The sequence below is a fragment of the Kitasatospora sp. NPDC003701 genome (assembly GCF_053587085.1).
Genome location: NZ_JBSFNM010000003.1, coordinates 57,202 through 171,497 on the forward strand (window position 1 = coordinate 57,202; position 114,296 = coordinate 171,497).

The 114,296-nt window shown below is 72.9% G+C and carries 98 protein-coding genes and 4 pseudogenes (2 of these 102 only partly in view); 52 read left to right on the top strand and 50 right to left on the bottom strand.

Annotated features, from left to right (window positions below; genetic code table 11):
* Positions 1-738, top strand: partial view of a precorrin-6A synthase (deacetylating) gene (cobF, locus tag ACWDRR_RS03870; RefSeq protein ID WP_449770579.1) — the 3' portion only. Its footprint begins 21 nt before the window's first position; the window shows 738 of its 759 coding nt (coding positions 22-759); its start codon lies beyond the left edge, outside the window; its stop codon occupies positions 736-738.
* 67 nt (positions 739-805) lie between these two features.
* Here the strand turns inward: cobF and ACWDRR_RS03875 are convergent, their stop codons facing one another.
* From ACWDRR_RS03875 to ACWDRR_RS03890, 4 genes are all read right to left on the bottom strand, one after another.
* Positions 806-1,975 carry a CopD family protein gene (locus tag ACWDRR_RS03875; RefSeq protein WP_449770580.1) on the bottom strand — a complete coding sequence of 390 codons (1,170 nt, stop codon included), beginning with the start codon at positions 1,973-1,975 and terminating at the stop codon, positions 806-808.
* A 188-nt stretch (positions 1,976-2,163) separates the two neighbouring features.
* Positions 2,164-2,760, bottom strand: coding sequence for a MarR family winged helix-turn-helix transcriptional regulator (locus tag ACWDRR_RS03880; RefSeq protein ID WP_449770581.1), 597 nt, complete (start codon positions 2,758-2,760; stop codon positions 2,164-2,166).
* 245 nt (positions 2,761-3,005) lie between these two features.
* The gene (locus ACWDRR_RS03885; protein ID WP_449770582.1) at positions 3,006-3,950 is read right to left on the bottom strand and encodes a M56 family metallopeptidase; all 945 of its coding nucleotides are present in this window, start codon (positions 3,948-3,950) and stop codon (positions 3,006-3,008) included.
* Positions 3,947-4,327: a BlaI/MecI/CopY family transcriptional regulator gene (locus ACWDRR_RS03890; protein WP_449770583.1), complete on the bottom strand. Its 381-nt coding sequence runs from the start codon at positions 4,325-4,327 to the stop codon at positions 3,947-3,949. Before ACWDRR_RS03890 ends, ACWDRR_RS03885 begins: the two co-directional genes overlap by 4 nt.
* Before the next feature lie 465 nt (positions 4,328-4,792).
* Here ACWDRR_RS03890 and ACWDRR_RS03895 point away from each other — a divergent pair, with 465 nt between their 5' ends.
* Complete coding sequence (locus ACWDRR_RS03895; RefSeq protein WP_449770584.1) at positions 4,793-5,776, top strand: aldo/keto reductase; 984 nt, start codon at positions 4,793-4,795, stop codon at positions 5,774-5,776.
* A 116-nt stretch (positions 5,777-5,892) separates the two neighbouring features.
* Here the strand turns inward: ACWDRR_RS03895 and ACWDRR_RS03900 are convergent, their stop codons facing one another.
* Positions 5,893-7,476, bottom strand: coding sequence for a carbohydrate binding domain-containing protein (locus tag ACWDRR_RS03900; protein ID WP_449770798.1), 1,584 nt, complete (start codon positions 7,474-7,476; stop codon positions 5,893-5,895).
* Positions 7,477-8,140: 664 nt separating this feature from the next.
* Between ACWDRR_RS03900 and ACWDRR_RS03905 the strand changes: the two genes are divergently transcribed.
* Entirely contained in the window at positions 8,141-8,488 is a 348-nt protein-coding gene (locus ACWDRR_RS03905; protein ID WP_449770585.1) for a hypothetical protein, read from the top strand.
* Between the two features lie 457 nt (positions 8,489-8,945).
* On the opposite strand, the gene ACWDRR_RS03910 is transcribed toward ACWDRR_RS03905, so the two are convergent.
* Entirely contained in the window at positions 8,946-9,272 is a 327-nt protein-coding gene (locus tag ACWDRR_RS03910) for a hypothetical protein (protein WP_449770586.1), read from the bottom strand.
* Between the two features lie 374 nt (positions 9,273-9,646).
* On the opposite strand from ACWDRR_RS03910, the gene ACWDRR_RS03915 reads away from it, so the two are divergent.
* The 3 genes from ACWDRR_RS03915 to ACWDRR_RS03925 all read left to right on the top strand — a co-directional run bounded on the left by ACWDRR_RS03915 (position 9,647) and on the right by ACWDRR_RS03925 (position 12,005).
* The gene (locus tag ACWDRR_RS03915) at positions 9,647-10,432 is read left to right on the top strand and encodes a bestrophin-like domain (protein ID WP_449770587.1); all 786 of its coding nucleotides are present in this window, start codon (positions 9,647-9,649) and stop codon (positions 10,430-10,432) included.
* A gap of 248 nt (positions 10,433-10,680) precedes the next feature.
* Complete coding sequence (locus ACWDRR_RS03920; RefSeq protein WP_449770588.1) at positions 10,681-11,265, top strand: sigma-70 family RNA polymerase sigma factor; 585 nt, start codon at positions 10,681-10,683, stop codon at positions 11,263-11,265.
* A complete protein-coding gene (locus tag ACWDRR_RS03925) occupies positions 11,262-12,005 on the top strand; it encodes an anti-sigma factor (protein WP_449770589.1) in 744 nt (247 codons plus the stop codon). The genes ACWDRR_RS03920 and ACWDRR_RS03925 overlap by 4 nt, the downstream gene beginning before the upstream one ends.
* A gap of 290 nt (positions 12,006-12,295) precedes the next feature.
* Here the strand turns inward: ACWDRR_RS03925 and ACWDRR_RS03930 are convergent, their stop codons facing one another.
* The 4 genes from ACWDRR_RS03930 to ACWDRR_RS03945 all read right to left on the bottom strand — a co-directional run bounded on the left by ACWDRR_RS03930 (position 12,296) and on the right by ACWDRR_RS03945 (position 15,740).
* Complete coding sequence (locus tag ACWDRR_RS03930; protein WP_449770590.1) at positions 12,296-13,111, bottom strand: ferritin-like domain-containing protein; 816 nt, start codon at positions 13,109-13,111, stop codon at positions 12,296-12,298.
* The gene (locus ACWDRR_RS03935) at positions 13,108-13,917 is read right to left on the bottom strand and encodes a ferritin-like domain-containing protein (RefSeq protein WP_449770591.1); all 810 of its coding nucleotides are present in this window, start codon (positions 13,915-13,917) and stop codon (positions 13,108-13,110) included. The genes ACWDRR_RS03930 and ACWDRR_RS03935 overlap by 4 nt, the downstream gene beginning before the upstream one ends.
* 460 nt (positions 13,918-14,377) lie before the next feature.
* Positions 14,378-15,070, bottom strand: coding sequence for a DUF1062 domain-containing protein (locus ACWDRR_RS03940; protein ID WP_449770592.1), 693 nt, complete (start codon positions 15,068-15,070; stop codon positions 14,378-14,380).
* Between the two features lie 538 nt (positions 15,071-15,608).
* Positions 15,609-15,740, bottom strand: coding sequence for a hypothetical protein (locus ACWDRR_RS03945; RefSeq protein ID WP_449770593.1), 132 nt, complete (start codon positions 15,738-15,740; stop codon positions 15,609-15,611).
* A gap of 176 nt (positions 15,741-15,916) precedes the next feature.
* On the opposite strand from ACWDRR_RS03945, the gene ACWDRR_RS03950 reads away from it, so the two are divergent.
* Positions 15,917-16,312 (top strand): hypothetical protein, encoded by a 396-nt coding sequence (locus ACWDRR_RS03950; protein ID WP_449770594.1) that lies wholly within the window; start codon positions 15,917-15,919, stop codon positions 16,310-16,312.
* A gap of 107 nt (positions 16,313-16,419) precedes the next feature.
* On the opposite strand, the gene ACWDRR_RS03955 is transcribed toward ACWDRR_RS03950, so the two are convergent.
* Complete coding sequence (locus ACWDRR_RS03955; protein ID WP_449770595.1) at positions 16,420-16,995, bottom strand: hypothetical protein; 576 nt, start codon at positions 16,993-16,995, stop codon at positions 16,420-16,422.
* A 441-nt stretch (positions 16,996-17,436) separates the two neighbouring features.
* A pseudogene (locus tag ACWDRR_RS03960) lies at positions 17,437-17,598 on the bottom strand (pirin family protein); the annotation flags it as partial.
* Positions 17,599-17,744: 146 nt separating this feature from the next.
* Between ACWDRR_RS03960 and ACWDRR_RS03965 the strand changes: the two are divergent.
* Genes ACWDRR_RS03965 through ACWDRR_RS03980 form a run of 4 tightly spaced genes read left to right on the top strand, consistent with a single transcriptional unit; the run spans position 17,745 to position 23,348 of the window.
* The gene (locus ACWDRR_RS03965) at positions 17,745-17,984 is read left to right on the top strand and encodes an ABC-three component system middle component 2 (protein ID WP_449770799.1); all 240 of its coding nucleotides are present in this window, start codon (positions 17,745-17,747) and stop codon (positions 17,982-17,984) included.
* Positions 17,977-21,486: a hypothetical protein gene (locus tag ACWDRR_RS03970; RefSeq protein WP_449770596.1), complete on the top strand. Its 3,510-nt coding sequence runs from the start codon at positions 17,977-17,979 to the stop codon at positions 21,484-21,486. Before ACWDRR_RS03965 ends, ACWDRR_RS03970 begins: the two co-directional genes overlap by 8 nt.
* Before the next feature lie 51 nt (positions 21,487-21,537).
* A complete protein-coding gene (locus ACWDRR_RS03975; protein ID WP_449770597.1) occupies positions 21,538-21,975 on the top strand; it encodes a very short patch repair endonuclease in 438 nt (145 codons plus the stop codon).
* Positions 21,972-23,348, top strand: coding sequence for a DNA cytosine methyltransferase (locus tag ACWDRR_RS03980; RefSeq protein ID WP_449770598.1), 1,377 nt, complete (start codon positions 21,972-21,974; stop codon positions 23,346-23,348). Before ACWDRR_RS03975 ends, ACWDRR_RS03980 begins: the two co-directional genes overlap by 4 nt.
* On the opposite strand, the gene ACWDRR_RS03985 is transcribed toward ACWDRR_RS03980, so the two are convergent.
* The 3 genes from ACWDRR_RS03985 to ACWDRR_RS03995 are packed head-to-tail and all read right to left on the bottom strand — an operon-like array spanning position 23,276 to position 27,320.
* Complete coding sequence (locus ACWDRR_RS03985) at positions 23,276-24,175, bottom strand: DUF6339 family protein (protein ID WP_449770599.1); 900 nt, start codon at positions 24,173-24,175, stop codon at positions 23,276-23,278. The two genes, ACWDRR_RS03980 and ACWDRR_RS03985, sit on opposite strands and share 73 nt — an antisense overlap.
* Positions 24,172-25,176, bottom strand: a complete 1,005-nt coding sequence (locus ACWDRR_RS03990) for a hypothetical protein (protein WP_449770600.1) — start codon at positions 25,174-25,176, stop codon at positions 24,172-24,174. The genes ACWDRR_RS03985 and ACWDRR_RS03990 overlap by 4 nt, the downstream gene beginning before the upstream one ends.
* Positions 25,173-27,320, bottom strand: coding sequence for a helix-turn-helix transcriptional regulator (locus ACWDRR_RS03995; RefSeq protein ID WP_449770601.1), 2,148 nt, complete (start codon positions 27,318-27,320; stop codon positions 25,173-25,175). Before ACWDRR_RS03995 ends, ACWDRR_RS03990 begins: the two co-directional genes overlap by 4 nt.
* A gap of 449 nt (positions 27,321-27,769) precedes the next feature.
* On the opposite strand from ACWDRR_RS03995, the gene ACWDRR_RS04000 reads away from it, so the two are divergent.
* Genes ACWDRR_RS04000 through drmB form a run of 5 tightly spaced genes read left to right on the top strand, consistent with a single transcriptional unit; the run spans position 27,770 to position 39,832 of the window.
* Positions 27,770-27,979, top strand: a complete 210-nt coding sequence (locus tag ACWDRR_RS04000) for a hypothetical protein (protein WP_449770602.1) — start codon at positions 27,770-27,772, stop codon at positions 27,977-27,979.
* 54 nt (positions 27,980-28,033) lie between these two features.
* A complete protein-coding gene (locus tag ACWDRR_RS04005) occupies positions 28,034-32,800 on the top strand; it encodes a DEAD/DEAH box helicase (protein WP_449770603.1) in 4,767 nt (1,588 codons plus the stop codon).
* Complete coding sequence (locus ACWDRR_RS04010; protein ID WP_449770604.1) at positions 32,797-34,710, top strand: UvrD-helicase domain-containing protein; 1,914 nt, start codon at positions 32,797-32,799, stop codon at positions 34,708-34,710. The genes ACWDRR_RS04005 and ACWDRR_RS04010 overlap by 4 nt, the downstream gene beginning before the upstream one ends.
* The gene (locus ACWDRR_RS04015; RefSeq protein WP_449770605.1) at positions 34,707-37,970 is read left to right on the top strand and encodes a helicase-related protein; all 3,264 of its coding nucleotides are present in this window, start codon (positions 34,707-34,709) and stop codon (positions 37,968-37,970) included. The genes ACWDRR_RS04010 and ACWDRR_RS04015 overlap by 4 nt, the downstream gene beginning before the upstream one ends.
* Positions 37,967-39,832, top strand: a complete 1,866-nt coding sequence (gene drmB, locus ACWDRR_RS04020) for a DrmB family protein (RefSeq protein ID WP_449770606.1) — start codon at positions 37,967-37,969, stop codon at positions 39,830-39,832. Before ACWDRR_RS04015 ends, drmB begins: the two co-directional genes overlap by 4 nt.
* A 53-nt stretch (positions 39,833-39,885) precedes the next feature.
* Here the strand turns inward: drmB and ACWDRR_RS04025 are convergent, their stop codons facing one another.
* Positions 39,886-40,893, bottom strand: a complete 1,008-nt coding sequence (locus ACWDRR_RS04025; RefSeq protein ID WP_449770607.1) for a DNA cytosine methyltransferase — start codon at positions 40,891-40,893, stop codon at positions 39,886-39,888.
* A gap of 233 nt (positions 40,894-41,126) precedes the next feature.
* Positions 41,127-41,882, bottom strand: a complete 756-nt coding sequence (locus ACWDRR_RS04030; RefSeq protein WP_449770608.1) for a hypothetical protein — start codon at positions 41,880-41,882, stop codon at positions 41,127-41,129.
* 487 nt (positions 41,883-42,369) lie between these two features.
* Between ACWDRR_RS04030 and ACWDRR_RS04035 the strand changes: the two genes are divergently transcribed.
* Entirely contained in the window at positions 42,370-42,831 is a 462-nt protein-coding gene (locus tag ACWDRR_RS04035; RefSeq protein ID WP_449770609.1) for a PIG-L deacetylase family protein, read from the top strand.
* Positions 42,832-42,878: 47 nt separating this feature from the next.
* Positions 42,879-43,472: a GTP cyclohydrolase I gene (gene folE, locus ACWDRR_RS04040; RefSeq protein ID WP_449770610.1), complete on the top strand. Its 594-nt coding sequence runs from the start codon at positions 42,879-42,881 to the stop codon at positions 43,470-43,472.
* Between the two features lie 574 nt (positions 43,473-44,046).
* Here folE and ACWDRR_RS04045 read toward each other — a convergent pair.
* On the bottom strand, positions 44,047-44,928 hold the full coding sequence (locus tag ACWDRR_RS04045; protein ID WP_449770611.1) for a hypothetical protein: 882 nt from the start codon (positions 44,926-44,928) through the stop codon (positions 44,047-44,049).
* The gene (locus ACWDRR_RS04050) at positions 44,925-45,587 is read right to left on the bottom strand and encodes an RNA polymerase sigma factor (RefSeq protein WP_449770612.1); all 663 of its coding nucleotides are present in this window, start codon (positions 45,585-45,587) and stop codon (positions 44,925-44,927) included. The genes ACWDRR_RS04045 and ACWDRR_RS04050 overlap by 4 nt, the downstream gene beginning before the upstream one ends.
* A gap of 1,024 nt (positions 45,588-46,611) precedes the next feature.
* On the opposite strand from ACWDRR_RS04050, the gene ACWDRR_RS04055 reads away from it, so the two are divergent.
* Entirely contained in the window at positions 46,612-46,869 is a 258-nt protein-coding gene (locus ACWDRR_RS04055) for a hypothetical protein (RefSeq protein ID WP_449770613.1), read from the top strand.
* 167 nt (positions 46,870-47,036) lie between these two features.
* Here ACWDRR_RS04055 and ACWDRR_RS04060 read toward each other — a convergent pair whose 3' ends face one another.
* From ACWDRR_RS04060 to rpe, 3 genes are all read right to left on the bottom strand, one after another.
* Complete coding sequence (locus tag ACWDRR_RS04060; RefSeq protein WP_449770614.1) at positions 47,037-47,996, bottom strand: pirin family protein; 960 nt, start codon at positions 47,994-47,996, stop codon at positions 47,037-47,039.
* 144 nt (positions 47,997-48,140) lie between these two features.
* On the bottom strand, positions 48,141-49,130 hold the full coding sequence (locus ACWDRR_RS04065) for an alpha/beta hydrolase (RefSeq protein ID WP_449770615.1): 990 nt from the start codon (positions 49,128-49,130) through the stop codon (positions 48,141-48,143).
* Positions 49,131-49,446: 316 nt separating this feature from the next.
* Complete coding sequence (rpe, locus tag ACWDRR_RS04070; protein WP_449770616.1) at positions 49,447-50,130, bottom strand: ribulose-phosphate 3-epimerase; 684 nt, start codon at positions 50,128-50,130, stop codon at positions 49,447-49,449.
* 373 nt (positions 50,131-50,503) lie between these two features.
* On the opposite strand from rpe, the gene ACWDRR_RS04075 reads away from it, so the two are divergent.
* A complete protein-coding gene (locus tag ACWDRR_RS04075; protein WP_449770617.1) occupies positions 50,504-51,361 on the top strand; it encodes an SCO6745 family protein in 858 nt (285 codons plus the stop codon).
* A gap of 103 nt (positions 51,362-51,464) precedes the next feature.
* Here the strand turns inward: ACWDRR_RS04075 and ACWDRR_RS04080 are convergent, their stop codons facing one another.
* A complete protein-coding gene (locus tag ACWDRR_RS04080; RefSeq protein ID WP_449770618.1) occupies positions 51,465-51,596 on the bottom strand; it encodes a hypothetical protein in 132 nt (43 codons plus the stop codon).
* Here ACWDRR_RS04080 and ACWDRR_RS04085 point away from each other — a divergent pair.
* Positions 51,595-52,389: a hypothetical protein gene (locus ACWDRR_RS04085; RefSeq protein ID WP_449770619.1), complete on the top strand. Its 795-nt coding sequence runs from the start codon at positions 51,595-51,597 to the stop codon at positions 52,387-52,389. The genes ACWDRR_RS04080 and ACWDRR_RS04085 overlap by 2 nt on opposite strands.
* 12 nt (positions 52,390-52,401) lie before the next feature.
* Here the strand turns inward: ACWDRR_RS04085 and ACWDRR_RS04090 are convergent, their stop codons facing one another.
* The gene (locus ACWDRR_RS04090) at positions 52,402-53,154 is read right to left on the bottom strand and encodes a C39 family peptidase (protein WP_449770620.1); all 753 of its coding nucleotides are present in this window, start codon (positions 53,152-53,154) and stop codon (positions 52,402-52,404) included.
* A 179-nt stretch (positions 53,155-53,333) separates the two neighbouring features.
* On the opposite strand from ACWDRR_RS04090, the gene ACWDRR_RS04095 reads away from it, so the two are divergent.
* Entirely contained in the window at positions 53,334-54,632 is a 1,299-nt protein-coding gene (locus tag ACWDRR_RS04095) for an SUKH-4 family immunity protein (RefSeq protein ID WP_449770621.1), read from the top strand.
* Between the two features lie 190 nt (positions 54,633-54,822).
* Here ACWDRR_RS04095 and ACWDRR_RS04100 read toward each other — a convergent pair.
* Both ACWDRR_RS04100 and ACWDRR_RS04105 read right to left on the bottom strand, forming a co-directional pair.
* Positions 54,823-55,332 (bottom strand): annotated as a pseudogene (locus ACWDRR_RS04100) (DUF4188 domain-containing protein); the annotation flags it as partial.
* 120 nt (positions 55,333-55,452) lie between these two features.
* Positions 55,453-56,055, bottom strand: coding sequence for a TetR/AcrR family transcriptional regulator (locus ACWDRR_RS04105; protein ID WP_449770622.1), 603 nt, complete (start codon positions 56,053-56,055; stop codon positions 55,453-55,455).
* Positions 56,056-56,379: 324 nt separating this feature from the next.
* Between ACWDRR_RS04105 and ACWDRR_RS04110 the strand changes: the two are divergent.
* Positions 56,380-57,593, top strand: a pseudogene (locus ACWDRR_RS04110) (glycosyltransferase).
* Positions 57,594-57,656: 63 nt separating this feature from the next.
* Here the strand turns inward: ACWDRR_RS04110 and ACWDRR_RS04115 are convergent.
* The 3 genes from ACWDRR_RS04115 to ACWDRR_RS04125 form a co-directional block, all read right to left on the bottom strand.
* The gene (locus ACWDRR_RS04115) at positions 57,657-58,643 is read right to left on the bottom strand and encodes an aldo/keto reductase (RefSeq protein WP_449770623.1); all 987 of its coding nucleotides are present in this window, start codon (positions 58,641-58,643) and stop codon (positions 57,657-57,659) included.
* A 93-nt stretch (positions 58,644-58,736) separates the two neighbouring features.
* Positions 58,737-59,558: an ABC transporter permease gene (locus tag ACWDRR_RS04120; protein WP_449770624.1), complete on the bottom strand. Its 822-nt coding sequence runs from the start codon at positions 59,556-59,558 to the stop codon at positions 58,737-58,739.
* On the bottom strand, positions 59,558-60,628 hold the full coding sequence (locus tag ACWDRR_RS04125; RefSeq protein WP_449770625.1) for an ATP-binding cassette domain-containing protein: 1,071 nt from the start codon (positions 60,626-60,628) through the stop codon (positions 59,558-59,560). The genes ACWDRR_RS04120 and ACWDRR_RS04125 overlap by 1 nt, the downstream gene beginning before the upstream one ends.
* 180 nt (positions 60,629-60,808) lie before the next feature.
* On the opposite strand from ACWDRR_RS04125, the gene ACWDRR_RS04130 reads away from it, so the two are divergent.
* On the top strand, positions 60,809-61,516 hold the full coding sequence (locus ACWDRR_RS04130) for a TetR/AcrR family transcriptional regulator (RefSeq protein ID WP_449770626.1): 708 nt from the start codon (positions 60,809-60,811) through the stop codon (positions 61,514-61,516).
* Positions 61,517-61,564: 48 nt separating this feature from the next.
* Here the strand turns inward: ACWDRR_RS04130 and ACWDRR_RS04135 are convergent, their stop codons facing one another.
* Positions 61,565-61,915: a hypothetical protein gene (locus ACWDRR_RS04135; RefSeq protein WP_449770627.1), complete on the bottom strand. Its 351-nt coding sequence runs from the start codon at positions 61,913-61,915 to the stop codon at positions 61,565-61,567.
* Between the two features lie 374 nt (positions 61,916-62,289).
* Between ACWDRR_RS04135 and ACWDRR_RS04140 the strand changes: the two genes are divergently transcribed.
* A complete protein-coding gene (locus ACWDRR_RS04140) occupies positions 62,290-62,808 on the top strand; it encodes a hypothetical protein (protein WP_449770628.1) in 519 nt (172 codons plus the stop codon).
* Between the two features lie 118 nt (positions 62,809-62,926).
* Here the strand turns inward: ACWDRR_RS04140 and ACWDRR_RS04145 are convergent, their stop codons facing one another.
* On the bottom strand, positions 62,927-63,307 hold the full coding sequence (locus tag ACWDRR_RS04145; RefSeq protein WP_449770629.1) for a winged helix-turn-helix transcriptional regulator: 381 nt from the start codon (positions 63,305-63,307) through the stop codon (positions 62,927-62,929).
* 100 nt (positions 63,308-63,407) lie between these two features.
* Between ACWDRR_RS04145 and ACWDRR_RS04150 the strand changes: the two genes are divergently transcribed.
* From ACWDRR_RS04150 to ACWDRR_RS04170, 5 genes are all read left to right on the top strand, one after another.
* Positions 63,408-63,815, top strand: coding sequence for a RidA family protein (locus ACWDRR_RS04150; RefSeq protein ID WP_449770630.1), 408 nt, complete (start codon positions 63,408-63,410; stop codon positions 63,813-63,815).
* Positions 63,816-63,906: 91 nt separating this feature from the next.
* Positions 63,907-65,832, top strand: a complete 1,926-nt coding sequence (locus ACWDRR_RS04155) for an AAA family ATPase (protein WP_449770631.1) — start codon at positions 63,907-63,909, stop codon at positions 65,830-65,832.
* A gap of 128 nt (positions 65,833-65,960) precedes the next feature.
* Positions 65,961-67,136, top strand: a complete 1,176-nt coding sequence (locus tag ACWDRR_RS04160) for a serine hydrolase domain-containing protein (RefSeq protein ID WP_449770632.1) — start codon at positions 65,961-65,963, stop codon at positions 67,134-67,136.
* A gap of 131 nt (positions 67,137-67,267) precedes the next feature.
* On the top strand, positions 67,268-67,432 hold the full coding sequence (locus ACWDRR_RS04165) for a hypothetical protein (RefSeq protein WP_449770633.1): 165 nt from the start codon (positions 67,268-67,270) through the stop codon (positions 67,430-67,432).
* Positions 67,433-67,611: 179 nt separating this feature from the next.
* Positions 67,612-68,787, top strand: a complete 1,176-nt coding sequence (locus ACWDRR_RS04170; RefSeq protein ID WP_449770634.1) for a serine hydrolase domain-containing protein — start codon at positions 67,612-67,614, stop codon at positions 68,785-68,787.
* Between the two features lie 34 nt (positions 68,788-68,821).
* On the opposite strand, the gene ACWDRR_RS04175 is transcribed toward ACWDRR_RS04170, so the two are convergent.
* Complete coding sequence (locus ACWDRR_RS04175) at positions 68,822-69,649, bottom strand: alpha/beta fold hydrolase (protein ID WP_449770800.1); 828 nt, start codon at positions 69,647-69,649, stop codon at positions 68,822-68,824.
* 77 nt (positions 69,650-69,726) lie between these two features.
* Here ACWDRR_RS04175 and ACWDRR_RS04180 point away from each other — a divergent pair, with 77 nt between their 5' ends.
* Both ACWDRR_RS04180 and ACWDRR_RS04185 read left to right on the top strand, forming a co-directional pair.
* Positions 69,727-70,362 (top strand): sigma-70 family RNA polymerase sigma factor, encoded by a 636-nt coding sequence (locus tag ACWDRR_RS04180; protein ID WP_449770635.1) that lies wholly within the window; start codon positions 69,727-69,729, stop codon positions 70,360-70,362.
* A 63-nt stretch (positions 70,363-70,425) separates the two neighbouring features.
* Positions 70,426-70,878: a carboxymuconolactone decarboxylase family protein gene (locus ACWDRR_RS04185; protein WP_449770636.1), complete on the top strand. Its 453-nt coding sequence runs from the start codon at positions 70,426-70,428 to the stop codon at positions 70,876-70,878.
* A gap of 55 nt (positions 70,879-70,933) precedes the next feature.
* On the opposite strand, the gene ACWDRR_RS04190 is transcribed toward ACWDRR_RS04185, so the two are convergent.
* Positions 70,934-71,743, bottom strand: coding sequence for an alpha/beta fold hydrolase (locus ACWDRR_RS04190; RefSeq protein WP_449770637.1), 810 nt, complete (start codon positions 71,741-71,743; stop codon positions 70,934-70,936).
* A gap of 551 nt (positions 71,744-72,294) precedes the next feature.
* Between ACWDRR_RS04190 and ACWDRR_RS04195 the strand changes: the two genes are divergently transcribed.
* The 6 genes from ACWDRR_RS04195 (at position 72,295) to tgmC (ending at position 76,422) form a co-directional block, all read left to right on the top strand.
* Entirely contained in the window at positions 72,295-72,498 is a 204-nt protein-coding gene (locus ACWDRR_RS04195) for a hypothetical protein (RefSeq protein ID WP_449770638.1), read from the top strand.
* A complete protein-coding gene (locus tag ACWDRR_RS04200) occupies positions 72,485-72,988 on the top strand; it encodes a DUF6879 family protein (protein ID WP_449770639.1) in 504 nt (167 codons plus the stop codon). Before ACWDRR_RS04195 ends, ACWDRR_RS04200 begins: the two co-directional genes overlap by 14 nt.
* Entirely contained in the window at positions 72,985-73,863 is an 879-nt protein-coding gene (locus ACWDRR_RS04205; RefSeq protein WP_449770640.1) for a helix-turn-helix domain-containing protein, read from the top strand. The genes ACWDRR_RS04200 and ACWDRR_RS04205 overlap by 4 nt, the downstream gene beginning before the upstream one ends.
* A 219-nt stretch (positions 73,864-74,082) precedes the next feature.
* Complete coding sequence (tgmA, locus tag ACWDRR_RS04210) at positions 74,083-74,346, top strand: putative ATP-grasp-modified RiPP (RefSeq protein WP_449770641.1); 264 nt, start codon at positions 74,083-74,085, stop codon at positions 74,344-74,346.
* A gap of 10 nt (positions 74,347-74,356) precedes the next feature.
* Positions 74,357-75,310 carry an ATP-grasp ribosomal peptide maturase gene (tgmB, locus tag ACWDRR_RS04215; protein ID WP_449770642.1) on the top strand — a complete coding sequence of 318 codons (954 nt, stop codon included), beginning with the start codon at positions 74,357-74,359 and terminating at the stop codon, positions 75,308-75,310.
* Positions 75,307-76,422, top strand: a complete 1,116-nt coding sequence (gene tgmC, locus ACWDRR_RS04220) for an ATP-grasp peptide maturase system methyltransferase (RefSeq protein ID WP_449770643.1) — start codon at positions 75,307-75,309, stop codon at positions 76,420-76,422. Before tgmB ends, tgmC begins: the two co-directional genes overlap by 4 nt.
* 103 nt (positions 76,423-76,525) lie before the next feature.
* On the opposite strand, the gene fabV is transcribed toward tgmC, so the two are convergent.
* Positions 76,526-77,740, bottom strand: coding sequence for an enoyl-[acyl-carrier-protein] reductase FabV (gene fabV, locus ACWDRR_RS04225; RefSeq protein ID WP_449770644.1), 1,215 nt, complete (start codon positions 77,738-77,740; stop codon positions 76,526-76,528).
* Positions 77,741-78,071: 331 nt separating this feature from the next.
* Between fabV and ACWDRR_RS04230 the strand changes: the two genes are divergently transcribed.
* Entirely contained in the window at positions 78,072-80,501 is a 2,430-nt protein-coding gene (locus ACWDRR_RS04230; protein WP_449770645.1) for a PKD domain-containing protein, read from the top strand.
* A gap of 379 nt (positions 80,502-80,880) precedes the next feature.
* Entirely contained in the window at positions 80,881-84,882 is a 4,002-nt protein-coding gene (locus ACWDRR_RS04235) for a hypothetical protein (protein WP_449770646.1), read from the top strand.
* Positions 84,883-85,006: 124 nt separating this feature from the next.
* Here ACWDRR_RS04235 and ACWDRR_RS04240 read toward each other — a convergent pair whose 3' ends face one another.
* The 8 genes from ACWDRR_RS04240 to ACWDRR_RS04275 all read right to left on the bottom strand — a co-directional run bounded on the left by ACWDRR_RS04240 (position 85,007) and on the right by ACWDRR_RS04275 (position 91,575).
* The gene (locus ACWDRR_RS04240) at positions 85,007-85,825 is read right to left on the bottom strand and encodes a class I SAM-dependent methyltransferase (RefSeq protein WP_449770647.1); all 819 of its coding nucleotides are present in this window, start codon (positions 85,823-85,825) and stop codon (positions 85,007-85,009) included.
* A gap of 159 nt (positions 85,826-85,984) precedes the next feature.
* Entirely contained in the window at positions 85,985-86,560 is a 576-nt protein-coding gene (locus tag ACWDRR_RS04245; protein WP_449770648.1) for a hypothetical protein, read from the bottom strand.
* A complete protein-coding gene (locus tag ACWDRR_RS04250; RefSeq protein WP_449770649.1) occupies positions 86,560-87,957 on the bottom strand; it encodes a hypothetical protein in 1,398 nt (465 codons plus the stop codon). The genes ACWDRR_RS04245 and ACWDRR_RS04250 overlap by 1 nt, the downstream gene beginning before the upstream one ends.
* The gene (locus tag ACWDRR_RS04255; RefSeq protein WP_449770650.1) at positions 87,954-88,763 is read right to left on the bottom strand and encodes an ABC transporter ATP-binding protein; all 810 of its coding nucleotides are present in this window, start codon (positions 88,761-88,763) and stop codon (positions 87,954-87,956) included. The genes ACWDRR_RS04250 and ACWDRR_RS04255 overlap by 4 nt, the downstream gene beginning before the upstream one ends.
* Before the next feature lie 32 nt (positions 88,764-88,795).
* Entirely contained in the window at positions 88,796-89,611 is an 816-nt protein-coding gene (locus ACWDRR_RS04260; protein WP_449770651.1) for a zf-HC2 domain-containing protein, read from the bottom strand.
* Positions 89,608-90,168, bottom strand: coding sequence for an RNA polymerase sigma factor (locus ACWDRR_RS04265; RefSeq protein ID WP_449770652.1), 561 nt, complete (start codon positions 90,166-90,168; stop codon positions 89,608-89,610). The genes ACWDRR_RS04260 and ACWDRR_RS04265 overlap by 4 nt, the downstream gene beginning before the upstream one ends.
* A 188-nt stretch (positions 90,169-90,356) precedes the next feature.
* Entirely contained in the window at positions 90,357-90,890 is a 534-nt protein-coding gene (locus tag ACWDRR_RS04270) for a putative immunity protein (RefSeq protein ID WP_449770653.1), read from the bottom strand.
* A 142-nt stretch (positions 90,891-91,032) separates the two neighbouring features.
* Positions 91,033-91,575: a DUF1707 SHOCT-like domain-containing protein gene (locus tag ACWDRR_RS04275; RefSeq protein WP_449770654.1), complete on the bottom strand. Its 543-nt coding sequence runs from the start codon at positions 91,573-91,575 to the stop codon at positions 91,033-91,035.
* Positions 91,576-91,924: 349 nt separating this feature from the next.
* On the opposite strand from ACWDRR_RS04275, the gene ACWDRR_RS04280 reads away from it, so the two are divergent.
* Positions 91,925-93,328: an outer membrane protein assembly factor BamB family protein gene (locus tag ACWDRR_RS04280; RefSeq protein WP_449770655.1), complete on the top strand. Its 1,404-nt coding sequence runs from the start codon at positions 91,925-91,927 to the stop codon at positions 93,326-93,328.
* 283 nt (positions 93,329-93,611) lie between these two features.
* On the opposite strand, the gene ACWDRR_RS04285 is transcribed toward ACWDRR_RS04280, so the two are convergent.
* Complete coding sequence (locus ACWDRR_RS04285; protein ID WP_449770656.1) at positions 93,612-94,115, bottom strand: beta-class carbonic anhydrase; 504 nt, start codon at positions 94,113-94,115, stop codon at positions 93,612-93,614.
* 362 nt (positions 94,116-94,477) lie between these two features.
* On the opposite strand from ACWDRR_RS04285, the pseudogene ACWDRR_RS04290 reads away from it, so the two are divergent.
* Positions 94,478-94,834 (top strand): annotated as a pseudogene (locus tag ACWDRR_RS04290) (phosphotransferase); the annotation flags it as partial.
* Positions 94,835-94,853: 19 nt separating this feature from the next.
* Here the strand turns inward: ACWDRR_RS04290 and ACWDRR_RS04295 are convergent.
* On the bottom strand, positions 94,854-95,324 hold the full coding sequence (locus ACWDRR_RS04295; protein WP_449770657.1) for a MerR family transcriptional regulator: 471 nt from the start codon (positions 95,322-95,324) through the stop codon (positions 94,854-94,856).
* A 132-nt stretch (positions 95,325-95,456) separates the two neighbouring features.
* Here ACWDRR_RS04295 and ACWDRR_RS04300 point away from each other — a divergent pair, with 132 nt between their 5' ends.
* Complete coding sequence (locus ACWDRR_RS04300; RefSeq protein WP_449770658.1) at positions 95,457-96,506, top strand: aldo/keto reductase; 1,050 nt, start codon at positions 95,457-95,459, stop codon at positions 96,504-96,506.
* Positions 96,507-96,863: 357 nt separating this feature from the next.
* On the opposite strand, the gene ACWDRR_RS04305 is transcribed toward ACWDRR_RS04300, so the two are convergent.
* The gene (locus tag ACWDRR_RS04305) at positions 96,864-98,252 is read right to left on the bottom strand and encodes an erythromycin esterase family protein (RefSeq protein WP_449770659.1); all 1,389 of its coding nucleotides are present in this window, start codon (positions 98,250-98,252) and stop codon (positions 96,864-96,866) included.
* Between the two features lie 303 nt (positions 98,253-98,555).
* Here ACWDRR_RS04305 and ACWDRR_RS04310 point away from each other — a divergent pair, with 303 nt between their 5' ends.
* The 8 genes from ACWDRR_RS04310 (at position 98,556) to ACWDRR_RS04345 (ending at position 107,104) form a co-directional block, all read left to right on the top strand.
* The gene (locus ACWDRR_RS04310) at positions 98,556-99,479 is read left to right on the top strand and encodes a helix-turn-helix transcriptional regulator (protein WP_449770660.1); all 924 of its coding nucleotides are present in this window, start codon (positions 98,556-98,558) and stop codon (positions 99,477-99,479) included.
* Positions 99,480-100,585: 1,106 nt separating this feature from the next.
* Positions 100,586-101,620: a phytanoyl-CoA dioxygenase family protein gene (locus ACWDRR_RS04315; protein WP_449770661.1), complete on the top strand. Its 1,035-nt coding sequence runs from the start codon at positions 100,586-100,588 to the stop codon at positions 101,618-101,620.
* On the top strand, positions 101,617-102,948 hold the full coding sequence (locus ACWDRR_RS04320) for a DUF6271 family protein (RefSeq protein ID WP_449770662.1): 1,332 nt from the start codon (positions 101,617-101,619) through the stop codon (positions 102,946-102,948). The genes ACWDRR_RS04315 and ACWDRR_RS04320 overlap by 4 nt, the downstream gene beginning before the upstream one ends.
* Positions 102,949-102,969: 21 nt before the next feature.
* Complete coding sequence (locus tag ACWDRR_RS04325; RefSeq protein ID WP_449770663.1) at positions 102,970-104,178, top strand: type III PLP-dependent enzyme; 1,209 nt, start codon at positions 102,970-102,972, stop codon at positions 104,176-104,178.
* Entirely contained in the window at positions 104,175-104,762 is a 588-nt protein-coding gene (locus ACWDRR_RS04330; RefSeq protein WP_449770664.1) for a GNAT family N-acetyltransferase, read from the top strand. Before ACWDRR_RS04325 ends, ACWDRR_RS04330 begins: the two co-directional genes overlap by 4 nt.
* A 16-nt stretch (positions 104,763-104,778) precedes the next feature.
* Positions 104,779-106,041: an MFS transporter gene (locus ACWDRR_RS04335; protein WP_449770665.1), complete on the top strand. Its 1,263-nt coding sequence runs from the start codon at positions 104,779-104,781 to the stop codon at positions 106,039-106,041.
* A gap of 170 nt (positions 106,042-106,211) precedes the next feature.
* Positions 106,212-106,565: a DUF6204 family protein gene (locus tag ACWDRR_RS04340; RefSeq protein ID WP_449770666.1), complete on the top strand. Its 354-nt coding sequence runs from the start codon at positions 106,212-106,214 to the stop codon at positions 106,563-106,565.
* A gap of 74 nt (positions 106,566-106,639) precedes the next feature.
* Complete coding sequence (locus ACWDRR_RS04345; protein WP_449770667.1) at positions 106,640-107,104, top strand: MarR family winged helix-turn-helix transcriptional regulator; 465 nt, start codon at positions 106,640-106,642, stop codon at positions 107,102-107,104.
* A 118-nt stretch (positions 107,105-107,222) separates the two neighbouring features.
* Here the strand turns inward: ACWDRR_RS04345 and ACWDRR_RS04350 are convergent, their stop codons facing one another.
* From ACWDRR_RS04350 to def, 3 genes are all read right to left on the bottom strand, one after another.
* Positions 107,223-108,656, bottom strand: coding sequence for an RsmB/NOP family class I SAM-dependent RNA methyltransferase (locus ACWDRR_RS04350; protein ID WP_449770668.1), 1,434 nt, complete (start codon positions 108,654-108,656; stop codon positions 107,223-107,225).
* Between the two features lie 282 nt (positions 108,657-108,938).
* Positions 108,939-109,883, bottom strand: a complete 945-nt coding sequence (gene fmt / locus ACWDRR_RS04355; RefSeq protein WP_449770669.1) for a methionyl-tRNA formyltransferase — start codon at positions 109,881-109,883, stop codon at positions 108,939-108,941.
* A 52-nt stretch (positions 109,884-109,935) separates the two neighbouring features.
* A complete protein-coding gene (def, locus tag ACWDRR_RS04360; RefSeq protein ID WP_449770670.1) occupies positions 109,936-110,481 on the bottom strand; it encodes a peptide deformylase in 546 nt (181 codons plus the stop codon).
* A 393-nt stretch (positions 110,482-110,874) separates the two neighbouring features.
* Between def and ACWDRR_RS04365 the strand changes: the two genes are divergently transcribed.
* The gene (locus tag ACWDRR_RS04365; RefSeq protein WP_449770671.1) at positions 110,875-111,483 is read left to right on the top strand and encodes a hypothetical protein; all 609 of its coding nucleotides are present in this window, start codon (positions 110,875-110,877) and stop codon (positions 111,481-111,483) included.
* Positions 111,484-111,569: 86 nt separating this feature from the next.
* Here the strand turns inward: ACWDRR_RS04365 and ACWDRR_RS04370 are convergent, their stop codons facing one another.
* A complete protein-coding gene (locus tag ACWDRR_RS04370) occupies positions 111,570-113,660 on the bottom strand; it encodes a primosomal protein N' (RefSeq protein WP_449770672.1) in 2,091 nt (696 codons plus the stop codon).
* Positions 113,661-113,787: 127 nt separating this feature from the next.
* A protein-coding gene (metK, locus tag ACWDRR_RS04375; RefSeq protein WP_449770673.1) for a methionine adenosyltransferase crosses the window boundary here: on the bottom strand, positions 113,788-114,296 show its end. The gene runs 700 nt beyond the window's last position; 509 of the gene's 1,209 nt are visible here — the last part of the coding sequence; the start codon falls outside the window, past its right edge; the stop codon is at positions 113,788-113,790.

Genomic DNA, 114,296 nt, shown 5'->3' on the forward strand with positions numbered 1-114,296 from the left:
GGCATCGGCGCGGGCGATCCCGACCACCTCACCCTGCAGGCGGCCAAGGCCATCGCCCGCACCGACGTCTTCTTCATCCTCGACAAGAACGAGGAACGGCAGGACCTGATCCGGCTGCGCCGGCAGATGCTGACCGAGCACGGCCGGCCCGGCCACCGCGTGGTCGAGGTCCCGGACGCGGAGCGGGACCGCACCACCCCGGCGTACAGCGCGGCCGTGGACGACTGGCGCAGCCGGCGGGCCGACCTGGTCGAGCGGCTGGTCACCGAACACCTCGGCCCGGAGGAGACCGGCGCGTTCCTGGTCTGGGGCGACCCGAGCCTCTACGACAGCGTCATCGCCGTCGTCGACGAGGCGCTGGCCCGCGGCCGCGTCGCGTTCGGGTACGAGGTGGTCCCGGGCATCAGCAGCGTCTCGGCGCTCGCCGCCCGGCACCGCACCACCCTGACCCGGGTCGGCCGCCCGGTGCAGATCACCACCGGCCGCCGCCTCGCCGAGGGCTTCCCCGAGGACGTGGACGACGTGGTGGTGATGCTGGACGGCCGGGCCGCGTTCACCGGGATCGACCCCGAGGGCCTGGAGATCTTCTACGGCGCCTACCTCGGCACCCCGGACGAGATCCTCGCCGCCGGCCCGCTCGCGGAGACCGCCCCCCGGATCCGCGAACTGCGCGAGGAGGCCCGCGCACGCAAGGGCTGGATCATGGACACCTACCTGCTCCGCCGCTCGGAGGGCTGACGGCCCCCGGTGCGCCCCGGCCCGGGGGCGCACCGGCCTCGCTGCCCGCCCGGCGCGGCACGGGTGTTCAGGCGGTGGCGGCCTCCGGGCGGCGGGACAGGGCGTCGGCGGCCTTGGCCGTGGCGTAGAAGGAGACGGCCAGCGCGATGACCAGGGCCGCGCCGGCGGCGAAGACGCTGCCGGAGGAGACGGCCTTGGCGCTGCCGGCCTCGGTGCGCGCGGAGCCGGCGATGAAGGGCACGACCACCAGGACGGCGAGACCGAGGGCGACCTCGCCCCAGACCACCTTGGGGAAGTGCCGCAGGGTGAGGTGGAGGAGCGAGGAGGTGTCGTCGGCCCGGCGGGCCCGGGCGATGCGGGGCATCAGCCAGAACTGGTTGAAGGCGCCCGCGGTGACGAGACCGGCGACCAGGAGGATCTTGACGAGCAGGGCGATGCCGTAGCCGGTGGTCCACAGCTGGGAGATCGCACCGACGTGCTTCCAGCTGAGCCAGAGGCCCGAGACGGTGACCGCGCCGACGCAGATCATGGCGACCAGGCCGAAGCGGCGCCAGATCCCGGCCCAGAGCAGACCGGCCCCCTCGCCGAGGCGGCCGCGGCTGCCGGCGAGGGCGACCAGGAGCGCGAGGCCGCCGAGCCAGACGGTGCCCGCGACGATGTGGGTCTGGTCGAAGGCGAGGTCCAGCCACTTGTCCAGGTCGGCGGGCTTGGTGGCGGGGACGGCCGCGATCAGGGTGACGGCGAGGGCGAGCGGCAGCGCGGTGAGGGCGACGGCGTCCGTGTGCCGGCGGACGGCCGGCACGAACAGGGCGACCAGGACGGCGGCCGTCACGGCCAGGACGGCGTTCTGGACCAGGTAGACGGTGCCCTGGGCGATCCAGGCGCCCTTGGCCGCCGGGGCCTGGAGGTAGTCCCAGAGGCGTCCGGGGGCGAGGGCGTCGCCGAACGGCATGCCCTTGCCGGCGCGGGCGAGGCGGGCGGCGAGCTGGAAGTAACCGGCGATCAGCAGCACCACCCCCGTCCAGGCGAGGTAGGTCGCCGATCTTCTTCGCAGCACCTCGGCGTCCTGGCCGCCGGTTTCCGCGGCGCGCAGCGCGGGGCGGACGCTGGTCGCGTAGGTGACGGTGGCGCCGATGGCGCCGCTGAGGCCGAGGAAGTAGCCGGTCTTGGTGAGGATCCGCCAGGCCTGGGGCATGGTGTATCCGGCCGTGGTCGCGGCCAGCAGGGCGTGATTCATGAGGTTAGGCTAACCTCATTTCGGCGGCCGCCGGCCCCCTGGAGGGCGCCGGTTGTTCAATCGTCATCTTCTTGTGAGCTACCGGCCGGTCAGCACGGCGCCGCCGTTTCACCTGGTGAGACGGCTGCGGGCGGCCGCGCTCCGCCGCTGCCCGCCGTTGCCGCTGCCCGCCGTTGCCGCCGCCCCGGCTACGGGGCGGCCGGGGCCCCGCCGTCGCCCCCGCCGTCGCCCTTGCCGTCGTCGTCGGCGGCATCCCCACGCTCGACGACCCAGTCCCGGTGGCGCTCGCGGTTCAGGACCCAGTCGGAGGCCCGAGGGGGCGCCGGGCGCACCGCGTCACCGCGGGACGCGGTCGCGCACACCCGCCGCAGCAGGGAGTTCAGCTGGGTGCGCTCCCCCCGCGTCAGGGAGGCCAGCAGGCCCTCCTGCACCGCCGACGCGTCACCGTGCAGGATCTCCAGCGCGACCTGCCCGGCCGAGGTGAGCGTCAGCACCTCGTGCCGGCCGCCGACCTGGACGAACAGGGACTGCACCAGACCCGCCGCCAGGAGCTCGTCGAGCGTCCGCGCGGTCTCCGCGGCGGCGCCCTGGACGTGGGCGAGCAGATCGGGGCGGGCATGCGGCCCCAGCCGGGCCAGCATGGAGAGGACGGACAGGTGGGCCGGGCTCATCCCGCGGAACTCCAGGCGCTCCGCGAGCAGGGAGTCGGCCGCCCGGCCGGCCTCCGACAGAAGGTGAACGGTCTGCTCGAAGGGGCTCGACGATCCCTTTCTCCTGTCGTACACGTCGCATCCAATCGCTGGGGAGGGCCGCACCACCTCCGGCGGGGGTCACGGGAACCACCGACGCCATGCCACGCTGCCGAACGCCGGCCACAGGAGGACCGCAGGACCCGCTCGCGCGCCGCGCCGGGCACGGCACCGCGCTGCGAGGTGAACCGAGGCTAACCATAGCCGCGCCCGGGGCCATCGGTCTACATCGATGTCGTCCGTCGCGCTCCGGTTGTGCCCCCCGCCCCCACGAACGTTCGTCAGCGCCCCCGCACGGCCTCCGCGGCGTACTCCACGTACTCGTGCAGCCCGTACGCCAGCCCCAGGCTCAGCAGCGCGACCGCCGTCACCGCCGCCAGGCACACCACGCCCGCCCGCAGCGCGCGCCCGCGCGGCCGGCGCGGCACCGACCCGAGCAGCGCCTCGACCCGCTGCGGAACCGGCCCGGCGCCCACCGACAGCAGCGGGTTCCGGCTCCCGCCGGCCCGGCCGACGGCGGACCCGGCCAGCGCCGCCCGCGCGATCGCCGTCGCCGCCAGCCGACGGTCCCCCACCGCCCCGGCCGCGGCCTCGTCCGCCCACCGCTCCAGGTGGAAGCCCAACGCCTCCCGCAGGCCCCGCAGCGCCGGGTGCACCGCGGCGGCGAGGTCCGTGACGGCGGACAGCAGGTGGTGGCGGCCCGCCAGATGGGCGCGCTCGTGCGCCAGCAGCACCTGCCGCTCCGCCGGCCCGAGCGCCCGCACCATGCCCGCGGTCACCACGACCCGCCCGGGGCGGCCGCGAAAGGCCGGCAGGGCGAACGCCTCCGCGTCGGCACCCGGCACCACCAGCACATCGCCGTCGGCCACCCCGTCACCGGTCGACCCCCAGGCCCGCGCCAGCAGCGCGCGGTGTTCGCGCCACCGGCCCACCAGCAGCACGGCCTGCACCGCCAGTACGACCCCGGCGACCCCCGAGACCGGCACGACGGCCGGCCACTCGACCAGCACGCGCGACAGGGGGAGCCGCTCCAGGGAGGCGAGGAACGGCACGTGGAACAGCGCGACCAGCGCCGCCGCGGTGCCCCCCGCCAGCAGCACGGCCGCGCCCGCCAGCGCCAGGCACGCCTCGCGGGGCGGCAGGAGCGCGGCCAGCCGGCGGGCCGCCGCCACCGCACCCCACGGGCCAGCCAACGCCAGCGTGACCAGGGCCAGGAAGACCGTCATCCGCGATCCTCGGATTCCAGGAGAAGGCGCCGCAGCACCTCCTCGTCCCCCTCGGACAACGACGACACGAACCGCTTCAGCACCAGCTCCCGACGGGGGTCGCTCTCCAGCTCCCGGCGCATCCGCCCGGCCACCAGCCCGGCGGCGTCGGCGACCGGCGCGTAGCCGAAGCCCCGCCCCGCACGGCTCCGCGCCAGCGTCCCGTTCTCGTGGAGCCGGCCCAGCACGGTCGCCACCGTCGTCCTGGCCAACCCCTTGCCGAGCGCCTCGTTGACCTCCTGCGCCGTCAACGGCCGGCCGGCCGCCCACAGCACGTCCAGCACGTCCGCGACCAGCTCGCCGTGCGGGCGCCTGGCGTCCCGACTGTCCTCCACCATCTCTCCGCCCTCTGCCGCACCGCCGGACAGGCGTGCAGCGGACCCGGCGATGCGCGAACCCCCGCCACCGCCGACTACATGGACGTAGACGATCCGGTCGGATATTTGTAAGGTATGCCTCATCTAACTGTACGGGCACCCTCACGACCCCCCTCCGCGCACCCGCGGGGACCGGTCAGTGGCAGGCCTCGTGCCGCCGCCCGGCCAGGACGGTCGCGGCCGGCTCCGCGAGGGCGCGCTCGACGGCCCCCTACCCCTCGGCCGCCCCCTGCCCCTCGGCCGCCCCGGGCCGGATGCTCGGGTCCGGGGTGACACCGCCGTGGCGGCCGGCGAGCGAGTGCCGGGGCAACAACCGCTGGTCGAGGCGCCCCGACGCGACCCCGACGCGCCCGGGTCGGAACGCTCTGCCGTCGTCCGGCCCGAGTACCGTCGAAGCGCCGTTCCGTCAGTTGTGGAGGAGTCCTCGTGGAACACCGCGCACTGGGCGACCAGGGCCTGACCGTCAGCGTCCAGGGCCTCGGCTGCATGGGCATGAGCGCCTTCTACGGTGCCACCGACGAGACCGAGTCGCTGGCCACCATCGACCGCGCGCTGGAGCTCGGCGTCACCCTGCTGGACACCGCCGAGAGCTACGGCCCCTTCGTCAACGAGCAGCTTCTCGCCAAGGCGCTGGCAGGCCGCCGCGACCGCGCCGCGGTCGCCACCAAGACCGGCGTCGAGATCACCGACGAGGGCAGGGTGATGGGCCTCAACGGCCGGCCCGAGTACGTCCGCCGGGCCCTCGAACGCTCGCTCCGGCACCTGGGCACCGACCACGTCGACCTCTACTACCTGCACCGCATCGACCCCGGGGTGCCGATCGAGGAGACCGTCGGCGGCCTGGCCGAGCTGGTCGCCGAGGGGAAGGTCCGTCACATCGGCGTGTGCGAGGCCTCCGAGCGGACCATCCGACGAGCGCACGCCGTCCACCCGCTCACCGCCGTCCAGACCGAGTACTCCCTCTTCGAGCGCGGCATCGAACAGGACGGGGTGCGCGACGCGCTGCGGGAGCTGGGCATCGGCCTGGTCGCCTACTCCCCCCTGGGGCGCGGCTTCCTGTCCGGTGCGATCACCAGCCCCGACGACTTCGCCGAGGACGACTGGCGCCGGACCGACCCCCGGTTCCAGGGCGAGAACTTCGACCGCAACCTGCACGTCGTCCGCGAGGTCCGCCGCATCGCGTCCGACAAGGGCGTCACCCCCTCCCAGCTCGCGCTCGCCTGGGTCCTGCACCAGGGCGCCGTCGCCATCCCCGGGACCAAGCGCCGCCGCTACCTCGAGGAGAACGTCGCGGCGACCGAGGTGACCCTGACCGCCGAGGACATCGCCGCGATCGAGGCGGTCGCACCGCAGGGCGCCGTCAGCGGCGACCGCTACCCGCCCGAGTACATGGGGACGCTCAACGGCTGACGGCGACCGCACGGTGGACGGTCCGGGCCCGGGCCGTCCACCGCGGTGGTTCCGGTCGGTCGGTGACCGGCCCCGGCGCGACAGGGTGCGCCGGGGCACGGGAGATCAGCGGGACGTCAACGGCCCTGGAGGGACTTGACGTTGTCGCCGAAGGTCCAGCCCTTCGAGCCGTCCCAGTTGATCGACCACGTCATGAGCCCCTTCAGCGAACCGCTGAAGGCGTTCCACGACTGGCTGACCAGGCTGGGCGCCATGTAGCCACCGCCCGCGCCGGGTTGGGCCGGCAGGCCGGGCACCTGCTTGTCGTAGGGCACCTTGATCGTGGTGCCCTGGATGACCAGGCCGTTGTTCAGGCACGTGGTCTGCGCGGTGAAGCCCTGGACGGTGCCGGCCTGGTAGGAGTCGCCGGAGCAGCCGTACATGCTGCCGTTGTAGTACTGCATGTTGAGCCACCACAGGCGCCCGTTGTCGACGTACTTCTTGATGATCGGCAGGTAGGAGCCCCAGATCGACCCGTAGGTGACGCTGCCGCCGGTGACGTAGGCGGTCTCGGGGGCCATCGTCAGGCCGAAGCCCGCGGGCATCTGGGCCAGCACGCCGTCGATGATGCGGATCAGGTTGGACTGGGAGGCGGACAGCGTGTTGATGCTGCCGCTCCCGGACAGGCCGGTCTCGATGTCGATGTCGATGCCGTCGAAGTTGTACTTCTTGAGGATCGGGACGACGGTCGCCACGAACTTGTCGGCGACGGTGCTGGAGCTGAGGTCGATGCCGGCGGCGGCGCCGCCGATCGACATCAGGAGCGTCGCCCCGGCCGCCTTGGCCTGGCACATCTCGGCGGGGGTCGAGACCTTGACGCCGGCGTCCATGCCGTCCTGCCACAGGACGGTGCCGTCCGAGAGGATCACCGGGAAGGCGGCGTTGATGACGTTGTAGCCGTGCGCGGCGATCCGGCTGTCCGTGATGGGCACCCAACCCATCCCGGGGTGGACGCCGTTCGCGGCGCCGTCCCAGTTCTCCCAGTAGCCCTGAAGGACCTTGCCCGACGGCTTGGGCTTCGTGGCGCAGGTGTCGCCCGGCGGGGTGGTCGTCGGCGGGGTGGTCGTCGGCGGGGTCGTGGTGGGCGGCGTGGTCGTCGGCGGGGTGGTGGTCGGCGGAGCGGTCGTGGGCGGAGCGGTGGTCGGCGGCGCGGTGGTCGGGGTGACGGTCGGCGTGGGGCTGCTGCCGCCGGGGCCGCTGAGCGACACGTCGTCCGCGTAGTACGCGGGCTGCCCGTACCAGCCGTGCAGGTAGACGGTCACCGAGGTGGTGGTCGGCCCGGTGGTGAAGGCGACGCTGAGCTGGCTGTACGACGCGCTGTTCGGCGTCCAGGTGGACGGGGTACCGGTGATGCCGGTCCCGGTGGCGCCCAGGTAGACGTAGCTGCCCTGGACGTAGGCGCTCAGCGTGTACTGGGAGTTGGGCTGCACGCTGACGGTCTGGGCGCACTGGGCGGTGTCCTGGCCGGTCGGCGTGGCCTTGAGCGCGGAGGCGCCGGAGTGGACCGGGCTGCCGACGGCCGCGCCGGATCCGCCGGAACAGGTCCAGTCGGAGAGCCCGTTCTCGAAACCGGAGTTGGCCACCAGGTTGGGGGTGGCGGCCCCGGCCGTGACGGAGCCGGCCACGGCGACGCCGGCCGCGATGACGGCGGCGGCGCTCACCCCGGCGAGGGAGCGCCGCAGGACGGGTGCTCCGTGCTTGGCGCGGCCGGCCGGGCTCGGCCTCGATGCGCGTTCCACGGTCGCCCGCTGCGGGCGGGGTGCTCGGACCGGCTCGCTCCCGGCCCGCTCGCCGTCGAGGCGGCCGGGATCCGGAGAGGGGCGGAAACCGCCCGACGGACGTGGAGTACGTGACCTTCGACGGAACATGCTGTGCTCCCTTTCCCGCCGAGCGCCATGGACATGACCGACGCGTGGGGGCGTGACGCCCGGCTCTGGGTGAGGTGGGGACATGTGGGGCTGTGCCGGACCGGATCGTAGGTGGGGCGGCAAGGCCCGTCAATAGGTCTGGACCAATTGCGCGGATGCGGCCCGGTCGGGCCCACGGCGCCGCGGAGCAGCGCGGGGGCCGGATCGTCACGCCGGAGCCTGCGTCGGGCCACCCCGCGCCAAGTGTTCCGGCGGGAGCGCGAGGTGACGACGACTCGCCCGTGCCGAAAGCCGTCGAGAAGGGTCCCGATGACCCGCCGGCGCGTGGTCGGCAAAGCGCGCCGCGCCGGGGGGGACGGTGCACGAAAAGGGCAGACCTCCCGGCCTTGTCCTATGGATGCCGCAAGGAGTCGCGAGACGGCGGATTTCGGGATCCAGTGTCCGTCTTCTTCGAGAAGTGCGAGAAGACAGTGCTTTCGCCATGAAATCCCTGTCCCGCCTGAAACGCGCGCTGGCCTGCGGGGTCGCCGCGGTCGCCGTTGTCTCCGGCCCGACCGCGCAGGCCCAGGCCGCGCCGGCCCTCCCCGTGGACAGGACCTGCGGAACCCCGGCCGTGCCGGGCGGTGGCAACTGCACGAGCTCGCTGATCAGTTCCACCTTCGACATGATCAAGCTGATGCACAACGCCGCCAACCTCAACAAGCCGGACAACGCCGAGTTCACCCGGAACACCGCGGCAGAGTCGAGCGAGAAGTTTCCGGGATTCGACGTCATGGTGTTCAAGACGGTGGGCACCGACCGCTAGGACACCGAGTTGTTCACGAACGAGCACAAGGCCGACATGAAGGGGGTGTTGCTCGACACCACCTACAAGCTCAACCATTTCCCGGACAAGGAGACGAGGGAACCCTCCGGCTACGACACGTTCCGGATCCGGGGTCTTCCAGAGCGACTCGACGTTGCGCGACCGGGGCGACGGCGGCTACCTGAACTGGGCGTTCGTCGGCAACGACGGCGACTCCGTCACGAAGGAGCCGTGGACCTGCCGGGCCGGCACCGCGCGGCCCTGCTGCGAGGGCGGCCGGAAGCAGGAGTGGTCCTTCCAGCTCCTCCGATCTCCGCCCCTCGGCCGCACCTGCCCGCCCGCCCCGTGCGCCGCGGCGGCCGCCGCCCTCCCGGGTGGCGGCCGCCGCGCGTGCGGACAGCGCCGAAGCCCGCCCGGCCGTTCCGACGGGCAGCTGCGGACGTCTGCTGCCGCTCCGTCAGGAGAAGACGACGGAGCGGATCTTGGTGTCTTCGCCGAGCTCCTTGCCGGGATCCATCGCGACGTAGGTGTCACCGTCACAGTCGGTTTCGAGGAACACCGTGGCGGTGGAGGTGGTGAAGTTCCGGGGCGAGTGCGCGGGGTCCTGCTCGGTGGCACCGTCCAGGTTGATGCAGCGACCGCTCGCCGCGTCGGGCAGGCCGGCCTCCTGACCCGTGGCGGTCTTGTAGAGGAAGTCGCCGGTGGTGGCGTGGACGGGGGACGGCAGGGCCAGGGCCAGGAGGAGCGCGCCGGCGGTCGCGCCGAGGGTCCGGTGAAGACGCATGAGGGGGAAGTCCTTCTGTGCAGGGAACCGTTCGGCCCGAACCTGCCCGCTTCACCGCCCCCTCCCAACCCGTGACCACCCCGGTTGACCCGGTCGGAGCAGTGAGGAATCGATCCTGCGCCTGTCATGAGGTCCGCCCGTGCGCGCAGAAGTGAAACGCCCGGGACAAGGCGGCCGGTTCACCTGATCGGGGGGACAAGTCGCCGGGTCTGGCGGGGCCCGGACCCTCGGGCGGCGGCCGGAGGCCATGCTGGGGTGCCCGCGCCCGGCCGTGCGGCACCGGGAAGGCCGAACCCGCGCGATCCACCCGCACCCCGCGTCGCCGGTGGGCGGCCGGACCGTCCCGCCACAGCCCGCAGAGGGTGAGGAGCACGTTGGAACTCTGGCTGTTGAACCACGTCCCGACCGCCGTCCTCGCGCTGCTCGTGGTCGGCGGCACCGTGCTGCTCGCGGTGGCCGGAAGCGTGCTGGCCATGCGCTGGTACCCGGCCATGGCGGACGGTGAGAACAACGAGATGGTCGGTGTGGTGCTGGGCATGTTCGGCGCCATCTACGGCATCATCCTGGCCTTCGTGATCGTCAACCTGTGGACCGATCTGCAGGACGCGGGCCGGGTCGTCTCCAGCGAGGCCAGCGCGGTCTCACAGATCGTCCGCGATGCCGAGTGCTTCCCTCCCGGCCCCCGGGACGCCGTCCAGGCGGCCGTCGGCGGCTACGTCCACGCGGTGGTCCAGGACCAGTGGCCGCTGATGCGGGCCGGTGACGGCGACTCCGCGGTGACCACCCGATCCGTCGACGCGATGTACCAGGCCCTCGCCGGCTACGAGCCGCAGAGCAACGCCGAGCAGGCCTTCTACGCCAAGGCCCTGGACAGCCTCAACGACGTCGCCGCCTACCGCCGCACCAGGATCGCCGACAGCCGCGACCAGCTCCCGGCCCTCCTCCAGGTGCTGATCTTCGGCGGGGCGGCGGTGATCATGCTGGTCACCCTGCTGTACGGCGTCCGCAGCCGGCGGGCGCGGTTGCTGTTCGTGGGCTCGGTGGCCGCGCTCGTCGGTTTCAGCCTGCTGCTGGTGCTCGTCCTCGACCGCCCGTTCTCCGGGGACCTGGACGTCTCCCCGCAGCCGTTCAAGGACAGCGCCCTCGCCCGGTTCTGGTGACCGCACCGGACGGGACCGGACCGGACCTCACCGGACGGGGCCGGACGGGACCGGCCCGGATGATCGCCATGCCGGTTCCCACCGTGGATTCCGGGGGCAATCCGCCGGCGCGGCGGCTACGAATGGGGATCGACTGTCTCTGCCCGCTGCCGGACCCAGGAGGATTTCATGCGCGACTGCCGACCGGACGGCAGGCCCCGGCTGTCGCCCACGGCCGGGTGGGCCGCCGGTTCGGGAGGTACGGGTCGGTGAACGCGGTCGTGTTCCTGTCGGGCCCTCGCTATCGGGGCCCGGATCTGGAGGAGCTGGTCGCCAAGGCGGCGCTCGGTGACCAGGAGGCGTTCTCCCGGCTGTACGACGCGGTCGCCGGACCGGTGCTGGGGCTGGTGCGGCGGGTACTGCGGGATCCGGCGCAGTCGGAGGAGGTCATGCAGGAGGTGATGTTCGAGCTGTGGCGCACGGCCGCCCGGTACGAGCCGCAGCGCGGTGAGGTGATGTCGTGGGTGCTGACGATGGCCCACCGGCGTGCGGTGGACCGGGTGCGGGCGGCGCAGGCGGCCGCCGACCGGGAGCAGAAGGTGGCCGCGCGCTCGCACACGCCCGCGTTCGACGAGGTCGCCGAGCAGGTCGAGGGCCGGCTGGAGCGCGAGCAGGTCCGCCGGTGCCTCGAGTCGCTGACGCGGCTGCAGCGTGAATCGGTCACCCTGGCGTACTACCGGGGATACACCTACCCTGAGGTCGCCGAGCTGCTGGGCACCCCGCTCGGCACCGTCAAGACCCGGATGCGGGACGGCCTGATCCGCCTGCGCGACTGCCTGGGGGTTGGATCATGAGCGCGGCTCCCGACCTGCACACCCTGACCGGCGCGTACGCCACGCACGCCCTGCCCGAGGCGGAGCGTGCCGAGTTCGAACGGCACCTCGCCCAGTGCCCGGCCTGCGCGCAGGAGGTCGCCGAGTTCGAGGCGACCGTCGCCCGGCTCGGGACCGCCGAGTCGCGGGAGCCGGCGCCCGCGCTCAAGGCGCGGGTGATGGCGGGCCTCGGGGAGATCCGCCAGCTCCCGCCGCCGACCACGCCCGCCGACCGGCCTCGGCGCAGGTCGCGCCTGGCGCGCCGGTGGCCCGGACTCGCACTGGCGGCCTGCCTGGCCCTGGCCACCGCACTGGGCGCCCTCGCCGTCCAGCAGCACGACCGGGCGAGCCGGGCACAGGCCCGGGCGAACCTCCTGCACGCACAGCAGGCCGCCGTCACCGGCCTGCTGACGGCCCCGGACGCGCGCACCTCCAGCACTGCCGTCGGCTCGGCCGTCGCCACGGTGGTGTGGTCGGCCGACCGCGGGCGGGCGGCCTTCCTCGCCACCGGCCTGCCCGCCCTGCCCGAGGGGCGGACCTACGAACTCTGGTTCGACGACGCCGGCACGATGCGCCCGGCCGGTCTGCTGCCGGCAAGCGACGGGCAGCTGCTGCTCACCGGCGCCATCGACGGCGCCGTCGGGGTCGGCGTGACCGAGGAACCCGCCGGCGGCTCGGCCCGGCCCACCGGGCAGCCCCTGATGCTGCTGCCGCTCACCTGACACCGCCCCCCTCGCCCCACCAGGTCCCGGCATACCGTCGACCTGCGACCTGCGACCTGAACGCTCGCCCCCCCCGGTCGCCGCGGGCAGCGCCGCCGTGGTCGGCCAGGCCGTGGTCGGCGAGGCCCATAGCCCGGCCGGGGGCAGTGCCGGCCGGCGTCGTCGCGTCGTGCGGCCCGGCGTTCCCGCGGGCCGGGGGCGACCTCGCGCAGCCGGGCAGCGGACGGGCCCGGGCGCGGGAGAGTCGACGTCTCCGCGCCCGGGCCCGCACCGGTCCTCGGGCGGCCCCCTCAGACGGTGAGCAGGGTGGGACTGGCCGCCTTGTCGACGGGCAGGAAGTCGTCCGGGACGGGGTACTGGCCCAGCACGTAGGCGAGGATCGCGGCGTGCATCGCCTCGACGGGGGCGATGGTGGCGGCCGTGGCGATGCCGGCGGGGCTGGTGACGTTGTAGGTCGCGAACAGGTACGTCTGCGCGGCCTGGTCCTCCAGCGACAGCGCCAGTCCGGCGACCGTGCCCACGTCGGTCGCCGCGTTCAGCGCCTGGACGGTGGCGGCCTGGTTGGACAGCGGCACGTCGGTGATGGCGGGCTTGCCGGCTCCGGTCAGGACCGAGTTCCAGGCCTTGGCGTGATCGGCGTGCTGGGCCATCGCGGTGGTGATGAAGGTGGCCACCGCCGGCGGCACGGTGCCGAGCTTCCCCGCCTTCGCGGCGTCCAGGGCGGTCCGGTAGGCGCCCACCGCCTGGTTCTCCAGGGCGGTGGCCAGCGCGACGACCTTCAGGTCACCGGTGTACTGCCCGGACGCCGCGCCGGAGGCCGGCATCGACGCGCCGGAGGAAGCGGACAGCGAGCTGGGGGACCTGCTGCTGGAACAGGCCGCCAGCGTCAGCGCAACGGCCGCGCCACCGGCGCCGAGCAGGAACCGGCGCCGGCCCGTGTCGCGCGGCTCACCGGCCCCGCGGGCCCGGATCTCCTCCGTCAGGTCCAGGGCACCGGCCCGCATGGCCGGCAGCGTCTCCTGGTGCGCCTCGTGCATCTCGCGCGTCAGGCCGGCGAGTTCCCGCTCACTGACGGGGAGCTCCCAGCCGCCCTCGGTGGTCGTCACTTCACGGTCCCTTCGCTGATCGGGGAAGCGTTGTCGGTCTTGTGGAAGGCATCGGGGAAGCCGACGCTGCCGGCCGCCGCGGGCAGCTTGGCCGGGTCGACCGGGATGGTGATCAGGTCGGCGGCGTTGCCGGCGAGCAGCGCCTGCACCGCGAGCAGGGTGGCGCGGTGCTGGGCCTCCACCGGAGCCACCGAGGCGAAGAGCTTGCGCAGGTCGGCGTTGGAGACCTGGGAGACGTTCCTGGTGTACGTCTGGGCCGCGACGTCCTCCAGCGTGATGGCGAGCTTGACCACGTCGGCCGGGCCCTTGATGCCCGGCAGCATCTGGTCCACCACGGCCTTGTACTTCGGGTCCGGGTTGTTCTGGGCCCGGCCGCCGGCCTGGGTGGCGGCGGCGTTGAAGGCCTCGGCGTGACCCTGGTGCTGCTGGGTGGTCTTGGCGATGAACGCGGCCACCGTCTTGTTGCCGTCCTTGATGAACGGCAGTCCGGCGGCGGTCCGGTAGACGCTGACCGCCAGGTTCTCGATCGACGCGGCCGTCTGCAGCGCCATGATGTCGTCGGCCGCGGAGCCCGACGGCGAGGGGCTGTCGGCGAAGGCGCGGCCGCTCCCGAGGAGGGCGGCCGTGCCCGCCGCCGCGGCGAGGAACCCGCCGCGCTGCCACCACCGACTTCGGACAGGCTCGCCCGCCTGCCCGAAGTCGGTCAGCGCGCCCCGCGTGATCCGCAACGCGTCGCTGTTCAGGTCCTGCGACTGCTCGGTGAGTTCCTCGAGCAGCCGGGTGTCGATGTGCTCTGAGGGCATCATGCTCCCGTCCCGGGCCGGAGCCCGCCGCTCGCGGGCTCGTACGTGATGCCTTCGGCGCCACCGGGAAGCCGGCTTGCCGGGTCCGGGGGATTCACCCGTTGGGGTGACCTGCTCGCGCCGCGCCGGCAGCCGGGCCGGACCCGGCGGCGGGCTCGACGCCGCTCGGGCCCCGGCCTTCCCCACCGAAGTCCGCCGCGTCGCCCGCCTTGCCCTGACCGTGTCAGCCCCACAGGACCGGCGTCGCCACCGAGGGCGAGCATGATCGGCCGGACAGGTCCTAGCCAATCGTGATCGTGTTGGCCTGGTGCTCCCGAACCGGTCATCGCCTGCCGCCACCGTGCGGCACCCCGGACTGCGTCGTCGGAGGAGGCGGGACCCACCGCGTGGGAGCCCACCGCGCGGCTCACGAACGGCGAGTCCGTGAGCCGCGCCGGGTACCGCCCCGCACCGAGCCTTCGGCCTACGCCCCGGACACCGCGCGCGACAGGCGCAGCGGCGCCTCGACGGCGTCGGCGGCGCCGAGTTCGCGCACCGCCTCCCGCCGCGTCGCCGCGACCGGAGTCGCCAGTTGAGCCAGGGGCGCCGTCGGGGCGTGGACCGTCAGCTCGAAGTCGCGGCGCGTCTTGGCGTCCGGGGCGAGCGGCAGGCGGATGCGTCTGTCCGCGACCATCCGGCGGACCCGGCCGCGGCTGAGGCCGAGGCCGGACATGAGCAGGCGTTCGACCCGGACCGGGACCGGCAGCTCGAAGCTCACCTGCACCCTCAGCGGGGTCGGATCGTCGATCGCGTGGAGCGGCGTGCGTGCCTCCAGCTCCCAGGTGCCGCTCCAGTCCAGGCTGTAGCCGTTCTTGGCGGCGAGCGACGCGCTCATCGTCAGTTCCCGCACCACGGCGAGGTCGTTGTTCTCGTACGCCTCCCTGCGGGCGGGTTCCAGCGACGACGTGTGGACGCGCTCGTGGACGGGCACCTTCGAGGTCCGGTCGCAGCCCGCGCAGCTGAGCAGCAGCCAGACGTCGAGGAGCTTGCCGTTGGCGTTGACACGGATCTTGCCCGAGGGCCGGTGCCGCGTGCTGGAGCAGTCCGGGCAGCTGCGGACGACGGTGGGCAGCGCGGACTGGCGCACGGCCCAGCGGGCCTTGCGTTCGGTATGCATGGTGGTCTGTTTCCTGGTTCAGCAGGAACGCGCGCAGGCCGGATCGGCTGGACCGGCCGGGGCTCCTGGGTTCTGACGAGTGCTCACGAGGGCGCGTGTCATCGCCTCGGGGCGGGTGGCCGCATGGCGTGCGCCCCGAGGTCGATCGCGCAACAGGTCGTGTCTCTCCGTGGCAACTCGCGACAGCACGTCTCATCGCCTCGGGACATGGCCGCATGGCCGAGCGCCGAGGGCGGTCGATCGCGTGAGCGCGCGCGTCATCGCCTCAGCGCGCGGCCGGTGGCCCGGCGCAGAGGTCGATCGCGAAGGGGTGAGTTGCCACGTGGCAGTCGTCAGCACAGGTACATGCCGCACATCGTGATCTGGGCCGCGCCCCCTCGCAACCGGTTTTTCAGACCACGGCCGTCAGACCAGCACCGCCAGTTCCCCGCGCGAGCCGACGCCGAGCTTCGGACAGTCCTTGGAGAGGCGGTAGCCGACCGTTCACAAGCTCAAAAGAGCTGGGCGGCGAGGCGGACGATCCGCGTCTCCTGGGGCCTCAGGCCGGCGCAGTGCTCTGGTGGACCAGAAGCTGGTGTCGGCCGGCGTCCCGCACGGCCTGAGCCTGGATCAGCCGACCCAGGAGCACCTGGCCGAGCGGGTCGGGGCGCTGGACGCCGTGGCGGCTCATGGCCGAGCGCCTGGAGGAGGCCAGGCAGGACGCGAAGCTCCCGCAAGGTCAACATCAAGGGCGAGAGCGTCACCGTCGATCCCGACGGCCCTCTGGCCGAGGCCACCTGGGCCAAGCAGCGGCTCGGGCGCGTGACCCAGGCCCTGCCCAACGGCTACTGCGGCCGTATCGTCCGGTTGACCACCGAGGATATCGGCGACGCGGGCGAAGCCCTCACGGTCCGGCTCGGAGACCCTCCGTTGCCGCTGCCCGCGCCCGTCGCCGATCTCGTGCGCGCCTACCTGGCGGAACAGCCTCGCCTCGCCCGGGCCAGCAGCCGGAGCACGGCCTGGCTGTTCCCCGGCCGGCAGCCCGGGCATCCGATGGACCCGACCGGCCTGCTCGACCAGCTCCGAGCCGCCGGGGTTCCCGCCCAGCGCGACCGGGCCTCAGCGATCCGCCAGCTGGTACTCCAAGCCCCCGCTGCCGTCGTCGCCCGGGCCCTCGGCTACCACGACAGGACCACCACCCACCTGGTCGTCGAAGGCGGTGGAACCTGGAGCCGATATACCCCCGGCGACCACAGCCAGTGATAGCTACAGGTCGCCGGTTGCGCCCGTCTCCATGGTGCGGCCGACGCAGCGACGGATGTGGTCAAGGAACTCCCCCTCCTCCACCCCACGTCATGAGTCGCACCACGTCAGGCCGTGGACTGACCGTCGATGCGGTACTCCTCGGCGGGCATTGAGTCCCACTCAGTGTTTGCGCCGTCGCGAGTCACCATGAACAACGGACGCGATCGGAGGACCTGCCCGACCAGTTGCCCGCGCATCACGACCCCGGAGTCATCCGGTCCTGCGTAGCCCTCGGGCGTGTAGCGAAAGTGCACGTCCATTGCCTCGGCATGAGCGATTGCGTCGCTCTCCAGCTCCGACAGGTCTCTCCCGACCAGCGGGATTCCGTCGTGCGCGACCTGAGGACCGTGCGCGGCGTCGGCAGCGATGCAGAACAGCCCCACGGCTTGGCTCACATAGGCCGTGACGGCAGGCAGCGAAGGAGCCGCTCCGCGACGGTGCACTTCGACCTTCCAAGTCGGCGAGAAGATCGCGTAGCGCCGCACACACTCGCTGACCTTCGTCTGGCCAAGCACCTCAGCCGCTTCGACCACTCCCTCGACGGTCATACCGAACCGGAGCGGTCCTACGCCGACAGCCGGCGAATAGGACCACTCATCCCGTTCGGCGACACCGAAATCGGCCTCGGACTTGAACGTCATAGTCACCCCTGGAGACACCTGAGAACTTGCCGCCGCCCATCATGTCAATCGCCAACCAGCAGACTGCCGGGTGCCGCCGAGCTCGCGCAGATCACTCAGCGCAAGCCCCCATCTGAGCGCGGCCGCGAATACGCGACTCCTGAACATGCGAGCTCACCAGTCCCGGAGGCCAAGATCGTGGCCGGTTCGATCAGGCGGAGGCCGCCTGCGACGCCAACGCCCCTGCTGGTGGTCAGTCGGAAAGGTCAGCAGAAGGTCGGCATCGATACGAGCAGACCGTGCACCAGATGCCTGGACCTGAGAATCAGGAGCCCGTGCCGACCGCGCGCCCGACACAGCGGAGCGGAAGGGTGGACGCCCGCCGCCAACGGTCTCGGGGTGCCCGTCCAGCCCTGCCGTACGCGCTGGACGAGGCCACCACTTCGACGCTGTCTTCGGAGGTCAGCGCACCCGTCCGCGGGGCTTCAGGGGGATGTCGGGGAGCCCCGGCGCGCGCAGGCGGGCGCTGTCGTAGCCGTGGACCTCGCCGAAGCGGGCGCCCTGCTCCCAGTCGTTGCGGGCCTGGGTGATCTCCTCACCGGAGCGGCCGATGAAGTTCCACCACGTAGCACGCATTTCACGGTTCTTCCCAGGTCAGGGGCCTGATCGACTATCCGGGGTCAGCAAAAGGTCAGCAAGGCACCCGGGAGTCCACACCATGGCCACCATCAACCTCATCCGCGGCATGGGCAGCTTAGGCGCTGCTCGTCCTGATCCGCGCCGAGCTGGCCCGGCTGGAACCCGCGGACGACGGCCTCGTCTACCGCACGACGGAACGGGGGCCCGCGTTCGTCGAACTCCTCGAAGCCCCCTATGTCGAGCGCCTGCGCGAGCGCGCCGAATGGGCCGTCCACCAGTACGCGCCCGGCGCCGACGTGCGGGCTGCCACCCGTGCGCTCCTCAACCGCCCCGCCGAGACACCCCTACCCCCCGAGGTTCCTCGTGGCTGACCTGCGACTGACCCACCTCACGTACGCGGGCTCCGGAAAGCCCACCGCCCGTGTGGCCTTCGGCCCCGAGCTCACCGTCATCTACGGCGCGTCCGACACCGGCAAGTCCTTCATCGTCGAGTCCATCGAGTACATGCTCGGTGGTGCGCATCTGCCGCTCATCCCCGAAGCCGAGGGCTACAGCCAGATCCTCCTCGGGCTTCGAATGCCCGATGGAGCGCCGATCACCCTCGTCCGGCGACCGGGTACCGGCACCGTCGCCGTCCACTACGAGGACCTGCGCGACCTGGTCACCCGGAGGTCCGACCGGGAACTGACCGCTGTCCATCGCTCGGGCAGCTCTCGCAGTCTCTCCGCCATGCTCCTCGCAGAACTCGGCTATGCCGACGCCCGAATCCGCAAGAACGACGCCGGTAATACCCGTGGACTGTCCCTTGCCGACCTCGTGCACCTGTCCCTTGTGACCGAGACCCGCATGGGCGACCCCCTCTCCCCCGTCCTGCGGTCGAACGCAGCGAGCGGCAAGACTGCTGCCGCCTCGGTGATGAAGTACCTGCTGACCGGCGAGGACGACCCGGTGGTCGACACCGGGCCGAACGCCGAACAGCGCCGGGTCCACAAGGGCCAGATCGGGCTCCTCGACCAGATCGTCGTCGAACTCTCCGCCAAGCTGACAACCAGGGAGAACGCCTCCCAACTGCGCGAACGGCTGACGCGGATCCAGGCCACCATCGACGGCCAGTCCCGTTCCCTGCAGGTAATCACCGACCGCCACGTCGGCGCGGTCTCTGCCCGAATGAATGCCGCGCAGGAACTCGCCGCCGTCGAGTCTCGCCTAGCCGAGGTGCACGACCTGCTCACCCGGTTCGGGCTGCTGGAACAGCAGTACCGCTCCGACCTCGACCGCCTCGCGATGGTCAGCGAAGCCGGCAGCATCCTCGGCTACTTCCGTGTCGACACCTGTGTCTTCTGCGGTGCCGAACCCGAACACCAACACCATGGCCACGGCGAGCAGGAAACGACCCAGCTGCACGCGGCCGTCGAGGCCGAAGCCGCCAAGACCAGCTCGCTCCTCGCCGACCTGCGGACCCAGCTGGACGAGCTGGTCGGGCGGAGGGGCGTCCTGCTTCTGCGGGCCAGAGAGCTCGACACCGAGATCTCCCGGGCCGAGGAGCGCCTCGACCCGTTGCGGACGCACATGGACGGACTCCTGCCGGCCCGCTCGGCCGCCGAACGCGAACTCGAACTCCACGCCCGCATCGAGGAACTGGACAACCGGCGGTCCAAGCTCGACGGGGCAGGCGCGGTCCGGTCCCAGCGGCCAGCCAGCCACATCCCCGCCCGCGTGCTCTCCAACTTCGACGACGTCCTGAGGCGAACGCTGGAGGCTTGGTCCGTTCCCTCGGTCGAGTTCGCCGAGTACGACCAGTACGGCATGGACGTCCGCGCCGGCAGCCGACCCCGCTCCGGACGCGGCCAGGGCGTGCGCTCGGTCCTGCACTCGGCGTTCACCACCGCCCTCGCCCGGTACTGCCTCCCGGAGGGCCTGCCCCACCCCGGCTTCGTCGTCCTCGACTCCCCCGTGGTCACCTACCGCGAACCGGTCGGGGAGGATGTCGACATCACCTCGAACGTCGTCGACCACTTCTACCAGGACATGCTGACCTTCCCCGGCCAGGCCATCGGCTGGCCGAGGACGGCGCCCGCTGGACCCCGTGGGGCTCGGCCCGAACAGCGCGGCCGGGCCGACGCCGTGACCCAGACCGCGCTGGCCTGCGCCCAGCTGCTCGGCGCGAGCGGACTGCGGGCCGTCCTGCTGGTCCTCGTCGGCTCGTTCGCCCTCGGCGTGCTCAGCCTGCTGATCGTCCGCTTCCCCGAACCCGCCGACCGCCCCGTCCGGTCCGGCCCTCCGCCCCAACGCCACGGCTGGCTGGCCGAGTTGGCCGAAGGCCGGCGCCTGCTCACCGGCCAGCCCGGCCTGCGCCACCTGCTCCGCCTGGTCACCGTGTTCAACGCCGCCGAGGCCGCCCTGATCCTCCCCCTGGTCCTGTCCGCCACCCCGGCGTCCGACCAGAACGCCGCGGTCGCCCTGGTCAGCACCTCCGGCGGGTTCGGCCTGGCCGTCGGCAGCATCGCCATGTCGATCTGGGCCGGACCGCACCGCCTCCTTCCCTGGATCACCGCGGCCACCGTCCTCAGCGGCGCCGCCGTCCTGCTCGCCGGCCTCCACCACAGCCCCGGCCCGCTGGCCGCCGCCGCGTTCACCTTCTTCCTCGGCCTGCCGGTGGCCCCCGAGGCCCAGGGTCGGGTGTTCGCCCTGCGCCGCATGCTCATCCAGGGCGGCGCCCTGCTCGGCCACCTGCTGCCCGGCCCTCTCGTCTCACTGATCTGCAACCCCCTGGTCGCCCCCCGCGGGCCCGCTCGCCCCCTACCCTCAGCGCCTGCTCACCACCACCGACGACCCCGGCAGCGCCCTGCTCCTGTGCTGCACCGGCCTCCTGCTCGCCGTCACCGCCCTGACCGGCCACCGCCACCGGATCACCCCTGCCCCACCCGCCCCGACGCATCCTGCCCCGGACACCCTGGCCGGCGCCGCCACCACACGCACCACCAACTCCACCATCACAGCGGCATCGTGATCGTCCGTCCGACCAGCTTCTCCGACCCCGGCCGGGTCCTCCCCGCTGCTCGCCACCGGCCCCGCCAGCGGCCTGACCGCTGGCACCTTCCGGGCCTGGCTCGCGAGCGGCGAGTACCGCCCCGACTGGACCTGGATCGCCGAACCCGACTCCGCCGGCCCCGCGGACACCCCGCACGCCCTCGCCGTCTGGTGGGGCGACCCGAGCGACGCCCACCCCGGCGCCCTCGATGGGCTCTACGTCCACGACGCCGTCCTGGCTGGCCCGACCGCACCACCCTGGCCGCCGACCTGCTCACCGTCGCCCACGCCGCCTACGCCCGGGCCAGCCAGGACACCCCGCCGACTACCACCTCATCCTCCCCGGCGACTGGCGCGAGCGGCCCGACACCCGCGCCGCCGTCGCCTGGTGCCAGGAGGCCGCCCGCCGCGCCGGCCTCACCGCCCACCCGGAACGCCTCCGCTACGTGTGGACCCCGCAGGCCGGCCTCCCGGCCCCCTCCACCCGCCTGCGCTTCACCCCCGAACCCGACGACGAGGTCTTCGTCGACCTATTCCCCAGAACCTGGCCGGCAGCCTCGACACCGCCTCCCGTGCCGAGGCCGACCGCGTCGGCGACGAGGCCCAGGCCCGCGAGGACGTCGTCTTCTACCGCGACACCATGCTCGGCGACCGCACCTGGTGGCGCGTCGCCCGCACCCCCGCCAGCGGCGACCCCGTCGGCTTGGCCTCCCCTCCCGCTACCACGCCTCCCGTTCGTCGGCTACCTCGGCGTCCTCCCCGCCCACCGCGGCCACGGCTACGCCACCGACATCCTTGCCGAGATCACCCGCCTCCACTACCACAACACCACCCGCCGCCTGATCCTCTCCACCCCCTGATCCCACCCCGCCCCCGAAGCGCCAGAATGGAACCATGCCCTCCCTGGAGACCACTCCGAAGATCCGCGCGCGGATGAGCAAGCAGCGCAGTCACGACACGGACATCGAGGTCGCCCTCCGCAGGACCCTGCACGCCGCCGGTCTCCGCTACCGGGTCCACCGCAGGCCGCTCAAGGACGTGCGCCGCGAGGCCGACATCCTGTTCGGCCCGGCGCGCGTCGCGGTCTTCGTCGACGGCTGCTTCTGGCACGGCTGCCCCGAGCACGCGACGTGGCCAAAGAACAACGCCGAGTTCTGGCGGGAAAAGATCGAGAAGAACCGCACCAGGGACCGCGACACGGACACCCGCCTCGCCGAGGCCGGCTGGCAGTCGGTGCGCGTCTGGGAGCACGAGAACCCCCTGGAGGCCGCCGAGCGGATCGCCACACTGGTCCGGGAACATCGGCTGGCCGGCTACACTCTCACCACATGACCAGCTCCGACGCAGCCGCCCCATTTCTCGAGAAGCCGTACATGTTGGACCTCTTCGCGGGTCCGGGCGGGCTAGACGTGGCTGCGCACATGCTCGGCGTGCGCTCACTCGGGATCGAGTGGGACAAGAACGCCTGTGACACGCGCTACAAGGCCGGGCTGGAGACGTGGCACGCAGACGTCAGCGCGGTGCGTCGGGACAGGTTCGACGAGCTCCCCGCAGAGCTGAACGTGCTGGCCGGCGGCCCGCCGTGCCAGACGTACTCGGTGGCGGGCAACGGTGCGGGCCGCAAGGCGCTGGGCGAGGTGGAGAATCTCATCCACGCGTTGATCGAAGGTTCCTCCGACGAGGAGATCGACGCGCAGCTGGAAGAGCTCGAGAAGCTGACCGGGGACCACCGGACGACTCTGGTCCTGGAGCCCCTGCGGTACGCGATCAAAGCGCTCGGCTGCGAGAAGCGGGGGAATCGGCCCTTCGACGTGATCGTTCTCGAGCAGGTCCCCCAGGTCAAGAACCTCTGGAGGGTCTACAAGGAGGCCTTGGAGAAGGGCCTGCCCGGCACGGACGGGACGAGGGTGAAGTACAAGGTCGCCGAGGTCGCGACCCTGCACACCGAAGCGTACGGCGTCCCCCAGAGCCGTCGGCGGACGATCCTCATCGCGCGACTCGCCGAACACGGCAGCCCTCGTCTTCCGCACCCGACCCACCACACGTTCAGCCCGCACAATCCGGAGCTGGGCGGCCCGGATGACGAGAAGGCGACGGCCCGGCCCCGCCAGACGGCACTGCCGGTGGCGGAAGGCACCACGCCGCTCAAGCCGTGGGTCTCGATGGGTGAAGTGCTCGGGGTGAAGTCGGGACCCGAGCGCAGGAAGGTTCCGTTCCAGATCAGGTCGAACTACAGCACCGGTGGCGTCTCGGAGAATCGCGGCATCCGCACGGACCGCCAGCCGTCGTTCACGGTCACCGGGAAGGTCTCCCGCAACGCCGTCCAGCACCCGGATCTCCGGCCGCACCACCCGGAGCGGCTGACCATTCGGGAGGCTGGCGTCCTCCAGACCTTCCCGCCCGACTACCCCTGGTCGAGCGGCGACCAGTCACAGCAGGTGGGCAATGCCGTGCCCCCGCTGTTCGGCATGCACGTGCTGGCCTCGGCCCTGTCCCTGCCGACCGCGGCCGAGGAGAGGTTCCGGGACACTTGGGAGGTGCCCACCCCCGAGGAGCACATCCTTCTTCGCAAGAAGGGTGGCTGCGACATTCCGGAGGTCGGCTGCGGCCCGAACTGCCCGAAGCCCGAGGATCAGTCCTCCCTCTCGGCCTCCTCCGCCGCCCGCCCCCGGACCACCGCCTCCGCGAAGAGGTCGGCGAAGTAGTCCACCAGGGTGCTCACGGAGAGTTGCGGCGCCGGTTCCTCCTGGGGACCGGTCGGGAGCACGTGCCGTGATACCTGGCGGGCGGTCTCGGCCTCGGTGATCCAGTCAAGCAGGGGGCGGGACTCACGCTCCGTGTCGGGGGCGATCACGTCGTACATCAGCGTCGCGGCGGAGGCGTTCACGGCTCCGGCAAGCGCGTTGACCTCGCGCCCGGTCGTGACGACCCCCTTCGCGACCAGCCGGACGATCGCCTGCGCCGTGGGCCGGTGGTTGATCACGGACATGCGCAGAGCGGTGTTGAGGATGTCCTGGCTGCCGCAGGCCGTGATGACGGGCTCGTAGTCCGCGCCGTCGCGGAAGAGCTCGGCCGCCCACCAGAGGCGGGCGAAGGCCTGCTTGTGGTACTGCCCGCGGAAGCGCTCGGCCGCCACCTTGGCGGGCTTGCCGTCCTTGGGCTCCGCGAGGTGCCGCCAGACCACGTAGTCCGGGGCGACGCCGAGCGCAAGGTAGTTCCAGAAGGCGGGGTCGGCCGCCTCCCTGCGGGTGAGCCGCAGCGCCGCGTGGAGGCGCGGAGCAAGCCAGGCATCGGCCTGGGTCACCTTGAAACCGTTGCCGCGGCAGTAGCTCATGGCGTCCTCGACCAGGTCGCGGACGGGCCGCAGCTCCCCCCTCCGGTCCTCGTGCGGAAGCCGTTCGGTGAGCTCGTTGAGCTTGATGCCGGGCACCTCCTCGCGACCGGTGAGCAGCCCCTCGGTGAGGAAGTCCGCCGCCTCGGCGTTCGGCAGCAGGGCGAGCCGCTCAGGGAAGTAGCCGGGTCGGTCGGTCATGCGTCGTCCCCCTGTGCGAGGCGTTCCAGGTCACGGATGGTGGTGGACAGCGTCCGTGGGACGCCGGCGCGCCGGGAGGCGGCGAAGTGGATCCGGGATTGGAGTTCCCCCCATCCGGTGGCGGAGGAACCCGTGCGCGCCGCGTGGACCGCCCGCAACGCCTGCTCCGGCTCACGGTCGGCGTACATGTCGGGGAGCATCTCGCGGAGCACCTCGCCCTGCCAACCGTGCGGGAACACCGGGGTCCCGTCCTCCTCGGCCTCCAGGTCACCGACGGCGGAGTGGAAGACCGCCGTCCAGACCTCGGAGCACATCTGCGCGAGGAGGAGTTCCCGGACGGTCGCCTCCGGTCCGGTCCCGCCGTCGGCACCCATCAGGTCACCGAGGCCGTCGAAGTCGGTGTTGACCCGGACGGCGGGGATCCGACCGGTGGTGTCGACCAGCCACGGGGAGTCCTTGTAGCGCTGGAGGCGACTGGCCCCTGCCGCGAAGTTGACCATCCTGACCTCGAGTTCGCGAGCCAATGACGGCACGGTCTCGATGACGTCGACGAACCACTCCACGTCGGATGTGGCGATCACCCGACCCGGCACTCCGTCGACGGTGGCCACCACGTGCACCGTGAGGGAAGCCCGGTCGAGGAGGTCGCAACGGTGGACGTACAGCTCGGCGGTCCGCTCGCGGCCGTCCGCGGAGACGGCGGCGAACTCCACCGTCGTCCGGGTGTTGGTGGCCCGCTCGGCGAGGACGGCGACCAACTTGACGTCCTGCCAAGGGCCCGAGGGATCGAGGGCCTTGGCCGGGAGGCCCGCGGACAGGCGCAGTCGGGCCTGGGTCCAATCGGGGCGGTCCTCGTCGGGCCCGAGGGCGACGACGCGTTCGACGGTGGACAGGTACTTGCTCTCCACGTCCTCCCAGGGCTCGCCCTCCGCCTTGAGCTGGGCGCTGTCGACGCGCCAGGAGACGTTCCCGGTGAGCCGCCGGTAGGGGTAGACCTTCACGCCTGCTCCCCCTTTCCGCTGCGGAGTTCGACGACCAGTCCGGTCAGCTGGGCCCGGACCGGGTGCCGGGAGACATCGGTGACGCCCCGGAAGACGGCCTTGCGGCTTCCCGGCGACAGCTGAAGGGAGCCGTCGACGACCTCGCAACCGCTGATGGCGACGAGGTCCTTCCAGGGGGCGGCCGGCCGGGGGCCGGAGCGCACGTCGAACTTGGCGACCGGGGTGACCGGACGGTCCGTGTCCACCCCGGGAGCCACCCGAAGGTCGACCGTGACCGACCAGGCGCCCGTCCCGTCGATCAGCGCGTCCACGTTGTCCAGTTCGGGCAGGGCCGCGGCCGCGGCGGGACGCGCCTTCTTCGGGCCGCCACCGCCCACCTTGAGCCGGCCGGCGATCTTGGCCTCTCCCCCGTTCCGGCGCTTGGCCTTGGGTACGGCCACGAGGTCACGCACGGCCGCGTTCGCCGCGGTGGTCAAGGCGGCGATGCGCCGGTGGGCGGAGGGCGAGTAGGACAGACGCAGTTCCTCCGTCTGCCCCCACTTGTTGTGCTCCGGGGGCTCGGACGCGCGGAGGAACTCCTCGGCGGCCTCGGCACCGGGTGCCTCGGGACCCGCCGCGCGTCCGGTGAGGAGGATCGCCTGGAAGGGGTTGGTACCGATCGGGACGTTGGTGACGGCACTGTCCTTGACCGTCATGCGATTGCCCCGCATGGAGACCATCCGGTTGTGGCGGTCGTCGGCGTCGTCGGCGCCGGTGACCAGGAGCACCGCCTCGTGCGGCACCCCACCGCGCACCTGGCCGCCGTGGAGGGGCACGTTGAGCTGAACACCCACTCGGGCGACCTGGCCGGGGCCGGTGAGCCGGTCGACGGTGGTCCCCTCGAGGAAGGCCCGCAGGGCGCGGGTACGGGAGGGCTGGGCCACGGCCGGATCCACGTGCTCCTCGGGGATGAGGACTTCGCCGTTGCGGAACGTGCGGACGGACGCCTCCAGGTGCGGCTTGCGGTCGCCGCCGCCGGTCATCGCGGCCCAGAAGTTGCGGCCGAGCGCGTCGACGAGCCGGGCGTGCATGCGGTGGACGGAATCGTCGTCCTCACCGGTCTCCTCGTCATCCACGGCGCCGTTGACGGCCAGCAGGCTGGCCACGTCGTGGGCACCGACGATGAGGAAGGAGGTGCCGGGTGCCGCGCTCTCACGCGTGAGGTGGAGCTTCTCGACGGTCTCTTCGTCGGCCCACCAGGAACGGACCACGTCCGCGGACTCGGTGGTCGGATCGGGACGTCCGAACCAGGCCGGGCCGGCACACGCCCGGCCGTCGACCTCGCGCCAGGGGAGGTCGAGCCGGCCGATGAGACGTCGCTCGGTGCGGCCCTCGTGGGGGTCCGAGAGGGTGGAGTTGATCAGCACCAAGCCGAGTCGGCTGGTGGCCCACAGCGTGGCCTTACCCAGGCCGTAGGAACCACCGGCGCCGAGGTCCCGCTTGTGACTGTCGAGTTGGCGACGGATGACGGCGGCGAAGAGCCCATCCTCGTAGTCGCCGCCGGTCAGACCGGTGGCGTTGTAGTCGTCGACGCGGAGCAGCACGAGGCGGTCGTACTGGTACATGTCACGCAGTCCGGCCGCGATCGTGCGCGAGACCTTGCTCTGCTTCCCGCCGTCGGCGGTGAGCGCGTCGTAGTGCGGCCGCAGCCTCTCCCAGTCGATGGCCTCGCGGAAGCGGGCGAGGGACTCGCCGGTAAGTTCGTGCAGGGTGTACCGCACTCGCACGGGCTCGGCGGGGTCGAGGCGCGCGTCGAGGCTGTTCTGCGTGGCTTCGCGGGCGAGCACCGAGACGTCGGCCTCGAACGCGAACGCCGCGGCGTTGCCGTACTCCCTGCCACCGTCGGCATGGGCCGGCCTGTGATACCACTGGACGGGCAAGGCGAGTTGGGCGTCGGCGCTGCGCGTGTGGACGGTCTCCAGGTCAGTGTTGAGCACTTCGGCGATGCGCCGAATGGTCTCGTCCCGGGGCACGGAACGGCCGACGATCCAAGCCGAGACGGCGGCCCGGGTCACCTCCAGCTCCAGCGCCAGATCGGTCTGGCTTTTTCCTGCATTCCTGAGCTGGCGCGCCAGCCAGGGACCGAACTCCTCAGCCGCCTTCACGTTCCACCCGCTTCTGCTTCCGCATGGCCTGTCTTACGAGGTGGGAGCCACGCTACCGCATCGCTATTGACAGTGGAACCCCCTTGTCAACCGGCCCTTGACAGGTCCAGCAAGTCACCAGAAGACATCTCGTCGCCCATCGAAAATGAGTACCCGAAGAGCCTTTGAATTTGCCCGATTTCATACTGAGGATCCGTTTTGGTGGAATATGGGATTCACACCACCCCTCCTTGCGCGGAGCCCGCCGAGCGTGGTTGACTGCTCGTCACCTTCCTCCGGCAACAGCCGGGAACATGCCAAGGCGTGCATCTTTCGCCTTTCCCGAGCCCTTTGCGCACTTCCTCGGCTCGATTCTCTCGCACCACCTCGCAGCACTCCCTCGTGCACGTCCCCACGAAGTGAAAGCGAAGATAGCTCCGGTGTCCCCGCAGGATTCCCCGCTCCACCGCATGCGTTCCATCGTCACCACGTACGACCGGCTCGCCGACGAGGCCCCGCAGGACCTCGGCGCCTACCTCTACCTCTACGGCATCGACCACGACATGGTCACCGCCTACCGGAACGCCATCCGCGACGCCGAGGCCCGGGCGCGCCGCCCGCGTCGGAACCCCGGCAACTGTCAGCGCATCGTCCGGATCACCGTGCGCCGCGCCCGCTGACGGCGCCTCCGACCTCCGTTCCCACCGCCCACCACATCCGAAGTGGAAACATTCGTGGCCGATCCGCAGTTCCCGGTGATCCGTACCGTCGTCGAGCAGTCCCTCCGCGTCCTGGAGACCTACGGCATCGATCCGGGCCTGATCCCCGAACACGCCAACGGCGAACGCCGCATCACCCAGGGCGGGTACGGCGACCGGCAGCTCTTCGAGCTCGTCCAGAACGCGGCCGACGAGCTGCGCGGCGAGCCCGGCGGCCGGATCCACGTCGTCCTCACCGGCACCCATCTGTACTGCGCCAACCAGGGCGACCCCGTGACGTCCGAGGGTGCCGAGACCATCCTTCGCATGAGCATGTCCCGCAAGCGCGGCGGACAGATCGGCCGGTTCGGCGTGGGTGTGAAGTCGGTCCTGGTGGTGACCGACGCGCCCGAATTCTTCAGCAGCGGAGGGAGTTTCGGCTTCGACCGCGCCTGGTCGCACGAGTTGATCCGGAACGTCCCCGGCGTTCGCGAGCGGCTCGGCGAGGAGTTCGAGGCGCCCGTCCTGCGGATGGCCCGCGAGCTGGACATGGCAGCAGAGCGCCGCCGGGATCCCGTACTGGACGAGCTGCTCGAGTGGGCCACCACGGTGGTCCGCCTCCCGCTGCTCCCCGGCGCCGCCGACCGGCTGGGCAAGGACATGCACGGCCACCAGGGCGTGGCCGGCCACGACGCCCGCGAGGAGTTCCCCTCGGGCTTCCACCTGTTCTCCCCGCACGTGGGCCAGGTGGTACTGGAGGACTGCCGGCCGGGCCGGGTCGCGCGCCGTGCCCTCCGGTCCGAGCAGGACGGCAGCCTGCACACGATCCACGAGGAGCGCGTCGGCAAGCAGCCGGCGAGCTCGCAGTGGCGGGTCTTCACCGTCGCCCACGAGCCGACCGAGGCCGCCCGCCGCGACGCCGGCGAACTGCACGACCGGGTCTCCATCGACCTGGCCTGGGCGGTTCCGGCCTACCGCGCCGACGACAAGACCGGGGTGCTCAGCGCGGCCGACGCCCGCGGCCGGGGCCGGTTCTGGTCGTTCTTCCCGACCAAGTACGAGATGACCCTCAGCGGCATCCTGAACGGTGCCTGGAAGACCAACGAGGACCGGCAGAACCTGCTCGACTCCTCGCCGTTCAACGTCGAGATGATCCGGGTCGCGGCCCGCCTGGTGGTCGAGTCGCTGCCCGAGCTCGCCCCGGCGGAGGACCCTGGCGCGTACCTCCCGCTGCTGCCCGGTCGCAGCAAGGGCGTGGAGACGATCAGTTGGGCCGACCGTCTGCTCACCGAGCAGATCTGGGCCGCCGCGGCGGCGCGCCCGTCGCTGCCCGACCAGGACGGTGTGCTGCGCACACCCCGTGACCTGAACATCCATCCCGACCTGGGCAAGGACAGCAGCGCGGTCAACCGCTGGCTGCGGATCTGGCACGCGTACGCCGGCCGCCCTCGCGACTGGGTGCACCCCTCGGTCGAGGTCACAGACCTGCGGTCGGGCAAGGTCCAGCACATCCTGGCCGCCGCCGGGCGGCAGCGTGCCTCGGTCGTCGCGTGGTTGGAGGCGCTGGCCTCGGACGGCTCGGCGCAGGCCTCGGCGGCCGCCATCCGGATCGTCGCCGACATGATCGCTTCGAACGCCGCCTGTGCCACCGAGGCCCGGAAGGCGAGGATCGTCCTCACCGAGGAGCACGGGCTGGTCGCCCCGCTGGGCAGCCTGGTCTACCGGCGCACCGAGGAGGACGGACTGCGGGAGTCGCTGGTCTACGTCGACCGCGCCCTGTCCGACGACCCGTCGCTCTCCTCCGCCCTCACCACTCTCGGCATCCAGGAGGCCGACCTCCGGGGGCGTTTCGTCAGCGTCCTCGACCAGGGCTTCGCCGCGTACGGCCCGCAGGAGTGGACCCGCTTCTGGGAGCTGTTCCACCAGGCGGGTTCCTCGGTGGTGGGCCACGAGGTGACCGGCCGCATTCCGGCGCCCGCGGACACCCTGATGGTGCGCACCGCGGACGGTCGCTTCCGTCTCGTCCGCGACTGCCTGCTTCCCGGCGTCGTCGTCACCGCGGAGAGCGACCCCGAGATCGCGGTGGACATGCGCTTCCACTCCGACGACACCGGCTTCTTCCGCGAGTTGGGCCTGCGGGACCGGCCGACCTCCGGCCACCGACCCGTGGAGGAGCCCTGGTTCGAGGAGTACCGGGAGACCCTGCACAAGGCCTACTGCCGCAAGCTCGACGACCGGGCGAGCCGGCCCACCCTGGCCAGGACCAGGATCGAGGGCTCTCCTGTCGGCGGGCCGCTGCACCTGCTGCCCCGGCTCTCGGAGGAGGCCCGCGCGGCCTTCCTCCAGGCGCTGCCCGATGACGCCCTGATCGAGAGCTGGACGCTGCAGATCGGAGCACAGGCCAGCACGCGCCAGTCCGTGGTCTCCCCGATCCGCTGGATGCTCGGTCGGCACGGTCGGGTGAAGACCTCGCAGGGGCTCAAGCTCCTCAAGGAGGCGGTGGGCCCCCAACTCGACGCGTACCGTGACGTGCTCCCGGTGGCGTCGCTCAGTACGGAGAAGGCGCGCAAGCTGGGACTCGCGAGCAGCGTCGAGAAGGTCCGCGCGCAGCAGTGGGAGCAGCTCCTCGGGAAGCTGCAGGAGAGCGAGGACGACGCCTTCGTCGGCTCCACCTACGCCCTGCTGACCCGACTGGAGATCGACTTCCCCGAAGACTCGCTGACCCGCTGCCGGGTCGGCGACGCCTGGGACACCCGGGAGGACGGCGAGATCGCCGTCGCCGCCGACCCGGACGAGTACCGCTCGCTGCGCGCCGAGCGGGTGCCGGCACTGCTGATGCCGGACCGGGAGTCCGCCGAGCTCATGATCGAGCGCTGGGGCATGCTGCGCCACGACGACGTCGTCAGTCGGGAGACCCGACACGAGTCGACCGTGGAACCGGTCCCGTTGGTCGAGGAGTTCCCGACGCTGCGCCAGAAGATGGGCAGCTCGGCCGGCACGTACACGTTGCTGCGCTGCTCCGCTCTGGAGGAGGTGGTCCGCACCCCGCACGGCGCCCGGGCGAAGTCCCTGGAGAGTGCGCGCCAGGGCAACGTGATCAAGGTCCTGGACTCCCTGGACCGGCTCGGCGCGCTCCGCGCCGTGGACCGGGAGCTGGGCCTGCGCATGGGCGAGACGGGCTGCCGGGCGGTTCTGGACGCCCAGACCCGCCAGGAGCAGGACGAGGAGGTGCGATCCACGCTGAAGGCGATCCGCGGAGCCGAGGACGTGACGGCCAAGCTGGAGCTGCTGATCGGGGCGCAGGCGCTGCGCGACCGGCTCCCCGCCGGGCTCCTGGAGGCCGAGCGCCAGGAGTCCGACGGTGCCGAGCCGTCCGGCCGTCGGATCGCCCAGATGGCGTTCAACGCCCACGGCGACACCGTGCTCAAGATCCACGCCCGCGACATCCTGGAGCGTTTCCCGAGCGCTCCTTCCTCCTACACCGGCGGTCCGTCGGCGGTCTCCTTCGTCGCCGACCTCGGTCTTCCCGCGCCCTTCGCCGGCTACCGGGCCCCGGCCCTCGAACAGAGCCTGACCGTGGAGGGTCCCCGGGACTTCCCGCGCCTGCACGACTACCAGGAGCGGCTCGCCCTCAACATCTTCGAGATGCTCGACCGGTTCACCCCGCAGCGCGCCATGCTGTCGCTGCCCACCGGCGCGGGCAAGACGCGCGTCACCGCCGAGGCGGTCATCCGCTGGGTCAAGCAGACCGGTGCCCTCAAGGGGCCCATCCTGTGGATCGCCCAGACCGAGGAGCTGTGCGAACAGGCCGTGCAGAGCTGGCAGTTCGTCTGGAGCAAGGCGGGGGCACAGGACCGGCTGACCATCAACCGGCTGTGGACCTCGAACGAGGCCGCCGCGGTCTCCGACGGGCCGCAGCTCGTGGTGGCCACCGACGCCAAGCTGCAGGTCTGCCTGGACACCGACCGGTACGCCTGGCTCCGCGCCGCCGCGCTGGTGGTGGTGGACGAGGCGCACGTGGCGACCAGCCCGAGCTACACCGAGATCCTGAGCCTGCTCGGCCTGACCCAGCACCGCACCGAGCGGCACCTGCTCGGCCTCACCGCCACCCCGTTCCGAGGCCACAACGAGGAGGAGACCCGGCGGCTGGTCAACCGGTTCGGCGCGCGCCGGCTGGACGAGGGTGTCTTCCCCTCCGGCGACGCCTACGGGCACCTCCAGGAGCTGGGCGTGCTCGCCCGGGTGGAGCACAAGGAGCTGATCGGCGGCACCATCGAGTTGGACCGCCAGGAACGGGCGAGCGCCGAGCAGTTCAGCCTGCTCTCGAAGGCCGCCGAACAGCGGCTGGCCGACGACCACGACCGCAGCCGTCGGATCATCGCAGAGATCGCGGCGATGGACGACGACTGGCCGGTGCTGGTGTTCGCCACCTCGGTGGAGCACGCGAAGTATCTGGCTGCCAGGCTGGCGGACGGGGAGATCTCCGCCTCCTCGGTGGACGCCACCACCTCCGACAACGACCGTCGCGCCCGCATCCGGGACTTCCGCGACGGCCGGGTGCGGGTGCTCACCAACTACGGCGTCCTCACCCAGGGATTCGACGCCCCCGCCACCCGCGCGGTGGTCGTCGCCCGGCCCGTCTACAGTCCGAACGTGTACCAGCAGATGATCGGGCGCGGTCTGCGCGGCCCGCGCAACGGCGGCAAGGACACCTGCCTGATCCTCAACGTCCGCGACAACATCCGGAACTTCGACACTGCCCTGGCCTTCACCGCGTTCGAGCACCTCTGGAGCAAGAAGTGACCCTCCCCTCCGAGGACGACCCGGTCCTCACGGCCGAGCAACAGGCCGTCGTGGACCGGCCCTGGGACACTCGCCTGCTGGTCACCGCCGGGGCGGGCACGGGCAAGACGCACACCCTGGTGCGCCGCATGGACACGCTCGTCGGCCACGCCGACCCGGACGAGGCCCTGGAGGCCGGCGAGCTGCTGGTGCTCAGCTTCTCCCGCGCCGCCGTCCGCGAGCTTCGGGACCGAATCGCCCGGCACGGTGAGCACGCCCGGCGGGTGCGGGTGCAGACCTTCGACTCGTGGGCGTACTCGCTGCTGGTGCAGGCGTACCCGGACGGCGAGTGGTCGGCGCTGTCGTTCGACGAGCGCATCCGAGCCGCCACCGACGCGATCGAGAAGGGCGCGCTGGAGTCCCTGGAGGCCGGTCCGCCGGCCCACCTGATCGTCGACGAGGTGCAGGACCTGGTGGGTGCGCGCCGGGAGATGGTGGAATCGCTGCTCGACCGCCTGCAGGACACCTGCGGATTCACCCTCGTCGGCGACCCCGCCCAGGCGATCTACGACTTCCAGATCCAGGACCCGGAGGAGTACGCCGACCGTACCGACCTCTTCCTCCGCTGGGTGCGCGCCTCCTACGCCGAGGACCTGGTGGAGCTGGCGCTGACGCGGAACTTCCGGGCCGCCACGCCCGAAGCGCGCACGGCACTCCCGCTCGGCCGTGCCGTCCAGGGCATCGGCAGTGCCCCCGGCGCCGACGCGGCGGCCGAACGGCTCCACGGCGAGCTGCGCGAACTGCTGCTCGACCTCCCCGACCTGGGCCTGCTCACCGACTCGTTCACCCTCGACTCGCTGCGCTCCTTCCCCGGCACCTGCGCGATCCTGACCCGCGACAACCGGCAGGCCCTGCTCGTCTCGCAACTGCTGCAGGAACAGGGCGTACCGCATGCGCTGCGCCGCTCGCTCCAGGACCGTCCGGTGCCCCACTGGGTGGCCGAGCTGCTGCGCCGCACCGAGGCCGCCACCCTCACCGAGGCACGGCTGCGCGAACTGCTCCTCGCGATGCCACTGCCCGAGGGCACCGACCCGGACCGGGTGTGGCGGTCCCTTCGCGGGGCGGCCCGCGGCAACGGACGGGGCACCCTCGACGTGGCGCGGCTGCGCGGGCTGGTAGCGGAGCGCCGGTTCCCGGACGAGCTGGCCGACCCGGAGCTTGCCCGGCTGATCGTGTCCACGGTGCACCGTTCCAAGGGATTGGAGTTCGACCGGGTGGTGCTCCTCACCCCGCCGACCGTGACCGAACTGCGTCGACAGGACAACGAGCTCGACACGCCCGCCGAGGCCCGCGCGCTCTACGTCGCGATGACCCGGGCCCGCGAGGACCTGTACCGGATCGCGGCGCCCGTGACCGCGACGCTGCTCAAGCACAGGCCAACCGGCCGCTGGTACCGAGGTGTCCTCAACCCACGCCTCAGGTGGCGCCGCGACGGCATCGAGGTGCGGGCCGGCGACGTCTGCACACGGGAACCGGCCGACGCCGCACACGACGCCCCCGCCGCCCAGTCGCACCTGCTGGAACGGGTGCGGCCGGGGGACGCGGTGACGTTCCGACTGCGCGACGCCCTCCCCCGGGGCCCGGAGCAGAGTCCCGGGTACGCGTTGCTGCACGAGGGACGGGAGATCGGGGACGCCTCCGAGGTCTTCAGATGCCACCTGTACGCGGTTCTGAAGGTGGGCCCGACCTGGGACATCCGGTGGCCCGAGGAGATCTCCGGCCTGCGCGTCGACTGCCTGGAATCGGTCGCGGGCAGCACTGCCGCCGGGGCCAACGCCGGCCTCGGCGACCGCGGGGTGTGGATCGCCCCGCGCATCAGCGGAATCGGACGGTTCCGGCACTTCGCCGGCGCCGAGGAGGAGCAGGAATGACCATCCACGCAGGGCGGCACGCCGCGCACTACGCGGTCCGCGAAGACCTGGTGGCCCGGCTCCGCCGGGAACTGCTGGGCCCCGACGCCGACGACTCGGCCGAGGACCGCGCCGAGGTCTTGGACCAGGACGCGCCGATCACCCGTTACCCCGTCGGCGTGCTCTTCCCCCGCCCCGCCGACGCCGACGCCCGCCTGCGCGTCCGTGAGGACTCCGCCGAGGCGGACGGCCTGGACGAGGAACCCGTCACCGGGGCGGGCGGCCCGGACGAGTCCGGCTCGGTTGCCGAGCGCCCGAACGCCGGTGACCGGCGTCCCTCCGCCGTCGGCCTGACCTTCGCGGTCGACCTCGACGAGGCGCGGGAGATCGTGGTATCGGCGCGCGCCGCGGTCTACGAACCGGAGGACGCCGAAGGACGCAAGGTCTCGGCCCGGCGCAGCGAGGCCCGCACCACCTCCGACCAGTGGGAACGCTGGCACCGGAGGGAGTTGGACCTGCCGGACACCACGATCGACGTCACGCAGCCGGGCCGCGGCGCGTCCCGGGACCTCCTCGACGGGACGGCACGGTTGGAGGTCCACGTGCGCCGCCCGGCACCGGAGACCGGCACCGTCACCGTCACCGTCGCCCTGGTCAACGTCCGCAAGGTGGGCGAACGGGAGCTCCAGGACGCCTTCGCCCTCTTCCAGACCGGTCTGACGGTCCGCGCCGCCGACGGGTCCAGCGCCTTCGTGGAACGTCCCGCCGCCCTGGCCGCCGTGGACGCGGAGCTGGAGGCCGGCCGGCTGCTGCACCGGCACGCCCCGACCTTCGCCGCCGGCCACGGCTGTGCGGCGGTCTGGGACTGGACCCCCGCCTCGGTCGGGCTCACCGACATGCGGCACGCGGCCGTGGCGGAAGTCCGCACCGAGTTCGTGCCCACCCACGAGGTGCTGCTCACCGACTCCAACCCGGAGATCGACGATCAGGCGCTCACCATGCTCGGCCTCGCGGAGGCCCCCGACGCCGAGGTGATCGCCGCGCTGGAAGGGCTGGCAGCGGGCTACGAACGGTGGATCGGACGGAAGCGGGACGAGGCCGCGGCGCTCGCGGACACCCCGTACGACCAGGCCGCGTCCGCGGCGATCCGCTCCTGCGGTGAGGCCCTGGAGCGGATCCGGGAGGGCATCGCGCTGCTCCGTGACAAGCCCGATCTGATGCGCGCCTTCCGCCTGGCCAACCGGGCCATGGCGACCCAGCGGGCCCGTAGCGACTGGGTCCGCAACGGCCGGAACGGCGAGCCGGACCTGGCGGCCGCGCGCTGGCGCCCCTTCCAGATCTCCTTCGTGCTGCTCTGCCTGGCCGGGGTGGACGACCCGAAGCATCCCGACCGCAGTATCTCCGACCTGCTGTGGTTCCCGACCGGTGGTGGCAAGACCGAGGCGTACCTGGGTCTGATCGCACTGACCACCTTCCTTCGCCGGATGCGGCTGGGACCGGCGGGCGGCGGAGTCACCGTCCTGATGCGCTACACCTTGCGCCTCCTGACCCTCCAGCAGTTCGAGCGAGCCGCCATCCTGATCTGCGCCATGGAGCGGATGCGTCGCGAGAACCCCGCCGAGCTGGGCGACGAGGAGATCTCGCTCGGCATGTGGGTGGGGCGGTCCGCCACCCCGAACAGCCTGAAGGCGGCCGCCGAACAGCTCGGCGCGGCCCGTGCCGGTCGGGTACTCCAGAAGGAGAACCCGGTCCAGCTGCACGCCTGCCCGTGGTGCGGCTCCGCCCTCGACGCCCACCACTACTCGGTCGACGAGGAGGCCGTCCGGATGGACGTGCGCTGCCCCGGACCGAGCTGCGCGTTCTCCGACGGACTGCCCGTGCACCTGGTCGACCAGACCGTCTACCGGGCCCGGCCGACCCTGGTCATCGCCACCGTCGACAAGTTCGCCTCGATGCCTTGGCGGAAGGACACCGCCGCCCTGTTCAACCGGGACCGGCAGGACTCCACCCCGCCCCCGGAGCTGATCGTGCAGGACGAGCTGCACCTGATCTCCGGTCCGCTCGGCACCCTGACCGGTCTCTACGAGACCGCCGTCGACATGCTCGCCGACCGCCCCAAGGTGATCGCCTCGACCGCGACCATCCGCCGGGCCGCCGAGCAGGGCAGGGCGCTGTTCTCCCGCGAGGTGCGGCAGTTCCCGCCGGCCGGCCTGGACGCCCGGGATTCCTGGTTCGCCGTCGAGACCGCTGCCGCCGAGAAGGCGTCCCGCCGCTACGTGGGTCTGCTCGCTCCCGGGACCAGCCAGTCGACCCTGTTGATCCGCACCTATGCCACGCTGCTCCACCAGGCGATGAGGGCCGACACCACCGACAGGGTGCGCGACGCCTACTGGACCCTGGTCGGCTACTTCAACAGCCTGCGGCTGCTGTCCGCCGCCGAACTCCAGGTCCACGACGACGTCGTGGCGTACCTGGAACACCTCGCGGACCGGGACGGCTGCAAGCCCCGCCCCGTCGACAACTACTCCGAACTGACCAGTCGGGTCGACGCCAGCGACATCCCGGCCCGTCTGAAGCAGATCGAGCGACGCTTCCCGGACGGGGACGCCGCGGACGTCCTCCTGGCCACCAACATGATCGCCGTCGGCGTGGACGTGAACCGGCTCGGCCTGATGGCCGTCATGGGCCAGCCGCAGACCACCGCCGAGTACATCCAGGCCACCAGCCGGGTCGGCCGCGCGCACCCCGGCCTGGTGGCGGTGATGCTCAACGCGGGCCGCTCCCGGGACCGCTCCCACTACGAGAACTTCCAGCACTTCCACTCCGCGCTCTACCGCGAGGTCGAGTCCACCTCGGTCACCCCGTTCTCGGCCCGTGCACGCGCCCGGGGCCTGCACGCGGTGATCGTCGCCCTCGCCCGCATCCTGATCCCCGCCGCCCGCGAGAACGAGAACGCGGGGGACATCGACCTCTTCCTGGACGAGCTGAGGGAGACGATCCGCCCGAGGATCCTCGAACGGGTCGAGCAGGTCTCCCCGCCGGAGACCGCCGCCAAGGAGGTCGCCCACGTGGCTGCCGCCTTCGACGAGTTCGTCGACTGGTGGTACGGCGAGGCCGAGGCCCACAACGGCCTGTTCTACGAGCCCAAGCGCGGAAACCCCACCCGCTCGCTGCTCAAGCCGTTCAATGACGCCCTGGAGGACGTCGAGGCGTGGGAGACCCTGTGGTCCCTTCGCGACGTCGACGCCGAGTCCGCCCTCTTCGTGGAGGCATCACGATGACCCCGCCCCCTTCCCGCCGCCGTCGCACCGGCGCCGGCTCCGCCGCACCGGCCCGCACCCTGCCCCGCCGCGGGGCGGTCCGCCGAGCTCAGGCCATCACGACCTACGGTGTGGGCTCGTTGATCGCCGTGGACCAGGAGTCGTTCATCGTCTCGGGCATCGACGACGCGCAGGAGCAGTGGCCGCGCGACGAAGCCCCCGTGATCCACGAGCCCCGCCTCGCCCGGGTGCTGGGCGTGAGCCACTTCCGGCTCCCGCCCGCCTCCGACGACGACAGCCGCGACGGCGTCCGGGTCCGGCGCTTCCCGCTGTGGCACCACTGCCCCGGGTGCCACGCGCTGGACCACGTCCGGAAGTTCAATTCCCCGGCGGGGCGCAACGAGTGCGGCGAGTGCGCCGAGGTCCTGGTGCCCTCCCGCTTCGTGGTGGCCTGCGAGGACGGGCACCTCTCCGACTTCCCGTACTGGACGTGGCTGCATCGGGGGCGCCGCGGCGACGGCGAGGCCGGTTTCTGCGGCGGCCGGATGAGCCTTCGGTCCTCGGGCCGCACCTCCTCGCTCCGCTCGGTGGTGCTCTCCTGTTCCTGCGGAGTGCCCGAGGTGTCCATGGAGGGCTCCTTCCGGGCCGGTGCCCTCAAGGAGCTGCACATCGGTTGCCGGGGCGAGCGTCCGTGGTTGAAGGATGCCCCCAAGGACGCCTGCCCCCTGACGCCCCGGACCCTGCAGCGCGGCTCCTCCTCCGTGTGGCAGCCGGTGCTCCGCTCGGCCCTGTCCATCCCCCCATGGAGCGACACCCGGGTCCAGGCGCTGGGCAAGCACTGGGAGAAGCTCCGCGCCTGCTCCACCCTCGCCGAGATCGGGATCCATCTGGGCTACATCTTCCAGGGCTCCCGCCCCCCGGTGACCCCCGAGCAGGTGGTGGAACTGCTCTCCGCGATGGAAGCCGAGGACCTCGACGGCGAGGAGGGTCTCGAGCTCGACCAGGAGCAGCGCTACCGCGCCCTGCGCGAGGTGGAGTACGAGCGCCTGTGCATGGGGAACCCGGAGGAATCCGGCGGTCACACCGAGCAGTTCGTCTGTGACCCCCCGACGGGCGACCCGAAGCCGCCGGCCGGCCTCGGGCTGGCCCGACCGATGCTGGTGAAGAAGCTTCGCGAGGTCCGCGCTCTCAAGGCGTTCACCCGGGTGATCGATCCCGAGACCTCGCACGAGGGCCACGAGGCGGCACTCTCCCTGACCCCCACCGACTGGTTGCCCGCCATGGAGGTCCACGGCGAGGGTGTCTTCCTCCGGTTCGACGAGGAGCGGGTCGACGCCTGGGCCGAACTGCCCGCCGTGGCCGCACGCGTCGAGCGCATCCGACACCGACACCAGCGGGTCCTCGCCGAGCGGGCCTCGGACCCGACCCGGGTCCCGGTCTCCCCCGCCACCCCGCGCATGGCGCTGCTGCACACCTTCGCGCACGTGATGATCAACGAGTGGAGCCTGGACTCCGGCTACCCGGCCGCCTCGCTCCGCGAGCGGATCTACTCGGGCGAGACGATGGCCGGTGTGCTGATCTACACGGCCACCAGCGACTCGGCCGGCAGCCTCGGCGGCCTGGTCGCCCAGGGCGAGATCGACCGCCTCGCGCGGGCCGTGCACTCGGCGGTGCATCGGGCCGAATGGTGTTCCGCCGACCCGCTCTGCATCGAGACCGAGACCTCGGGTGCGGGCGGTACCAACCTGGCGGCCTGCCACGCCTGCGTCATGCTTCCGGAGACCAGTTGCGAGCACAACAACGGCCTGCTCGACCGGGCGCTCCTGGTCGGCACCCCGGAGGACCCGTCGATCGGCTTCTTCTCGCACCTGCTCGGCCGGTGAGCCTCAGGAAGTGACACGGGGTGGGACCGCCGCGTGTGCCGTCCCACCCCGGCTCACCGGTGCTCCTGATCCGTCGGGCGCCCGAGCGCCGTCCGGATCGCAAGCCCGAGGGCCCGGCTCACCGGGGGCGGCGAAGCCTGGCCCACTTGGCGGTAGCGGGCGGTCTTGCCGCCGGCGAAGGCCCAGTCCGCCGGAAAGCCCTGGAGCCGCGCCGTTTGCTCGACGGTCAGCGGCGTCATCTCCTTGACTCCGAGTGAGGCGTCCCAGGGGAAGTCGGGTCCGGGGACCTCGTCGGCGACGGTACCGCCGTTCACGCGCATCCGAGCCCAGGCCCGCTTCGACCCGGTCAACCCCAGATCCGCCCCACCACGCTTCCAGGAGCCCCCGACCAACGTCGGGGCGACCCGGTCGGCCTGCGCGGCCCAGGCGGTCGCGTGGGGCCAGCCACGTGCGCCCATGGAGGTGCCCAGCGCCTCCCCCACGGTGATCGGCGGCGCGGTTTCGGGCGCCGGCTCGACGAAGCCGTCCATGGCGTCCCCCTTCAGCGCCACCAGGATCCCTTGCTTACGGTCCTGCGGGACGCCGTGGTGCATCGCGTTGAGGACGAACCACCGGTGCCGGTATCCGAGGTGCTCCAGCTCGGCCGCGACGGTCGTGCGGATGGGGTCGAACGCGGGCTTGGTGGCCAGCTCGGGAAGGTTTTCGATGAGCAGGGCCCGCGGCCGTACGGCGTGCATGAGCATGATCGTCACCTCGAGGAGCCGGAGCTCCTCGGTGCTGTCCTCGCGTTTCACCGCGGCGCTCGCCTTCACCCGGGGCAGGCCAGCGGCCAGCAGGTCCACGTCGTAGACCATCTGATGGTCCAACGGGTCGAAGTCCAGCAGGTCGGTTTCGAGGACCTTCCAGTCGGGACGGTTCAGCCGTAGGGTCTCGCAGGCCACGGGTCGATTGTCCAGGAGCAGAACGGGGTCGAAGCCCGCCTGCTCAAGGCCGAGCGCGAGGCCCCCTGCACCGGCGCACACGGCGAGGCAGCTGAGGCGTTCGGGGTGGGGTTGCTCCATGATCACCGTTCGTGCTCGTCGGGAGAGAGTGACCCGAGCGGGCCCCCCGAGCGTCGATGATCGCATCTCCCATGGGCAGCAGTCGACGGTTGTGACGCACACGACGCACTCCCGGAAACCGCCGACAACACCGGTTGCACCGTATTCGAACATCTTTGCTTCGACGATCCGGCCAGGTCCGGTCCGGAGCGATCGTCCCCGATCGTCGACCGGACCGGACGCCGGATCGATCCTCAGCCGGCCTGCGGAACGGGGACCCGGGTGGGGGTGGGGTCGAGGGGGTGGGTGGCGGCGAAGCCGATGGCGAGGAGGAGGTAGCAGCCGAGGGTGAGCCAGGCGGAGGAGAGGCTGGCGGTGGCGCGGGCGTCGAAGAGGAGCACGGCCCGGACGGCGTCGACGACATGGCGAGCGAGGAGCAGGGCGCCGAGGTCAGCCAGGGTGGAGGGCATGGCCTCGACGGGCATAGCGCCGCCGGAGGTGGGGGCGCCGAACAGGGTGACCAGCAGTAGGGCCAGCAGCTGGCCCGGGGTGCCGAGCGCCGCGACCAGGCAGAGGGTCGGGGCGGCGACGGTGACGGTGGTGCCGATCGAGAGCAGCCAGAGCTGGAACAGGTGCGCGGTGTCGAGGCCGAGCAGGCTGGCGGCGGTGGCGAGGACCGCGGTGCCGCTGAGCACGGCGGCTCCGGCGCGGATGCCGGCCTTGGCGAGCAGGGTCTGGGTGCGGGAGATCGGTGCGGACAGCTGGAGCACACGCTTCGGGCCGAGTTCCATCGAGAGGTAGCCGAGGGCGACGTCCAGGCCGGTGGTGACCATGATGGCAGAGAGCAGTCCGGCCAGCAGCAGCATGATCGCGTAGTACAGGGGCAGGGTGCCGCCGCCGGACTTCGCCGGGACGGGGTGGCCGGGGACAGTGGTGACCTGGACGGGGTCGGCGAGCAGCAGGCGCAGCGCCGGGGCCGAGCCGGGCTCGCGATCGTCTGGGTACCGCACCGGGCGGCGTGTGCCTGTTCGGCGACCGGCAGCGGCCACTGCAAGTGGTCGACCTGGAGTGGACGGCGACCCCGGTCACGCCTGCTCAGCTCGGCCTCCGCCCCCGGCCGCTGGTCGGGTTGGCTCAGGCCCAGGCCGCTGTCGAAGGAGTGGGAGTGGGCGGTCTCGGGCGCCGAACGCCGTCCCTACCCGTGGGGCGAAGATGAACCGGACGAGAGCCGGGCGAATCTGCACGACGTCTGCGGGCGGCGCACTCCCCTCGACTCCCACCCGCGCGGGCGGACACCGACCGGGCTGTGGGACATGGCGGGCAACTGATGGGAGTGGACCGCGTCGAAGACGATCGGCGGCGGGTTCGTCATCCGCGGGGGTTCCTACAACTCCTCTCCGCTGTACGCCAGGCGCACGTTCCCGAACGCCGCGCCGGCCGAGTCCACCTCGCCAGGCATCGGCTTCCGGGTGGTGAGACCCGCGTGATCGGCACCTCGTGATCACGGGCTGCTCCCACCGCAAGGCACCGGAGGCCGGCCGGACTGGTCCTGCCCTGCTGCAGCAACTCCTGCTGGAGAAGCGCCCCGAGATCCTTATCACCCACCCGCTCGACGACGTCCACCCCGAACACCGGACCATCGCCGCCACCGTGCTCGCGGCCGTCCCCGAACCCCGAATCGCCACCGGGTACCCGAACCGCTTCTACACCTGCGACACCTACAACTCGCTCGCCCTCGGCGGACCGGTGCGCGCCGACGTGATCGTGGACGCCACCGCGACCTTCGACACCAAAATGGCCGCCCTGAGCGAGCACGCGAGCCAGCCGATCGCGCAGCATTTCGGCCCGATGGCCGAGACCCTCGGCCGGCTCTGGGGCGCCCGGATCGGCGCCGCGTGCGGCGAAGCGTTCACCGCCGTCCCGATCCTCGGCTGCCTGCCCGGCGCCACCCACCTCTGACACGCCGCACTTCTCGCCTTCCGTCAACTCACCCCCAAGGGACGACCATGACGTCCATACCCGTGCACGCCCCGCGCCGGCCCGTCGACCGCCCGCGCGTCGAAGAGCTGACCCGCCAGCTCCTGCTCGCCCTCGGCGAGGACCCCGACCGCGGCGGCCTCAAGGACACACCCCGCCGGTTCGCCGATTGGTGGGGCGAATTCCTCGGCCTCGACCCCGGCCGTCTCACCACCACCTTCGCCCAGGAAGGGCAGTACGGCGGCTTCGTCCTGCTGAGCGGCATCGAGGTGTGGAGCGTCTGCGAGCACCACCTGCTCCCGTTCCGCCTCGACGTCTCCGTCGCCTACACACCGGACGCCGCCGTCCTCGGCCTGTCCAAGCTGGTTCGGCACTTGGAGGCCCACACTCACGCCCTCCAGCTCCAGGAACGCATCACCCGTGACGTCGCCCACGACCTCGCCAAGGCCGCCGGCGCCGACGACGTCGCCGTGTTCACCACGGGCGAGCACCTGTGCATGAGCATGCGCGGCGTCAAAGCCACCGCGGTCCGCACCACCACCATGTGCCGACTCGGCCACACCGAGAGCGACCCCGCCCTGGCCTCCCGAATCGAACGCCTCGCGCTGCCCGTCCGCGCGTAGCCAATGCGGCACCGACGTCGGACCCATGTGCCCACGGGGCCCCTCTTCCAACGGCCCCCGAAGGAAGTGCGCCGGACCGCGCCCACCTGTCAATCAGCCGCCAATTCGGCATAACCACAGGTGCGATCTCTCCTCGATCACCTGCGCGGGGACGCCGTGGCCCATTCCTGACGCAGGCGTCGGCCTTCACTCGGCAGGCGCCCACGCCGCGGCCGCCGCCCCATGCTCTGGGACGGCGGCCTCCACCGTGCTCACTGGACCGGTCGCGGATCCCGCCGTGGCTAGGGCAGCAGCTGTCCGAGCAGCCTCACCAGGAGTGAGAACCGCAGGGGGATTCCACAGCCGGACGCCCCGAGGTGATCACACAGCTCCTTCTCATGACGTCCCGACGATGGCACCCCGTACCGGCCGCGACCCCTAGAAGAATTAGGGGTAGTCACTTGTTCGAATATTCCGCTCCGTCACACCCACCGCCGAGCACGACGGGCCGCGGACATCGCGCCGCGTCGCGGTCGGCGGGCAGTGGGACCGGGCGGGAGGGCCGTGTCCGGCCCACTGGCAGCCGGACCTGCGCTCAGCGGTGCCCGGCCAGCTCCTCCAGCCGGCTGGCGAGCCGGGGGCCGGGGCGGCGGGCGATGCCGTCGAAGTTGGCGGCGTAGGCGGGGTCGGCGTGCACGACCAGGCGGTCGACCTCGTGGACGAGGCCGGCGGCGGGCTGGGTGTTCTCGGCCGGGTGCCAGGGCGGCATGACGGCCGTGATCACCTTGAAGTAGCCGGGCAGCGGGGGCACGGCAGGCGGCAGACCCGGTGTGCCGGGTGCGGCAAGGCAGCCCTGGGTGAACCAGAAGCTCGCCTTGTCGAGTTCGCCGTGCTCCAGGTGCTGAAGGTAGATGGCGAAGGCTGCGGTCCGGTCGCCGGCCCCGGCGGCGATCTTCCACCAGAAGGCGGCGGAGAGCGGGTGGCCGGCCAGGTGGAGCAGGCAGCCGAAGATCCTGGCTCCCTCGATCTCCAGGTCGGCGTCGGGGTCGAAGACCGTGATGGGGCCGTCGTCGTTACGGGCGAAGCGGGCCAGCATGGCCAGCGCCTTGGGCCCGGTGAGCGCGGAGCGGGAGAGCGAGTTCAGGCCGAGGCGGGCCCGGTTGTAGTGGTGCCACCAGTCGGGTTCCCGGTAGCAGCCGGCCTGGTGGCGCGCGACGTCCTCGGCGATCCGCCGCAGGGCGGCACCCAGGCCCGGTCCGCCGGCCGGGAACTCGGTGGGCGGGGGGTCGGCCTCGCGCTCGGCGAGGATCAGGTCAACCGCCACCGCCCGGTCACCGGTCGCCTCGTATCCGGCCGGCCAGGCGTGAGTTCCGGTCGCGGTGTCGGTGTGGAGTTCGAGTTCGAGGTCGTGGTCGGCGAGCCGGCGCCCGGGACGCGGGGTGTTCCGCTCCGGGGGTCCGGCAAGTGGCTCGGTCACCGGCGGTCTCCTTTGCTGCGGGTCGTGGGGGGCTTCAGGAGGTTCAACGGGCGCAGCTCCTCGTCGAGCTGGTCCATGGCGCGCCGCAGGTCGCGGTCCACCGTGCTCGGGTGCGTCCCCAAGAACCAGGCGATGAAGTGGCTGGAACGCCCGGCCGCCTTCAGGGCAACTATGTCGAACTGACGCTGGGTGAGGACCCGGAGTCGGGCGAGGAGGTGGGTCATCGGGTCCCAGTCCTCGGCCTTCTCGCTGCCGATCTCCTCGGTGGGCAGTGCCGCGCGCATCTGCTCCAGGATGGTGCGCAACCGATCGAGGCGGGCGACGAGCTGCGGGTTGCGCTCGATGGTGCGGACCTCGACGCGGATGGCGTGGCAGAGCATGCCCCAGGCGGTGACCACGACATCGGGGCCAGCCAGGAGCTGGTGCCAGTGGATCGCGATCTCCACGAGGACCTCGTGGACCACCTTCTCCGCGGCCTCCGGACCGCCGAGGACTTCCTCGGCGAAGCGCAGGTAGGAGGCGCGGTGGGTGAGGACGAAGGCCTCGTAGTCCACGGGCATCCCGTCCACCGGCAGTTCCACGGCCGCACCGAACATGCCGGTGTCGGGGTCGTCGCCGGGGTCGGGGCCTACGGCGAACGGGAGGGAGTCGTCGTTCACTCACGCCTCCCGGTGGCGGCCGGAGCGCGGACGGGCCGCGCGGCGGCGGCCGCGGGGAGCCGCGTGGCACGCTGCGCGGCGGCCGGGGATGCACAGGAGCGGGGCGATCTTCATGAGGGAGACCTTTTGTGGCTAATACGGCGTCACCTTGCGTTCGCCGTGGTCCGCTTCGGACCTGCGAACAGGAAATCAGCCGACCCGCTTCTTTCACGCACCCCAGGCGAACCAATTTCACCCAGAGATCAACATTCACCACCAAAAGTAACTACTCCCTGGTGGACTAGGCCAATGCGAGGCCATCTCCGCCGACGGCGCGCCGGCCGCCGATCGCCGCGATAAACACGGAGAGTGATGAATGGAACGCCTAATGCGACCGACGCCACAGCGCTCCGGTCAGCGACCTGCCGGAGCGAATCCGATCGGCGCCGACAGGAACGGTCAGCGGGGCCGGACCAGAAAATCCAGTTCCGCCGACCAGCATGTCGCGACTGCGTTCGGCACACGGTGACGGTCGAGCTGAACAGCAGCCCGCCGGACAGCATGGAGACCGAGGTCGACACGACCGACCCGGACCCCCAGGTGGCCATCGACCCCGGAGGCTGACACCAACTCCCGCAGCGGCCCCGACCGGCACTCTTGTCGACCGAGCGACCGGCGCCGGTCGCTTCCTCCTCGACCCGTCGAAGAGATACCGCCGCATGGAGCAGGCCCCGGCACCAGCACTCGAAACCCTCGCAGCCTTCCACGCAACCCGCTGACCGTGTTCACCCCACCAGCCACAAGCAGGGCCGGGGCGCCGCCCCCCGTCGTCCGAACGCTCGGCGCCGATGCGTTCCGCACAGACGTGCTGGCCACCGGCGGACTGAACGACCGCCTCGGCTCCCGCAGCATGCTGCAACACAGCAAGGTTCCGCCGCGCCAGTGACAGCGGCACATCCATGATCCGCTTCAGGGCGAACGAGCCGGCTGCCGCGTCCAGCTTCCAGTTCCCGTTCATCAAGCCGTCCGACAGGAAGCAGCACTCGTGGATCTCGCCCAGCCCGAAGGAGTCGCCGAGCGTCGCCAGATCCACAGTGATCTCGCTACAGCGCACCCATCGGGGGCCGCGCGGCGCCGCCACCACAACGACGCAGACTTTCGGAGCAGCAAACTGATCCTGGTGCAGTCCGAGCCACAGCGAAGTCGGCTCGGTCAAGCGGTGGCCGACCAGGCCGAATCTGCCACTGACGATCAGTCAGAAAAGCCAGCAGAAAGTCAGCATCAGTACGAGCAGACCTTGTGAAACGCGCGTAGACCTGAGAATCGACGCACCCGTGCCTTGCCTCCCGAGGAGGCAGGCACGGGAAGCGGAACTCGTCCTGCGACCGCCCTTCCAATGCGCTTCGGATGCCGGAACAGTCCAGTCGACAGCGACCGGAGCAGGTGCTTCATCCGATGCATATTCCCAGGTCAGCGCACTCGACCGCGGGCCTTCAGAGGGATGTCGGGGAGGGCCGGGGCGTGGAGGCGGGCGCCGTCGTAGCCGTGGACCTCGCCGAAGCGAATTCCCTTTTCCCAGTCGTTCCGTGCTTGTACGATCTCCTCACCGGATCGGCCGATGAAGTTCCACCACATGACCAGCTTCTCCTCGAACGGCTCGCCGCCGAGGAGGAGGACGGCGGCGTCGGTGCGGGCGAGGAGGGGGAGTTCGCGGCGGTCGCTGCCGAGGTAGAGCATCGAGCCCGGTTCGACGCGGACGCCGTCGACGTCGACGCTGCCGGACATGGAGAGCACGGCGTACTCGAAGCCGGGCTCCAGGGGGAGCTTGAGGTCGGCGCCCTCGGCGAGGGCGAGGTCGGCGCCGACCAGGGGGGTGTAGGCGGTGCCGGGGGAGGTCGCGGTGTCGAGGCTGCCCAGGATGACGGTGCCGCGCAGGCCGGGGGCGGTGACGACGGGCAGGTCGGCGTGGTGCTCGAAGGCGGGGGCGGTGTGCCGGTGGGCGTCCGGGAGGGCGACCCAGAGCTGGGCGCCCTCCAGGTAGCGGGCGTGCGCGCGCGGGGACTCCTCGGAGTGGGAGATCGCCCGGCCGGAGGTCATCAGGCCCAACTCGTAGGGGCGGACGGTCTGCAGGCTGCCGAGGCTGTCGCGGTGCAGGACCTCGCCCTGGTGGAGCCAGCTGACCGTCTGCAGGCCCATGTGCGGGTGCGGCGGGACCTGCATGCCGGGTTCGTCGGCGATGTCATCGGGGCCGTAGTGGTCGACGAAGCACCACGCGCCGACCATCCGGCGGCCGAGGTTGGGCAGCAGGCGGCGCACCACGGTGCTCTCGCCGAGCGGGACCTGACGTCCGGTCAGCAGTTCGCGGACCGGTCCGCCGCCGGACTCGCCGCCGCAACTGGTCGCAGCGGGCTTCTGGTCGAGGTTGCTCATGTCGCGGATCCACCACCGTACGGGTCGGGGCCGGCCGGGGACGTGCGGTCCGGGGCCGGAGGGCATCGGCAACGATCATCCATCAACCGGGCGCGTTCCTCCACCTACGGCGGGCACGGCCCCGGCAACCGCCCGCCGGGGCCGTCAGCCGGCGCCGCGACCCGCCAGGGCGTGGCCGAGGAAGGCGACCGCGTCCGGCAGGACCTTGCGCCAGTACGCCGCGTCGTGCACCCCGGGGGTGAAGCGGGCCTGGACGGTGTCGCCGGCCAGCTTGCGGGCCGCGTCGCAGAACGGGTCCTCGGTGCCGCACCAGACGCCGATCGGGCGGCCGTGCGGCTGGTCCTGGTGGAGCAGCGGCTCGTTCTCGCGCCAGTCGGCCTCGTCCTTGAAGACGCCCACCGCCTTGGCGTCCCCCCAGCTGCGGAACAGCGCCGGGCTGAGCACCGCGACCGGGCCGAAGCCGGCGCCCCGGTTGCGGGCGTAGCGGAGCGAGCCGAAACCGCCCATCGATATGCCCATCGCCGCCTCGGGCGCGCGCAACCCCTGCTTGGCGAGCCAGCCCGGCAGCTCGTCCAGCAGCATCTTCTGCGGGTCGTCGCCGGACGGCGTGCGCCGCCAGTAGGTGGCGTCGCCGCCGTCGACGGCGACCACCGCGAACGGGGGGACGCCGGCCGCGATCGCGGCGACCAGGATCTGCGGCAGCCCGAGGTCGGTCCACGCCTGGGCGGTGGCGCCGCGCCCGTGCAGGGCGACGCAGACCGGCAGGTCGGCCGGGCGGGCGATGCCCTGCGGAACGATCGTGATCATCTTCACCGCGGCGCCGTTGCGGGCCGCCGAGCGCTGCTCCTCGTTGCGGAGCGAGGGGACGACGGAGGCGGCGGGGGACGACGGCGCCGCCGTACCCGTGGGCGCCGTGGCCGTGGACGTGCCGGCGCCGGAGGGCGTGCCCGGGCCGTCGGATCCGCCGGGGGTCGCAGGGTCCGACGAGCCGCCGGACAGGGCCACCGCCGTACCGGTGCCGACGACGGCCAGGCCGCCGAGGCCTAGGCCGGCCCTGAGCAGCCGGCGCCGCCCCAGCGTCCCGGGGCCGAACGTTCCTGCGGGCCCGGCGGGAGCCCCGGGAGCCCCCGGCACGCCCGCCCCGATCACGGGCGGCACAGCGGGCGGCGGCGGCGAAGCGGGCAGCGGCGGTACTGCGGGCGGCGGCGGGACCGCCGCGGCACGCACCCCGGCGCCCGCGACGGCACCCGCTCCGGCACGCACCCCGGTGCCCGCACCTGCGCCCGCGCCCACTCCGACGTGCCCACTCCCCTGGTGCTCCAGGTCCACGGTTCTCCCCTCCGACAGTCAGCCAGCACTGTACGTCGGGCCGGCCCGTCGGGCCGCACCGTGTGCGTCACAGCTGATCAACAACTCGTCACCGCAGGTCGGGGGCGGTGTCCCCGGTCCTTCAGTGCTTGCAGGCCCACCAGGCATCCGCGGTCGCCGCGTCCGCGAGCCCGCGCAGCTTGGTGACGGCCTCGGCCGGGTCCTGGGCGCCGTACACCGCCGAGCCGGCCACGAAGACGTCCGCGCCCGCCTCGGCGCAGCGCTCGATGGTGCTCGCCGAGACCCCGCCGTCCACCTGCAGCCACAGCTCCAGGCCGTGCTTGTCGATCAGCTGCCGGGTGCGGCGGATCTTCGGCAGCATGATGTCGAGGAACGCCTGGCCGCCGAAGCCCGGCTCGACCGTCATGATCAGCAGCATGTCCAACTCGGGCAGCAGGTCCTCGTAGGGCTCGATCGGCGTGGCCGGCCGGAGCGCCATGGACGCGCGGGCGCCCTTGGCGCGGATCTCGCGGGCGAGGCGGACGGGCGCCGCCGCCGCCTCGACGTGGAAGGTGACGGAGCCGGCGCCGGCCTCGACGTACTGCGGGGCCCAGCGGTCCGGCTCCTCGATCATCAGGTGGCAGTCGAGCGGGGTGTCGGTGGCGCGGGCCAGTGCCTCGACCACCGGGACGCCCAGGGTCAGGTTGGGCACGAAGTGGTTGTCCATCACGTCCACGTGCAGCCAGTCCGAGCCCCTGACGGCCTCGGCCTCGTCGGCGAGCCGGGCGAAGTCCGCGGACAGGATGCTGGGGTTGATCTGCGCCATTTCCGATGCTTCCTACGAGGGTTCCGGCGCCGGGAGCGGGCACCTCTCCCCATCATCTCGCGGGGAGTCGGCGGGAACTGAACGGCGGGACCTCCCCGTGACCCGCATCACACCCGCGCGAGGGTTACCGTGACCGCCGCCGTGGTCATCAGCCCTGTGCAACCCGGCGTTCGCGGCTCCGGCCACCCTCGTTCCCGCTCCATTTCCACCACACACCCTCCGCACGGTCCGCACCACAGCTCCCCAGCCACGGCTCGGCAGCGGCCCCCGCCGACGCCGACCGCGTCCGCCCCGCTGTCGCCCCTCACCCTCCGACCCGCTCCCTCCAGCTCTCGCACCCACCCTCCGCGCTCCCTTCGAGGAAGGTCTTCCGTTGGCCGATCTGGTCCATCCCGCCCGAGCCCTGTGGTGGCTCTTCGAGCCGGTGCACGCCGTCACCTACTTCTCGCCCGAGGGCCGCGCGGCGTTCGAGGACGCCGGTCTGCGCGGCGGCTGGCGCGGCTACTTCGCCGGCCGGGCGGCGCCGTTGGGCGCGGTCGACGCGCCGCCGGTGATCGCCACCTTCTTCAACTTCGCGCCCTCGGCGGTGGAGCGCGCCCTGCCGGACGTCTGGAAGCTGGTGGACCCGGACACCGCCCTGGCCGCCCGGGTCGAGGGCTCGTCGGCGGCGCTCGCCCGGCTGCTGGAGCACGTGGAGCCGGCGCAGGTCGAGCTGGTGGCCGACCTGCTGGAGCGGGCCGTCAGCCGGCTGGACTGCGCGGGCCGGGTGCTGGCCGCCGCCAACGCGGCCGTCCCCCGCCCGGCCGGGCTGTACGGGCGCCTCTGGCAGGCCGCCACCGTGATGCGCGAGCACCGCGGCGACGGCCATGTCGCCGCGCTGGTCTCCGCCGGACTGGACGGTTGCGAGGCGCTGGTGGTGCGCTGCGCGCTGGACGTGCGCCGGGAGGTGCTGCAACCGCTGCGCGGCTGGACCGACGAGGAGTGGGCGGCCGCCACCGCCCGCCTGGTGGAGCGCGGTTGGCTGACCGAGCGCGGCACCATCACCGAATGCGGCCGGATCCGCCACCAGTCCCTGGAGGCCGCCACCGACCTGGCCGCCGCCCGGGTCTGGGAGAGCCACCCGCGCGCCGAGCTCGACCGGCTCGCCGCCGCCCTCACGCCGATCTCCGCGCTCTGTCGCAGCTCGCTGCCGCCGATCAACCCGATCGGGCTGCCGGCCACGACGGCCTGACGCCCCGCCACCCGAACACCCAGACATCCGGACAACCGGACACCCGGACAGCCCGACAGCCCGACAGCCGAACACCCGGGCCCCCCGGACCCCCGGAGCCCGATCACCTGCCACCCGAGGTGATCGGGCCGGCCGGCTCGACGAACACCACCCGCGCGCCGGGACAGCAGGAGGACGCCCCTGCCTCCGGCTTCTCGTTGACACCGCCCCGGACCGTCCCGACGATGGTCCCCATGCGTTTTCTTCGGCGGCTGCGCGCGGATCTCTCGACCGGTCAGAACCTGGAGATCTACACGACCGCCCTGCTCTCCCTGGTGCTGGCCGTCCTCGGGGTCCTCGGCACGGTCGGCAGCGAGGTCCTGTCGGCCGCCGTGCTCGCGACGCTGGCCCTGCTGGCCGGCGGCATGCTGGTCAGCCGCCGGCAGGTGGCCGAGCTGACCGCCGAGGTGCGCGCCCGGGGCAGGGGGGAGGTCGCCGCCGCGGACTTCCTCGGCACGGACAAGGCGGGCCTGGTCGAGCAGGTGCGCACCGCGCAGGACATCCGGATCGTCGGAGTGACGCTCTCCCGCACGGTGCGCAACCTGGTGGACGAACTCCAGCGCCGGGCCGTCGCCGGGGCCGTGGTCAAGGTGGCGCTGATCGACCCGGCCGGTTCCGCCCCCGAGGAGGCGGCCCGCCGCAGCACGATCCCCGAGCGGGCCGAGATGTACCGCAACCGGCTGCGCTCGTCCGTCGACCTGCTCCGCGAACTCGCCGAGACACCCGGCGTAGAGGGCAGGGTGGAGGTCCGCTTCCTCGGCTTCGTCCCGGCGTTCGGACTGCTCCTGCTCGATCCGCAGCGGCCGGGCGGCCGGATACACGTCGACATCTACTCGCACAGCTCGGCCAGCGGGGACGCCGTGTTCACCGTCCTGCCGCACCGTGACGACCCGTGGTTCGAGCACTTCCGGACCGAGTTCGACAGCGTCTGGGAGCACGGCCGGCCGGCCGGCGCCTCGGACGGCTTCCCCCCGGCCCCGGGGACATGAGCCGGAGCCCGGTCAACTCCCGGACTCCTGCGCCCCTTCCGCCTCCTGCGCCCCTTCCGCCTGCTGCGTTACTTCCGCTCCTTCCGCCTCCTCCGCCGCCGGCCCTCCCCCATCGGCCGGCCGGGCGAGCTCCGGCGGGCCGAGCACGATCCCCCGGCCGGAGTAGAACCGGTCGAACCGCCGCCAGGGCACATGCGCGTAGGCCTGCGACTCCCCCGCGAACCCGGACGGGTTGTGGATCACCAGCGCCGTACCGGTGACGCCCACCGCCAGCACCAGGTGGCCGCCGCGCCGGTGCGGCTCGGGGCCCTCCGGTTCGCGGATCTCGGGGTGCACGGACAGCATCACCAACCGCCCGGCGGACACCTCCGCCGCCACCTCCTCGGCCGTCAACTCCCGTGCCTGCGCGGCCAGCCCCCACCGCTCGCGGACGTACGCGGCGAACGGCGTGTGGATCAGCCCGTGCAGCCGCTCGCCGTCCCGCTCGTACGCGCCGGCCGCCAGGCACTCCGCCGCCAGCGCGACCTGCGGCGGCGCCACACCCCACCAGCGGTCGAGCGCCATCCGCAGGCACGCCACCCCGCACAGCCGCCAGGACCAGTACGCGTACTCCTCGGGCGTGGCCGCCCCCGACTGCCCCCAGCGCGGATCGTCCGCCGCGCCCACCGACCCGTCGATGATCTCCCGCACCAGCTCCGGGGACTCCCACTGCGCGTAGTACGGCACCTCGTGCACCACGGCCGCCCGGCCGCCGCCTTCCACCATGCCCAGACGCTCTCACGCCGCTCCGCCGCCACGGGCCCACGACACTCGGACCGGGTGCGGCCTCGTCACCGGGTGCGGCGTCGTCACCGGGTGCGGCGTCGTCACCGGCTGCGCCGGGATTGTCAGTGGTGGCCGCTAGGTTCGACCGGGATCGTCGGGTTGGGGAGGAGTGGCCGGGCATGAGCATCGAGGCGCACGAGGACGGGCGCCTGCGCCTGGAGTCGGCAGGCCTGCCGGAGGAGTTGTCCCACCGGCCCAGCCGGGCCTTCCTGACCGGGGAGGGGCTGCCCGGGAGGGGCGCCTTCCTGGACTTCGCCGCCCTGGACGCACCCCCGCTGGGGGCGCTCGGCGCGGGCCCGGCGGAGCGGCTGTTCGTCCTCGGCGAGACCGGGTACGTCGCCGCCACCGACTACGAGGGCGACGCCGTCCTGCTGGACGGGGCGACGGGCGAGGTCTTCCTCGCCGCCCGGCGTCGCGGCACCCGCCACGACGGGCTGCGCCGCGATCTGATCGCCTCCAGCCTGTCCGCGCTGGTCGAGCTGATGCGTGAGGTCGACGCGGTGGCCGTGGCGGCGGCGGAGCCCGCCGCGCTCGACGGGCGCCGGGGGCCGGCGGTGGTCGCGGAGGTGGTCGGGGTGGCCCGGCGGCGGATGCGCGCGATCGACCCGGACCTGTACGACCGCGCCGACGACGCTCCCCCGCACTGGGACACGGCCCTGCTGGTGCGCTCCCTCTCCTGGGGCGCGCTCCCCGGCGGGCCGGGCGCGCTCGCGTACGAGCTCGGGGCGGAGCTGGTCGAGGACCTCGCCGCACTCGGGGCCGACGGGCTGGTCCGCCGCTACCGTCCGGAGGAGCTGCCCCGCGGGCTCACCCACGCACCGACCAGGCGGCTGCTCTCCGAGATCGGACTGCCGCTCGGCGGCGGGCTGTTGACCGTCTCCGACGACGAACCGCTGCGCACCATGGCCGAGGCCTACCCGGAGCACTTCGCCCCGGACGACGGCCCCGACGACGGCCCGGAAGACACCCCGGAGGCGCCCACGGACGGCACCCCCGGCGCACCCACGGCCGGTGCTCCGGGCGACGGCCCCGACGCCTCCCCGCAGAACCGCGACCACCAGCGCGACCACCTCGCCGTCGGCGACTGGCCCTACGACCTCGTGATAGCCCTCGACGGCGCCACCGGCCGGCTGGAGCTGCCCGACTGGAACGAGGTCGGCGAGCCCGAGGCCTACCTCAACCGGGACTTGTCCGCCCTGCTGTACTCGCTCTGGGTCTGCGAGCGACTGCGCGCCGAGTGGCGCCGCTGGGAGTACGGGCGCGCGGCCGGCAGTTGGGAGGTCTTCGACCCGCAGTCACTGCTGAGCGGCGTGGTCGAGGAGATCGTCGCCGCCATCGACCCGGAGGCCTTCGCGACCCCGGGCCACTCCTGGCAACTCCTCGCCGACGACGCGCACATGGGCGGCCTGCTGAACTGACCACGGGCCGCCCCGGCCACCACCACCGCCCCCACCAACGCTACGCGGCGGTCTCCGCCCCGGACCCCTTCCCCGGTACCGCCCCGGGCTCCTCACCCTCCGCCGACCCCGAACCCGAACCCGAACCCGAACCCGAACCCGAACCCCCTGCCGCCGGCGACCCCGCCGCCGACCCCGAAGCCGTCGGCTCCGCCCCGCCCTCCGCACGGGAGCGGTAGGCGAGCCGGTCCGCCGCGCGCCGCCCCCGGCGCTCCACCGGCAGCGAGCCGTGGGCCCCCGCCAGCCCGAACGGCGGCATGTCGAAGTAGATCGCCTCGTACGAACCCTCCGGCACGATGTACGTCTCGTGCCAGAGCCCCACGTACTGGCGCAGCTTCCCGGCGCGTATCTTGCGGTTGGCGATCCCCCACACCTTGTGGTGGAAGGCGTCCGGAGCGGCCGCGTAGCCGTACAGCTTCTCCTTGGACTCCCAGTACTGGACGACGTAGTACGTCCGCGGTGAGGCCGTCAGCAGGATGCGCCCGCGCAGCCCCCGCTCCGGCTCCTTGGCCAGGTCGTGGAGCATCCGGAACATGGCCGCCATCACCGGCATCCAGTGGTGGACGGCCCAGAAGCGGTTGATGCGCATCCCGATCAGCAGCACCACGGTGTCCCCGGTGACGGCCGCGGTGGTGTATCCCGGAGTCGGTTTGGCGAACATATGTGCCTCCAGCTCTCTCCTCCACCCATGTAAGCGGTGATTACATCAGCGGCCGAGAGTCCGGTCAAGGCTCCACGCACCGTCAAATGTGCTGCCGTTCCCGCCGGTTGGCGCCGGTCGTCAGCTCCGGTTGCCGACTCCCTGACCGAAGGTGTCCACCACCTGCTCGGCCAGCTCCTCCGCCTTCTCCGCCGGCAGGTACCCGTCGACGATCATCTGCGCGAGCCCGTACACCAGTGCCTGCCCGGCCAGCCCCACCAGGGCCGGATCCCCGGGCCGCAGCCGGCCCGCCTCCTGGTCCGCGACGATGAATTCGAGCAGCGCCTCGTCGATCCCGGAGAGCCGCTGCCGCAGCTCGGGCTGCCGGGAGGCCGTGAACACCCGCGAGCGGACCAGCTCGAACCGGTGCGGGTGGCGGATCGCGTACCGGATGAACCCGAGCCCGAGCGCCTTCATCGCCGGGCCCTCGCTCCGCTCGATCTCGGCCAGCTGCCACCGCTCGAAGTCCGCCAGCACCTGGCCCGCCACCTCCGTCAGCAGCGCCTGCCGGTCGGGGAAGTGCCGGAACGGCGCCCCCGCCGACACCCCGGCCCGCCGCGCCACCTCCCGCATGGTGACCTTCGCCTGCCCCTCCTCGTCCAACAGCGCGAACGCCGCCGCGACCAGCGCCTCGGGCAGGGCCCCGTGGTGATAACTACTGCGCTCGGCAGGCCTCTCCGTCATGCCAGCTAGTGCTACCACAGCCCACCGGGGTGACCGGCGGGTACGCCGAAGGCGCGGGGCGGGCGACTCGCGTCGCCGACGGCGCGGGAGTCAGCACGAGAGACGGCGCGGGAGACGGCGCGCAACGCGTGGCGTGCAGACCGCCGTACGTGGCGCCACCGGTTCGCGCGAAGGCTGTCCGTCCGCAGCCGGCATGGGGCGAAGGAGCATGCAGCCTCCTTGCCATGATCAACATATAGCGCAAGGGGGGCCTTGCGGCAAGGCCCCTGCCATGCCGCAGAATCGCCGATCCGAGCACGAAGCCGCTGGCACGGGGAGTACTGCATGCGCGTGGTGTTGTCGACGTACGGGGCGCGCGGGAGCGTCGAGCCGATGGTGGGACTCGCGGTACGGCTAAGGGAGTTCGGCGCGCAGGTACGGGTGTGCGCGCCGCCGGACGAGGAGTTCGCGGAGCGGCTGGCCGGCGTCGGCATGGAGGTGGTGCCGACCGGCCGGCCGGTGCGCCCCCTGGTGACCACCGTGACGCCGGGGTCGGCGGAGGGTCTGGCGCGGCGTACGGCCGAGTTGATGGCCGCGCAGTTCGACACGGTCGCCGCGGTGGCCGAGGGTGTGACGCGGTGGTGGCGACCGGTCCGCTGCCGGCCACCTCCGGCGCGCGTTCGGTGGCCGAGAAGCTGGGCGTCCGCTACGTGCACGCGAGCCACCAGCCGGTCAGCCTGCCGTCGCCGCACCGCCGGCCGCCCGCGCGGCGGGGTCAGCCGTTGCCGGTGGACGCGACCGACAACCGGGCGCTGTGGGACGAGGACGCCCGGATCGCGGACACCATGTTCGGCGAGGAGCTCAACACCCAGCGGGCGTCGTTCGGCCTGCCGCCGGTGGCAGGCGTCCGTGACTTCGCCTTCACCGACCGGCCGTGGCTGGCCACCGACCCGGTGCTGTCCCCGTGGCAGCCGACGGGCCTCGGCGTGGTGCAGACCGGCGCGTGGGTCCTGCCGGACGAACGCCCGCTCCCCACCGACCTGGTGGAGTTCCTGGACGCCGGCACACCACCGGTGTACGTGGGCTTCGGCAGCACGCCCGTGGGCGCCCCGGAGGATGTCGCCCGGGCGGCCGTCGAGGCGGTCCGCGCGCAGGGCCGCCGCGTGGTCCTCGCCCGCGGCTGGGCCGGGCTGGCCCCGATCGACGACCTGGACGACTGCTTCGTCGTCGACGAGGTCAACCAGCAGGCGCTGTTCCACCGGTCGGCCGCCGTCGTGCACCACGGCAGTGCGGGCACCACGACGACCGCGACGCTGGCCGGCGTGCCCCAGGTGGTGGTGCCCCAGGGGGCGGACCAGCCGTACTGGGCCGGCCGGGTGGCCGACCTGGGCATCGGTGCGGCGCACGACGGTCCGACGCCGACCGCCGAGTCCCTTTCGGCCGCACTGCGGAGGGCTCTGACTCCCGGGACCCGGGCCCGGGCGACCGCCGTGGCCGGCGGCGTCCGCACCGACGGGGCGACGGTGGCCGCGAGGCTGCTGCTCGACGCGGTGCGCTGAGCACGCACCGCTGCGCCCAGGCCTCGACCCCGGTCCGGGCGCAGCGGTGCGACGGGCGTCGGGCTACCAGGCGTAGTCCTCCGGGGCGGGCTGGTGGCCGGGGAAGATCTCGTCCAGGCGGTCGAGGGTCTTCTGGTCGAGCTTGAGGTCCACGGCGGCGACGGCGGCGTCGAGGTGGGCGAGGGTGCGGGGGCCGACGATGGGGGCGGTCACGGCGGGGCGGCTGAGCAGCCAGGCGAGGGCGAGGTCGGCCGGGTCGGTGCCGAGTTCGGCGGCGAAGTCCTCGTAGGCCTGGATGCGGTCGAGGTTGGCTTCCAGGATCTCGCTCGCGTGGCCCATGACGCCGCGGACGGCGGCGCCCTCGCGCCGCTTGCGCAGGACGCCGCCGAGCAGGCCGCTGCGCAGCGGGGACCACGGCAGCAGGCCGAGGCCGTAGTGCTGGAGGGCGGGGATGACCTCCAGTTCGATCGTGCGGTCGATCAGGTTGTAGAGGGACTGCTCGCTGACCAGGCCGAGGAAGTGCCGGGAACGGGCGGCCTCCTGGGCCTGGGCGATGTGCCAGCCGGCGAAGTTGCTGGACCCGACGTAGATGATCTTGCCCTGGGTGACCAGGACCTCCATCGCCTGCCAGATCTCCTCCCAGGGCGTGTCCCGGTCGATGTGGTGCATCTGGTACAGGTCGATGTGATCGGTGTTCAGACGGCGCAGGCTGGCCTCGACGGCCCGGCGGACGGCGAGGGCGGAGAGCCGGCCCTCGTTGGGCCAGTCGCCCATCGGGGCGTACGCCTTGGTGGCGAGCACCGTCCGCTCGCGGCGGCCGCCGCCCTGGGCGAACCACCTGCCGATGATCTCCTCGGTGCGGCCCTTCAGATTGCCCTCGTCGTCACGGCCGTACGCGTTGGCGGTGTCGAAGAAGTTGATGCCCCGCTCGTGGGCGGTGTCCATGATCGTGTGGGCGTCGGACTCCGCGGTGTGCGGGCCGAAGTTCATGGTGCCCAGGCAGAGTCGGGAGACGGTCAGGCCGGTACGGCCAAGATGGGTGAACTCCATGGTGCCCACCCTCTGCCGCACCGGCCCCGGTGTCCAGCACATTCCACCCACCGGTCGGCGGGTCCGGCGGTCGGCCCGCCGGGAGCGCCGGCCTCACCGCCCGTGGGTGGCGAACTTCCGTACCGCGAGCGGTCCGCAGAGCGCCAGCAGGACCGCGCACCAGAGCAGGGTGGCGGGCACCGCGTGCTGCGTCGGCCAGGCCGGGCCCGGCTCGGACGGATTGCCGAACAGCTCGCGGCAGGCCTGCACGACGGCGCTGACCGGGTTCCAGTCGGCGATCGTCCGCAGCCAGCCGGGCATGCCGGCGGTGGGCACGTACGCGTTGGTCACCATCGCCAGCGGGAAGAGGAGGACGGCGAGTTGGCCGGCCGTCTCCTCCTTGCCCACGGCCAGCCCGACGAGCGTGCCGACCCAGGTCATCACGAAGCGGAACAGCAGCAGGAGCGCGAACGCCTCGGCGGCGTCGGCGAGTCCGCCCCTGATCCGCCAGCCGACCGCCAGGCCGACGACGGCCACCAGCGCCAGGACGACGGTGCTGACCAGGAGGTCCGCCAGGGTCTGGCCGAGCAGCAGGCCGGTGCGCGAGAGCGGCATCGACCGCAGCCGGTCGGTCACCCCGCGCCCGACGTCACGGGCTGCGCCGATCATGGTGGGTGTCATGCCGTTGACGGCGACCATCGCGAACAGGCCGGGCATCAGGAACTCGCGGTAGTTCCCGCCGCCGGGCACCCGCATGGCGCTGCCGAAGACGTATCCGAAGACCACCACCATCACCACCGGTACCGCCAGCGAGGCGGCCAGGATGCCGGGCGAGCGGCGGTAGGCGAGCAGCACGCGGAGCATCGCGGACCAGGTGTCGGAGAGCAGCCGGCCCGGCGCGGAGGGCACGGGAGGGGCGGCGTACCCGGCGGCCATCAGGCGACCCTCCCGAGCGCGTCGGCCTCGCCGCCGTCGGCACCGGTACCACCGGCAGACCCGACAGCACCACGGACACCGGCACCGGCGGCACCGGCGACACCACCGACACCGGTGGCACCGGTGAGCGCCAGGAACACGTCGTCCAGGGACGGCGGGCGCAGCGCGATGTCCCGGGCCACCACCCCCACCGCGTCCAACTCCCGCACCAGCCCGGGCAGCAGCACCTCCACGCCGGGCCGGGTGACCACGGTGACGGTCCGTTCGGCGTGGTCCGCCACCACGTCGCCGTTCCTCGCCAGGGCGGCCAGCACCACGGCGGCGGAGCCGAGCCGGCCGGCGTCGGCCGACTCGGCGAGCGTGACCGAGATCCGGGTGCCGATCGCCGCCTTGAGCCGCTGCGGTGGTCCGGTGGCGATCGCGGCGCCGTGGTCGACCACCACGATGTCGTCGGCCAGCCGGTCGGCCTCCTCCAGGTACTGGGTGGTGAGCAGGACGGTCGTGCCCGCGGCGGCCAGCTCCTTGACCGTGTCCCAGATCCCCTGCCGGCTGCGCGGGTCGAGACCGGTGGTCGGCTCGTCGAGGAAGAGCAGCGGCGGGCTGGTGACCAGGCTGGCGATCAGGTCGAGCCGGCGCCGCATGCCGCCGGAGTAGGTGCGGACCAGGCGGTCGCCGGCCTCGGCGAGGCCGTGGTGTTCGAGCAGTTCGTCCGCGCGGGCCCGGGCCGCCCGGGCGCCGAGGTGGTGCAGCCGCCCCAGCAGCCGCAGGTTGTCCCGGCCGGTGATGCCCTCGTCGACGGCGGCGTGCTGCCCGGCCAGGCCGATGCTGCGCCGCACGGCCTCGGCCTCGCGGACCACGTCGTACCCGGCGACCCGGGCGGTGCCGCGGTCGGGGGCGACCAGGGTGGCGAGGACCCGGACGGCGGTGGTCTTGCCGGCGCCGTTCGGGCCGAGCAGCCCGCAGACGGTGCCGGCCGGGACGGTGAGGTCGAGGCCGCGCAGGGCCTCGGTGGTGCCGAATCGCTTCGCCACGCCCGCCATCTCGACGGCGGGCCGGCTGGTGTCCGACATGGCTCTGCCCTTCTCTAGGTACAGCGTACGTAGAAGTGCTTGCGCACGCATCGTACTACGTACGCCGTACGTATCTAAGATGGGAACCGAGGTGATCTTCCAGTGCCAGTGCCACCCGGCAGGCCCCCCGCCGGCCCCCCGCCCGAGACCCCCCTGCCGACCGGGGGAGCTGACGCCCCCGTGGCTCCCGCGACCCCCGAGGCCCCGGAGCTGATCTGGCTGCGCCCCGAACGCACCGGCCGCGGCCCCAGGCCGGCCCACAGCCGCGCCTCGATCGCCGCCGCCGCGATCGCCATCGCGGACGCGGAGGGACTGGACGCGGTCTCCATGCGGCGCGTCGCGGCCGCGCTCGGCGCCGGGACGATGTCGCTCTACAACTACGTCCCGAAGAAGGAGCACCTGCTCGACCTGATGCTCGACGCGGCCGCCGCCGAGTACGAGTTCGCCGCCATCGCCCCCACCGGGGACTGCCGCGAGGACCTCCGCCGGCTCGCGCACCAGCAGCTCGCCGTCATGCGCCGGCACCCCTGGCTGCCCACCCTGGTGATCGCGCGCCCGGGCATCGGCCCGAACGCCCTGCGCTACACCGACCACTTCCTCGCCGTCACCGAGCCGAGCGGCCTGAACGGCGCCGCGCGGATGGAGGGCATGGCACTGCTCAACGGGTTCGTCTGCCAGTACGCGCAGTACGAGCGGACAGCCGCCTCGGGCGCCAAGTGGCAGGGTGAGCTGGTGGGTTACCTCACCCGTGCCGCGACGAGCGGCGCATACCCGCACCTGGCCACGGCGTTCGCGACGACCGGCCCGCCCACCGCCCCGGACGCCGCCTTCGACCGCTCACTGCACCGGGTGATCACGGCCATATTGACGCCGGTGGAACAGTTCTGACGGCAGGTCAGGACATCGGGGCGGTGACGGCGGCGGCCGGGCCGGGGGTCACAGCCACCGCTCGGCCGCCTCGACGCTGTCGCCGACACCGGAGTTGAACGCGATGGCGGCCCCGGGCGCATGCCGTCGGACCAGGTTCACGACCTGCTCGAAGAAGGTCAGCAGCGGCTCGGGCCTGCGCACCCCGCCGCCGATGACGACGACGTCCCAGTTCCGCTCGGACAGTGCCGCGACCACCGTGGCCACGGCCGATGCGTCCGGCGCGATCAGCGCCGTCGACGCCGTGATGCCGCGCTCGCCGAAGCGGGCCAACTCCTGCTCCAGGAGCGCGCGCACGGCATCCCCGTCCATACCGGGCACCGCGTGCGGGTCGAAGCCGAGGACGAGAACGGAAGCCATACCCTGCACGACGATCATCCGACCGGACCGGTTCCCATCGAGGGAGGCCCGCCCTCCCGGCGCCGGCCGTCGGCCCGACAGACACCGCCCGGAGACGTGTCCGACGGTGCCCGAAGACCCGGTGGCCGCAGGTCGGCGAACGGCCGCCGCATCGGGCCGAACGGGTGAATCCAGCTGGCCGGACGGGCGACTGCCGCCACCACCCGACCGGCTCGGCCCTCTTCGTTCGCGGGCGGCAATTCCCTTGCGGTGAAGGGCTCGTAGCCGCCCACGAGCCTCCGGCCGGTCCCGCGTGAACAGCTCGGACGATTCACCCGATGTGATCCACTTTCGCCGGATTCGGGCGATCGGCCCGACGTGTTGGAGGACGACTCATGCACCGTTTCATCCCGGCCAAGCGCACCCTCGCCCTCGTCGTGGCGGGCACCGCCGTCGCCACGGCCGCCGCACTGAGCGTGCCGGCCCTGGCGGACACCCGCGCCCCGGCCGGCAACCACCGCGCGGCCAGGGCGGCCTCGGTGCCGGACATCATCATCGGCGGGAGCTTCGCCACCCCCCTCGGCGGCGTCCCGCAGGAGCTCGGCAACGCCTTCGGCGGCCGTGCCGACATCAAGGCGAGCAGTGACGAGTCGGTCATCGGCACCGCGTACTCGATCTGCGCCAAGGACGAGGTCGGCGCCGAGCAGGACCAGGTGCTCTGCACCACCGTCCTCAAGTTCACCAACGAGAACCTGATCACGCTGTCCGCGGTCGTACCCGTCGCACACGAGGGGGTCAAGGCCAAGACGTTCGACGGCGTCGCCACCGGTGGCGGCTTCGCCTACGAGGGCGTCTCCGGTGTGGTCCACTTCGTCCCCCGCAGCGACGGCGCCTACGACGTGTCCTTCGCCTGAGCCGTCTGTCCCCGCGCCGCCCCGGCCCCCGTGCGGGCCGGGCGGCGCCGGAGAGCACGCCGCCACCGCCCGCGCCGCCCGACCGCCCGCCCAACCGCCCGACCGCCCGACCGCCCGCTCAGGTGTCGAAGCGGCTGCGCGAGGTCTCGATGTGGGCGAGGTTCCGGCGGGTCCAGTCGCACATCCGGTGGACCGTCTCCCGCAGCCCGGCGCCCGGCCCGGTGAGCGTGTACTCGACCCGCGGCGGCACCGTCGGGTACACGCGCCGCTCCACCAGGCCGTTGCGCTCCAGCATGCGCAGGTTCTGGGTGAGCATCTTGTGGCTGATGCCCTCGACCTCGTCGCGCAACTCGCTGAAACGCAGGGTGCGTTCACCCACCGCCTCGATGATCAGGAGCGCCCATTTGTTGGCGACGTCCGAGAAGATCTCCCGCGCCAGGGAGTCCGCGCGCCGCAGGTCCGCGTCTTCGGGCGAGCCGCTGTACTGCTTGGTCACCATGAGGTTCCCCAGTCACCGAAAAGTGCGTTCTTCCATGTCAGCGCACACTCTCCTACGGTTTCCCAGTAACCACAAGAGACCACGAGCGGAGACGGACAGCATGGCCATCACCCTGGTGAACCCCGACGGACTGCCGAAGATCGACGCCTACCGGCAGGTGTCGATCGCGACCGGCTCGAAGCTGGTCTTCCTGGCCGGGCAGGTCGCCTGGGACGCCGACGGGGTCACGGTCGGCGAGGGGGACTTCGTCGCCCAGGTCGAGCGCTGCTACCTCAACATCGGCACCGCCCTGGCCGAGGTCGGCGCCTCCTTCGAGGACGTGGCGAAGCTGACCGTCCACGTCGTCGACTGGACCCCGGACAAGCTGCCGCTGTTCCTGGCGGGAGTCGCCCGGGCGGCCGAGAAGCTCGGCGTCACCCCGGTCCCGCCGGGCACCCTGCTCGGCGTCGCGGCCCTGGACGTACCCGAGCACCTGGTCGAGATCGAAGCCGTCGCCGTCCTCGACTGAGCCGGTCCCCACGACGGCCCACCCCGATCCCGGGGCGCACCGGCCCGGCCGCTGCCATACTCGTGCCACCGGGGGCGAGGGGGGCACGGCCGTGGCCGAGGAGACGCACAACGAGTTCGGCGGGACGGCCTACGGCCCGGTGGTCCAGGCCGGCTCCGTGAGCGGTGGCATTCACTTCCACCAGCACGGCCCCGGTACCGACGGGGCTCCCCGCCGGATCGACTTCTCCGGGTACGCCGAGCAGAAGCGGCGGGACTTCACCGGCCGCCGCTGGCTGTTCGACGCCGTGCAGTCCTGGCGGTCGACGACCGACGAGCGGGCGCTGCTGATCACGGGCGCCCCCGGAACGGGCAAGTCCGCCTTCCTGGCCGAACTCGTGCACCGCTCGGCCTCGGACGGGCTCCTCGCGCACTACTTCTGCGCGGCCGAGGACCGTACGACGCTGGAGCCGGCCGCCTTCGTCGGCCACCTGGTGGCCGAACTGTCGCACGGCCTGCCGGAGTTCGCGCGGCTGGCCGCCGCACCCGGCACCGGCGCGTTGCTGCGGCGCGAGGAGATCGAGCGCGACCCGGGCCACGCGCTGGACCAGGGCGTCATCGCCGTCCTGCGGCAGCTCCCGGCGCCGTCGCGGGGCTCGCTCCGGCACGCCGTGATCGTCGTGGACGGCCTCGACGAGTCCCGGGCCGGTCGCGACCGGCGCGACACCGTGTCGGCACTGCTCGCCTCGCGGATCGAGCGCTTCCCCCCGTGGGTGCGGTTCGTCCTGGCCGCGCGCCCCACCCCGTCGATCCTCACCACCCTGGGCGGGGCCCGGGTCCTGCCGATCGCCGCCGAGCAGCCGCAGAACCTGCTCGACGTCAGCGATCTGATCGACCGTCACCTCGCCGCACCGGCCTGGCGCGAGCGCCTCGACGCGGCGGGCGTGTCGAGGAGCGACGCGCTGGAACGGATCGCCGCCGCGGCCGAGGGCAACTTCCTGTACGCCACCATGGCGCTGCAGGCGATCGACCTCGGCCGCTGCTCCCTCGCCGACCTCGGCGCACTGCCGCCCGGACTGGCCGGAATCTACGAACTGTTCCTCGCACGCCACTTCCCCACCGGGGCCGGCTACGCCGCGATCCGTCCGCTGCTCGAAGCCGTCGCCGCCGCCCGGGAGCCGCTCCCGGGCGGCGTCGTCGCCGCCGTCTGCGGGCTGGAGCGGGCGTACGAGCTGCCCGCCGCACTCACCGCTCTCGCGACCCTGATGCCCGAACGGAACGGCCGCTACAGCTTCTTCCACCACTCGCTGGAGGAGTGGCTCACCGACCCCGGCCACCCCTACCGCGTCGATCTGCCGAGCGGCCACCGGCGGCTCTCCGCCGGCTTCCTGGACCACCTGGCCGCCCCGGTCCCCCGGTTGGCGCTCACCACCCCCGCCGAACCCGTCGCCCGCTACTGGGCCCGGCACGGCCTCGACCACCTGGCCCTGGGCGGCGACCGCGTCCCGGCCGACGTCTCCCCCGGAGCCTTCGCCCCCGTCGCCGTCTCCGCCCAGGACCACGTCTGGGCCCTGGGCGACTGGACCGCGAACGGCCTGCCGCCGCGGATGCGCCGCTACGTCGAGAGCCTGCTCCACCCGGACGGGTTCGAGGACCTCCGGACCCTGCTGACGGTCCTGAAGCGGGTGGTGATGGCCTTCTACGCGCAGACCGGACTGGTCCGGGAGAGGGTCGAGGACGACGGGCACCTCGTGTACGAGATCCTGCACGGGGCCGACGACGGCCACACGGTGCTCACCGCCCTCAAGGTCACCGGCTTCGCGGGGGCCGTCTTCCGGGCCGCCCGGGAGTGCCCGGACACGGCGCTCGACGCCGACCGGCTCACCGCGCTCGTCGACCAACTGCGCACGGTGCGCTACCTGGCCGGCGGCTTCGAGTACGCGGGCTGGGCCGCGGATCTCCCCGGGGGCCTGGGCTCGCTCGCCCACGCCGGCGGCGCGCTCAACCGCGAGCTCCACCGGCTGACGGACGGCCTCTGAGTCGACCGCCCCCGGCGCCGACCCCGTGGTAAATCGCTCGTGCCCGGATCGCCCCCGCCGTACCGTTGGCCGGTCGACGATCTTGGCCGACGCCACCGGCGCGGCCGCACAACGGAGGAGCGGGACCGATGCAGCAGTACCAGGGGTGGGCCGACGAGCGGTTCGGGGCGGTCGCCGACGCGTTCGCCCGCAACTACGCAGACTTCCCCGAACTCGGCTCCGCCGTCACGGTGTTCGCCGACGGCCGGAAGGTGGTCGAGCTGTGGGGCGGCGTCGCGGACGAGCGCACCGGGCGCCCGTGGGAGGCCGACACCGTCGTCCCGGTCTTCTCCTGCGCCAAGGGCCTCGTCGCGATCTCCGTCCACCTGCTCGCCCAGCGGGGCCTGCTCGACCTCGACGCCCCGGTGAGCCGCTACTGGCCCGAGTTCGCCCGACGGGGCCCGCAGCAGGACGACAAGGAGGCGATCACCTGCCGCATGGTGCTCGGCCACCGGGCCGGCCTCCCGGCCCTGGACGCCGTGCTCTCCTTCGAGGAGATCGCGGCCTGGGCGCCCGTCGTCCGCGCCGTCGAGGAGCAGCGGCCGCTCTGGGAGCCCGGCACGACGCACGAGTACCACGGCCACGTCTTCGGCTTCCTGCTCGGCGAGGTGGTCCGCCGGATCACCGGCCTCACCCCGGGCGCCTTCTTCCGCCGGGAGATCGGCGACCCGCTCGGCCTGTCCGCCTGGATCGGCCTGCCCGAGGCCGAACACGGCCGGCTGGCACGGCTGGCGGAGGCCGGGGGCCGCCGCCCGATGCCCGGCCCCGAGCACCTGCTGACCCGCATCGTGACGATGAACGGCGCGCTCGTCTTCCCCGGTCTGGACGAGCCGCACGGGTGGAACGACCCGGCGCTGCACGCCGTCGAGCTGCCGGGGGCGGGCGCCGTCGCCTCCGCGACCGGTCTGGCCGGCCTGTACGCGGCCGCCGTCACCGGTGTCGGGACCGGCCCGGGCGCGCGGACGGAGCGACTGCTCTCACCGGCGACCGTCACCGACGCCGTCCGCGAACTCTCCTCCGGCGCCGGCTTCCTGGGCTTCGACCTGGGCGCCCGCTGGGGCTCGGGCGTCCTGCTCCCCTCGCCGTCGTTCCGGCCGATGCTCGGCGCCCGCAGCTTCGGCAACGACGGCGCCGGCGGCCAGTTCGCCTTCGGCGACGACGAGTTCGGCATCGGCTTCGCCTACACGGCGAACCGCATGATCGGCCACGGCGACGCCCGGGCCGACCGCCTGGTCGAGGCCGTCCGCGCGAGCCTCGGGGGCTGACCCCGGCACCGGTCCGCGCGGGCCCCGGCGCATTCGGGGCTCGCGCGGCTGCTCCCGCACGCCCCCTTTCGGTCTGACGCGTCCATGACTAGTGTCCCGGGCATACAGCGCCGAACCGTTGGGAGCCCATCATGCGAAGAAGAAGACCGAGCCCCACCCGCACCGGCCGCCCCACCCGCACCGACCGCCCCGCCGGCACCTCGGCCGGCACCGGCACCCCCGTCGACACCGGCAGCCCCGGCGGCACCGGCAGCCCCGCCCGCACCCCGGTCGGCTCCGACACCCCCGCGGCCTGACGCCGTCACCCTTCCCCGGGCTTTCGTCCGCACCCCCGGTTCCCGATCGGGCGGGCCCACCGGGGGGTTAGCCCCACCCGCTCCCGGGCGGGTAGCAGGATCGTCCCGCATGATCACTCCCGGACATGCTGGGACCGGCACACACCGCTGGTTTCCCGACGATCCCCAGGAGTTGGCCCGTGCGTGAGCAGGCAGCGCAGAAGTTCCGTTCTTCCGACCGGCGGCAGGGCGGCGGTCGGCGCAGGGTCGCGCAGGCCGCGGCCGCGGTGGCCGTGGGCGTCCTGACGGCGGGCCTCCTGGCGACGCCCGCGGCGTCCGCCGCCCCCGGGCCGGACAGCGTCCAGCGGGGCCTGACCGCACTGCTGCAGTCGGACGGCGCACCCGGCGCCCTGGCGAGCGTCAAGGACCGGCACGGCCGCTCCCGCACCTACACCGCGGGGGTCGGCGACCTGGCCACCGGCTCCCGGGTGCCCGACGACGGGCAGGTCCGGATCGGCAGCAACACCAAGGCGTTCACGGCCACGGTCGTGCTGCAGCTGGTCGCCGAGCGGAGGATCGACCTCGACGCCACGGTCGACGACTACCTGCCGGGCCTCGTCCGGGGCGAGGGGATCGACGGGCGCCGCATCTTCGTCCGCCAGCTCCTCCAGCACACCAGCGGGCTGCCCAACTACAGCAACTACCTCGACGACGACGTCCGGTACTACGACCCGCAGGAGCTGGTCGGCATCGCCCTCCGGCACCGGGCCGAGTTCGAGCCGGGGAAGGGCTGGGCGTACAGCAACACGAACTACGTGCTGGCCGGCCTGATCGTCCAGAAGGTCACGAGCCGGCCGCTCGCCACCGAGATCGACCGGCGCATCATCAAGCCGCTCGGGCTGCGGCACACCTACTTCCCCGCTCCCCGCGACGCGACCGTCCGGGAGCCCCACCCCCACGGCTACTACCGCGACGCGGCCGGCTCGCTGGTCGACATCACGGAACTGGACCCGTCCTGGGGCTGGGCGGCGGGTCAGCTGATCTCCACCGGCTCCGACCTCAACCGGTTCTACAGCGCGCTCCTCACGCCCGGCCGCCTCCTCCCGGCGGCCCAGCTCGCCCAGATGCGCACCACCGTCCCCGCCGAGAAGACCTTCGGCCCCGGCGCCGGTTACGGGCTGGGACTGGTGAGCATGCCGCTGCCGTGCGGTCCCGGCGTCTACTGGGGCCACGGCGGCAGCTTCCCCGGGTTCGAGACCCGGGGCGGCGCCACCGACGACGGGCGCGCCGCCAATGTCGCGGTGACCGTCCAGCTGTCCGACGAGGCGTCGCGGGCGCGCGTCGACGACGTCGTGCGCACGGCCCTGTGCCGCTGAGCCGGGCCCCGGCGCGGCCCGGCGCCGCCGTCGGTCACCCCAGGAACCCGGCCGCGGCGGCGACGAACCGGTCGGCGTCGTCGAGCCAGGGGTAGTGGCCCGCCCCCGGCTGCACGACGAGCTCGGCACCGGGGAACAGCCCGGCGAACTCGGCCACCGAGCTCGGCGGGCTGTTCAGGTCGAACTCCCCGGTGAGCAGCAGGACGGGCGACGCGAGGGCGGCGAGCGCCGCCCGGGTCACGGCCGGCTCGAAGGCGCCCTCGGCGCCGAACAGCGCGACGGCCTCCCGGTTGTCCGGCCGGCTCGCCGCCTGGTGCTCCTGCGCCGCCGCGTCCCACCGGCCGTGGAAGAACGGGTCGACGGCCTCCCAGTCGGTGCCGGTGCCCGCGGTGATCGCCTCCAGCGCGGCGAACGCGGCCGGGAACCACGGCTCGCCACTGCGCAGTCGGGCGAGTTCGCGCCGCGTCCGCGCACTGGTCTCGATACCGACGGCGCGGGTGCCGGGGCCGACCAGGAGCAGCCTGCCGACGCGCTCCGGGTGGCGGGCGGCGTACTGCGTCGCGATGTTCGCGCCGGCGGAGTGGCCGAGCAGGTCCGTGCGGTCGAGCCCGAGGTGGCGGCGCAGGGCCTCGACGTCCTCGACCAGGCGGTCGCAGCGGTAGGAGGCCCGGTCCTCCGGGAGGGCGGACCGGCCGGTGCCGCGCAGGTCCAGGACGATCAGCCGGCGGTGGGCGGACAGGCCGCCGAGGTCGCCGAGGTAGCGGGAGTCCGCCGGGCCGCCGGGGACGCAGAGGAGCGGCTCGCCGTCCCCGTGGACGCGGTAGGCGAGCAGGGTGCCGTCAGGTGCGGTGAAAGTGGGCATGGCGAGGATGATGGCACTCATAACCGAGTTATACAACCTGGTTATAGTCAGCGGCTCCCAGGGTGTATAACCGAGTCATGGCAGGCGACGAGAGCACCCACCCGACCTACGAGACGCTGACCGAGGAGCAGGCCGAGCGGATCATCGCCGGCATGAACGAGGTCATCCGCGCCGGCGAGGAGATGCGGCAGCTCCGCACCGAGATGGTCCAGGTGCTCGCCGGCCTCGGCTGGAGCCAGAGCAGGATCGCCCGGCTCACCGAACTGAGCCAGCCCGCCGTCTCCAAGCAGATGGCGAAGCACGGGGGCGGCGACCCGCAGCTCCCGCTGGACGTCTCGCTCGACCAGCGCGATCCGGCCTGGCTCGAAGGCCGCCTGTGGGGCCTGGCCGAGGAGGTCTCCGAGGCCCTGGACGGCGCCGCCCACTGCACCCGGCACGTCGCCGCCCTCGCCCGGGGGCGCAAGCGGTTCACCCCCCAGGGCGTCGACGAGCTGCGGCGCCTGCTCGAAGCGGACCTGCGGGTGCACCGGGCGCGGCTGCCCGGCAGCCACCGGGAGGCCTACGACGCGATCAGCCGGGCCCTCGACGTCCCGGCGAAGGCCGCCGCCCCCGCCGGGGCCACCGCTTCGGCCCCGGTCCGCCGCACGCTCGCCCACCAGGTCCAGCGCGACCGGCTCCGGGAGGCCGACGCCGAGGCGCCCACCCGGAATTGACCCACCGAACCCGGCCCGGAATGCACCAACGGGCGGGCCGCATCCGCTCCTAGGCTCGTTCGCATGACACCGGTTCAGATCCCCCAGCGCATGAACCTGGCCGCCGCCGCCCCCAAGGTGTTCAAGGCCGTCCTGGCCCTGGACGCCGCCGCCCGGGCCGGTCTCGACCCCGTCCTGGTCGAGCTCGTGCAGATCCGCGCCTCGCAGATCAACCACTGCGCCTACTGCATCGACTACCACATCGGGGACGCCCGCAAGGCGGGCGAGAGCGAGGAGCGCATCCACCAACTGGGCGCCTGGACGGAGTCCAGCCTCTACACGGCCGAGGAGCGCGCGGCCCTCGCCCTCACCGAGGCCGTCACCCTGCTGCCGCAGGGCGTCTCCGACGCGGTCTACGACGAGGCGGCCGCGCACTTCGGCGAGAAGGAGCTGGCCCAGCTGATCGCGCTGATCTTCACCGTCAACGCGTGGAACCGGATGAACGTCGCCACCCGCAAGACCCCGGGCACGGCGTAGGCGCGCATCGCGGTGCGCGTGTGCCCCGCAGGGCGTGCGGTCGCCGTCGCGCGCCTCACCCCAGGATGCGCGGCAGGGTGACCCGCACCCACTCCTCCGGCTGCGACAGATGCGGAGCGTGACCGGCACCCGCGTACAGGTGCCGTTCCGCCTTCGGCAGCGCGAGATCGATCATGTCCAGCACCTCGCCGTACATCGGCGCACCGTCGTCGCTCTGCGTGAGCAGCGCCGGCTCGGCATAGCGGGCGAGCGCCGTCAGGTCGAGGTCCAGCGCGTCCGGGTCCCGCAGCTCGTCCAGGTACGTCGGCGCGTTGCGGATGAAGGTGTGCCGGATCGGCGCGGGCAGCTGCGCCCACGCCCCCGGGGCGAAGGCGAGCGTCTCCACGAAGAGCTCCGCCGCGGCCGCCGACTCCGCCTGTTCCAGCAGCTCCCGCACGGCGGCGATCCGGTCGGCGAAGGCCGTGGCGAGGGGCCGCAGGTCGGGGTCGGCCAGCAGCATCGACGTCCCCGGCGGCTCGTGCACCGCGAGACCGCGCAGCAGGTCCGGGCGGGCGGCGGCGAGGCGCAGCGCGACCAGCGAACCGTAGGAGTCCCCGCAGACGAAGGCGGGGCCGAGGGCGAGCCCCTGGATCAGTCCGGCCAGGTCGGCCGCGTCCTCGTAGACCGAGCCCTGGGTGAGCAGGTCGTCGCTGCGGCTGTGCCCGCGCCGGTCGTAGGTGACCACGGCGGCCTGCTCGGCCAGTCCGGGCACCACCCGCGCCCAGCTGTCGGCGTCGCTCCAGGACCCGTGGACCAGCACCACGCTCGGCCCGGACCCCCGGGCCTCGTAGTACAGCGACACCCCGTTCACCTGTATCTCGGCCATCGCGAGACTCCCGACCTCGGTCGTGCTCCCGCCCCTCCCCACCAGCCTGACACACCCGATCGGCCCCCGGTCGGATCAGCGGACCGAACACTCCCCGCTCCCGGCGCCCCGGCCAGGAGGCGGTGACGGAGGGCTGCGCCCGGCCCTCCCCGGACTCGTCGCACGGCAGCACCGCGGTCGGCGCGCACCCGCCCTCGCCGGGGTCGATCCGCAGCCGGAGGACGCGCAGCGGGCGACGGAGGGTGACGAAGAGCCGGAGGCCGACGGTGCGGGGGTGGTGCTCCTCGTCGCTCGGGCGACTCCGACGGCAACTGTGTGATCATCGCCCGCTTCCCCGACGTCACCGCCTGAGCGGCAGGCTCCGTCTTCGAGCTCAGCCGGCGACCCTTCCCGGCCCGGATCCGGCGCCCCCGCTCGGATTGCCGAGCGGGGGCGCCTGGTTGATCCACCGGTCGCTTTCCCGTTCTGGAAAGATCTGCTTCTTGACCGCCTGCCGGCGGCCCCGGGAGCATCGAACGAGACAGGAACACCACTGGCGACTGGGAGGCGCGATGTTGCGCTGGCTGTCCGGAGACGGGTCCTGCAAGAACGGGACGTGCCCGACACTGTGGGGCGCCGAGGACGGGAGCTACGTGGTTCAGGGCTACGTGATCACTGACCCCGACCGGCTGGCAGAGCTGACGCTGGCCGCCGATGAGACGGCTGTGATGGTCCCCGCCGATGTACTGGAAGGCTACTTCCGTGCTCACGGGTGACGACTTCGGCCGACTGTTCGAGACCTTCGAGCGGACGGCATTCCGGCTTGAAACGCTCGCGGTGTACGACGTGGAGGACGAGCGCGCAGAGTTCGCCGACTTCCTCGCCGGCAAACCGCTGCCGCCGGAGAGCGCGGACAACCCGTGGGTCCGTTCCATGACGGATCTCGGCAAGCAGGTTGGCCGCGTACACGTGCTCAGCTCTCCGCTCTCCGACTACCTCCGCTACGAGCTGGCCTGGTATCCCGGAAATGTTGCCGCCGGAGAGTCGATCGGGATCATCGACACGGCTCGGCAGCACGTGAGCGGGCTGCCCGACCACGACTTCTGGCTGTACGACGACGCCAGGGTCTACCGGATGCACTACACCGAGGCCGGACAGTTCGTCGGTGCCGAGCAACTTCCGAACGACCGGCTCGACGAGTATCGCCGGTACCGGGACATCGCCCTGACGCACGCCGTACCGTTCTCGGAGTACCAGCCGGTTTGAGCAAGGATTCGGGCAAGGACCGGCACAACGACTTGGGCAGAGCCCTGCGGGCGCTTCGGATTGCCTCGGACAGAACCGCCGAGACCGTCGCCCGCAGGGCTTCCATGTCTGCCGGCAAGCTGTCGAAGATCGAGAACGGCCGTGTTCTGCCGACCGTCAAGGACGTGGAGCTGATCCTCGGGGCCCTCGGTGTGTCCGAGGCCGCCAAGGCCGAGTTCCTGGAGCAGGCACGCGCGGCGGCCACCGAGGCTACGGCGTGGCGCGAGCTGCGTCGCATGGGCCACTGGAAGCACCAGCAGGCCATCAGGGCCATCGAAGCCCGGACCGGCATGCTCAGGCTGTTTCAGGGCCAGTTGATCCCCGGACTGCTCCAGAGCGCCGAGTACGTCTCTGCCGTCTTCGCGATGAATCCCGAGATGTCGGAGGAATCGAAGGCGAGAACTATTGCTGCCCGCCTTGAACGACAAGTCGCACTCTACGATCCCACCAGGTCATTCCACTTCATCATTTGCGAGCACGTGCTGCGCTGGCGCATCGGGCCACCAGCACTGATGGCCACCCAGATTGATCGTCTTGTTTCTCTTTCCAGGCTGCCCAACGTGACCATCGGGATAATTCCTCTCGGCCCGCAGATGCCCGACTTCCCGATGACCTGTTTCAGCGCACATGATGACCGCCTGGTGATCGTGGAAACCTTCCACTCGGAGGTGACTACCCGAGATCCGAGGGATGTCAGGCTGTACCTCTCGACTTTCGCTGCGTTCGATTCGGTGGCTCTTTATGGTGACGAGATGCGGCGCCTGGCGGAGAGCATCCGAGATGGATTCTTTCGGGAACGGGAAACCGGCTGGCCCCGATCGCCCGTCGACTCGTAACTTGGCCTTCCGCCCGAGAAACCGGCACTGCACCACCACTGACACCTTCCTGAGCAATCCGATGATCATTGATCTGGTGTCGGAAACCTGAGGTCCGGGATCGTGGGCCACCGCGCGGCGGCGCGCGGTGGCCCGACCGACGGCGGGGCTGATCCATCAAGAAGATCGTTGCCAAGCTGGGGCGGATCATCCGCGCAACACCTGGACGTAGGAGAAACGTTGAGCACTACTGGCGAACTCGTCCCCGTCGCCCCGTGGGGCATGGGGCGCATGGCACCGCTGCGCAACGGTGAGCCGTCGCGGTGGCAGTACGCGGGGCTGGACCCCGCTACGCAGACCGGTCTGTGGTTCGGCGAGGGCGGCGCCACGAGCCCCGCCGAGCTGGGCAAGCACGGCACGTCGGTGGGCACCTACCCGCCCACGCAGGTGGGCAAGGACGGCAAGGTTGACGGCGACTCCGGCCACGACGCGACGCAGGACTAGGGGCAACACCGTGGACGGACGCCCGGTGCTGGTCTCCACCGAAGCCGAGGACCCGACCGCCGATCTGGTCGTAGCGGAGTTGAACCGGCGCGGGGTACCCGTCCTCCGGTTCGACCCCGGACGCGACTTCCCGAGCCGCGCAACGCTGGCCGCATCGACCGCGGCCGGCAGCTGGTCGGGGAGCCTCACGATCGGCAGGCGGACTGCCGATCTCTCCGGCGTCCGTGCGTTCTACCATCGCCGGCCGAACCCGTACACGCCGGAGACCGACCACCAGGCCGACCGGTTCGCCGCGCAGGAGAACCGTCGGGGGCTCAACGGTGTGCTCGGCGCGCTTCCGGGCTGTCTCTACCTCAGCCACCCGCAGGCCGTCGCCCGTGCCGAGTACAAGCCCGCACAACTCGCCGTGGCGTCCCGGCTCGGCCTGCGCGTCCCGGCAACGCTGATCACCAACGACCCGGCCGAGGCGCGGCTGTTCGCCGCTGCGCAACCCACGATCTACAAGCCCCTGCACGCCGGTTCCTACCACGTGGACGGCTCGCCCGCCGGCATCTGGGCGGCGCCGGTCGAGCCTGGCGAGATCACCGACGGCGTGAGGACCTGCGCCCATCTCTTCCAGGCGCAGGTGCCGAAGTCCGGCGACGTGCGCGCCGTGGTGGTCGGGGAGCGGGTGCTCTGTGCGCTGATCACTGCCCCTCCCGGGGTGCTCGACTGGCGCAGCGAGTACCGGGACCTGACGTACGAACCCGTGGACTGCCCCGAGCCGGTCCGGGTCGCGCTGCTGCGGTTCCTCGGTGAGTTCGGGCTGCGCTTCGGGGCGTTCGACTTCGCCGTGACCCCCGAGGGTGACTGGTGGTTCCTGGAGTGCAACCCGAACGGTCAATGGGCGTGGCTGGAGCACGCGGCGGGCCTTCCGATCACGTCCGCCATCGCCGGTCTTCTGGAGAACGGAGTAACCGGGTGAACGACTCCGAGGGACTGCGGGCGGTATTGGCCGCACGGCTCAAGGAAGCGGGGGTGATCCGAACCGCCGAGTGGGAAGCGGCGGTTCTGGCTGTCCCGCGTGAGGCGTTCCTGCGGAACGGCTGGTTCGAGTACGACGGCGACGGGTGGTACCGGCCCGTGTCGCTCGAGAAGTCACCCGAGCTGATCGACCGCGTGTACGAGGACGACACGTTGGTGACGCAACTCGCGGGCTGTGTGGTGCCCCGACAGGTCGAGGGCCGGTTGGCGCAGGTGCCCACCTCGTCTTCGACGCTGCCCGGTCTGGTGGTCCGGATGCTCGAAGACCTGCGGGTGCAGCCCGGCATGTCCGTGTTGGAGATCGGCACCGGCACCGGCTACTCGACTGCGTTGCTGACGCACGTCCTCGGTGATGACCGGGTGACATCGATCGAGGTGGACGCGGACGTGTCGGCTCGGGCGTCCGTGGCGCTGGGAGGGCTCGGCCACTGGCCCGGGCTGGTGACCGGTGACGGGCTCGCCGGTCACGCCGAGGGGGCGCCGTACGACCGGATCATCGCCACGTGCGGGGTCCGGACCGTTCCGGCCGAGTGGATCGCGCAGACCCGGCCGGGCGGCGAGATCCTGGTGACCGTGGGCGGTTGGATGAACGCTTCCGAGCTGGTGCGGCTCACGGTGGCCGAGGACGGCACGGCAGCCGGTCCGGTGCTCGGCGGCGGTGTGTCGTTCATGCTCGCCCGCCCGCACATGCCCCCGCCACTCGGCATGCTGCCCGCGCTCGACCAGGGCGAGGCCCGTCCGACGGGCATCGGCGCTGACGTGCTGGACCAGTGGGAGGCCCGGTTCGTGGCCCAGTTCGCGGCGCCCACCGCCCAGTACTTCGCCATCTCCAGGAACGAACGCACCGAACACGTGTTGGTGGACGTGGACGGCGGGTCATGGGCGGTGCTGTTCGAGGACGGGGGCCGGTGGCTGGTCCGGCAGGGCGGGCCGGTCCGGCTCTGGGACTCCGTGGCCGAGCTGATCACCCGATGGCGCGTCGCGGGTGAGCCCACGGGCGAGCGGCTGCGGATGGTCGTCAGCGCCGAGGGCCGGCGGATCGAATGGGGCTGAGCCCGCGACATCCGGGCGGGTCGTGCTGCGCCGAGCGCCGTCGTCGTCCGCGGACCGGCGCGCGAGATCCTGGAGCCGGTCCCCGGTGTTCCTCCGGACCTGGTCAGGCGGTGTGGTCGGGCCAGGGGGTGTCGGTGGCCACGGCGGCGGAGTAGTCGACGCCCGGGACGGAGAACCCGTACAGGCGGTGGACCTCGGCGCGGAACCAGTCGAGGTCGGCGAGGTCGGCGATGGTGGCGGTGGTCGCCGCCTCCCAGCGTTCGGCGACGGCCGCCTGGACGTCGTCGGTGAGCTCCCAGGTGTCCAGGCGGATCCGGCCCTCGTCGTCCGTGGCGAGCGGGGCCGCGCCGGTGAGCTGGTCCCACAGGGCCGCGAGCTGACGGATCGGCGGGACCACGCCCTCGCCCAGGACACCGCGCAGCAGCCCGGTGTACAGGGCGATGCCCGGGATGGCGGTGGAGGACTGGGTGACGGCGGCACCGTTGACCGAGGTCACGGCCCGCCCGCCCACCGTCCTGTCGAGCCGCTCGTTCAGCGTGCGCGCGGTGGACTCCAGATGGGCCTTGGCCACACCGATGGTGCCCTGCCGGTAGATCGCCGCCGTCAGCGGCGAGCCGATGTACGACAGCGCGGCGGTGGCGAAGCCCTCGGCGAGCAGGCCCCGGCCGGCGAGGTGGTCGATCCAGCGTTCCCAGTCCGCGCCGCCCATCACGGCCACGGTCTGCTCGACGTCGTCGCCCTCGGCCGGTCCGGTCTCGACCTCGCGGACCTCGGGAACGCCCTCGCCGTCGAAGACGAGGGTCCTGGTGCGGTTCGCCCGGCCGATCGGCTTGAGGACGGAGGAGTAGGTGGTGCCGGTGTCGGGGTCGGTGCGGCGGGGCGCGGCCACCGAGTGGACCAGGTAGTCCAGCCTGCCGCCGAAGCGCTGCTCGACGAGGTCGGCGACCTGCTCCTTCATCGTGTCGGAGAACGCGTCGCCGTTGAGGAAGACCATGTCCCGCCCGGCGGTGCGGGCGATGTCCGCGGTGGCGGCGGTGCGGTACCAGCCGGCCGTGGCGGTGCGCCGTTCGGTGGGCGCCTTCTCGAAGGACACCGCGATCCCGCGAATGCCGGCGCGCTTGAGCCCGGCGAGCGTGGCCGCGAGGCCGTACCCGGCGGAGGAGCCGATGATCAGCGCGACCGGTCCGGCGCTCTCCGGCGCGTCCGCGGGCGCGGGGCAGCTCTGCCACATGTCGGCCACCAGCTGCCGGCAGCCCGCCGGGTGGGAGTCGAGGAAGAGGAAGCCCCGGTTGCGGGGAGTGAGAACGCGCTCGGTCACAGTGGCAGTCCTACGGTCGGCCGGGACAAGGACGCGGCGGCCGACCGGCCACCGCGTCCCGCCAGTCTGCGACAGCGATCGCGCAGGTGGGAGCCGCGTCCGGGGACAACGATCACAAACCGATCTTGGCGTGTTTCCACCACGTCCGTGCGCCCGCGTCCGCCCGCCCGCGTCGTCCGCGCCGACGGGATACCCCGTTGAGACGGCGCGAAGGGCTCGTGGATACTTGTGCCGCCCTGTTCCGCAGTGTTCCTGCGAAGGGCTTCTGTCGGCGCGCCTGTCTGGATCGCGCCGTACTTCATGCTGTGTCATATCAGGGGGAAAACCGCCCATGGCAATATCCCGTCGCGTCGGCCTGGCCGTCGCGATCGCCGGCTCCGCGGTCGCCGGGACCGTGCTGCCGTTCACCGCCCACGCCGCGAGCGCCTCCGTGCTCCACGTGAACAACGCCCACGACGCGAACTGCTCCGACGGCGGCACCGGCACCCAGGCCCAGCCGTTCTGCACCGTCCAGGCCGCCGCGAACGCGGCCGAACCGGGGCAGACCGTCCAGATCGCGCCCAACCTCCGGCTCATCGGCCAGGTCACGATCAAGCGCTCCGGCCTGCCGGGCAAGCCGATCGTCTTCAAGGGCGACATCCCCTACGACTCGCCGTCCTCGTTCGCGGGGACCGACTCGTGGGGCCAGGGTGAGACCCCCGCGCCGCACGCCTTCGTGTTCGACGGCGTGCACGACGTCACCCTGACCGGTCTCAGCCTCGCCGCCCCGCAGGAGGCCGTGCTCGTCAAGGACTCCGCGCGGATCGTCCTGGACCGGAACGACGTGTCCGGCGGCGACCCGGTCTTCAACGGCGTCCGGGCCTACCCCGAGGCGACCCCGACCATCCGGGTCACCGGGACCAGCGCGGACGTCACGGTCAGCCGCACCCGCTCCTACGGCGCGCCCGTCGCCGGCGTCGCCGTCGAGGCCGGGGTGAGCGGCACCGTCGTCACCACCAACCAGATCGTGGAGGCCACCGGCCGGGGCGTGATCGCCACCGACGCGCCCGGCACGATCGTGGTGGGCAACACCTTCGCCCGCAACTGCCAGACCGACCTGGAGCTCGCCGGGACCTCCACCGGGGCCGTGGTCGAGAACAACATCCTCTACAAGTGGCCCGCCGCCCAGTGCACGGGGACCTATCCCACGGCGACCCCGCTGGTGGTGTCGGCCGGCTCCACCCAGGGCACCAAGGTCGACTACAACTCGGTCGTGCGGTCGAGCCCGGTCTCCTACTCCTGGGGCGGCACGTCCTACGCCACCCCCGCGGACTTCCGGGCCACCGGGCAGGGCGCGCACGACAACGACGCGAACCCGCAGTTCAACCAGGCGATGGAGTACGAGCCGGCCGGCACGGTCGGCCTGACGGACGCGGCCGACCCGACCGCCCCCGGCATGCTGGCCACCGACCTCTACGACCGGGCGCCGGCCGACCACCCCCTCCCCAACACCGCCCCTTCGGGCTTCCGGGACCGGGGAGCCATCGAACTCCAGGACCCGCTGCACGTCCAGCTGAGCGGCCGCCCGGCGCCCGTACGGGACCACCCGCTCAACGCGTCCTTCTGGGGCGACTTCTCGGCCGGCTGGTCGGGCACCGGAACGCTGGACTTCGGGGACGGCAGCGCGCCCCTCGTCGTCCAGTCCGGGATCAGCTTCCCCGACCACGACTACCCGGCCGCCGGCACCTACACGGCGACGCTGACCGGCACCAGCCAGTCCGGCGTGGTCCGCACGGCCACCAGCAAGGTGACCATCGCTCCGGTCCCGGACCTCAGGCCGCAGTTCAGCTGGGGCAACGGCGACCGGTCCCGCGCCCAGGTCACGGTGCAGGCCCAGACCACCAGCCCCTGGCCGGTCGTCCGGCACGTCTTCGACTTCGGTGACGGCAGCGCCCCCGCCGTCGTCGACGGCCCGAACACGCCCGCGCCGCTCACCCACGAGTACGGCGTCGGCGGCACCTACACGATCACCGAGACGGTGACCGACGACCACGGCCGCTCCGCGAGCAGCTCGCAGGCCGCACGGGTCGCGGGCCCGCAGGCGGGCGTGCCGTTCACCGGCTACTTCGGCGGCCCGACCAGCCACAACGGCCTGTTCGACAAGGGCCGTTGGGCGCTCTCGTACAACAAGTCCGACTCGACGCCGTCCAGCAACTGGAGCTTCGGCGACCCGGGCGACCTCCCCGTCGTCGGCAACTGGGACAACACCTGCCAGTGCCAGTCGGGCATCTACCGTCCCAGCACCTCCACCTTCGCCCTGAGGCACGGCGACGGCTCCGTCTCGACGGTCCAGTTCGGCGACCCGGGGGACATCCCGGTGGTCGGTGCCTGGGACCGCGGCCGGAACGACCAGCTGGCCGTCTACCGGCCCAGCGCCGGCCTCCTCGCCGTGCGCCACGACGACGGCAGCGTTTCCACCATGCGCTTCGGCGACCCCGGCGACCTCCCCGTCGTCGGCGACTGGGACGGCGTCCACCACGCCCAGTTCGGCCTGTTCCGGCCCGGCCGCAACGCCGGCGACCCCAACCTCTTCATCCTGCGCCACGACGACGGCAGCGTCTCCACCGCCGTCTACGGCGAGAAGGGCGACCTCCCGGTCGTCGGCGACTGGCTCGGCACCGGCCGCACCACCTTCGGCATCTTCCGCCCCAGCACCCACGTCTTCGCACTGAGCTACGCCTACGCGGGCCGCACCGACGTCGCCTACACCATCTACTACTGACACCCCACCGACGGAACCGGGGCGGCGCTCGACCGAGCGCCGCCCCGGCGTCGTTCCCCGGGAATCCGCCCCGGCCCGGTCCAAGCCCGTAGAGCCCGGTGAACGGCCGCCGGACGGGGCACCGGACCGTCGGCACACTCCCGCCCCAAGGGTCCGCCGACGACAGCGAGAGCACGGCGCGCCGGGCCGGCCCGAATTATCCCCGTCGCGCACGCGGGGTTCCCGTGGCACCCTCGTCCCTGCCGGAGCACATGATCACAATGTCGTTCCGGCTCGCTAGAATCCCGGCTGCGCCGAGCTCCCGCAGCGGTCGATGAAAGTCAGTCAGGTACGTCCTGAGATGGGGGAAGAGATGAGCATGCTGCCGTCAGGCAGACGTGTGCGACACCGACGGATACGAGCGGTCACCACCACGCCCGCCGTCCTGCTGTTCGCCGTGCTGGCCACGCTGATGGGCCAGATCAACCCGGCCGCCGCCGCGGTGAATCCGCCCGCGGCCACCTCGTCCGCGAGCGAGCCGGCGGCCGCGCCGACGACCACGCCGACGACCACGCCGACCGCCGCACCGGGCGAGCCCGCCGGGCAGAGCCCGAGCACCACCGCGGAGCCGGTGCCCACCGCCGGCCCGACGGCCCCGGCACCGCCCGCGGTGGACCCGAAGGCCGCGCGCGACGCCGCCGTCCAAGCACTCAAGGCGGCCGACCCGACCGGTCCCTGTCCGGCGTCGCTGACTCCCGGCACGGTCGCCACCTGCGTGATCGACCCGGACAGGACGGCCACCGTCACCTTCACGCTGGCGCAGCCCAAGGACGTGGTCTTCGTCCAGGCCGTCGCGGTCTACTCGGCGGTCTACCCGCAACTGACCGCGCCGGACGGCACCGCCGTCAGCTGCGCCAACCTCTCCACCGTGCTGCGCTGCGCCACCGGCCAGGCGGGCACGTACACGCTGGCGGTCCGCAACGGCGACTTCCGGTCCAACGGCGTCTCGCTGTCCTACCTCCCGCTGCTCTCCGGCACCGGCTGCACCGCGGTGACCGCCGCCGACCGCAGGCTCGGCACGCGGAACGCCTTCTCCCGGACGCTGTCCCAGGGCTCCGCGGGCGACTGCTACACGCTGGACCTCGCCGCCGGCGACACGCTGCGGACGTACGTCTCCGGTCTGCCCAACGAGCAGGTCTTCGACGCCACCGGCACCGAGCTGTGCGCGCACAGCTTCGGCGACCCGGTCGTCTGCAAGCTCGCCGGCCCGGCACCGTTCCGGGTCCTGGTGCAGCGCACGTGGGGCGATTCGGTGGCCTACAACCTCGCCGTGGAGCGACTCGCCCCGGCCGAGGGCTGCCTGACGGTCGAACCGCAGGCGTTCGGGTCCGCCCCGGACCTCAGCTCGACGGTGCGCTGCCGGCTCCTCCACGTCACCGCGGCCGGCACGTACTCCTTCGCACCCGTCACGGCCGACGGCACCACCCTGTCCGGCGAGCTGTACACGGCCGACGGCGTCCGGCTCACCGGCGACTGCTACCAGGGCGTCGGCTGCGACCTGACACCCGGAACCTACACCTGGGCACTTGAGGCCCGGACGTTCGAGAACCCGGCGTTCGGCATGGTGTTCCGCTCGGACGGCGAGACCCGGGGCTGCACCGCCGGCAAGGACGACGGACTGGTCTCCGGCGCGGCCGCGGGCACCTTCGGCGCGCGCGGCCGGGCGGACTGCCTGATCCTGCCGACGGCCACCGGGACCGGCGTCTACCTGCTCAACCGGCCGCCGACGACGGACGGGAACGCCACCGCCACCGTCTTCGACGCGGCCGGCGCCAAGCAGTGCGGCAACGAGGGCTACCCGTCGGCGATCTGCCGGCTGACCGGTACCGCGCCGTTCCGCGTGGTGCTGACCGGCGTGCCGGGCCAGGCCTACCAGTTGGTGGTTCACCGGACCGGCGACACGGCCGGCTGCCTGGCCTGGCCGCAGAGCCCCTACGATGGCAGCTGGGGCGCGGAGTTCACGCTCACCGCGACCGTGAAGCAGGCCTGCCTGGGCCTGCCGGCCGACCGGCACTCCACCGCCGAGCAGTTCGACTACACCAACACCGCCAACCGGGTCAACGCCTCGGTGCAGGTGGTGGACCCGCAGGGCACCGTGGTCTGCTCCACCGGCAGCAGCTCGGCCTTCAACTGCCGGTTCAGCCCCGGCGTGGCGTACACGGCGCTGCTGACCAACAGCACCTGGGGCGACACCTACAAGGTGGTGCGGCGGGACATCTCGCCCACCGCGAACTGCCTCACGCCGGCGTCCACCGCCTTCGGCGGACCGTCCCTCCCGATCGAGCTCACCTCGGCGCTGGACGCCCGGTGCGTGCGGGTCACCGCCGCCGCCACGGACAAGCTGTGGCTGGCGGCGCGCACCGCGGACGGCACGGTCGAGTCGCAGGTCGTCGACGCCGACGGCACGTACGTCTGCACCCAGTGGGCCGGCGCCGTGAACCCCTGCCAGCTCACCGGCTCGACCTCGTACACCGTGGTCGTGGTCGCGGCCGGGTACAGCGGCACCACGATCCACGCCAACGTGGACACGTGGACGGTCGGCACGTCGAGCGGCTGGGCACCGGAGTGCACCGCGCACCAGGCGTCGATCGCCGGGTTCCCGACCCGGAGCGGGGTGTTCACCGAGTCCGCCACCGCGTACTGCGCGGTGATCGACATGCAGCCCTCGCAGTCGTTCACGGTGTCCGGCGTCACCAGCGCGACCGCGGGCGTCCAGCCCTTCGTCTGGCTGCTGAGCCCCGGCAGGTGGACCACCGGCGACCTCAGCTACCAGTGCGGCAACAGCTCCGGCGTGTTCGGGGCCCGGTGCCAGAGCACCAGCTCCGCCGAGGGCGGCCGGGCCGTCCTGGTGATCGGTCCGGGCCGGGCCGCGACGCCGATCGAGTACAGCTTCCAGGGCACCTGCGAGTACCCCAACTGCACCGGTCCGGCGAACCCCCTGACGGTGGGCGCGGTGAGCCCCGCCACCGGCGCCGCCGGGACGCGGGTCCAGGTGGAGATCCGCGGCAGCGGCCTCACCCTGGGCAGCAAGCTGGGTCTGCGCCGCGACGGCGTCCCGACCCAGCCGTCCGTGACCCCGCTCTCGGTCAACGCCGACGGCACCTCGCTGCACGTCCTGGTGGACACCAACGGCCTCGCGCCGGGCGGCTACGACATCCAGGCCGACGGCTACCGCACGGTCCTCGCCAACGCGTTCACCGTCAAGGCCGCCCAGACCCCGGCCAAGGGCCGGTTCGTCCCCGTCCCGCCGTCCCGCATCCTCAACACCGTCTCGGGCGTCGGCGCCCCCGCCGGCCGGGTCCGTCAGGGCGGTGTGGTGACGCTGCAGGTCGCCGGCGTCGGCGGGATCCCGGCCAGCGGCGTCACCGCGGTCGTGCTGAACGTGACGGCCGTCAACCCCACCCGGAACAGCGCCATCTCGGTGTACCCGAGCGGCCGGCCGGTGCCCGACCTGCCGACCGTCAGCTTCGCGGCCGGGCAGAACGTGCCCAACCTGGTGACCGTGCCGCTGTCCAACGGCAAGGTGGACCTGCGCAACGCCTGGGGCGAGGTCGACCTCGGCGTCGACGTCGCCGGGTACTACACGGACGGCGGCGCCGGCTCCCTGCTGAGCCCGGTCAACCCGACGCGCATCCTCAACACCGTCTCGGGCGTCGGCGCGCCCGCCGGCCGGGTCGGCTGGGGCGGCGTGGTGCCGCTCAAGGTGACCGGGGTCGCCGGCGTCCCGGCCACCGGCGTGACGGCGGTCGTCATGAGCGTGACCGCCGTCAACCCCACCCAGACCGGTTTCGTCACGGCGTACCCGCACGGCCAGGCGGTGCCCGACGCGTCGAACGTCAACTTCACCACCGGGCAGAACGTCTCCAACCTGGTGACCGTCCCGGTGGGCACGGACGGCAAGGTGGACCTGTACAACGCCTGGGGCGAGATCGACCTCGGGGTCGACGTCGTCGGGTACTACTCCGCCAAGGGCGCCACCTACTCGGCGTCCGACCTGGTGCGGCTGCTGGACACCCGCACCGGCGAGGGCGCCCGGATCGGCGCGCTGGGCGGGGCGGGCGACGTGGTCAGCCTGAAGGTGGCCGGGGTCGAGGGTGTGCCCTCGACCGGCGTCACCGAGGTGCTGATGAACGTCACCGTGGTGTGGCCGACCGACACCAGCTTCCTGACGGTCTACCCGCACGGGACGGAGCGTCCGGACGCCTCGAACATCAACTACCGGCCGGGCGAGGTCGTGTCCGCGCTGGTGATGGTGCCCGTGGTGGACGGGCGGGTGTCGTTCACCAACCAGTGGGGCGCCACCGACGTCGTCGCCGACCTGATCGGCTACTTCTCGGCCTGAGCCCTCGGCCCCGGCCCGCTCCGCGGAGACGGAGAGCCTGCCGCGCCGCCCGGACCACCGGGCGGCGCGGCAGCGCCGTTTCCGGGGGCGTCCCCGCTCCGACCGGCGCCGGGGGTCCGCCCGCCTACACCGCCCTGGTCGCCCGGATCGAGTAGATCAGCGGGGTGCGCGGGTGCCCCTCGGGGAAGCGGTAGGCCCCCTCCTCCGACTCCAGGACGGGGAAGCGGGGGAACAGGGTGAAGTCGTGCTCGTGCAGGAACTCCACGCGCAGGCCGACCGCCACCAGGGCGCTGACGACCTCGCCGATGCCGTGCTGCCACTCGACCGTCACGTTCGCGGTGGTCTCGGCGCCCAGGTCGGCGTAGGTGCCGGACTCGTCCCAGACCATCGGGTCGCGCCGGAAGTAGTCGGTCTCCACCGTCCGGCCGTCCTCGGCCAGGATGTCGGCGAACGGGTGGAACTCGGCCAGGTAGAGGAAGCCGCCGGGGGCGACCAGCGCGGCCGCCGTCCGGGCCCAGCGGTCGAGGTCGGGGAGCCAGCACAGCGCGCCCAGGCCGGTGTAGACGATGTCGAAGGTCTGCGCGTCGAGCACGTCGACGGCGTCGTACACGTCGGCGGCGACGAAGCGGGCCGTGCCCGCGCCGATCTCCTCGGCCAGGCCGTCGGCCACGGCGATCGCCGGCTCGGAGAAGTCGAGGCCGGTGACGGTGGCTCCGTGCCGGGCCCACGCGAGCGTGTCCAGGCCGATGTGGCACTGCAGGTGGACCAGGGTCTTCCCGCTGACGTCGCCGACCTCGGCGAGCTCGAAGTCCCGGAGCGCCTCCCTCCCGGCGACGAAGCCGGGGACGTCGTAGAACGCGCCGGAGGTGTGGATCGGGACGCGCTCGTCCCAATTGGCGCGGTTGACCGCGCGCCAGTCTGCGGGTACCGGATTCTGCGTCATACGAGCCACGCTAACCAGCGACCCGGACGCCGCCCAAGCGGATTACGGCGACCGGCCGCACGAATCGGCCAGGGCCGGCAACGGCCGGAGCGCCCCCGGCCCGCCCCCTCGATCGGGGCGGGCCGGGGGCGGCCGGGCCTGGTTGGACGCGGGTGCCGGTTACCGTCGCGGTCCGGCCACGGCGTACGACACGGTGCCGGTCACCAGCAGGATCAGCGCCGTCCAGGTGGCCGCCGTCGTGCCGGCCGGCATGAACATCCAGCCGACCACCTCGCCCACCCGGCCGGCCGGCACCGTGCCGAAGAGGAGGATCCCGAGCCAGCCGGTCGGCAGGGTCCACGCGAACTGCGCCCCGAACACCGCCGCCCCGAGCGCGGCCAGGCCGACCAGCCCGGCGGCGTCCCGGACGAGGACCGCGGTGGCGGCGAGCTCCGGGCCGGCCGCCTGGACCGCCAGCAGCGCCGCACCGGCGACCGTGCCGATCAGCAGCACGTGCACCGCCCGGCGGAGCACCCACCGGATCGCGGCCGTCCGGTCCAGCATGACGTCCTGCCCGCCGAGCCCCAGCGCGGCGGCCGCCACGTTCGCCGTGAGCACCAGGACCACGGTCGGCAGGTCCACCGGTCCCTCGCCGCTGCCCGGGGCGAGGGACCAGAGGGCCACTGCGGTGAGCGTGACCGCGGCGGCCGAGACGGGCACCTGCCGTGAACGTGCGTACAGCGTCAGCCACCTCATCAGGACGCCTCTCCCACCAGGGCCGCCAGGGGATCGCCCGGCGCGCAGGAGAGCGAGGCGGCGCGCACCTCGGCCATCCGCGCGCGCTGCTCGGCCGGCGGCAGCGCCGCCAGCTTCTCCCAGGCCGCGTCGGCCCTCGTCCATGCCGTGCGCGCGTACGGGTCCGCGTCCTTCGCCTCCAGCGGTTCGAGGCGGGGATCACCGAGGGCCCAGCTCGCGGCGAGGCTCTGGGCGGCGACGTCCGCCAGCCCCCCGCCCTCCCGGGCGTTGTGCCCGCGGCAGTTCGGCGCCAGGCCCTGGGCGACCAGGACGCGGGTGAGCTCCTTGCCCGTCGCACGGGTCATCAGCGTCTCGTCGAAGTCGACCAGCACCACGTCGGCGGAGAGCGCACGGTTCGCGCCGAGCGCGCGCAGTGCGGTGTCCTCCCGCACCGAGCCCGGCGCCCGGTCGCCCAGGGCGTCGCGCAGCAGGCGCAACGCCTCCTTGCCGTGCGGCGCGAGCTCGGGCAGCCGGTACCGGTTCGCCTGCGTCACGCACACCGGACCGTCGCAGACCAGGGTCGCGGCGGCCCGGTCGACGACGTAGGTGTCGCGCGGATGGGCCGGCAGGACCAGCAGCGCCAGGGCCGCGCCGACCAGGACGGGCACCACCGCGAGCAGCCGGGCCCGGCGGGTCGCGGCGACCAGCAGCGCGAAGCCGGTGGCGAGCAGACCGAGCAGCCAGAGCGTCTGGCCGAGGTGCACGGAGCCGGACAGGGTCAGCAGCATCTCCCGCGGGTCCGGGGTCACCGGGGACAACTGGGCGAGCACGTTCGGCGCGTGGCTCGTCGGCCGCTCCCCCTCGACGACCGGCCGCAGCAGGGCGTCCACCATCAGGAGCACGACCATCACCAGGGCCGGCGGGGTGAGCGCGAAGGGCAGGGCCCGCGCGACGCCCATCCCGAACACGGCGCCGGCGACCAGGGCCAGCACCGCCACCAGCGAGATCGGCAACCACCCGAGGGGCAGGTAGGTGGTGCCACCGAGGACCACCTGGACTCCGCCCACGAGGACGAGGAGGCCGAAACCCGCCACCAGCGCGAGCGCCGTCGCACCGGCCGGCAGCACCGCACGGCGCCAGGCCGGCCGCGGTGTGGTCGTCAGCAGTTCGGTCATCCGCGAACGGGAGTCGCGCAGCCCGTACAGCGCCCCGAGGCCCACCACGAGCGGCCACCAGAAGCCCAGCAGGTACCGGGTCCACATGGCCATCGAGGTCCACTGGGCCGTCCACCCCGCGGTGCCCTGCCACCAGATCCCGTTGATCAGGCAGAGCACCGCCAGGCTGCCCCCCAGGATGAGGATGCCGCCCCACGGGGCGGCCGAGCGCCTCAGCTCGGTCCGCAGCACACGTCCGTTCACCAGGTGCCCCCGCGCTGCTCGGAGTTGCTGAGCAGCGCCGAGTAGCCGCGCTCCAGGGGGCTGTCGCCCGGGTACTCGGAGCTGCCCGCCGCGGCGAGGACCTCCGGGGTGCCCTGGAAGACGAGCCGGCCGTCGGCGAAGAGCACCACGTCGGTGCAGGCCGCCGCGACGTCCTCGACCAGGTGGGTGGAGACGACCACGCAGGCGTCGCGGCCCAGTTCCTGCAGCAGCTCGCGGAACCGCAGCCGCTGCGCCGGGTCCAGGCCGACCGTCGGCTCGTCCAACAGCAGCAGCATCGGGTCGTTGACGATGGCCTGGGCGATGCCGGCCCGGCGCAGCATGCCGCCGGACAGCGTCCTCATCCGCTGGTCGGCGCGGTCCGCCAGGCCCACCCGCTCCACGGCCCGCTGGACGGCGCCGGGGATGTCGGCCTTCGGGACCTCCTTCAACCAGGCCATGTACTCGACGAACTCGCGTACCGTGAAGCGCTTGTAGTAGCCGAACTCCTGCGGCAGGTAGCCGATCCGGCGGCGCAGCGCGCGGTGGTCGCCGATCCTGCCCACGGAGTCGCCGAGCAGCTCCAGTTCACCGCCGGCGGGGCGCAACACGGTGGCCAGGGCCCGGATCAGGGTGGTCTTGCCCGCTCCGTTGGGGCCCAGCAGGCCGTGGGTGCCGGTGCCCAGGGAGAGGTCGAGCCCGTCGACGGCCAGCTTCCTCCGCCCGGCCCGGACGCTCAGGCCGGTGGCCCGGACCTCCCAGGCGTAGGTCTTCGGCGCGGTGTCGACCGCGCTCGTGGTGGGTGTCATGCGGTGGGTCCCTCCGAGGGTCAACAAGGCTTTCACAGCGTCGAGTAGGCGTTTCTGCGGGCGATCACGGCGCCGGTGCCGAGGGCGAGGAGCAGTCCCCACACGGGCAGCCCGTCCGGCCGCAGGGCGAGCGGGACGTCGCCGGCGACCCATGCGGGTGCCGCGACGACGGCGCCCCACCCGGCCACCAGCGCGCCGGCGGCGCGGGTCACGCCGATCACGCTGCCCAGCGCCAGGGCGGTGGAGGTGAACGCCAGCGAGGGCAGCAGCCACTGCGCGGCCGTCGTGGCGCCGGTCAGCCACCCCACCGCCAGGAGAGCGGGCAGCACCACGAGGAGTACCGCCGTGGTGCGCCTGAGGAGCAGGGGCAGCCCGGCCCGGGCGGTGGAGGCCGTCAGTTCGTACGCCGGGTCCAGGCCGCGCGACCACGAGGCCGCGACACCGCACAGCGGCAGCACGGGCGCGACCAGCAGCACGGGTGAGGCCTCACCGAAGAGCGACGGCGGCCCGGCCACGTCCAGCACCAGCGCCACCAGGCTCACCAGGACGGCCATGGCCAGCCACGGCGTCATCGCCGGCGGCATCCAGGCCGGCGCCCACCTCGGGCGGTGCCGCCGCGAGGGCGCCCTGACGGCCGCGTCCAGCTGCGGCTCCAGACCGGCCCGGACGGTGTCGACGAGCGCGGCGATGCCGGGTGCCCCGGTCGCCACGGCAGCCGACAGGCGGCCGCGGCACGGGGCGCAGGTCTCCAGATGGGCCTCCAGGGCCCACACCGTGTCCGCGGCCATCGCCGTGTCACCGCGTGCGTACTCGTCGATCAACCGCGTCGACGCATGCTCCGCGCTCATGCCATCGCCTCCCGCATCGCGATCCGGGCCCGTCGGGCACGTGTCTTGACCGTGCCCTCGGGCAGTCTGAGCAGGACGGCGGTCTCCCGGACGGAGAGCCCGTCGAGCACCATGGCCTGCAGCACCTGCCGGAGTTCCGGCGCCAGTTGCCGGAGAGCGTCGCCGACGTCGCCGCCGACGGTCCTGGCCAGCACCTCCTCCTCCGCCGCGGGCGCCATCGCCGACCCGGCGGCGGCGACCGGTGGTTCGGCGTGATGGGCACGGCGCCGGAAGGCGTCGACGAGGCGGCGCGCCGCGATCGTCCACAGCCACCCGACGGCCGACCCGCCGACCGCGCTCCCGGCGAACGCGCCGGCCGCGCGCCACACCGCCAGATAGGTCTCCTGCATGACCTCGGCGACGATCTGCTCGTCCGCGCAGCGGCGGCGCAACCGCACCGCCAGCCACGGCGACGTGCGCCGGTACAGCTCGTCGAACGCCCTGCGGTCGCCCCTGGCCACCAGCCGGAGGAGGCGTTCCTCGTCCAGCTCGTCCAGTGCTCTCCTGCGTGATCTCACACCAGCCAGACGACGGATCCGGCGCGCAGGTTCTGCGTCGGGAGTGATCTGCGTCACAGTGTCATGCGCGGGGGTTTGCTGGTCCGCCGCCCCCGCCGGTCGCGGCGACGCCCGACGGGCGCCCACCGGTGCGGCATCAGTGGGAGCGGCCCCGGCCGCGGCCCGCCCGGCGGCCGCCGGCCCTCCGCTCAGCCCCGCAGGGCGGTTTCGAGCCGGTGGCGGTACGCGTCCAGCCGGCTGCGACCGGGGACGAAGAGCGGCATCTGCCGCAGGATCCCGCCGACCGCCGGCGGCGCGTGCTCGATCGCCCAGCGGATCTCCTCGTCACCGGCACCGGCACCGGCACCGGCGTCGCCGTCCGCCGCGAGCTCACGGGCGTGCGCCACGTACATCGCCGGTCCGAGGGCGTGCTTCGCCTGGTGCGGGGTGGCGATCGGGTGGATGTAGGGGCTCGCCGCGGCGTAGCCGGCGGCGCGGGCGGCCGCCGCGGCCACCGGATCGTCGACGTCCCGTGCGGCGGCGAGCGCCGCGACGGCGACCGAGCGCAGCCGGGCCGTCCGCTTCCCGTCGCGGGTGAAGACGCGGATGCCCTCGACGGCCTCGCGGGGGCGGGTGTCGGTGGGAGCCTTCGCCTCGAACAGCGGCAGCACCCGCTCGGCGCAGTCGGCAGCCCAGGCTCCGAGAAGTCGGCGGTCTTCGTCGCTGATGCTCACCTTGTCCACCCGCACATCCTGCCCGCTGCCACCGGCCCCTGTCGCACCGCGCCGCTGTGGTGCGGGGCCCGCCCGGTGGCACGCGGCCCCGGAAGCCCTCGGGACCGGACACGCGCCCTCCACAGAACCCACCCCCGGGGCCCGCGGGGCCTCAACGCCGCGCGTGGCGTACCTTCAGCCGTCCCATCCCCATGGCCCCGGAGATCCGGATCGTCGGCCCACCGGAGCCGGCCCCTCGCCGGGGGCGGTAGAGCGTGTCCTTCCACCCGGCGCGCAGGCCCTCGATGTCGACGACCGCGTCGCGCGGCACCGTGATCTTGGCCCGGCCGGTGCCGAGGTGCAGCTCGATGTCGACCACCGGATGCTCGAACACCGCCCGGGAGAGGTCCAGTTGCACCCTGCCGAGCGCCGACTCGACCTTGAGGACCCGCGGCACCCGCCACACGCCGCGCCGCAGGATCCGGCCACTGACGGCGCCGATCGCGGACGTGGTGCCCGCGTCCTCCGCCGGGAGCGAGGCCAGCGCCCGCGCGAGTTGGCCGTGCGTCGCGGCGGTGAGCGCCTGCTGGAGCAGGCCGTCCATCTCCTCGTGCGAGAGGTGCCCTTCGGCGTACGCCTCCTGGAGACGCCGCACACCCGCGTCGCGCTCACCTTCGCTGATCCGTCGCGGCTGGTCTTCCGGCAGAGAGATCATCCGCCCACCCTACTGCCGCCCGGACGCCGCGAACACGCCAACGTCCGTGACAGGCAAGGCATCCGGCGAGAAGGGGCCCGACCACCCCGGACCACCTCGTACTCACCCGGCCGATCGAGCGATCGGACTGACAGACGATTCATCGAGTGGAATTTCGATACCCGGCCAGACCGTGACGATGCCCATCCATGCGGTCCGAACTGGGAACTCACCGAACCCCGAACGCTTGGCCGACGCTCCCGGAGCAGACCGATACCGATTGGAGAGGCTGCCGATTGGTAGGAGCCGGGGCAGATCGAGTAAGTCTGGGTATCCGATGGTCCCACCACACCGGGAAGGGGGTCCGCCGATGGGCAGTCCGGAGAAGTCTCTGCACCCGGCCGTGGTGAGCAATCAGGTGACCGGCCATGCCATCGTGAACGGCCACGTCTTTCAGGCTCAGAACCTCAGCGTCACCGTGGTAAGCCCGGCCTCGGGGCCGATCACGCCAACCGAGAAGCCTGCTCCGCCACACCCGAAGGGGCGCGACACCACGCCGGTGCCGCCATCGCCCAAGGCGGGCCGGGGAAGCAGGAAGGTGGCCGGTGGCAAACGTCGCAGAGCCCACCTTCCTACACGGGCGTGGGGGCCGGTCCCGATCGGCGTCCGACCGGGACCGGGGAAGGATCGATCCAAGCTGGCCAAGGTCCGCCAGCCGTTGAACCTGAACGGCTCACTCGTGGTCGGCGAGGGCTGTCGTCTCCATGTTCTCGACGCCCATGACGGGAGCCGACGGTCTCTCATCATGGCCGCAGATGACTCCAGGCCTCACGCGGATTCGGGCCAACTCTGTTTCCAGGGCCTGAACCGGCAGGTCAACACATATGATCTGCGCACCGGAAAGCAGCATCGTTGGAACCCCGGATTCCGACTCCATGAAGGCATGACCAGCACCTCCGGGGGAACCGCCTTCACGGTCGGCCCGGACGGCATCGTCACCGCGTTGGACCTGCTCCGACGGCAACGGCGCTGGGCCATGACGGAGGTGGCCTGTCGCATGGTTTCCACGCCCCGGGCGGCAGAGGGTCATGTCATCGGTCTGGGCTCCATGAAGCCTGGTGCGGACCGCAGCGTGGACTGCGTGGCTGCGCTTCATGAGGAGGACGGGACCGGAAGGTGGCTGCACCCGACGGACGCCCCACTGTCCGAGGTGTGGTCGGCTTCCGATCGCACCGTCTACGTGATCGAAGTGGTTTCGCCGCGCATGCGCCTCGTCGCCATCAACATGTCCACCGGCGCGGACCGGTGGAAGTCCGAGTGGTTCGAGGGTGCACCTGCGGATCTCACCGTCGCGGGCGGAACAGCCTTCCTGCGCACCACAGAACATCAGCTGCACGTCGTGGACACCGGCGACGGTCGGACCCGTTGGAGCACCGTCGACATCACCTTCTCCCCGACCGTGGCGGACGGCCGCGTCTTCCTCGTCGACAACGCGAGCAGGATTGCGGCCGTGGACCTGGCCACCGGGCACGACGTCTGGCCACGCAGACCGAGCAAAGGAACTCTGCTCACCACGCCCTTCGTGAAGGACGGAGCCGTCTACACCATCGGGCACATCGGGCTGATGACACGGGATGCGGCGACCGGGCGCGCACTGGCCCCGCCCTACCCCATGAGCCTGAGTCCGGACAATCACGGCATGCCCGTGCTGCTCGACGGAGTCCTCTGCTTCACCAACGCGCGCCGCGAGGTCGAGGCCGTCTTCCTCGGCTGAGCGGCCCCTACCTCCTGGGTCAACCCCCTTACCCGTTCGAGGTGTTCCGCTCCCGGGAGCCGGCGAGCAACCGGCCCTCGAACAAAAGCGCCCGCGCACCCCGCAGGGCATGACTCCGATCGACGACGAGCCAGCCGGCGTCACCGCCCACGCAGCCAACGACATCCGGCCGCGAGAACATCACCGCACCCTGCGCCCCAGCAACGTGAGCTCGTACCGGGCGCGCAAGGCCCCCCGGTGCCCCGCCCGCGCGGGGCGGGGCACCGGGGGGCGGATCGCACCGCTACAGGACGACCTCTTCGAGCTTGCCGGTGGCGATGTCGAAGACGAAGCCGCGCAGGGCGTCGGTCTTCGGGACGAACGGGCTGTTGCGGATCCGGGCGGCGGACTGCCGGACGTCCGCTTCCAGGTCGGCGAAGGCCTCCGCCGCCCACGGCGGCTTGATGCCCGTCTCCTCCCGGATCGACTCGCGGAAGGCGTCGTCACCGAAGGTCAGCATCCCGCAGTCGGTGTGGTGGATCAGGATGATCTCCCGGGTGCCGAGCAGGCGCTGACTGATCGCCAGCGAGCGGATCGCGTCGTCGGTGGCGACGCCGCCCGCGTTGCGGATCACATGCGAGTCGCCCTCGTCGAGGCCGAGCACCGCGTAGACGTCGAGACGGGCGTCCATGCAGGCCAGGACGGCGCTCTGGCGGGCCGGCGGCAGCGGCAGCGGCCCCTGGAAGTCCACCGCGTAGGCGGCGTTGTTGCGGAGGTAGTGCTCGGTGGCGGTACCGGATTCGGTCATGGCAGTCCCCTTCGAGGGCGGAGGTTCAGGGCAGGGTGGAGGGTCGAGCACAGAGCGCAGGGCGCAGGCGGGCGCGGCGGACGGCGGTCTGGCCGCCGGGGTGGAACGGGGCATCGGGCCGGGTCACGCCCCCCGCAGGGACCGGACGGCGACAGCGCGGCGCACAACGAGGGCGCGCGCGGCGAACCGTGCGTCAGCAGCCGAGCGGACAGCTCGCACTGGACAGGCGGCCGAAGTCGACGTGACGACGGCGGACAAGCTCGGTCATAACCGCAAGGTAACGCCCAACACGGCCGGTACGCCAGGGAATCCACCCGTCACCACCCGAACGAGGCACCCCGGGCGGAGCCGCGCCGGACACAATGACGGCAGACAGCTCAGGAACGGGGGCTCCTCGCACGGCCGACTTCACGATCGACGAGACGTTGGTGCGCGGACTTCTCCGGGAGCAGCAGCCGGATCTCGCCGGGCTGCGCCTGCACCGGGCGGACGCCGGGTGGGACAACCAACTGTGGCGTCTCGGCGACGAGTTGGCCGTCCGTCTGCCCCGCACGGAACGTGCCCCGGCGCTGCTGCGCAAGGAGCGGGAGTGGCTGCCCGTCCTGACTCCGCGACTGCCCCTGCCCGTCCCCGAACACGTGCGGGCCGGCGAACCGTCCGCCCGCTTCCCGAGGCCGTGGAGCGTCGTGCGGTGGGTGCCGGGCGAGCCGGCGGACCGCCGGCTCGACGCGCCACCGGTCACCGCACCGCTGTTCCGTGCTGAAGCACCGGCATGCCGTCCGCCTCGGCCGAAGGGGACGGGGCATGACATTGGTGGGCGGCGGCGCCGCCCTGGTCGACGAGGTCCTCGTACACCCCGACCTTGAACCGGATCAGATCCAGGGACTCGGTGAGCCTGCTGATCTCGGCGGTGACGCGCTCCTGGTGCTCGCGCATGAGCGCGAGTCGCTCCTCCACGTTGCCGGCGCCTTCTCTGACCAGGTCGGCGTACCGGCGGAGCGCGGTCACGGGCATTCCCGAGGCGCGGAGGATGATGCAGACGTCCAGCCAGGCCACGTCGTCCTGGCCGTAGACGCGGCGCCCGCCGGGCCCGCGGCGCACGGGGTTGACGAAGAGGCCCTCGTGCTCGTAGAAGCGCAGCGCGTGCACGCTCAAGCCGGTGCGCTCGGAGACCTCTCCGATGCTCAGTGTTGGGGTGACCTCAGCCATGCCGCCAGCGTAGCCGGGGGTGATCGGGGGTTGATCTAGAGCGGACTCCAGTTCCTAGGGTTCCTCGTGCGGCCGACGATCCGACGATCCGTCGGTCCCTCCCATCGGTCGACCCAGTAAGGAAGCATCACCATGCGCTACCGCACCCTCGGCGGAACCGGTATCGAGGTCAGTGTCCACTGCCTCGGGACGATGATGTTCCAGGACGGCTGCAACTCCGACCACGACGACTGCGTCCGCATCATCCACGCCGCCCTCGACCAGGGGATCAACTTCGTCGACACCGCCGACATGTACGGACAGGGCGAGTCGGAGGAGATCGTGGGGAAGGCGCTGCGGGGGCGCCGTGACGACATCGTGCTCGCCACCAAGGTGCACTTTCCGATGGGCGAGGGCCGCAACCGCGGTGGCAACTCCAGGCGGTGGATACTCAAGGCGGTCGAGGACAGCCTCAGGCGCCTGGACACGGACTGGATCGACCTCTACCAGGTGCACTTCCCCGACCACTCCACGGACATCGAGGAGACGCTCTCGGTGCTCAGCGACCTCGTGCGCCAGGGGAAGGTCCGCGCCTTCGGCTGCTCGAACTACCCGGCCGAGGAGATCGTCGAGGCGCACCACGTCTCGGAGCGGCGCGGCCTCGGGCGGTTCCGCACCGCCCAGCCGCCCTACTCGATCCTGGCCCGTGGGATCGAGGCCTCGCTCCTGCCCGTCGTCGAGCGCCACGGCATGGGCGCACTCGTCTGGAGCCCCCTCGCCTTCGGCTTCCTCACCGGAAAGCACCGCAAGGACCGGCCCGTCGACCTGACGACCGGCCGCGCCGCGCTCCGACCGGCGCTCTTCGATCCGGCGCGTGCGGAGAACGCCGCCAAGCTCGACGCCGTCGAGCAGCTCGTCGAACTCGCGACGAGCATCGGCTGCACCCTTCCGGAACTCGCCGTGGCCTTCACCGTGGCCCACCCGGGCGTCACTTCGGCGATCATCGGGCCGCGGACCATGGAGCAGCTCGACGGCCTCCTCAAGGGTGCCGCGCTGACCCTGGACGACGCGACGCTCGACCGGATCGACGCGATCGTGCCGCCCGGGGTGAACCTGTACAACCCGGCCGCCTCCCTCCCCCCGCGATCGCTGACCGACACCGCCTTGCGGCGCCGCCCGCTCGCCGAACGCGCCGCCGCCTGAGTGACGCGGTCGTGGTGAACGGGTTCCTCGTTCGGGCGGGTCGCCGATCGGAGGCCGCACGGCTCACCGATCTGTGCACGGTTGGTCTCCGGCCGCCGATACAGCCGATGCCGGCCACGCCGGGAAAGACGTGGCCGGCATCGGCAGGCCGGGGATGCGAGCGGATTCGTCCTGAGGAGATCCGATTCCCGTCCGGAGTCGGCGGCCGTCGCAACCGGGCAATCGACGGGCATCGCAACCCCGGGAAATCCGGCCCGCCGATCCGTCAGCCGCGTCAGCCGCGTCGGCCCGTCACAGAATCAGGTCGTTGTTCCCCGTGGAGATCCCGTTCACCCACCAGCTGCCGGTCCCGGGTGATCAGAGCTTGCCGGCCTCGTGGACCTCGTGGAGGTGGATGAGGATGTCCTGGGCCCGGCCGATGGCGAGGCTGGGGAGCGGGTCGTTCTTGAAGCTCGAACCGGCCTCGTAGACGGGGCGCGGGGTGTCGAGCCAGCTGCGGCCCGCGGCCGGCAGGGTGCGCAGGTCCACGTAGTAGTCGCGCCGGCCGACCCGGTCGAGGGTGTACTCCTGCATGTCGGGCGTGGCCGCGGGGACGGTGACCTTGTTCCAGGCCCCGCCGAGGGCGGTCCCGGTGAGGAAGGACCCGCGGTCGAAGGTGAAGCCGATGGCGACGTAGCCCCGGCCGAGGGCGTTGCGCAGGTGGACGCCCTGCGTCGTCGGGTACATCACCGGGTCGGACGACAGGTAGCCCACATGGCCGTTGTGCGCCGACAGCAGCATCCGGTCGCCGGTACGGCGGTGCCACCAGGCGGTGTTGTCGGCCATGACCTGGTCACGAAGGTGCTCCGCGGCGGACACCGACGCCGGATCGGACAGGTCGAGAGAGGCGAACGCGAAGGTCTGGGCGATGTTGCGGGCGTGCTGCTCGGCCCACTCGTAGGCGTCGCCGCCGGCTCCCTTGGTCGCGACGACCAGGTCGAGTGCCTGCTGGGCGACGGTGGCGTTGTGGCGCCGTTCGGCGACGGGCCTGCCCAGGTAGGCGAAGACGTCGTCCATGGGCCGCAGACCCGCGTACAGCCCTTCGAGGCGCGCGAGGTCCTGCGGGTGGGTCGCGCGGACCTGGGAGGTGACCCGGTCGAAGGCGGCGTCGCCGAGCCTGGGCGCGCCGACGTCGTTGCCCATGAAATGGACCCGGCGGTCCGGGTGCCGGTCGTTGTACCGCCGCATCCAGCTGATGAGGCTGACGAACTCCTCGCGCTCCCAAGGGGATCCGGCGAGTTCCTGCTTCGCGATCTGCCGCGCGTCGCCGGCGCCGCCCTGAAGGTACTCGTCGATCCGCAGGCCGGCCGTCCAGCTCATCTCCAGGGCGAAGGTGGTGAATCCCTTCTCCTCGACGAGGTAGCGGAAGACGCGTTCCTTCATGGCGAAGAACTCGTGCGAACCGTGCGTGGCCTCCCCCAGCCCGACCACCCGGGCGTCGCCGATCATCCCGCCCAGCGCCCGCAGGTCGGTGGTGCGGCCGCCGGGCTCGGTCGACCGGAGGGGTTGGGCGGCGCGCTCCAGAGCGCGCACCGCGGCGGCCTGCCGGCTGTCGGCCGCGGTGGCGCCCGGTCCGGTGGACGCGGTGGACGCGGAGTCGACCGCAGGTGCGGCGGAGGCCACCGGGGCCACCAGGGCGGTGGCGACGAGCGCCGCCGCCGCGGCGAGCAGCCCTCGTCGGCCGATCGCGTTCCTGTGCTCGCTCATGCTGATCACTCCTCGGTTCGCTGTTCCCCCGGTCACTGAAACGATCATGGCGGGGAGTGGGGGTGGTCCGCGCTGGGGCCGTCCTCCGATCCCGGCCGGGGGAAAACCCCCGGTCGGCGGCGTGACCGGCCGTCGGCCCCGGCGCCCACGGACCGCCCCCGGCCCGCCCCCGAACCGCCAGCGGAGCGCCAGCGGCCCCGCCGGACCGCCCCCGGACCGCCAGCGGCCCCCGCCGGACCCCGCCGCCGTGCCTGGTCCTGACAGGGCCAGGCACAGCGGCGCCGCATCGGCCAGAATCGGACCATGAGTTCCCCGACCGCCCTCAGCGAGTTCCTGCGTTCCCGACGCGCCCGCCTCCTCCCCCAGGAGGTCGGCCTGCCCGGCGCGGGCCGCCGGCGCCGGGTCGCGGGACTGCGCCGCGAGGAGATCGCCGAACTCGCCGGCGTCAGCGTCGACTACTACACCCGGATGGAACAGGGGCGGGTCCGCAACGCCTCGCCCTCGGTGCTCGACGCGCTGGCCCGCGCGCTGCGCCTGGAGGAGCAGGAGACCAGGCACCTGCACCGGATCGCGCGTCCGGCCGGCGCCACGCGCGCGAGCGGACCGGGGTCGGCGGCGCACCCGCAGCGCGTCCGGCCGATGCTGCGGACCCTGCTGAGCTCCCTGCCGGAGCTGCCCGCCCTGGTGATGGGGCAGCGGATGGACGTCCTGGCCTGGAACCGGGCCGCGAGCGCGCTCCTCGGCGACTTCGACGCCCTGGAACCCGCCGCGCGCAACATCGCCAGGATCACCTTCCTGCACCCCGAAGCCCGCTCCCTGTACGCGGACTGGGAGACGTGCGCCCGCGGGAACGTGGCGTACCTGAGCATGGAGGCGGGCCGCCGGCCCGACGACCCCCGGCTGCGCGCGCTGATCGGCGAACTCGCCGTGAAGAGCCAGGAGTTCCGCACCTGGTGGGCCGAACACCCGGTGCGGGACAAGACGTCCGGGGTCAAGCGCTTCCACCACCCGGTCGTCGGCACGCTCGAACTGACCTATGAGACCCTGCGTGCCGCCGACGACCCGACCCAGGCGCTGATCACCTACGCGCCCGAGCCCGGCAGCCCGTCCGAGGACGCCCTGCGGCTGCTGCTGGCCTGGACGGCCCAGGAGGGCCCGGAGACCGCCGGCGCCTCGCCGACCGGCACCGTACCCACCGCCGCCCGGCCCGAGGACCGCGTCCGGTAGCACGAACGCCGGAGACGGCCCGGGCCCGAGCACCCGACCCGCCCCCCCGGGCACCGGCCACCAGACACCGGACCCCGCATACCGGACGCCGGACGCCGTCAGCGCGGGCGACGCCCGCTGCCGCCCGACTCCCCTGCCGCCAGGGCGACTTGGCGCGCGCCCCGCTCGTCTCCGACGACGCCCGCGAGCGCACCCGCAGGCCCTCCCCCGGCCGCGCTCCCGAGGATCGTACGAGCCCCGGCCCCGCCCGGCGGACAGCGACACCGCCCGGGCGGCCGCCCGTACCGCACTGCCCCGAAGGGCAGGAGCGATGCCCGTTCGGGCAAGCGCCGCCACCTGCCGCGGAGGCCCGTCGGACACCGCCGCTCCCCTGCCGGTCATCGCCGGTCGGCCGGGTGTCATGGCGCCGTCCAGCCTCTCCCCGAGAAGGGTTGACACCGCAAGTTGGTCTAGTCCACCGTAGGGGAAGCAAGTTTGACGAGGTGGGAAGTCCTGGCGAGGCCCCTTGCCGGGCACGCGAGTTGGCCTGCGCCACCGCGTGTCCACCGAGGGAGTCAACGACCCGTGCGGGGCTCCGAGCACAAGAAGGAGGAAGGAATCCCGGCCTTGTCCTCGCGGGAACGGGCAGTCCGTCCATGGGCCCGAACGCGTCCATGGACCCGCATGCCCTGACGGCCCGACCGGGCCGACGAACCCGCAGGAACCGCGCGAGCAGTGCGCGCAGCGCCGCGCTCGCGCTCCGGGAACCGCAAGCACCGCAACCTCCCTGCCGCCCGAGCCCCTTCGCCCGACACCGTCGATCACTCGATCGCCCGATCACCCACCCCTCGTCCTCCTCACCCTTCACCTTCACCCTCACCCCGACCGGCGCCTTCGGCTGCGCTCTCCCAGCAGCCGTCCCCCGCCGGCCGTTCGTGGCCACCGCGCCCCGAACCGTCCGCGCCCGAGCACCCGTTGCCGCCGGTCGGCCGTCCTCCGACGCCGGTCCGCGGCGAGCCTCCGCGCGCGGCACGGCACGGGAGCAGCGGAGCGCCCGGGCCAGGAACCGCCCGTGAACCGGCGGTTCGACCCGGTCGCCGTAGTTTCCCGACCTCTGGAGTGATTGCATGCCGAAGCCTGACGGATACCTGTATCGGGCCGCCTCCGACACCCCGTACTTCAGCAACGACGGCGAGACCTACCTCGCCAGGACCCCGTTGAAGGACATCGAGAAGTCGCGGCCGCTGCGCGTACTCTCCGAGGAGGACTACGACTTCTGGCAGACGTACGGGTATGTGGTCGTCCGGGAGGCGATCCCCACCGAGGCGGCGGAGCGCCTGCTGGACTTCGCCTGGGACTTCCAGGGGCTCGACCGGGACCGGCCGGAAACCTGGTACGAGGAGCGGGAGTTCACCGACGAACTGGCCCAGCACCTGCACATCTACGGCTTCGTCGAGGCCTACCAGCACCAGCTGATCTGGGACAGCCGCCAGACGCGGCGGGTCTACGACGCGTTCGTCGACGTCTGGGACTGCGAAGAGCTCTGGGTGACGCTGGACCGGCTGAACCTCAACCCGCCGAACGTCGGGAACCGCGACCGCGCACTGATCGAGCCCACGGACACGGGCTTCGACATCGAGCTCCACTGGGACGTCGACACCACGCTCGGCAACCTGCCGCAGCGCGTCCAGGGGATCATCGCGCTCAACGACACCCGGCCGGACCACGGCGGCTTCCAGTGCAACCCCGAGCTGTTCCGGCGGTTCAACCGGTGGCAGGCCACCCAGCCGGCCGACCGCGACCCGATCCGGCCCGCCGTCGACCGCACGGAGTTCCCGGTGGTCCGGCCCGACCTGAAGGCCGGTGACCTGCTGATCTGGAACGGCATGCTCGCCCACGGGGTGGCCCGCAACACCTCCGAGAGCGGCGTCCGGGCCGTCCAGTACCTCTCGATGATGCCGGCGCTGGAGGAGCACGAGGAGCTGAAGGCCTCGCGGATCGCCTCCTGGCGCGACCTCTCCACCCCGACGTGGAACCGGACGCTGGTCGGCGACCCGCGCAAGCACGAGTCGCTGCGCTACGGCAAGGCCGATCTGAGCGACCTCGGCGCGAAGCTGCTGGGGCTGGAGTCCTGGCACGGCGGCCGGGACGGCGACGCGTGAGCGGGGCCACCGGCGCGGACCGGATCTGCCTGACCCTGCCCACCAACCGGGCCTGCGCCGACACCATCGCGTCGATCGGCGAGGAGGCGGCGTACGCCGCCGGGCGGTTCGGCGTCGAGGTGCACCTGCTGGTCCTGGACTCCTCCGAGGAGTCGACGTTCACCGTGCACGCCAAGGCCGTCGACGGGCTGCCCGCGGCGGCGGGCGTGGTCGTGCACCACCTCGACGAGGCCCGGCAGCGGGAGTTCCTGCGGCGGGTGATCGACGCCTCGGGTGTCGCCGAGCCGGCGCGGGTCCTGGAGCTGATGCTCCCGGACGCCGTCTCCTACGGCGCCTGCACCAACCGGGCATTCCTGATCGCCGCCGCCCTCGGCTGCCGCTCCGTCCACCGCCGGGACTCGGACAGCGCCTACCAGGTCCTGGACGGGAGCCCGGTCTTCCCGATCCACCACGAGCTGCTCTCGCTCGGCAAGCGGGCCGCCGACGCGGCGCCCGGCGTCACCGAGAACGCACTGGACGCGGCGCACGCCGGGAAGCCGGTCGCGCTGGTCGGCGGCTCCTTCGTCGGTGAACTCTCCGTCGACATCGGCGAGATCCGCGAGCTGGACCGGGCCGTCTACGACGAGGTGGTCGGCCTCTGGGCACCGACCGGGGCGTCCGCGCAGGAGAGACGGGAGCTGGTCGACGACTCCTTCGTCGGAGGCGGCACCGACCCCTTCACCCACGACCGCGCCGTCCTGGACGTCCCGGACATCTTCCGGATCGACATGTGCAACATCGGCCTCGACCACGAGGTGTACGAGCGCCTCCCGCTGCCGCCCGCGACCGACACCATCGGCAGCGACTACTTCCTGCTGCACGTGGTGCGCGACGCCACCCTGCCCGGGGTGGTGCACAACCGGCACATCGTGAACTACTACACCCCCGAGCGGCGGACCGGCCCCGGATTCACCGCCTACCAGCTGCGGTTCACCAAGTTCCTGCTGTCGATGCTCTACCTCTACCCGGTGTACTTCGACATGGAGGCGGCGGGCGGTGCGCTGCTCGACGACGAGCACCGCGTGCGGGTCGCCGTGATCGCCGACTCCGTCCGGCGCAGCATCGGGACGGACCGCGCGGAGAACGTCCGCCGGCTCGCCGTCCTCGACCGCGCCTACCGGCAACTCGGCGGCAGGTACGCCGAGTTCGCCGACCATCTGGCCACCCTGCGGGACCGTCTGCTCGACGAGGCACAGGCGGACACCGAGGACTTCGCCCTGTTGATCGGGGCATGGGGCCCGCTGGTGCGGGCGTGCAGGACCGCCGGCCCCGAGCAGCTGGCCCGCTAGCCGGGCCTGGAGCTATCGACGATGTCTGAGAACACACCCCTGCGCGCCGCCCTGGCGGCCGCCACCGACGACCGGATCATCTACGACCTGGACGGGATCGCGGGCCAGTACACCGCGCTGCTGCGCGAACTGCCGGGCATCGCCGTCCGCTTCGCCATGAAGGCGTGCCCGGTGGACGAGGTCCTCGCCCGCCTGGCCGAGCTGGGCGCCGGCTTCGACGCGGCCGGCCCGCAGGAGATCGCCCAGGCGCTGCGCACCGGCGTGCCGGTCGAGCGGATCCACTACGGCAACACCATCAAGTCCGACCTCAACATCGCCGAGGCCTACCGGCTCGGCGTCCGGGACTTCGCGACGGACAGCCTGGAGGACGTCGCGGCGATCGCCGTCCACGCCCCCGGCGCCCGCGTGTTCTGCCGGATCGCGACCACCGGGGACGGCGCGCTCTGGGGCCTGAGCCGGAAGTTCGGCTGCTCGGCCGCGGACGCCGTCCTGGTCATGACGGCGGCCCGGGCGGCCGGGCTGACCCCGTCCGGCCTGTCCGTCCACGTCGGATCGCAGCAGATGACCGCCGACGCCTGGCGGAACGCACTGGACTCGCTGGCCGCCGTCGTCGAGGAGCTGGGCCGGCGGGGGATCCTGCTGGACCACGTCAACCTCGGCGGCGGTCTGCCCGCCCTGGGCGTCCTCGACAAGCGGGGCCGCCCGCTCGATCCGCCGGTGGACAAGATGTTCGCCGTGCTCCGGGAGGGCATGCAGCAGCTCCGGGAGGTGTCGGCGTCACCCCTGGACTTCCTCCTGGAGCCGGGCCGCCACCTGGTCGCGGACCACGGCGCCATCCGGACCCACGTGGCCCGGCTGACCTCCCGGGAGCAGCTCGACGGCGAGCGCCAGCGCTGGCTCTACCTGGGCTGCGGCAAGTTCAACGGCCTGTACGAGATGGACGAGTTGCAGTACCGGATGGAGTTCCCGTCCCACCCGGACCCCGCCCAGCCCCTCGGGGCGTACGTTCCGGCCGTCGTCGCGGGCCCGACCTGCGACAGCGACGACGCGTACGCCGACGAGGAGGGCCTCGTCCGGGTGCCGGCGGCCGCCGCCTCCGGGGATCCGGTCTGGATCTTCTCCTGCGGCGCCTACGCCACCGCGTACACGACCCAGGGCTTCAACGGGTTCGAGCCGCTGCCCTACACGTGCATCGGCGGTGCCGAGGCCGCCGGGGAAGGTTCCGCATGATGGCCGACGAGCTCGCCGAGGGCGTCCGCGTGCGCCTGCTGGCCGCCGAGGACTGGGACGAGGTCGTGGCGCTGGAGGCCCGTGCCTACGGCGCGAGCGGACTGTCCGAGGGGCGGGCGTCGCTGGAGTCCAGGGCCCGGGCGTCGCCCACCACCTGCTTCGCGCTGGAGTACCGGGGGCGCTTCGGCGGCTACCTGCTCGCCCTGCCCTACCCGCTCCACCGGTACCCGGACCTGGGCCGGGCGGAGGCGTCCGGCTTCCGGTCGACCAACATGCACCTGCACGACGTGGTGGTCACCGAGGAGTTGCGCGGCCGGGGGCTGGCGCCCCTGCTGCACGGCCACCTCGCGGAGACGGCACGGGTGCGGCGGTTCGAGACCGTCTCCCTGGTGGCCGTCGGGGGCAGTGAGGCCTTCTGGGCCCGGCTGGGGTACCGCGCCGCGCCGGAGGTCGAGCTCCCGGAGGGCTACGGCGCGCACGCGGTCTACATGTCCCTGCACCTGCGGGCCGCCCCGCTCTCCCTCGCCGGGGCTCCCCCGCGCGCGGCAACCGCCCCCACGACCCGCTCCCCGGGTCACTCGTGAAAGACGAAGTGTTCCGATGACCCTGCTCCGCCTCCGCGACGACTACCGCCGAGCCCAACTGGCCATCGCGGCACTGTTCTGCTTCCTCGGCTTCCAGTACGCCACCTGGGTCTCCCGCCTACCCGCGCTCAAGAGCCGGCTCGACCTCAGCGAGGCCGAACTGGGTCTGCTGCTGATGGTCTGCGGCGTGGGCGCGGCGGTCTCCTTCCCCCTGGTCGCCGCGCTGATGAAGCGGCTGGGCTCACGGCTGCTCGCCACGCTGTCGGCGGTCTGCCTGGGCCTGGTGCTGCTCGGGCTGACGGTGGCGCCGAACTACCCGGTGACCCTGGCGGTCGCCTGCTTCGACGGCATCGCCGTCGGCTGCCTGAACGTCGCGATGAACGCGCAGGGCGCCGCCCTGGAGGTCAGGTACCGGCGGACGGCGATGTCCAGGCTGCACGCCACGTTCAGCGCCGGATCGCTGCTCGCCGCCCTGCTCGCCTCCGGCGTCAACGCCTTCACCACCACCCTCTCCGTGCACTTCGGCCTGGCCGCCGTCGTCCTCCTGGTGCTGCTCGGGCTCGCCCAGACCGGCATGCTGACGGACGACGGGAAGGCCGGGGACACGGCCGGGGAGACCGCGGAGCAGCCGGCGCCGAAGAAGCGGCGCGGGCTGACGCTGCCGTCCCGGGTGACGATCTGGATGGGCCTGGCGATGGTGTTCGGCACCGTCACCGAGGGCGCCATGAACGACTGGTCGGCGCTCTACCTCAAGGACGTCGTCGACGCGGCGCCGGAGCTGGCGCCGCTGGGCATCGCGGTCGTCTCGGTGATGATGGTCACCGCCCGGATCTTCGCCGACGGCTGGCGCACCCGCTTCGGCGACGGGCGGATCGTCCGGTTCGGCAGCCTGCTGGCCGGCGCCGGCCTGGCGCTCGCGCTGCTGGCCGGCGGTGTGGTGCCGACGCTGCTCGGGTTCGCCTGCGTCGGCCTGGGCGTCGCGGCGGTGACCCCCTGCATCTACGTGGCCGCGGCCCGGCAGGGCTCGGACGCGCTGGCACTGGTCGCCGCCACCGGGACGACCGGCCTGCTGGCCGGACCGGCGGTGATCGGCTTCATCGCCGACTCCAGCAGCCTGGTCTGGGGCATGGCCGCGGTGGCCGCGTCCGCCGCCGTCGTCTCGCTCTGCGCCACCCGGATCAGCTGGCCGGCCCTGGCCGGGAAGGACGGCGCGCCGGACGACGCGGAGCCGGCGCCGGCCGGGACGGCGCCGAACCAGGCCGCGCTGCACGAAGCCTGAGCCCCGACCGGACACCGCCGGGCCCTCGTCGGCCCCCTTCGCGGGGGCTCGGCCAGGGCCCGGCCAGGGCCCGGCGGGGGCTCGGCGGGGGCTCGGCGCACCTCCCCCGGACGGGACCGCCGACGAAAACGCGGTGGAACCGGACCGGCCGCGCTGGCTAGGGTCGAGGGATGACCACTCGCACCTTCCGCGTCACCGTCCGCGGCTCATTCGACGGCCTCGACGCCGACCAGCACGCCGAACTCCTCGCCCGCGCCGGCGAACACGACGTCCTGTACGCGTCGTTCACGCCCGAGGGCCACCTCAGCTACGACCTCGCCGCCCGCCCCGCCTTCACCTTCCGGTTCCTGGACGCGGGCGAGGCCGAGGAGGACATCCTGGCGGCCACCGAACGCGCCGAGGAGGCGGCGAAGTCCTGGCTCGACGAACGCGGTTACGGCTACCGGAGCCTCCGCTCCCAGGCCGAGGACCTCTCCCTGGCCGCCGTCGGCAAGCGCCAGCGCCGCGCCGCCCGCACCGCCTGATCCCGCACCCCCCACCCCGCCACCTCCTCGACGGCTCGATCCGCAGCTATACTTGAGCAGTCAAGGAGGTGGCAATGAGTTCCACGCTGGACGCGGCCCTGCGCCTGGTCCGGGCCCAGGCGGCCCTGGTACGGCGGTTCGACGCGAGCCTGAGCGGGCTGCACGGCGTCAGCCTGGCCGACTTCACCCTGCTGCTCCGGCTCGGCCAGGCACCCGGCGGCCGGATGCGCCGGGTGGACCTCGCCGAGGCGCTCGGCCTCACCGCCTCCGGCGTCACCCGGGGACTCGCCCCGCTGGAACGCATCGGCCTGGTGACCCGCGAGCCGGACGCCCGGGACGCCCGGGTCGCCTACGCGGCGCTCACCGACACCGGCCGCACCCTGCTCCAGGACATGCGCGCCACGGCCGAACGCGTCGCCGACGAGGTGTTCGCCGCCTCCTCCTGGAGCGCGGACGACATCGCCCTGTTCGCCGGCCTGACCACCCGCCTCGGCGGCACCGGCCTCACCGACCGCCCGCTCGCCGCCCCCGGGCCGTGATCGCGCACCGCCGACCGGAGCGTTCCGTGTCCGGCCCCGGCAACGACACGGGGCGTCCGGGCCGGCCACCGAGGATCTCCCTCGCCGGCCGGCCCGGACGCCCCGGTCACCCCGTGCGTCAGGCGGTGCGCCGCAGCAGCGCCAGGTACATCGCGTCCGTCCCGTGCAGGTGCGGCCAGAGCTGGACGTCCGGGCCGTCGCCCAGCGACGGCACCCCGGGCAGCAGCGGGCGGGCGTCGATCCACTCGACCCGGCCGCCCTGCTCGCGCAGCACGTCGTTCACGACGGCCCGGGTCTCGGCGAGGTGCGGCGAGCAGGTCGCGTAGCCGACGACCCCGCCGACCCGGGTGGCGTCGATGGCCCCGCGCAGCAGGTCGCGCTGGAGCGGGCCGAAGGCGGCGACGTCCTGCGGCCGGCGGCGCCAGCGCGCCTCCGGGCGGCGGCGCAGGGCGCCGAGGCCGGAGCAGGGGACGTCCACGAGGACCCGGTCGAAGCCGTCGGCGCGCCACGCGGGGCGGGTGCCGTCGGCGGCGATCACGGTGTACGGGCCGGGGTTGCCCTCCAGCGCGCGGGCGACCAGCCGGGCCCGGTGCGGCTGCTTCTCGCTGGCCACCAGGGCGGCGCCGCGCTCGGCGGCCAGGGCGGCGAGCAGCGCGGCCTTGCCGCCGGGGCCGGCGCAGCCGTCCAGCCAGAGCCGGTCCGGGCCGTCGAGCGGGGCCGCGGCGAGCGCGAGCGCGACCAGCTGGCTGCCCTCGTCCTGGACGCCGGCGCTGTTGTCCTGGACGGCCGGGAGCGTGCCCGGGTCGCCGCCCTCGGCGAGCCGGAGCGCGAACGGCGACCAGCGGCCGGGCTCGGCCTCGGGCAGCGCGTCGGCGAGGTCGCCGACGGCGATCCGGCCCGGGCGGGCGACCAGGGTGACCTCGGGCCGCTCGTTGTCGGCGCGCAGCAGGTCCTCGATCGCGGTGCGGCCGGAGGCGTCCGGCTGCCAGCGGCCGAGCGAGTCCCACAGGGCCGCGACGACCCAGCGGGGGTGCGAGTGGACGACGGCGAGGTGGTCCTCGGCGTCCTTCTCGTAGGGCGGGGCGACCTTGGCGATCCAGGCGTCGAGGTCGTGGGCGCTGATCCGGCGCAGGACGGCGTTGACGAACTTGGCCTTGCCGTCGCCGAGGACCACCCGGGCCAGCTCCACGGTGGCCGAGACGGCGGCGTGGCTGGGGATGCGGGTGGTGAGCAGCTGGTGGGCGCCGAGCGAGAGGACGTCCAGGACCGGCGGGTCGACCTTGCTCAGCGGGCGGTCGATGCAGGCGGCGATGACCGCGTCGTAGGTGCCCTGCAGGCGCAGGGTGCCGTAGACCAGCTCGGTGGCGAGGGCGGCGTCGCGCCGGTCCATGCCCTTCTGCTCGGCTTCGCGCAGCAGCGAGGGCAGGATCAGGTTGGCGTACGCGTCGCGCTCGTCGACGGCCCGCAGGGCGCGGAAGGCGACGATGCGCGCCGGGTCCTTCTTGGGACGGCGGTGCGGACGGGGCGCGCGGGCGGCGCTGGGTGTGCTCACAGGTGCCTCAAAGTGCTGCGGTGGTTATCGAACGAACAGTATTCCCCATGTCCGGGGACACGTCCCCGAAGGTACACCCCGCCCGCGCCCGAGGCCCGTCCTCGACGCCCGGGCGACCTGGGGCCGGCCCGGGTCACGGCCCCGGGCGGGAACGCCGCAGGCATCGGCGACCGGTACCCGGAACCGGCTCCGCGGGTGGGGCCCGGACCGGTCCGGGCCCAACCCGTCACCCCGGCGGTCCCGGGCGCCGCACCCGTGGAACGGGCACCCCGCCCCGGGGCGTCAGCGCGCGGCGTCCTCGAAGCGCTCGCCGGACTCGATGCGCGCCCCCCGGGCCCAGTCGGCGGCACGCATCGGCTTCTTGCCCTGCGGCTGCACCTCGCCCAGCTCGATCTCATGGCTGCCGGTGCCGACGCGGACGCTGTTCTTGCCGACGGCCAGCTCCCCGGGGGCGAGCGCGGCGGCGTCCGTCACCAGCTCGACCGGGCCGGAGACCTTCAGCCGCTCACCGCGGAAGAGCGTCCAGGCACCGGGCGCGGGGGCGCAGCCGCGCACCACCCGGTCGATCCGCAGCGCGGGGTGGGCCCAGTCGATCCGGGCGTCCTCGACGCTGATCTTCGGCGCGAGCGTGACGCCGTCGGCGGGCTGCGGGACGGCGTGCAGGGAGCCGTCGGCGATGCCGTCCATGGTGGCGGCCAGCAGGCGGGCGCCGGAGTGCGCGAGGCGGTCGAGCAGCTCGCCGCTGGTGTCGGTCGGGCGGATCTCCTCGGTGATGACGCCGAAGACCGGGCCGGAGTCCAGGCCCTGCTCGATCAGGAAGGTGGACGCGCCGGTGACCTCGTCGCCGGCCAGCACCGAGTGCTGCACGGGGGCGGCGCCGCGCCAGGCCGGGAGCAGCGAGAAGTGCAGGTTGACCCAGCCGTGCTTGGGGATCTCCAGCGCGCCGGGGCGCAGCAGCGCGCCGTACGCGACCACCGGGCAGCAGTCGGGGGCGAGTTCGGTGAGGCGGGCGATGAACTCCGGGTCGCTGGGCTTCACCGGCTTGAGGACCTCGATCCCGGCCTCCTCGGCGCGCTGGGCGACGGGGCTGGCGACCAGCTTGCGCCCGCGCCCGGCGGGGGCGTCGGGGCGGGTGACCACCGCGACGACCTCGTGCCGGTCGGAGGCGAGCAGGGCGTCCAGGGCGGGAACGGCGACCTCGGGGGTGCCGGCGAACACGAGGCGCATCAAGTGCCTTTCTGGTAGCGGGAACTCAGGGGTGGTGACGCGGCGCCGGCGGTCAGCGCGCGGAGCCGAAGGTGCTGTGCGGGGAGACCCGGACGACGGGCGCGGGGCCGTCGCCCCAGTCCGCCTCGCGGATCGCCTTGAGCGCTTCCTTGCGCCGCTCGCGGTCGAGGCGGTCGATGAAGATGATGCCGTCGAGGTGGTCGGTCTCGTGCTGGATGCAGCGGGCGAGCAGCTGGGTGCCCTCGACGGTGATCGGATCGCCGTACATGGTGAAGCCCCTGGCGACCACGCCGTACGCGCGCCTGGTGTCGTACCGCAGGCCGGGGAGCGAGAGGCAGCCCTCGGGGCCCTCCTGCTCCTCGTCGGTCAGCGACAGGTCGGGGTTGATCAGGTGCCCGGTGACGCCGTCCACGTGGTAGGTGAACACCCGTAGCGAGACTCCGAGTTGGGGAGCCGCCAGCCCGGCGCCGGGGGCGTCGAGCATGGTCTCGGTGAGGTCCCGGACGAGGTTGCGCAGTTCCTTGTCGAAGGTCGTCACCGGCTGGGCGGTGGCCCGCAGAACGGGGTCTCCGAAGATGCGGATCGGCTGGATCGCCACGGCGTACGGGCTCCTGTCCGTCGGGAGTTCGAGCATTCGGAAGTTCGGAGGTTCGGAGGTTCGGGGTGCAGGCGTTCGGGGTGCAGGCGTTCGGGGTGCGGGCGTTCGGCGTGCCGGCCCTCGGAGCCCGGGCCCACCGGACCACGGACCCGCGCACGGGCCGGCCACCGGTCAAGTCTATGCAATCGGATCCGGGGGCCGTCCGCCCCCACCGCACCCCTCCCGCGCAGGTCTTCGGCCCCCGACACCGTGTTCTGGCATATCCCGAGTCGGCCCGGCTGCGTGACCCCGGCGGCCGGTCCGGCGTTGGTCAAGTGAGATTGACCGGGGCCGGGACGCGCGGGACACCGCGTTCCGGCCGAGCTGAACCGTACGGAAGGTGGCACGTAGGCCATGGCCGAGCAGATCAATCACGACGCCCGGGCGCGGGCGAGCCTGCACCTGCTGGTGCGGGACATCGAGCGGGTGCGGCGGCAGGTCGACGCGCTGCGGACGCTCACCGCCCAGTTGGGCAACGTCTACCGTCCGCGCCGCCCCAGTACCTCGGCCGGGTTCGTGGTGTACGGGCGGGCGCCCGCGCCGACGGTGCGGCTGGCGCAGGAGCTGCGCGAGAGCGTGGAGACGCTGGTGGCGGCGGCGGTCGAGTTCGACCGCGCGCTGGGCTTCTCCTGGGACTCGGTGGGCTCGGCCCTCGGGGTCACCAAGCAGGCGGTGCACCGGCGCTACGGGATGCGTCGGCCGACCAGCGAGCTGCTGGCGGCCGGCGGGGTCCCGGCCGGCGGCGTCCCCGGGGTGCCGGGACCGACCCGGCCGGACCGCTCCGAGGAGCTGCCGGCCGCCGCGCCCGCCCCGACCGGGCTGGCCGCGACCGTCCCGGCGGCCCGCCAGGGCGGCCTGGACCGCAGCACCCTGGACCGCGCCGTACTGGACCGGTCCGCGCACGACCGCCCTACCCACGACCGGGGCGCCCTGGACCGCCCCGGCATCCCCCTGCGCGGCTGACCCCCGGGGCCCGTGCGGCCCGGCCGAGCGCGCCGAACCGCACGGGCCCTCGGCCGCCGTCGAGCAGCAGGACGCGGTCGACGCCCTCAGCCGATGTCCGTCGGATCGATCCGCACCTTGACCACCTCCGGCGACCGCAGCGCGATCCGCGCGATCTGCGCCGCCTTCAGCGCCGCCGCCAGCGCCGCGCCCTGCCCCGGTGGCACCCGCAGCAGCGCCCGCTCCTGCTCCTCCCCCCGCAGCGCGGTGGCGGGCACCGGCCCCAGCACGTCCGCCTCGGAGGGCAGCCGGATCAGCCCGAGCAGATCCGCCACCGCCGCCGGACTGCCACTGACCGAGGCCATCCGCGACACCGGGGGGAAGTGCAGCTGCGCCCGCTCCTCCAGCTCCAGCCCGGCGTGGCCGAGCGGGTCCCAGCGGACCAGCGCCTGCACCGGCCGCGCCGTCGGCTCGGCCACCACGACCACCGTGCCGCCCTCCGTCGAGGGCTTCACCAGCGCGGCGGCGGTCAGCCAGAGCCGCAGCGTCTCCTCGCCCGCCCGCAGGTCCGGCCGACCGAGCAGCGCCCAGCCGTCCAGCAGCAGCGCGGCCGCGTAGCCGCTGCCGCCCTCCACCACCGGCTCGGCGCCCGGGGTGGAGATCACCAGGGCGGGCTCCGCCGGGACGGTCGTCAGCACCGCGTCCCGCCCGGAGGTCCGGACCGGGATCCGCGGGAACGCCTTGCCCAGCTCCTCCGCCGTCCGCCGGGCCCCGACCACCTGGGCCCGCAGGCGGAACGAGCCGCACTCCTGGCAGTGCCAGTCGGCCGCGGCCTCCCCGCACCACCCGCACTGCAGCGGCGCGTCGGCGGACGGAGCCTCCAGCGGTCCCTCGCACCGGCGGCAGCGCGCGGGCGTGCGGCAGTTCCCGCAGGACAGCCGGGGCACGTAGCCGCGGCGCGGCACCTGGATGAGGACCGGGCCGCCGCTCGCCAGCGCCTCCCGTGCCACCTCCCAGGCCACCGAGGGCAGCCGGGCGGCCTGGGCCGCGGCGTCCCGGTGCTGGTCCTGGTCGGTGACGGTGCGGACCCTCGGCGCCACCTGCCGCACGGTCTCCCGGTCGGCCACCAGCGGCCGGGCCCAGCCGGTGCTGACCAGCTGCGCGCCCTCGACCGTGACGGCGTGCCCGCCGAGCAGGACGGCCGCGCCCTCCTCGGCGGCGCGCAGCAGCGCGACCTCCCGCACGTGCGGGTGCGGGCTGCGCGGATCGCTGTGGCTGCTGTCACCGTCGGACCAGACGACCACCAGCCCGAGGTCGTGCACCGGCGCGAACATGGCGGCGCGGGTGCCGATGGCGGCGCGCACCGAGCCGCGGCTCACCGTCAGCCAGCGCCGGTAGCGCTCGCGGGGGCCGAGGTCGGCCTCCAGGGTCGCGTGCATGCCCTCGCCGAGCAGCTCGGTGAGCGCCTGGTCCACCCGCGCCACCGAGCGTCCCTCCGGCAGGACGACCAGCGCGCCGCGCCCGCTCGCCAGCGTGGCGGCGACGGCCCGGGCGATCTCGTAGGGCCAGCCGGGGCCGGGCAGCGCCGTCCAGACCGCGCGCGGCGAGCCGCCGGCGGCCAGCGAGGCGAGGAAGTCGGCCCCGGCGGGGTAGCGGGACCAGCCGCCGGCCTGCGGCGCCCGGGGCAGCGGGCCGGGCGGCGGCGAGGGCTCCGCCTCGGCCTTGGCGTGCCGGGGCGGAACGGCCAGCTGCAGGACGTCCGCCAGGGTGCCCGCGTACCGGTCGGCGACGGTACGGCAGAGCCGCAGCAGCTGCGGGGTGAGCACCGGCTCGGGCGAGAGGACCTGGGCGAGCGGCGCCAGCGGACCGGGGAAGTCGCTCTTCTCCAGGCGCTCGACGATGAACCCGTCGTGCAGTTCCCCGCCCTCGCGCTGGCCCTTCACCACCCGCGCCCCGAAGCGCACCCGGACCCGGACGCCGGGCCGGGCGTCCTCCGCCATCACGGCGGGCACCTCGTAGTCGAAGAACTTGTCGATGGTCAGGACGCCCTTGTCGACCACCACCCGGGCCACCGGCAGGTGCTCGGCCCGCTTGGCGCCGTGCCACGTCCGGGGCTTGGCGCGGCGGACCGTCTCCCGGATGAAGGCAAGCTGCTCCGGCGCCGCCCCGGCCTCGTCACTCCCCTGCGTGCTGCTCATCGCTCCCAGTACTACCAGGTCACACCGACACGACGCCCACGACGCCCACGACAACGCCGCAGGCGGCGGCCGCCCCTGTGCCGGGGCGACCGCCGCCTGCGGTCCGATCCGATCAGCCGACCACAGGTCAGTCCTGGACGGCCTTCTTCAGCTGCTCGACCCGGTCGGTCCGCTCCCAGGTGAAGTCCGGCAGCTCACGGCCGAAGTGGCCGTACGCGGCGGTCTGCGAGTAGATCGGGCGGAGCAGGTCCAGGTCGCGGATGATCGCGGCCGGGCGGAGGTCGAACACCTCGGTGACGGCCTTCTGGATGGAGAGCACCGGCACGGTCTCGGTGCCGAAGGTCTCCACGAAGAGGCCGACCGGCTCGGCCTTGCCGATCGCGTACGCGACCTGCACCTCGGCGCGGCTGGCGAGGCCGGCGGCGACGATGTTCTTCGCCACCCAGCGCATCGCGTAGGCGGCCGAGCGGTCCACCTTGGACGGGTCCTTGCCGGAGAAGGCACCGCCGCCGTGGCGGGCGAAGCCGCCGTAGGTGTCGATGATGATCTTGCGGCCGGTGAGGCCGGCGTCGCCCATCGGGCCGCCGATCTCGAAGCGACCGGTCGGGTTGACCAGCAGGCGGTAGCCCTCGGTGA

Coding starts and splice junctions, on each gene's coding strand:
- ACWDRR_RS04015 (WP_449770605.1), top strand. CDS start 34,707: ATGACCATCCACGCAGGGCGGCACGCCGCGCACTACGCGGTCCGCGAA.
- ACWDRR_RS04255 (WP_449770650.1), bottom strand. CDS start 88,763: ATGACACCCACCACGAGCGCGGTCGACACCGCGCCGAAGACCTACGCC.
- ACWDRR_RS04060 (WP_449770614.1), bottom strand. CDS start 47,996: ATGAGCAACCTCGACCAGAAGCCCGCTGCGACCAGTTGCGGCGGCGAG.
- ACWDRR_RS04185 (WP_449770636.1), top strand. CDS start 70,426: ATGACACCGGTTCAGATCCCCCAGCGCATGAACCTGGCCGCCGCCGCC.
- ACWDRR_RS04195 (WP_449770638.1), top strand. CDS start 72,295: ATGTTGCGCTGGCTGTCCGGAGACGGGTCCTGCAAGAACGGGACGTGC.
- ACWDRR_RS04095 (WP_449770621.1), top strand. CDS start 53,334: ATGAGCATCGAGGCGCACGAGGACGGGCGCCTGCGCCTGGAGTCGGCA.
- ACWDRR_RS04340 (WP_449770666.1), top strand. CDS start 106,212: ATGACCACTCGCACCTTCCGCGTCACCGTCCGCGGCTCATTCGACGGC.
- ACWDRR_RS03935 (WP_449770591.1), bottom strand. CDS start 13,917: ATGATGCCCTCAGAGCACATCGACACCCGGCTGCTCGAGGAACTCACC.
- ACWDRR_RS04245 (WP_449770648.1), bottom strand. CDS start 86,560: ATGAGGTGGCTGACGCTGTACGCACGTTCACGGCAGGTGCCCGTCTCG.
- ACWDRR_RS04105 (WP_449770622.1), bottom strand. CDS start 56,055: ATGACGGAGAGGCCTGCCGAGCGCAGTAGTTATCACCACGGGGCCCTG.
- ACWDRR_RS04120 (WP_449770624.1), bottom strand. CDS start 59,558: ATGGCCGCCGGGTACGCCGCCCCTCCCGTGCCCTCCGCGCCGGGCCGG.
- ACWDRR_RS03975 (WP_449770597.1), top strand. CDS start 21,538: ATGCCCTCCCTGGAGACCACTCCGAAGATCCGCGCGCGGATGAGCAAG.
- ACWDRR_RS04145 (WP_449770629.1), bottom strand. CDS start 63,307: ATGGTGACCAAGCAGTACAGCGGCTCGCCCGAAGACGCGGACCTGCGG.
- ACWDRR_RS04330 (WP_449770664.1), top strand. CDS start 104,175: ATGATGGCCGACGAGCTCGCCGAGGGCGTCCGCGTGCGCCTGCTGGCC.
- ACWDRR_RS04275 (WP_449770654.1), bottom strand. CDS start 91,575: ATGATCTCTCTGCCGGAAGACCAGCCGCGACGGATCAGCGAAGGTGAG.
- ACWDRR_RS03985 (WP_449770599.1), bottom strand. CDS start 24,175: ATGACCGACCGACCCGGCTACTTCCCTGAGCGGCTCGCCCTGCTGCCG.
- ACWDRR_RS04160 (WP_449770632.1), top strand. CDS start 65,961: ATGCAGCAGTACCAGGGGTGGGCCGACGAGCGGTTCGGGGCGGTCGCC.
- drmB (WP_449770606.1), top strand. CDS start 37,967: ATGACCCCGCCCCCTTCCCGCCGCCGTCGCACCGGCGCCGGCTCCGCC.
- ACWDRR_RS04240 (WP_449770647.1), bottom strand. CDS start 85,825: ATGACGCAGAATCCGGTACCCGCAGACTGGCGCGCGGTCAACCGCGCC.
- ACWDRR_RS03980 (WP_449770598.1), top strand. CDS start 21,972: ATGACCAGCTCCGACGCAGCCGCCCCATTTCTCGAGAAGCCGTACATG.
- ACWDRR_RS04325 (WP_449770663.1), top strand. CDS start 102,970: ATGTCTGAGAACACACCCCTGCGCGCCGCCCTGGCGGCCGCCACCGAC.
- ACWDRR_RS04190 (WP_449770637.1), bottom strand. CDS start 71,743: ATGGCCGAGATACAGGTGAACGGGGTGTCGCTGTACTACGAGGCCCGG.
- ACWDRR_RS04305 (WP_449770659.1), bottom strand. CDS start 98,252: ATGAGCGAGCACAGGAACGCGATCGGCCGACGAGGGCTGCTCGCCGCG.
- ACWDRR_RS04115 (WP_449770623.1), bottom strand. CDS start 58,643: ATGGAGTTCACCCATCTTGGCCGTACCGGCCTGACCGTCTCCCGACTC.
- ACWDRR_RS04090 (WP_449770620.1), bottom strand. CDS start 53,154: ATGGTGGAAGGCGGCGGCCGGGCGGCCGTGGTGCACGAGGTGCCGTAC.
- ACWDRR_RS03945 (WP_449770593.1), bottom strand. CDS start 15,740: ATGAGCCGCCACGGCGTCCAGCGCCCCGACCCGCTCGGCCAGGTGCTC.
- ACWDRR_RS04140 (WP_449770628.1), top strand. CDS start 62,290: ATGCACCGTTTCATCCCGGCCAAGCGCACCCTCGCCCTCGTCGTGGCG.
- ACWDRR_RS04230 (WP_449770645.1), top strand. CDS start 78,072: ATGGCAATATCCCGTCGCGTCGGCCTGGCCGTCGCGATCGCCGGCTCC.
- ACWDRR_RS04085 (WP_449770619.1), top strand. CDS start 51,595: ATGCGTTTTCTTCGGCGGCTGCGCGCGGATCTCTCGACCGGTCAGAAC.
- ACWDRR_RS04080 (WP_449770618.1), bottom strand. CDS start 51,596: ATGGGGACCATCGTCGGGACGGTCCGGGGCGGTGTCAACGAGAAGCCG.
- ACWDRR_RS04125 (WP_449770625.1), bottom strand. CDS start 60,628: ATGTCGGACACCAGCCGGCCCGCCGTCGAGATGGCGGGCGTGGCGAAG.
- ACWDRR_RS04175 (WP_449770800.1), bottom strand. CDS start 69,649: ATGCCCACTTTCACCGCACCTGACGGCACCCTGCTCGCCTACCGCGTC.
- fmt (WP_449770669.1), bottom strand. CDS start 109,883: ATGCGCCTCGTGTTCGCCGGCACCCCCGAGGTCGCCGTTCCCGCCCTG.
- ACWDRR_RS03955 (WP_449770595.1), bottom strand. CDS start 16,995: ATGACGTTCAAGTCCGAGGCCGATTTCGGTGTCGCCGAACGGGATGAG.
- ACWDRR_RS04000 (WP_449770602.1), top strand. CDS start 27,770: ATGCGTTCCATCGTCACCACGTACGACCGGCTCGCCGACGAGGCCCCG.
- ACWDRR_RS04315 (WP_449770661.1), top strand. CDS start 100,586: ATGCCGAAGCCTGACGGATACCTGTATCGGGCCGCCTCCGACACCCCG.
- ACWDRR_RS03875 (WP_449770580.1), bottom strand. CDS start 1,975: ATGAATCACGCCCTGCTGGCCGCGACCACGGCCGGATACACCATGCCC.
- ACWDRR_RS04285 (WP_449770656.1), bottom strand. CDS start 94,115: ATGACCGAATCCGGTACCGCCACCGAGCACTACCTCCGCAACAACGCC.
- ACWDRR_RS04310 (WP_449770660.1), top strand. CDS start 98,556: ATGAGTTCCCCGACCGCCCTCAGCGAGTTCCTGCGTTCCCGACGCGCC.
- ACWDRR_RS04280 (WP_449770655.1), top strand. CDS start 91,925: ATGGGCAGTCCGGAGAAGTCTCTGCACCCGGCCGTGGTGAGCAATCAG.
- ACWDRR_RS03885 (WP_449770582.1), bottom strand. CDS start 3,950: ATGACGGTCTTCCTGGCCCTGGTCACGCTGGCGTTGGCTGGCCCGTGG.
- ACWDRR_RS04295 (WP_449770657.1), bottom strand. CDS start 95,324: ATGGCTGAGGTCACCCCAACACTGAGCATCGGAGAGGTCTCCGAGCGC.
- ACWDRR_RS04165 (WP_449770633.1), top strand. CDS start 67,268: ATGCGAAGAAGAAGACCGAGCCCCACCCGCACCGGCCGCCCCACCCGC.
- ACWDRR_RS04335 (WP_449770665.1), top strand. CDS start 104,779: ATGACCCTGCTCCGCCTCCGCGACGACTACCGCCGAGCCCAACTGGCC.
- ACWDRR_RS04180 (WP_449770635.1), top strand. CDS start 69,727: ATGGCAGGCGACGAGAGCACCCACCCGACCTACGAGACGCTGACCGAG.
- ACWDRR_RS04025 (WP_449770607.1), bottom strand. CDS start 40,893: ATGGAGCAACCCCACCCCGAACGCCTCAGCTGCCTCGCCGTGTGCGCC.
- ACWDRR_RS03940 (WP_449770592.1), bottom strand. CDS start 15,070: ATGCATACCGAACGCAAGGCCCGCTGGGCCGTGCGCCAGTCCGCGCTG.
- ACWDRR_RS04300 (WP_449770658.1), top strand. CDS start 95,457: ATGCGCTACCGCACCCTCGGCGGAACCGGTATCGAGGTCAGTGTCCAC.
- ACWDRR_RS04260 (WP_449770651.1), bottom strand. CDS start 89,611: ATGAGCGCGGAGCATGCGTCGACGCGGTTGATCGACGAGTACGCACGC.
- ACWDRR_RS04345 (WP_449770667.1), top strand. CDS start 106,640: ATGAGTTCCACGCTGGACGCGGCCCTGCGCCTGGTCCGGGCCCAGGCG.
- rpe (WP_449770616.1), bottom strand. CDS start 50,130: ATGGCGCAGATCAACCCCAGCATCCTGTCCGCGGACTTCGCCCGGCTC.
- ACWDRR_RS03890 (WP_449770583.1), bottom strand. CDS start 4,327: ATGGTGGAGGACAGTCGGGACGCCAGGCGCCCGCACGGCGAGCTGGTC.
- ACWDRR_RS03925 (WP_449770589.1), top strand. CDS start 11,262: ATGAGCGCGGCTCCCGACCTGCACACCCTGACCGGCGCGTACGCCACG.
- ACWDRR_RS04370 (WP_449770672.1), bottom strand. CDS start 113,660: ATGAGCAGCACGCAGGGGAGTGACGAGGCCGGGGCGGCGCCGGAGCAG.
- ACWDRR_RS04135 (WP_449770627.1), bottom strand. CDS start 61,915: ATGGCTTCCGTTCTCGTCCTCGGCTTCGACCCGCACGCGGTGCCCGGT.
- ACWDRR_RS04365 (WP_449770671.1), top strand. CDS start 110,875: ATGGCCGAGCAGATCAATCACGACGCCCGGGCGCGGGCGAGCCTGCAC.
- ACWDRR_RS03910 (WP_449770586.1), bottom strand. CDS start 9,272: ATGCGTCTTCACCGGACCCTCGGCGCGACCGCCGGCGCGCTCCTCCTG.
- ACWDRR_RS04150 (WP_449770630.1), top strand. CDS start 63,408: ATGGCCATCACCCTGGTGAACCCCGACGGACTGCCGAAGATCGACGCC.
- folE (WP_449770610.1), top strand. CDS start 42,879: ATGACGTCCATACCCGTGCACGCCCCGCGCCGGCCCGTCGACCGCCCG.